The 115343-nt window shown below is 54.5% G+C and carries 108 protein-coding genes, 1 other RNA gene and 1 other annotated feature (2 of these 110 only partly in view); of the genes, 54 read left to right on the forward strand and 55 right to left on the reverse strand.

From position 1 onward, the window contains the following. Nucleotides 1-679: the 5' portion of a nucleoside-specific channel-forming protein Tsx gene (locus tag F384_RS01780; protein WP_046476197.1), read on the reverse strand. Its footprint begins 206 nt before the window's first position; 679 of the gene's 885 nt are visible here — the first part of the coding sequence; it begins with the start codon at nucleotides 677-679; its stop codon lies off the left edge, out of view. Between the two features lie 298 nt (nucleotides 680-977). Further along, nucleotides 978-1517 (reverse strand): DUF3251 domain-containing protein, encoded by a 540-nt coding sequence (locus tag F384_RS01785; protein ID WP_046476199.1) that lies wholly within the window; start codon nucleotides 1515-1517, stop codon nucleotides 978-980. Nucleotides 1518-1669: 152 nt separating this feature from the next. Between F384_RS01785 and nrdR the strand changes: the two genes are divergently transcribed. The 6 genes from nrdR (at nucleotide 1670) to pgpA (ending at nucleotide 5779) form a co-directional block, all read left to right on the forward strand. Next, complete coding sequence (gene nrdR / locus F384_RS01790) at nucleotides 1670-2119, forward strand: transcriptional regulator NrdR (protein ID WP_042324561.1); 450 nt, start codon at nucleotides 1670-1672, stop codon at nucleotides 2117-2119. A 3-nt stretch (nucleotides 2120-2122) separates the two neighbouring features. Then, nucleotides 2123-3226, forward strand: a complete 1104-nt coding sequence (gene ribD, locus F384_RS01795; protein WP_046476202.1) for a bifunctional diaminohydroxyphosphoribosylaminopyrimidine deaminase/5-amino-6-(5-phosphoribosylamino)uracil reductase RibD — start codon at nucleotides 2123-2125, stop codon at nucleotides 3224-3226. A gap of 95 nt (nucleotides 3227-3321) precedes the next feature. Continuing rightward, nucleotides 3322-3792 (forward strand): 6,7-dimethyl-8-ribityllumazine synthase, encoded by a 471-nt coding sequence (ribE, locus tag F384_RS01800; protein ID WP_046476205.1) that lies wholly within the window; start codon nucleotides 3322-3324, stop codon nucleotides 3790-3792. A 20-nt stretch (nucleotides 3793-3812) separates the two neighbouring features. Further along, entirely contained in the window at nucleotides 3813-4232 is a 420-nt protein-coding gene (gene nusB, locus F384_RS01805) for a transcription antitermination factor NusB (protein ID WP_045440503.1), read from the forward strand. 76 nt (nucleotides 4233-4308) lie between these two features. Next, entirely contained in the window at nucleotides 4309-5286 is a 978-nt protein-coding gene (gene thiL / locus F384_RS01810; RefSeq protein WP_046476210.1) for a thiamine-phosphate kinase, read from the forward strand. Then, on the forward strand, nucleotides 5264-5779 hold the full coding sequence (pgpA, locus tag F384_RS01815) for a phosphatidylglycerophosphatase A (protein ID WP_046476213.1): 516 nt from the start codon (nucleotides 5264-5266) through the stop codon (nucleotides 5777-5779). The genes thiL and pgpA overlap by 23 nt, the downstream gene beginning before the upstream one ends. Nucleotides 5780-5879: 100 nt before the next feature. On the opposite strand, the gene F384_RS01820 is transcribed toward pgpA, so the two are convergent. The 4 genes from F384_RS01820 to xseB all read right to left on the reverse strand — a co-directional run bounded on the left by F384_RS01820 (nucleotide 5880) and on the right by xseB (nucleotide 9984). After that, a complete protein-coding gene (locus tag F384_RS01820; RefSeq protein ID WP_042324551.1) occupies nucleotides 5880-6854 on the reverse strand; it encodes an aldo/keto reductase in 975 nt (324 codons plus the stop codon). 56 nt (nucleotides 6855-6910) lie between these two features. Then, on the reverse strand, nucleotides 6911-8773 hold the full coding sequence (gene dxs / locus F384_RS01825) for a 1-deoxy-D-xylulose-5-phosphate synthase (RefSeq protein WP_046476217.1): 1863 nt from the start codon (nucleotides 8771-8773) through the stop codon (nucleotides 6911-6913). Between the two features lie 68 nt (nucleotides 8774-8841). Then, nucleotides 8842-9741 (reverse strand): (2E,6E)-farnesyl diphosphate synthase, encoded by a 900-nt coding sequence (gene ispA, locus F384_RS01830; RefSeq protein ID WP_046476219.1) that lies wholly within the window; start codon nucleotides 9739-9741, stop codon nucleotides 8842-8844. Continuing rightward, a complete protein-coding gene (gene xseB / locus F384_RS01835; RefSeq protein WP_042324547.1) occupies nucleotides 9742-9984 on the reverse strand; it encodes an exodeoxyribonuclease VII small subunit in 243 nt (80 codons plus the stop codon). It lies immediately after the preceding gene. A gap of 254 nt (nucleotides 9985-10238) precedes the next feature. Between xseB and thiI the strand changes: the two genes are divergently transcribed. Then, the gene (thiI, locus tag F384_RS01840) at nucleotides 10239-11687 is read left to right on the forward strand and encodes a tRNA uracil 4-sulfurtransferase ThiI (protein ID WP_046476222.1); all 1449 of its coding nucleotides are present in this window, start codon (nucleotides 10239-10241) and stop codon (nucleotides 11685-11687) included. A gap of 519 nt (nucleotides 11688-12206) precedes the next feature. On the opposite strand, the gene F384_RS01845 is transcribed toward thiI, so the two are convergent. Continuing rightward, nucleotides 12207-12896: a helix-turn-helix domain-containing protein gene (locus F384_RS01845; protein WP_046476225.1), complete on the reverse strand. Its 690-nt coding sequence runs from the start codon at nucleotides 12894-12896 to the stop codon at nucleotides 12207-12209. A 170-nt stretch (nucleotides 12897-13066) separates the two neighbouring features. Here F384_RS01845 and F384_RS01850 point away from each other — a divergent pair, with 170 nt between their 5' ends. From F384_RS01850 to F384_RS01860, 3 genes are read left to right on the forward strand one after another with little or no spacing between them, the layout of a single operon-like run. After that, nucleotides 13067-15400 (forward strand): molybdopterin-dependent oxidoreductase, encoded by a 2334-nt coding sequence (locus F384_RS01850; RefSeq protein ID WP_046476226.1) that lies wholly within the window; start codon nucleotides 13067-13069, stop codon nucleotides 15398-15400. 5 nt (nucleotides 15401-15405) lie between these two features. After that, nucleotides 15406-15951 carry a 4Fe-4S dicluster domain-containing protein gene (locus F384_RS01855; RefSeq protein ID WP_046476229.1) on the forward strand — a complete coding sequence of 182 codons (546 nt, stop codon included), beginning with the start codon at nucleotides 15406-15408 and terminating at the stop codon, nucleotides 15949-15951. A 10-nt stretch (nucleotides 15952-15961) separates the two neighbouring features. Then, a complete protein-coding gene (locus F384_RS01860; protein WP_046476231.1) occupies nucleotides 15962-16750 on the forward strand; it encodes a dimethyl sulfoxide reductase anchor subunit family protein in 789 nt (262 codons plus the stop codon). 128 nt (nucleotides 16751-16878) lie between these two features. Here the strand turns inward: F384_RS01860 and yajL are convergent, their stop codons facing one another. Then, on the reverse strand, nucleotides 16879-17469 hold the full coding sequence (yajL, locus tag F384_RS01865; protein WP_046476234.1) for a protein deglycase YajL: 591 nt from the start codon (nucleotides 17467-17469) through the stop codon (nucleotides 16879-16881). Further along, nucleotides 17432-18343, reverse strand: a complete 912-nt coding sequence (gene panE / locus F384_RS01870; RefSeq protein WP_046476237.1) for a 2-dehydropantoate 2-reductase — start codon at nucleotides 18341-18343, stop codon at nucleotides 17432-17434. The genes yajL and panE overlap by 38 nt, the downstream gene beginning before the upstream one ends. Before the next feature lie 113 nt (nucleotides 18344-18456). Here panE and F384_RS01875 point away from each other — a divergent pair, with 113 nt between their 5' ends. Next, nucleotides 18457-18948 (forward strand): YajQ family cyclic di-GMP-binding protein, encoded by a 492-nt coding sequence (locus F384_RS01875; protein ID WP_046476239.1) that lies wholly within the window; start codon nucleotides 18457-18459, stop codon nucleotides 18946-18948. Between the two features lie 36 nt (nucleotides 18949-18984). Here the strand turns inward: F384_RS01875 and F384_RS01880 are convergent, their stop codons facing one another. From F384_RS01880 to F384_RS01915, 8 genes are all read right to left on the reverse strand, one after another. After that, nucleotides 18985-20349, reverse strand: a complete 1365-nt coding sequence (locus tag F384_RS01880; RefSeq protein WP_046476241.1) for an MFS transporter — start codon at nucleotides 20347-20349, stop codon at nucleotides 18985-18987. Between the two features lie 221 nt (nucleotides 20350-20570). After that, nucleotides 20571-21461 (reverse strand): heme o synthase, encoded by an 891-nt coding sequence (cyoE, locus tag F384_RS01885; protein ID WP_080949857.1) that lies wholly within the window; start codon nucleotides 21459-21461, stop codon nucleotides 20571-20573. A gap of 11 nt (nucleotides 21462-21472) precedes the next feature. Then, nucleotides 21473-21802, reverse strand: a complete 330-nt coding sequence (locus tag F384_RS01890) for a cytochrome o ubiquinol oxidase subunit IV (protein WP_046476245.1) — start codon at nucleotides 21800-21802, stop codon at nucleotides 21473-21475. Further along, nucleotides 21802-22416 carry a cytochrome o ubiquinol oxidase subunit III gene (locus F384_RS01895; RefSeq protein WP_046476247.1) on the reverse strand — a complete coding sequence of 205 codons (615 nt, stop codon included), beginning with the start codon at nucleotides 22414-22416 and terminating at the stop codon, nucleotides 21802-21804. Before F384_RS01895 ends, F384_RS01890 begins: the two co-directional genes overlap by 1 nt. After that, a complete protein-coding gene (gene cyoB, locus F384_RS01900) occupies nucleotides 22406-24397 on the reverse strand; it encodes a cytochrome o ubiquinol oxidase subunit I (RefSeq protein WP_046476250.1) in 1992 nt (663 codons plus the stop codon). The genes F384_RS01895 and cyoB overlap by 11 nt, the downstream gene beginning before the upstream one ends. Before the next feature lie 11 nt (nucleotides 24398-24408). Next, nucleotides 24409-25365, reverse strand: a complete 957-nt coding sequence (gene cyoA / locus F384_RS01905) for a cytochrome o ubiquinol oxidase subunit II (protein WP_046476253.1) — start codon at nucleotides 25363-25365, stop codon at nucleotides 24409-24411. A 460-nt stretch (nucleotides 25366-25825) separates the two neighbouring features. Beyond that, nucleotides 25826-27301 carry a muropeptide MFS transporter AmpG gene (ampG, locus tag F384_RS01910; protein WP_046497607.1) on the reverse strand — a complete coding sequence of 492 codons (1476 nt, stop codon included), beginning with the start codon at nucleotides 27299-27301 and terminating at the stop codon, nucleotides 25826-25828. Nucleotides 27302-27346: 45 nt separating this feature from the next. Further along, nucleotides 27347-27925, reverse strand: coding sequence for a lipoprotein (locus F384_RS01915; RefSeq protein ID WP_046476255.1), 579 nt, complete (start codon nucleotides 27923-27925; stop codon nucleotides 27347-27349). A gap of 307 nt (nucleotides 27926-28232) precedes the next feature. On the opposite strand from F384_RS01915, the gene bolA reads away from it, so the two are divergent. From bolA to fadM, 9 genes are all read left to right on the forward strand, one after another. Then, nucleotides 28233-28550 (forward strand): transcriptional regulator BolA, encoded by a 318-nt coding sequence (bolA, locus tag F384_RS01920; protein ID WP_042324511.1) that lies wholly within the window; start codon nucleotides 28233-28235, stop codon nucleotides 28548-28550. Between the two features lie 341 nt (nucleotides 28551-28891). After that, nucleotides 28892-30190, forward strand: a complete 1299-nt coding sequence (gene tig / locus F384_RS01925; protein ID WP_046476258.1) for a trigger factor — start codon at nucleotides 28892-28894, stop codon at nucleotides 30188-30190. Nucleotides 30191-30435: 245 nt separating this feature from the next. Continuing rightward, entirely contained in the window at nucleotides 30436-31059 is a 624-nt protein-coding gene (gene clpP, locus F384_RS01930; RefSeq protein WP_002891804.1) for an ATP-dependent Clp endopeptidase proteolytic subunit ClpP, read from the forward strand. 127 nt (nucleotides 31060-31186) lie between these two features. Then, on the forward strand, nucleotides 31187-32461 hold the full coding sequence (gene clpX, locus F384_RS01935) for an ATP-dependent protease ATP-binding subunit ClpX (RefSeq protein ID WP_042324505.1): 1275 nt from the start codon (nucleotides 31187-31189) through the stop codon (nucleotides 32459-32461). A gap of 184 nt (nucleotides 32462-32645) precedes the next feature. Further along, a complete protein-coding gene (lon, locus tag F384_RS01940) occupies nucleotides 32646-35000 on the forward strand; it encodes an endopeptidase La (protein ID WP_046476397.1) in 2355 nt (784 codons plus the stop codon). A gap of 193 nt (nucleotides 35001-35193) precedes the next feature. Further along, on the forward strand, nucleotides 35194-35481 hold the full coding sequence (gene hupB, locus F384_RS01945; RefSeq protein ID WP_152754439.1) for a nucleoid-associated protein HU-beta: 288 nt from the start codon (nucleotides 35194-35196) through the stop codon (nucleotides 35479-35481). 268 nt (nucleotides 35482-35749) lie between these two features. Beyond that, nucleotides 35750-37624: a peptidylprolyl isomerase gene (gene ppiD / locus F384_RS01950; RefSeq protein WP_046476400.1), complete on the forward strand. Its 1875-nt coding sequence runs from the start codon at nucleotides 35750-35752 to the stop codon at nucleotides 37622-37624. Between the two features lie 149 nt (nucleotides 37625-37773). Next, complete coding sequence (locus F384_RS01955; RefSeq protein WP_046476403.1) at nucleotides 37774-38154, forward strand: helix-hairpin-helix domain-containing protein; 381 nt, start codon at nucleotides 37774-37776, stop codon at nucleotides 38152-38154. A gap of 116 nt (nucleotides 38155-38270) precedes the next feature. After that, the gene (gene fadM, locus F384_RS01960) at nucleotides 38271-38669 is read left to right on the forward strand and encodes a long-chain acyl-CoA thioesterase FadM (protein WP_043001576.1); all 399 of its coding nucleotides are present in this window, start codon (nucleotides 38271-38273) and stop codon (nucleotides 38667-38669) included. A gap of 105 nt (nucleotides 38670-38774) precedes the next feature. Here the strand turns inward: fadM and queC are convergent, their stop codons facing one another. Together queC and F384_RS01970 are read right to left on the reverse strand one after the other, a co-directional pair. Beyond that, nucleotides 38775-39470, reverse strand: a complete 696-nt coding sequence (queC, locus tag F384_RS01965) for a 7-cyano-7-deazaguanine synthase QueC (RefSeq protein ID WP_046476406.1) — start codon at nucleotides 39468-39470, stop codon at nucleotides 38775-38777. Nucleotides 39471-39534: 64 nt separating this feature from the next. Then, nucleotides 39535-41235, reverse strand: coding sequence for an SgrR family transcriptional regulator (locus F384_RS01970; protein WP_046476408.1), 1701 nt, complete (start codon nucleotides 41233-41235; stop codon nucleotides 39535-39537). A gap of 99 nt (nucleotides 41236-41334) precedes the next feature. On the opposite strand from F384_RS01970, the gene cof reads away from it, so the two are divergent. Continuing rightward, complete coding sequence (gene cof / locus F384_RS01975) at nucleotides 41335-42153, forward strand: HMP-PP phosphatase (RefSeq protein WP_046476411.1); 819 nt, start codon at nucleotides 41335-41337, stop codon at nucleotides 42151-42153. A gap of 47 nt (nucleotides 42154-42200) precedes the next feature. On the opposite strand, the gene F384_RS01980 is transcribed toward cof, so the two are convergent. Further along, complete coding sequence (locus tag F384_RS01980) at nucleotides 42201-43256, reverse strand: PLP-dependent cysteine synthase family protein (RefSeq protein WP_080949858.1); 1056 nt, start codon at nucleotides 43254-43256, stop codon at nucleotides 42201-42203. A gap of 112 nt (nucleotides 43257-43368) precedes the next feature. On the opposite strand from F384_RS01980, the gene decR reads away from it, so the two are divergent. From decR to amtB, 5 genes are all read left to right on the forward strand, one after another. Continuing rightward, nucleotides 43369-43827 carry a DNA-binding transcriptional regulator DecR gene (gene decR, locus F384_RS01985; protein WP_046476416.1) on the forward strand — a complete coding sequence of 153 codons (459 nt, stop codon included), beginning with the start codon at nucleotides 43369-43371 and terminating at the stop codon, nucleotides 43825-43827. 45 nt (nucleotides 43828-43872) lie between these two features. Beyond that, nucleotides 43873-45645, forward strand: coding sequence for a SmdA family multidrug ABC transporter permease/ATP-binding protein (locus F384_RS01990; protein WP_046476418.1), 1773 nt, complete (start codon nucleotides 43873-43875; stop codon nucleotides 45643-45645). After that, nucleotides 45638-47416: a SmdB family multidrug efflux ABC transporter permease/ATP-binding protein gene (locus F384_RS01995; RefSeq protein ID WP_046476421.1), complete on the forward strand. Its 1779-nt coding sequence runs from the start codon at nucleotides 45638-45640 to the stop codon at nucleotides 47414-47416. Before F384_RS01990 ends, F384_RS01995 begins: the two co-directional genes overlap by 8 nt. Before the next feature lie 223 nt (nucleotides 47417-47639). Next, nucleotides 47640-47978 (forward strand): P-II family nitrogen regulator, encoded by a 339-nt coding sequence (glnK, locus tag F384_RS02000; protein WP_002891893.1) that lies wholly within the window; start codon nucleotides 47640-47642, stop codon nucleotides 47976-47978. A 31-nt stretch (nucleotides 47979-48009) separates the two neighbouring features. Then, nucleotides 48010-49296 (forward strand): ammonium transporter AmtB, encoded by a 1287-nt coding sequence (amtB, locus tag F384_RS02005; RefSeq protein WP_046476482.1) that lies wholly within the window; start codon nucleotides 48010-48012, stop codon nucleotides 49294-49296. 77 nt (nucleotides 49297-49373) lie between these two features. Here amtB and tesB read toward each other — a convergent pair whose 3' ends face one another. Beyond that, entirely contained in the window at nucleotides 49374-50234 is an 861-nt protein-coding gene (tesB, locus tag F384_RS02010; RefSeq protein WP_046476485.1) for an acyl-CoA thioesterase II, read from the reverse strand. A gap of 212 nt (nucleotides 50235-50446) precedes the next feature. Between tesB and F384_RS02015 the strand changes: the two genes are divergently transcribed. Next, entirely contained in the window at nucleotides 50447-51016 is a 570-nt protein-coding gene (locus F384_RS02015) for a YbaY family lipoprotein (protein WP_046476487.1), read from the forward strand. A gap of 31 nt (nucleotides 51017-51047) precedes the next feature. Here F384_RS02015 and F384_RS02020 read toward each other — a convergent pair whose 3' ends face one another. Further along, nucleotides 51048-51359, reverse strand: coding sequence for an MGMT family protein (locus F384_RS02020; protein ID WP_193388311.1), 312 nt, complete (start codon nucleotides 51357-51359; stop codon nucleotides 51048-51050). 162 nt (nucleotides 51360-51521) lie between these two features. Here F384_RS02020 and ffs point away from each other — a divergent pair. The 3 genes from ffs (at nucleotide 51522) to F384_RS02030 (ending at nucleotide 52279) form a co-directional block, all read left to right on the forward strand. Beyond that, nucleotides 51522-51618, forward strand: an RNA gene (ffs, locus tag F384_RS28180) — signal recognition particle sRNA small type. A 194-nt stretch (nucleotides 51619-51812) separates the two neighbouring features. Next, nucleotides 51813-52064 (forward strand): hypothetical protein, encoded by a 252-nt coding sequence (locus F384_RS02025; RefSeq protein WP_046476489.1) that lies wholly within the window; start codon nucleotides 51813-51815, stop codon nucleotides 52062-52064. After that, nucleotides 52061-52279, forward strand: coding sequence for a hypothetical protein (locus F384_RS02030; RefSeq protein WP_042324470.1), 219 nt, complete (start codon nucleotides 52061-52063; stop codon nucleotides 52277-52279). The genes F384_RS02025 and F384_RS02030 overlap by 4 nt, the downstream gene beginning before the upstream one ends. Here F384_RS02030 and F384_RS02035 read toward each other — a convergent pair. Beyond that, a complete protein-coding gene (locus F384_RS02035) occupies nucleotides 52276-53703 on the reverse strand; it encodes a PLP-dependent aminotransferase family protein (RefSeq protein ID WP_046476493.1) in 1428 nt (475 codons plus the stop codon). The genes F384_RS02030 and F384_RS02035 overlap by 4 nt on opposite strands. Nucleotides 53704-53786: 83 nt before the next feature. Between F384_RS02035 and F384_RS02040 the strand changes: the two genes are divergently transcribed. Together F384_RS02040 and F384_RS02045 are read left to right on the forward strand one after the other, a co-directional pair. Beyond that, complete coding sequence (locus F384_RS02040) at nucleotides 53787-54383, forward strand: YczE/YyaS/YitT family protein (protein WP_046497614.1); 597 nt, start codon at nucleotides 53787-53789, stop codon at nucleotides 54381-54383. An 81-nt stretch (nucleotides 54384-54464) separates the two neighbouring features. Then, nucleotides 54465-54818 (forward strand): DUF1428 domain-containing protein, encoded by a 354-nt coding sequence (locus tag F384_RS02045; RefSeq protein WP_046476496.1) that lies wholly within the window; start codon nucleotides 54465-54467, stop codon nucleotides 54816-54818. 39 nt (nucleotides 54819-54857) lie between these two features. Here F384_RS02045 and F384_RS02050 read toward each other — a convergent pair whose 3' ends face one another. Next, nucleotides 54858-56408: an EAL domain-containing protein gene (locus tag F384_RS02050; RefSeq protein WP_046476499.1), complete on the reverse strand. Its 1551-nt coding sequence runs from the start codon at nucleotides 56406-56408 to the stop codon at nucleotides 54858-54860. Between the two features lie 220 nt (nucleotides 56409-56628). Between F384_RS02050 and ykgO the strand changes: the two genes are divergently transcribed. Beyond that, nucleotides 56629-56769 (forward strand): type B 50S ribosomal protein L36, encoded by a 141-nt coding sequence (ykgO, locus tag F384_RS28375; protein WP_003859006.1) that lies wholly within the window; start codon nucleotides 56629-56631, stop codon nucleotides 56767-56769. Nucleotides 56770-56821: 52 nt separating this feature from the next. Here the strand turns inward: ykgO and F384_RS02055 are convergent, their stop codons facing one another. The 6 genes from F384_RS02055 to acrA all read right to left on the reverse strand — a co-directional run bounded on the left by F384_RS02055 (nucleotide 56822) and on the right by acrA (nucleotide 63635). Then, entirely contained in the window at nucleotides 56822-57292 is a 471-nt protein-coding gene (locus F384_RS02055) for a YlaC family protein (protein ID WP_046476502.1), read from the reverse strand. Between the two features lie 114 nt (nucleotides 57293-57406). Then, nucleotides 57407-57958, reverse strand: coding sequence for a maltose O-acetyltransferase (gene maa / locus F384_RS02060; protein WP_046476504.1), 552 nt, complete (start codon nucleotides 57956-57958; stop codon nucleotides 57407-57409). A 177-nt stretch (nucleotides 57959-58135) separates the two neighbouring features. Continuing rightward, the gene (locus tag F384_RS02065) at nucleotides 58136-58354 is read right to left on the reverse strand and encodes an HHA domain-containing protein (RefSeq protein ID WP_001280991.1); all 219 of its coding nucleotides are present in this window, start codon (nucleotides 58352-58354) and stop codon (nucleotides 58136-58138) included. A 27-nt stretch (nucleotides 58355-58381) separates the two neighbouring features. Then, nucleotides 58382-58756: an Hha toxicity modulator TomB gene (tomB, locus tag F384_RS02070; protein WP_046477029.1), complete on the reverse strand. Its 375-nt coding sequence runs from the start codon at nucleotides 58754-58756 to the stop codon at nucleotides 58382-58384. Between the two features lie 513 nt (nucleotides 58757-59269). Continuing rightward, the gene (acrB, locus tag F384_RS02075; RefSeq protein ID WP_046477031.1) at nucleotides 59270-62419 is read right to left on the reverse strand and encodes a multidrug efflux RND transporter permease subunit AcrB; all 3150 of its coding nucleotides are present in this window, start codon (nucleotides 62417-62419) and stop codon (nucleotides 59270-59272) included. Nucleotides 62420-62441: 22 nt separating this feature from the next. Further along, nucleotides 62442-63635 (reverse strand): multidrug efflux RND transporter periplasmic adaptor subunit AcrA, encoded by a 1194-nt coding sequence (gene acrA, locus F384_RS02080; RefSeq protein WP_046477034.1) that lies wholly within the window; start codon nucleotides 63633-63635, stop codon nucleotides 62442-62444. 141 nt (nucleotides 63636-63776) lie between these two features. On the opposite strand from acrA, the gene acrR reads away from it, so the two are divergent. Together acrR and mscK are read left to right on the forward strand one after the other, a co-directional pair. Continuing rightward, nucleotides 63777-64430 carry a multidrug efflux transporter transcriptional repressor AcrR gene (acrR, locus tag F384_RS02085; protein WP_046477036.1) on the forward strand — a complete coding sequence of 218 codons (654 nt, stop codon included), beginning with the start codon at nucleotides 63777-63779 and terminating at the stop codon, nucleotides 64428-64430. A gap of 119 nt (nucleotides 64431-64549) precedes the next feature. Beyond that, entirely contained in the window at nucleotides 64550-67912 is a 3363-nt protein-coding gene (gene mscK / locus F384_RS02090; RefSeq protein ID WP_046477039.1) for a mechanosensitive channel MscK, read from the forward strand. Between the two features lie 24 nt (nucleotides 67913-67936). Here mscK and rsmS read toward each other — a convergent pair whose 3' ends face one another. Beyond that, a complete protein-coding gene (rsmS, locus tag F384_RS27780; RefSeq protein WP_052746872.1) occupies nucleotides 67937-68098 on the reverse strand; it encodes a pleiotropic regulatory protein RsmS in 162 nt (53 codons plus the stop codon). A 14-nt stretch (nucleotides 68099-68112) separates the two neighbouring features. Continuing rightward, nucleotides 68113-68640, reverse strand: coding sequence for a primosomal replication protein N'' (gene priC, locus F384_RS02095; protein WP_046477041.1), 528 nt, complete (start codon nucleotides 68638-68640; stop codon nucleotides 68113-68115). A gap of 69 nt (nucleotides 68641-68709) precedes the next feature. On the opposite strand from priC, the gene F384_RS02100 reads away from it, so the two are divergent. From F384_RS02100 to hemH, 8 genes are all read left to right on the forward strand, one after another. Continuing rightward, the gene (locus tag F384_RS02100; RefSeq protein WP_046477044.1) at nucleotides 68710-69087 is read left to right on the forward strand and encodes a DUF454 family protein; all 378 of its coding nucleotides are present in this window, start codon (nucleotides 68710-68712) and stop codon (nucleotides 69085-69087) included. 262 nt (nucleotides 69088-69349) lie between these two features. Next, the gene (gene apt / locus F384_RS02105) at nucleotides 69350-69901 is read left to right on the forward strand and encodes an adenine phosphoribosyltransferase (RefSeq protein WP_046477047.1); all 552 of its coding nucleotides are present in this window, start codon (nucleotides 69350-69352) and stop codon (nucleotides 69899-69901) included. Between the two features lie 113 nt (nucleotides 69902-70014). After that, nucleotides 70015-71943: a DNA polymerase III subunit gamma/tau gene (gene dnaX / locus F384_RS02110; RefSeq protein WP_046477051.1), complete on the forward strand. Its 1929-nt coding sequence runs from the start codon at nucleotides 70015-70017 to the stop codon at nucleotides 71941-71943. Continuing rightward, nucleotides 71276-71340: a sequence feature (DnaX frameshifting element), on the forward strand. (Overlaps the previous gene by 65 nt.) Before the next feature lie 53 nt (nucleotides 71944-71996). Beyond that, complete coding sequence (locus F384_RS02115; protein WP_001515903.1) at nucleotides 71997-72326, forward strand: YbaB/EbfC family nucleoid-associated protein; 330 nt, start codon at nucleotides 71997-71999, stop codon at nucleotides 72324-72326. Next, nucleotides 72326-72931 carry a recombination mediator RecR gene (recR, locus tag F384_RS02120; RefSeq protein WP_046477059.1) on the forward strand — a complete coding sequence of 202 codons (606 nt, stop codon included), beginning with the start codon at nucleotides 72326-72328 and terminating at the stop codon, nucleotides 72929-72931. Before F384_RS02115 ends, recR begins: the two co-directional genes overlap by 1 nt. Nucleotides 72932-73042: 111 nt before the next feature. Further along, nucleotides 73043-74917: a molecular chaperone HtpG gene (gene htpG, locus F384_RS02125; RefSeq protein WP_046477062.1), complete on the forward strand. Its 1875-nt coding sequence runs from the start codon at nucleotides 73043-73045 to the stop codon at nucleotides 74915-74917. Between the two features lie 382 nt (nucleotides 74918-75299). Continuing rightward, a complete protein-coding gene (adk, locus tag F384_RS02130) occupies nucleotides 75300-75944 on the forward strand; it encodes an adenylate kinase (RefSeq protein WP_046477064.1) in 645 nt (214 codons plus the stop codon). A 218-nt stretch (nucleotides 75945-76162) separates the two neighbouring features. Further along, on the forward strand, nucleotides 76163-77125 hold the full coding sequence (hemH, locus tag F384_RS02135) for a ferrochelatase (protein ID WP_046477066.1): 963 nt from the start codon (nucleotides 76163-76165) through the stop codon (nucleotides 77123-77125). Here the strand turns inward: hemH and aes are convergent, their stop codons facing one another. Next, entirely contained in the window at nucleotides 77126-78097 is a 972-nt protein-coding gene (gene aes, locus F384_RS02140) for an acetyl esterase (protein WP_046477069.1), read from the reverse strand. A 140-nt stretch (nucleotides 78098-78237) separates the two neighbouring features. On the opposite strand from aes, the gene gsk reads away from it, so the two are divergent. Next, nucleotides 78238-79542 carry an inosine/guanosine kinase gene (gene gsk, locus F384_RS02145; protein ID WP_046477071.1) on the forward strand — a complete coding sequence of 435 codons (1305 nt, stop codon included), beginning with the start codon at nucleotides 78238-78240 and terminating at the stop codon, nucleotides 79540-79542. Nucleotides 79543-79643: 101 nt separating this feature from the next. Here the strand turns inward: gsk and ybaL are convergent, their stop codons facing one another. Together ybaL and fsr are read right to left on the reverse strand one after the other, a co-directional pair. Further along, the gene (gene ybaL, locus F384_RS02150; RefSeq protein WP_046477074.1) at nucleotides 79644-81320 is read right to left on the reverse strand and encodes a YbaL family putative K(+) efflux transporter; all 1677 of its coding nucleotides are present in this window, start codon (nucleotides 81318-81320) and stop codon (nucleotides 79644-79646) included. A gap of 214 nt (nucleotides 81321-81534) precedes the next feature. Then, nucleotides 81535-82755, reverse strand: a complete 1221-nt coding sequence (gene fsr, locus F384_RS02155) for a fosmidomycin MFS transporter (protein WP_046477075.1) — start codon at nucleotides 82753-82755, stop codon at nucleotides 81535-81537. Between the two features lie 174 nt (nucleotides 82756-82929). Between fsr and ushA the strand changes: the two genes are divergently transcribed. After that, nucleotides 82930-84582, forward strand: coding sequence for a bifunctional UDP-sugar hydrolase/5'-nucleotidase UshA (gene ushA / locus F384_RS02160; RefSeq protein ID WP_046477077.1), 1653 nt, complete (start codon nucleotides 82930-82932; stop codon nucleotides 84580-84582). A gap of 50 nt (nucleotides 84583-84632) precedes the next feature. On the opposite strand, the gene ybaK is transcribed toward ushA, so the two are convergent. The 3 genes from ybaK to copA form a co-directional block, all read right to left on the reverse strand. Then, nucleotides 84633-85112 carry a Cys-tRNA(Pro)/Cys-tRNA(Cys) deacylase YbaK gene (gene ybaK / locus F384_RS02165; RefSeq protein WP_046477079.1) on the reverse strand — a complete coding sequence of 160 codons (480 nt, stop codon included), beginning with the start codon at nucleotides 85110-85112 and terminating at the stop codon, nucleotides 84633-84635. Nucleotides 85113-85313: 201 nt separating this feature from the next. Continuing rightward, on the reverse strand, nucleotides 85314-86108 hold the full coding sequence (locus F384_RS02170) for a TraB/GumN family protein (RefSeq protein WP_046477081.1): 795 nt from the start codon (nucleotides 86106-86108) through the stop codon (nucleotides 85314-85316). Nucleotides 86109-86261: 153 nt separating this feature from the next. Beyond that, complete coding sequence (gene copA, locus F384_RS02175; RefSeq protein WP_046477083.1) at nucleotides 86262-88763, reverse strand: copper-exporting P-type ATPase CopA; 2502 nt, start codon at nucleotides 88761-88763, stop codon at nucleotides 86262-86264. A 107-nt stretch (nucleotides 88764-88870) separates the two neighbouring features. Between copA and cueR the strand changes: the two genes are divergently transcribed. Continuing rightward, entirely contained in the window at nucleotides 88871-89281 is a 411-nt protein-coding gene (gene cueR, locus F384_RS02180; RefSeq protein ID WP_046477086.1) for a Cu(I)-responsive transcriptional regulator, read from the forward strand. Here the strand turns inward: cueR and F384_RS02185 are convergent. The 4 genes from F384_RS02185 to F384_RS02200 are packed head-to-tail and all read right to left on the reverse strand — an operon-like array spanning nucleotide 89278 to nucleotide 93503. Further along, nucleotides 89278-89994 (reverse strand): DUF3142 domain-containing protein, encoded by a 717-nt coding sequence (locus F384_RS02185; protein ID WP_046477091.1) that lies wholly within the window; start codon nucleotides 89992-89994, stop codon nucleotides 89278-89280. The two genes, cueR and F384_RS02185, sit on opposite strands and share 4 nt — an antisense overlap. Then, nucleotides 89964-92108, reverse strand: a complete 2145-nt coding sequence (locus F384_RS02190) for a hypothetical protein (RefSeq protein ID WP_046497618.1) — start codon at nucleotides 92106-92108, stop codon at nucleotides 89964-89966. The genes F384_RS02185 and F384_RS02190 overlap by 31 nt, the downstream gene beginning before the upstream one ends. A gap of 22 nt (nucleotides 92109-92130) precedes the next feature. Continuing rightward, nucleotides 92131-92589: an NfeD family protein gene (locus F384_RS02195; RefSeq protein ID WP_046477093.1), complete on the reverse strand. Its 459-nt coding sequence runs from the start codon at nucleotides 92587-92589 to the stop codon at nucleotides 92131-92133. After that, a complete protein-coding gene (locus F384_RS02200; protein WP_046477095.1) occupies nucleotides 92589-93503 on the reverse strand; it encodes an SPFH domain-containing protein in 915 nt (304 codons plus the stop codon). Before F384_RS02200 ends, F384_RS02195 begins: the two co-directional genes overlap by 1 nt. 145 nt (nucleotides 93504-93648) lie before the next feature. Here F384_RS02200 and fetA point away from each other — a divergent pair, with 145 nt between their 5' ends. Together fetA and fetB are read left to right on the forward strand one after the other, a co-directional pair. Next, nucleotides 93649-94320, forward strand: coding sequence for an iron efflux ABC transporter ATP-binding subunit FetA (gene fetA / locus F384_RS02205; RefSeq protein WP_046477097.1), 672 nt, complete (start codon nucleotides 93649-93651; stop codon nucleotides 94318-94320). Then, nucleotides 94313-95092 carry an iron efflux ABC transporter permease subunit FetB gene (gene fetB, locus F384_RS02210; RefSeq protein WP_046477099.1) on the forward strand — a complete coding sequence of 260 codons (780 nt, stop codon included), beginning with the start codon at nucleotides 94313-94315 and terminating at the stop codon, nucleotides 95090-95092. Before fetA ends, fetB begins: the two co-directional genes overlap by 8 nt. Before the next feature lie 94 nt (nucleotides 95093-95186). Here fetB and cnoX read toward each other — a convergent pair whose 3' ends face one another. The 3 genes from cnoX to tesA are packed head-to-tail and all read right to left on the reverse strand — an operon-like array spanning nucleotide 95187 to nucleotide 97526. After that, the gene (gene cnoX / locus F384_RS02215; protein WP_046477101.1) at nucleotides 95187-96041 is read right to left on the reverse strand and encodes a chaperedoxin; all 855 of its coding nucleotides are present in this window, start codon (nucleotides 96039-96041) and stop codon (nucleotides 95187-95189) included. A 59-nt stretch (nucleotides 96042-96100) separates the two neighbouring features. Then, nucleotides 96101-96871: an SDR family oxidoreductase gene (locus F384_RS02220; RefSeq protein WP_046477103.1), complete on the reverse strand. Its 771-nt coding sequence runs from the start codon at nucleotides 96869-96871 to the stop codon at nucleotides 96101-96103. Between the two features lie 28 nt (nucleotides 96872-96899). Next, nucleotides 96900-97526, reverse strand: a complete 627-nt coding sequence (gene tesA, locus F384_RS02225) for a multifunctional acyl-CoA thioesterase I/protease I/lysophospholipase L1 (protein ID WP_162200230.1) — start codon at nucleotides 97524-97526, stop codon at nucleotides 96900-96902. On the opposite strand from tesA, the gene ybbA reads away from it, so the two are divergent. From ybbA to F384_RS02240, 3 genes are all read left to right on the forward strand, one after another. Beyond that, a complete protein-coding gene (gene ybbA, locus F384_RS02230) occupies nucleotides 97494-98180 on the forward strand; it encodes a putative ABC transporter ATP-binding protein YbbA (RefSeq protein ID WP_046477106.1) in 687 nt (228 codons plus the stop codon). The genes tesA and ybbA overlap by 33 nt on opposite strands. Beyond that, a complete protein-coding gene (ybbP, locus tag F384_RS02235; protein WP_046477108.1) occupies nucleotides 98177-100591 on the forward strand; it encodes a putative ABC transporter permease subunit YbbP in 2415 nt (804 codons plus the stop codon). Before ybbA ends, ybbP begins: the two co-directional genes overlap by 4 nt. Nucleotides 100592-100768: 177 nt before the next feature. Next, nucleotides 100769-101902, forward strand: a complete 1134-nt coding sequence (locus F384_RS02240; RefSeq protein WP_046477110.1) for a porin — start codon at nucleotides 100769-100771, stop codon at nucleotides 101900-101902. Between the two features lie 407 nt (nucleotides 101903-102309). On the opposite strand, the gene mnmH is transcribed toward F384_RS02240, so the two are convergent. From mnmH to ppiB, 5 genes are all read right to left on the reverse strand, one after another. Beyond that, on the reverse strand, nucleotides 102310-103380 hold the full coding sequence (mnmH, locus tag F384_RS02245) for a tRNA 2-selenouridine(34) synthase MnmH (protein ID WP_046477111.1): 1071 nt from the start codon (nucleotides 103378-103380) through the stop codon (nucleotides 102310-102312). Nucleotides 103381-103477: 97 nt separating this feature from the next. Beyond that, nucleotides 103478-104545: a 5-(carboxyamino)imidazole ribonucleotide synthase gene (gene purK / locus F384_RS02250; RefSeq protein WP_046477113.1), complete on the reverse strand. Its 1068-nt coding sequence runs from the start codon at nucleotides 104543-104545 to the stop codon at nucleotides 103478-103480. After that, nucleotides 104542-105051, reverse strand: coding sequence for a 5-(carboxyamino)imidazole ribonucleotide mutase (gene purE, locus F384_RS02255; RefSeq protein WP_046477114.1), 510 nt, complete (start codon nucleotides 105049-105051; stop codon nucleotides 104542-104544). Before purE ends, purK begins: the two co-directional genes overlap by 4 nt. A gap of 222 nt (nucleotides 105052-105273) precedes the next feature. Beyond that, a complete protein-coding gene (gene lpxH, locus F384_RS02260) occupies nucleotides 105274-105996 on the reverse strand; it encodes a UDP-2,3-diacylglucosamine diphosphatase (RefSeq protein WP_046477116.1) in 723 nt (240 codons plus the stop codon). Nucleotides 105997-105998: 2 nt separating this feature from the next. Then, a complete protein-coding gene (ppiB, locus tag F384_RS02265; protein WP_042324369.1) occupies nucleotides 105999-106493 on the reverse strand; it encodes a peptidylprolyl isomerase B in 495 nt (164 codons plus the stop codon). Between the two features lie 174 nt (nucleotides 106494-106667). Between ppiB and cysS the strand changes: the two genes are divergently transcribed. Next, on the forward strand, nucleotides 106668-108053 hold the full coding sequence (cysS, locus tag F384_RS02270) for a cysteine--tRNA ligase (protein WP_046477117.1): 1386 nt from the start codon (nucleotides 106668-106670) through the stop codon (nucleotides 108051-108053). A 38-nt stretch (nucleotides 108054-108091) separates the two neighbouring features. On the opposite strand, the gene F384_RS02275 is transcribed toward cysS, so the two are convergent. Then, nucleotides 108092-108616, reverse strand: coding sequence for a metal-dependent hydrolase (locus F384_RS02275; protein WP_046497622.1), 525 nt, complete (start codon nucleotides 108614-108616; stop codon nucleotides 108092-108094). A 242-nt stretch (nucleotides 108617-108858) separates the two neighbouring features. Here F384_RS02275 and F384_RS02280 point away from each other — a divergent pair, with 242 nt between their 5' ends. Both F384_RS02280 and F384_RS02285 read left to right on the forward strand, forming a co-directional pair. Further along, nucleotides 108859-109326: a hypothetical protein gene (locus tag F384_RS02280; RefSeq protein WP_155403969.1), complete on the forward strand. Its 468-nt coding sequence runs from the start codon at nucleotides 108859-108861 to the stop codon at nucleotides 109324-109326. Nucleotides 109327-109564: 238 nt separating this feature from the next. Further along, nucleotides 109565-112036, forward strand: coding sequence for an FKBP-type peptidyl-prolyl cis-trans isomerase (locus F384_RS02285; RefSeq protein ID WP_155403970.1), 2472 nt, complete (start codon nucleotides 109565-109567; stop codon nucleotides 112034-112036). 40 nt (nucleotides 112037-112076) lie between these two features. On the opposite strand, the gene malI is transcribed toward F384_RS02285, so the two are convergent. The 4 genes from malI to folD form a co-directional block, all read right to left on the reverse strand. Next, the gene (malI, locus tag F384_RS02290) at nucleotides 112077-113093 is read right to left on the reverse strand and encodes a Mal regulon transcriptional regulator MalI (RefSeq protein ID WP_046497629.1); all 1017 of its coding nucleotides are present in this window, start codon (nucleotides 113091-113093) and stop codon (nucleotides 112077-112079) included. A gap of 84 nt (nucleotides 113094-113177) precedes the next feature. Next, nucleotides 113178-114677, reverse strand: a complete 1500-nt coding sequence (locus F384_RS02295; protein WP_046477120.1) for a PTS transporter subunit EIIC — start codon at nucleotides 114675-114677, stop codon at nucleotides 113178-113180. Nucleotides 114678-114941: 264 nt separating this feature from the next. Beyond that, complete coding sequence (gene ybcJ, locus F384_RS02300; protein ID WP_046477122.1) at nucleotides 114942-115154, reverse strand: ribosome-associated protein YbcJ; 213 nt, start codon at nucleotides 115152-115154, stop codon at nucleotides 114942-114944. A 1-nt stretch (nucleotide 115155) separates the two neighbouring features. Next, on the reverse strand, nucleotides 115156-115343 hold the 3' end of the coding sequence (folD, locus tag F384_RS02305; protein ID WP_046477124.1) for a bifunctional methylenetetrahydrofolate dehydrogenase/methenyltetrahydrofolate cyclohydrolase FolD. It continues 679 nt past the right edge of the window; the window shows 188 of its 867 coding nt (coding positions 680-867); its start codon lies off the right edge, out of view; its stop codon occupies nucleotides 115156-115158.

Below are 115343 nucleotides of genomic sequence, written 5' to 3' on the forward strand. Positions count from 1 at the left end.
CGTTCAGATCGGAGAAGTCGTTGTCGCCCAGATCGGAACCCCAGTCAAAGTTGGTGAAGCCGATGTAGCTCAGGTTACCGCCCCACAGTTCGGTAATCGGAACGAAGTATTTCACTTTGAAACGGTAGCCGTCCCATTCGTTTTCGTTTGCTGCGCCGTAGTTCTGCCACTGGTACTTGGCGTACACGTTCAGAGACAGGCTCATCGGCAGGCCGGTATCAATATCCGTACCCAGACCCATGTACCAGGTGCTCTGACGACCATCTTTGTTACGACCCATGTCGTAGATGTAGTTGTTGGCGAAGTACCACTCTTTAAACGGACCGAAGCTCAGGTCAGTGCCGGTCAGTTTGTCGATGGAGAAACGCGGTTCGATTTCCATAAACAGCGGAGAACCGTGGTTCCAGATCCCTTTCGCGTCGGTGTTACCACCGAAGAATACCGGTGCATCCATGTAGCCATAGAAGTCGAACCAGTCTTTTTTTGCGAAAGCTTCATATTCCAGATAGGTATCGTTACGGATCTGCGGTCCGAAACGGGTGTGGTAGCTTCCGACGACGTTGACGCTCTGGTGCCACCAGTCGGAAAGATACTGCGGTTTGTCATTTTCCGCCGCGTTGACGGCGAATGACGAGGAGAGCGCGAGCACGGCACCGGCTGCAAGTAATGTTTTTTTCATATTGTATGCCACTGTTTGAAATCCCTGACGGGAGTGAAAAAGGCGCGAATAGCGTTTCTGAATATTTCGTGTTTCTGCGAGCCTATTATAGAAATCATTGCTCACAAAAATATGTCTTGTTTCACAGTTCTATCATTTGCGTAATCGATTGCGTTCACGTTTGCGTACTTTAGCGCGGCGATTGTACTGACTTTCATGTCAATTGCCAACGTTGACAATAAATGCCGTGGATGTCAGAGGAGTAACAAAAGGTAGGGGATGGATGTTGCGGAACGCACAAAACGTTCCGCAGGGAGGTTTATTGTGTAACAGGCTGGATATCGTGGATGCGCACAAATCCTAATTGATCGGGGGTCAGGTTATTCAGTTGTAGCGGGATATCCACATCGCTTGGCGCCAGCACGCTCGCCGGGGCATTGATCAACTGATTCTGTACATTCACTTCCTGATAATTGTCAGTTGTTCCCTGAATTTGCCCATACTCAACGGTGCCGCTAAACGCCGGCAGCGGATCGTTTGACTCACCCTGAATACGCAGCGTCACCCGGGTGCCCGTTGCGTTTGGCGCAATGTTGATAAGCGACATGCGTAGTGTACCTATCTGGCTGTTCAGACGCGCTGGCGTATTGGAACCCGGTAGCAGATAAACGCCACTGGTTGATTTGGCGTTCAGACTGTTTTGCTGGGTAATCTTCACGGTTTCCTGATTAAGCTGGTTCATCTCTTTATTGAGTGTCGAAACGCTTTGATGCATCTGGCGCACTTCGCTTTGTTGCGCACAGGCGCTCAAACTAAAGAGACTTCCCACCAGGAGAATTCTTAGGTAACGTCTTGTCATCTCTCTTATTTCCTGAATTGTCGCGATAACGTAATGGTAGATCGTAAAATGCGCAAAGACATCGATCCATTGTCTCAAAAGCGTTGCGCCTTTGTTGTAACGTCAGTTCAGGTTAAAATAGATTTCTGTTAACCACCTGGTCAGGACGCCGTATGCATTGCCCATTCTGTTTCGCCGTAGACACTAAGGTAATTGACTCTCGTCTTGTGGGCGAGGGCTCTTCAGTACGCCGCCGTCGGCAGTGTCTGGTTTGTAATGAACGTTTCACCACCTTTGAAGTGGCGGAGCTGGTGATGCCACGCGTTGTGAAAAGCAACGACGTGCGCGAACCGTTTAATGAAGAAAAGCTGCGCAGTGGAATGCAACGCGCGCTGGAAAAGCGTCCGGTGAGTTCCGACGACGTCGAAATGGCGTTGAATCACATTAAGTCGCAGCTGCGCGCCACCGGCGAGCGTGAAGTTCCCAGTAAGATGATTGGCAATCTGGTGATGGAACAATTGAAAAAACTCGATAAAGTCGCCTACATCCGCTTTGCCTCGGTTTACCGCAGCTTCGAAGATATCAAAGAATTTGGCGAAGAGATCGCTCGCCTACAGGATTAAGCCATGCAGGATGAGTTATACATGGCGCGAGCGCTGAAGCTGGCGCAGCGCGGGCGGTTTACCACCCATCCCAACCCTAACGTCGGCTGTGTCATCGTCAACCATGGCGAGATTGTCGGCGAAGGCTATCATCACCGCGCCGGTGAACCGCATGCGGAAGTCCATGCCCTGCGTATGGCCGGTGAAAAGGCCAAAGGGGCCACCGCGTACGTTACGCTTGAACCGTGCAGCCATCATGGCCGCACGCCGCCGTGTTGCGACGCGCTGATCGCCGCTGGCGTCTCCCGTGTGGTTGCGGCGATGCAGGACCCCAATCCGCAAGTGGCGGGACGCGGGTTATATCGCCTGCAACAGGCGGGTATCGACGTCAGCCACGGGCTGATGATGAGCGAAGTTGAAGCGTTAAATAAAGGTTTCCTCAAGCGGATGCGCACCGGGTTTCCGTATGTGCAACTGAAGCTCGGCGCTTCGCTGGACGGTCGCACGGCGATGGCCAGCGGCGAAAGCCAGTGGATAACCTCGCCGCAGGCGCGACGCGATGTTCAGCGTCTGCGAGCGCAAAGTCATGCCATTTTAACCAGCAGCGCGACGGTGCTGGCAGACGACCCGCAGCTCACCGTGCGCTGGTCGGAACTGGGCGAGGCGACGCAGGTAGTTTACCCGCAGGATACCCTGCGCCAGCCGGTACGAATGGTTATCGACAGTCAGAACCGCGTGACGCCGGAACACCGTCTGGTTCAGCAGCCAGGAGAAACCTGGATTGCGCGCACGAAAGAAGACGGGCGCGTCTGGCCCGATTCGGTCCGCACGATTATGGTGCCGGAGCATAACGGTCATCTGGATCTGGTGGTGCTGATGATGCTGCTGGGCAAACAGCAGATTAACAGCCTGTGGGTGGAGGCCGGGCCTACGCTTGCCGGCGCGCTCTTGCAGGCGGGCGTGGTTGACGAGCTTATCGTTTATCTTGCGCCTACACTGTTGGGCAGTGATGCCAGGGGATTATGTATGCTGCCGGGACTTGAGAAACTGGCTGACGCCCCCCATTTCAAATTCAATGAGATACGCCAGGTAGGCCCGGACGTTTGCCTGCATTTAATCCCTGCGTGAGGCTTTCGAATTATCGAATTATAGGAAGCAGCGCACAGAATATTATGATAAAATCCGCCCCCCTTACGGGGCCATATCGAACCCGAAGGAAGAATATGAACATTATTGAAGCTAACGTTGCTACTCCGGACGCTCGCGTCGCCATCACCATTGCGCGTTTCAACAACTTTATCAATGACAGCCTGCTGGAAGGTGCGATTGACGCCCTGAAACGCATTGGTCAGGTCAAAGATGAAAACATTACCGTCGTTTGGGTTCCTGGTGCCTACGAACTGCCGCTGGCAGCGGGCGCACTGGCGAAAACCGGTAAATATGACGCGGTGATTGCGCTGGGTACGGTTATTCGTGGCGGCACAGCTCACTTCGAATATGTCGCTGGCGGTGCAAGCAATGGCCTGGCGCATGTCGCTCAGGAAAGCGAAATTCCGGTCGCCTTTGGCGTCCTGACCACCGAAAGCATTGAACAAGCTATCGAACGTGCTGGCACCAAAGCTGGCAACAAAGGCGCGGAAGCTGCACTGACCGCGCTTGAAATGATTAATGTATTGAAAGCCATCAAGGCCTGATTTTTTGTAAGGGGAAATCCGTGAAACCTGCTGCTCGTCGCCGCGCCCGTGAGTGTGCCGTTCAGGCGCTCTACTCCTGGCAGTTGTCCCAGAACGACATCGCTGATGTTGAATACCAGTTCCTGGCAGAACAGGACGTAAAAGATGTTGACGTCCTGTACTTCCGTGAACTGCTGTCCGGGGTAGCGACTAACAGCGCGTACCTGGATGGCCTGATGAAGCCTTATCTGTCTCGTCTGCTGGAAGAGTTGGGTCAGGTGGAAAAAGCCGTACTGCGCATTGCACTGTTCGAGCTGTCTAAACGCAGTGATGTGCCATACAAAGTGGCCATCAACGAAGCCATCGAACTGGCGAAAACGTTCGGTGCGGAAGACAGCCACAAGTTCGTCAATGGCGTTCTGGATAAAGCAGCGCCTGCGATTCGCCCCAACAAAAAGTAATCACCAGGCCGTCAGCGAAGTGGAAGCGATTCCTCTCCCCTGGCGGCTTTTTCATTTTTCTGCTGAGGCATAACGTATGGCATGCGGCGAGTTTTCCCTGATTGCCCGTTATTTTGACCGTGTCAGAAGCTCTCGTCTTGACGTCGAAACCGGTATTGGCGACGACTGTGCACTTCTGAACATCCCCGATAAACAGACGCTGGCGATCAGCACCGATACGCTAGTGGCGGGCAACCATTTCCTGTCTGACATTGATCCTGCCGATCTGGCGTACAAAGCGCTGGCGGTGAACTTAAGCGATCTGGCGGCAATGGGCGCCGATCCGGCGTGGTTGACGCTGGCGATCACCTTGCCTGAGGTGGACGAGCGCTGGCTGGAAACCTTCAGCGACAGTCTGTTTGATCTTCTGAATTACTACGGTATGCAACTGATTGGCGGCGACACCACGCGGGGTCCGCTGTCGATGACGTTGGGTATCCACGGTTTTGTTCCTGCCGGACGCGCGCTGAAACGCGGCGGGGCGAAGCCGGGCGACTGGATCTACGTGACCGGCACGCCGGGCGATAGCGCCGCGGGTCTGGCAATATTGTTGAACCGCTTGCAGGTCGCCGATGCGGCCGACCGCGAATATCTGCTTAAACGTCATCTGCGTCCGACGCCGCGTATTCTACAGGGCCAGGCGCTGCGCGATCTGGCCAGTGCGGCGATTGATCTCTCTGACGGGCTGATTTCCGATCTTGGGCATATTGTTAACGCCAGCGCCTGCGGCGCGCGCGTCGATCTCGATACGCTGCCCTGGTCAGACGCGATGACGCGCCACGTCGAACCCGAACAGGCGCTGCGCTGGGCGCTGTCTGGCGGCGAAGACTACGAGCTATGCTTTACGGTACCGGAACTGAATCGCGGCGCGCTCGAGGTGGCAATGGGCCAGCTTGGCGTCCCCTTTACCTGCATTGGGCAGATGAGCGCGGATGTGGAAGGGATTCATTTCATGCGTGACGGAAAGCCTGTCATTGTTGACTGGAAAGGATATGACCATTTTGCCACGCCATAAAGATGTCGCCAAAAGCCGCCTGAATCTGCTTAACCCATGGCATTTACTGGCTACCGGATTTGGTAGCGGTCTCAGCCCGATTGTTCCCGGCACGATGGGATCGCTGGCGGCGATCCCCTTCTGGTATCTGATGACCTTTCTGCCGTGGCAGCTCTATTCGCTGGTGGTGATGCTGGGGATCTGTATCGGCGTCTATCTTTGCCATCAAACGGCAAAGGACATGGGCGTGCACGATCACGGCAGCATCGTCTGGGATGAGTTCATCGGAATGTGGATCACGCTCATGGCGCTGCCGACCAACGACTGGCAGTGGGTCGCCGCCGGGTTTGTGATTTTCCGTATTCTTGATATGTGGAAGCCATGGCCGATCCGCTGGTTCGATCGCAATGTGCATGGCGGGATGGGGATCATGGTGGACGATATTGTCGCCGGGGTGATTTCCGCCGGGATCCTCTATTTCATCGGACATCACTGGCCGGTTGGTCTGATTTAGCGATGTGCCGGATGGCGCTGCGCTTAACCGGCCTACCCGGTATGACGTCCGTATTTTGTAGGCCGGATAAGGCGGTTACGCCGTCATCCGGCACGCTTTCTTATTTATATCCGGCTACGGGATGCGGCTTATACGGCGTTTCCAGTTCGGCGATGTGCTCGGGCTTCAGCGTGAGATCCACGGCATTCAGCAACTCATCCAACTGTTCTTCCCGTGACGAGCCGATGATCGGCGCGGCAATGCCCGGTTTGCTTAACAGCCACGCCAGCGCCACCTGAGCACGCGTCGCGCCAAGCTCTTCGCTCACGCCAGCCAGCCGCGCGGCAATCTGCGCATCGTTTTCGTCGCTTTCGCTATACAGCTTTTTCCCTACTTCATCAGAGACCAGGCGTGCCGTGGTTTCTCCCCATGGACGTGTCAGACGCCCTCTGGCCAATGGGCTCCACGGGATCACCGCCACGCCTTCCTGATAGCACAGTGGCAGCATTTCACGCTCTTCCTCGCGATAGATCAGGTTATAGTGATCCTGCATGCTAATAAACTGCGCCCAGCCGTGCTGTTTTTGCAGCGCCAGCGCCTGGGCAAACTGCGACGCATGCATTGACGACGCGCCGATATAACGCGCCTTACCGGCTTTGACCACATCGTTTAACGCTTCCAGCGTCTCTTCAATCGGCGTGTTGTAATCCCAGCGGTGAATTTGCAGGATATCGACGTAGTCCATCCCCAGTCGTCTCAGACTGTCATCAATAGAACGCAGAATTTGCGCGCGGGATAATCCTTCTGGCAGGTCATCCACCCGATTAAACACTTTGGTGGCGACGACGACCTCATCACGGCGAGCGAAATCGCGCAGTGCGCGACCGACAATCTCTTCGCTGCTGCCGGCTGAGTAGTTGTTTGAGGTATCGAAGAAGTTAATGCCGCCTTCAAGAGCGCGCTGGATGATAGGGCGACTACTCTCTTCGGGAAGCGTCCAGGCGTGGTTGCCGCGATTCGGCTCGCCGAACGTCATGCAGCCCAGACAAAGGCGGGAAACCCGAAGGTCCGTTTTTCCTAAGATGTTGTATTGCATTCTTTCGCTCCTGTTATGCTCGTTATGGGTTAAGCATAGCAGGAGCGAAGAGGGGATTATGCCAACCAGGCCTTGATTTTGGCCTCAATGCCTGCGGCATCCAGACCCAACTCGGCGCGGGCTTCATCCTGTGTTCCCTGCGGTATGAAGAAGTCCGGCAGACCGATGTTAAGCACCGGAACCGGCTTGCGATGCGCCATCAGCACTTCGTTTACGCCGCTACCGGCACCGCCCATAATGGCGTTTTCTTCCAGCGTCACCAGTACTTCATGACGCGCCGCCATTTCAAGGATCAGCGCCTCATCCAGCGGTTTCACAAAGCGCATGTCGACAAGCGTCGCGTTGAGGGATTCCGCGACTTTCGCCGCTTCCGGCATTAAGGTGCCGAAGTTGAGGATTGCTACCTTCTCGCCGTGACGCTTCACCACGCCTTTCCCGATCGGCAGTTTTTCCAGTGGCGTCAGCTCAACGCCGACGGCATTTCCGCGCGGATAGCGCACCGCCGTTGGGCCATCGCTGTAGTGATAGCCAGTAAATAGCATCTGGCGGCATTCGTTTTCATCGCTCGGCGTCATGATGACCATCTCCGGAATGCAGCGCAGATAGGAGAGATCGAACGCCCCCTGGTGGGTTTGTCCGTCGGCTCCGACGATCCCCGCGCGGTCAATGGCAAACATGACCGGCAGTTTTTGAATGGCGACATCGTGCAGCACCTGATCGTAGGCGCGTTGCAGGAAGGTGGAATAGATTGCCACCACCGGTTTGTAACCACCAATCGCCAGCCCGGCGGCAAAGGTCACCGCGTGCTGCTCGGCAATCGCCACGTCAAAGTAGCGGTCCGGGAATTTACGCGAGAACTCAACCATGCCGGACCCTTCGCGCATGGCCGGGGTGATCGCCATCAGTTTGCTGTCTTTCGCCGCCGTTTCACACAGCCAGTCGCCGAAGATTTTCGAATAGCTCGGCAGGCCGCCGCTGCTTTTCGGCAGACAACCGCTGGACGGATCGAATTTCGGCACGGCGTGGAAGGTGATTGGATCTTTTTCCGCCGGCTCATAGCCCCGACCTTTCTTGGTCATGATATGCAGGAACTGCGGGCCTTTCAGGTCGCGCATGTTCTTCAGCGTGGTGATAAGCCCCAGCACATCGTGACCGTCGACCGGGCCGATATAGTTAAAGCCCAGCTCTTCAAACAGCGTGCCGGGCACCACCATGCCTTTGATATGTTCTTCGGTGCGCTTGAGCAGCTCTTTAATCGGCGGTACGCCAGAAAACACCTTCTTACCGCCTTCACGCAGGGAAGAGTAGAGCTTACCGGAGAGCAACTGCGCGAGGTGATTGTTCAGCGCGCCGACGTTTTCGGAAATCGACATTTCATTGTCGTTGAGGATGACCAGCATGTCGGGTTTGATATCGCCCGCGTGGTTCATCGCTTCAAATGCCATCCCGGCGGTAATCGCCCCGTCGCCAATGACGCAGACGGTACGGCGATCTTTACCCTCTTTCTGGGCGGCAACCGCCACGCCGATGCCGGCACTGATAGACGTAGAGGAGTGACCCACGCTCAGGACGTCGTATTCGCTTTCACCGCGCCATGGGAATGGGTGCAGGCCGCCTTTCTGGCGAATGGTGCCAATTTTATCGCGACGACCGGTCAAAATCTTGTGCGGATAAGCCTGATGACCTACGTCCCAGATCAACTGGTCAAACGGGGTGTTATAGACATAGTGCAGCGCCACGGTCAGTTCGACCGTGCCCAGCCCGGAAGCGAAATGCCCGCTGGAACGACTGACGCTGTCGAGTAAATAGCGGCGCAGCTCGTCGCAGAGTTTCGGCAGACTCTCTTTTGGCAGTAGTCGTAAATCCAGGGTGGAGTCGACCAGTGCCAGGGTAGGGTATTTGGCTATATCAAAACTCATCAGAGACTCATCGTTTGTTTACCCAAATTACAGTGTATCCGCTGCAATTTATTGCTCAGGGTAGTCAATTATTTATTACGCTGGATTATGTAGTCCGCTAGCGCTTCCAGTGCCGAGGTATCGAGTGACTGTGCGGCCAGTTGGTTTAGCGACTGGCGAGCCTCTGCGATTAAATCCCGGGCTTTATTTCGGGCTTGCTCAAGACCCAGAAGTGCAGGATAGGTACTTTTGCCAAGCTGCTGGTCGGCACCCTGACGTTTACCCAACGTTGCAGTATCGCCCACCACATCCAGAATGTCATCCTGAACCTGGAATGCCAGACCGATACTTTCTGCGTATCTGTCGAGTATCGGCAGGGCATTTCTGCCGTTTTCTCCGGCAGTTAACGCACCCAAGCGAACCGCGGCGCGAATCAGTGCGCCGGTCTTATGACGATGGATTTTCTCCAGCGCCTCCAGCGGCACCTGTTTACCTTCAGCGGCGAGATCCAACGCCTGACCGCCGCACATTCCGGCGATTCCGCTGGCGTTCGCCAGTTCGGAAATCATCGCGATCCGATCGCGGTCAGCGACTTCCGGCATCGGGGCGTCGCTGATAATCGAGAACGCCAGCGTTTGCAGGGCATCGCCCGCCAGAATCGCATTCGCCTCTCCAAACTTGATGTGACAGGTCGGCAGGCCACGACGCAGATCGTCATCGTCCATCGCGGGCAGATCGTCATGGATCAGCGAGTATGCATGAATGCACTCAACGGCGGCTGCCGGGGCATCCAGCGTGCTCAGGCTGATACCAAACATCTGACCGGTCGCGTACACCAGAAACGGACGCAGACGTTTACCGCCTAATAATGCGCCATACTGCATGGTTTCGACCACGGGAGTGTTCTGAAAGGGCAGTGGGGCAATAAAACGGCTCAGCGCCTGGTTGGCCTGTTCAACGCAGGCCTGAAGCTGCTGCGAAAAATCCATTTACTCGTTATCCGCTGTAAAAGGCGTAGGAGATGCGTCTTCATTGTCAGACAGCAGGATTTGCACACGCTGTTCAGCTTGTTGCAATTTCACCTGACCCTGACGTGCCAACTGCACGCCACGTTCGAATTCGTTCAGCGCTTCTTCCAGCGGTAGATCGCCACTTTCCAGACGCGTTACAATTTGCTCCAGCTCGTTCAGCGACGTTTCAAAGCTGACCGGCGCCTCATTTTTCTTCGCCATAATAAATGTCTGACTCTCAGTATTTTCAGCCCTGATATGGTAACGGACTCAGAGCAATTATCAAACTTACCCATCATACTTCAGGCTGCCTGTACGTTGGCTGCACGCGAATTATTTAGGGTATAACGCGCAATGTGCACAGGAATCGCGTGATAGTGGTATACTTCCGCGCCTGGATGCAGCCGCTTAACGGGGTTGCTGTACTATTTCTCCAATACAAGCCGTAACTGGCTTGCTAAAGAACCATTGCCGCCATGAAGTTTATCATTAAATTGTTCCCGGAAATCACCATCAAAAGCCAATCTGTGCGTTTGCGCTTTATAAAAATGCTGACCGGGAACATTCGTAACGTTTTAAAGCACTATGATGAGACCCTCGCCGTTGTCCGCCACTGGGATAACATCGAAGTTCGCGCGAAAGATGAAAACCAGCGTCTGGCTATCCGTGACGCGCTGACCCGTATTCCGGGGATTCACCACATTCTCGAAGTCGAAGACGTGCCGTTTACCGACATGCACGACATTTTCGAAAAGGCGCTGGTGCAATACCGCGAACAGCTGGAAGGCAAAACCTTCTGCGTGCGCGTTAAACGTCGCGGTAAACATGAGTTTAGCTCTATCGATGTGGAACGTTACGTGGGCGGCGGTTTAAACCAGCATATTGAATCGGCGCGCGTGAAGCTGACCCACCCGGATGTCACTGTCCACCTGGAAGTGGAAGATGACCGTCTTCTGCTGATTAAAGGGCGTTACGAAGGGATCGGCGGTTTCCCGATCGGTACTCAGGAAGATGTGCTATCGCTGATCTCCGGCGGCTTCGACTCCGGCGTTTCCAGCTACATGCTGATGCGTCGCGGCTGTCGCGTTCACTACTGCTTCTTTAACCTCGGCGGCGCGGCGCATGAAATCGGCGTTCGTCAGGTGGCGCACTATCTGTGGAACCGCTTCGGCAGCTCGCATCGCGTGCGCTTTGTCGCCATCAACTTTGAACCGGTGGTCGGAGAGATCCTCGAGAAAGTTGATGACGGCCAGATGGGCGTGGTGCTCAAACGTATGATGGTTCGCGCGGCGTCGAAAGTGGCGGAGCGCTATGGCGTGCAGGCGCTGGTCACCGGCGAAGCGCTGGGTCAGGTCTCCAGCCAGACGCTGACCAACCTGCGTCTGATCGATAACGTCTCCGATACGCTGATTCTGCGTCCGCTGATTTCTTACGATAAAGAGCACATCATCAACCTGGCGCGCCAGATTGGGACTGAAGACTTTGCCCGTACCATGCCGGAGTATTGCGGCGTGATTTCAAAAAGCCCGACGGTGAAAGCCATCAAGGCGAAGATTGAAGCGGAAGAAGAGAATTTTGACTTCAGTATCCTCGATAAGGTGGTTGAAGAAGCCAGCAACGTGGATATTCGCGAAATTGCGCAGCAGACTCAGCAGGACGTGGTGGAAGTCGAAACCGTCAGCGGTTTTGGCCCGAACGACGTGATTCTGGATATCCGTTCTATCGACGAGCAGGATGATAAGCCGCTGAAGGTGGAAGGCGTGGATGTGGTTTCACTGCCGTTCTACAAGCTGAGCACTCAATTCGGCGATCTCGACCAGAATAAAACCTGGCTGCTGTGGTGCGAGCGCGGCGTGATGAGCCGATTGCAGGCGCTGTATCTGCGCGAGCAGGGCTTTGAGAATGTGAAGGTGTATCGCCCGTAACTCCAGAAGATCAACATGCAGGCGTGGTGCATTCGCCTTATGCCGTCTGCCTGTCGGGTCGGGGCCGAGCCTGCATCCTTGCAGGCCGTCCTCTGCGCCCGCTTCCCTGCGCCCGCCCCCGGTCAGCCGCCAACGCCTCATCGATTTTCACGCCGGACCGGGGTGTCGCTTCAGCATTCTGCTATTCAGTGATTTCCGTTTTGCTGTTTAACCAACATCTCAGAGGGTCAGGTGGGGAGTGGTCCGGCTGAAAATTGCCGACGTGTTTCCGGAGGGTCGGGGGAACCCGCAGGGATGCGGGTTCAGGGCGCGCGAAGCAGGGATGCTGAGTCGCGCCCGACCCGGTAGCCTGGAGGAATAAGCGGAGGGTATCGCGAAGCGACAATTTTCCTGCCGGGAGCCTGGATTGTTAAGGAGGCGGCGACGAGTCTCCTTAACACGTTCACGGGTGTCGTTACACCAGAGAAGCGGCGAACGCAAGGTGAACGTAGCCCCTCACCGCCGGTGGCATATGCATCCCTAAAGATGAAGCGCGTCGACGCTTCTCACTAACTGCCCGGCAATCTGCGAGATGACGTCTGTACTGAAGAACCCCATCGTCACGGCAATCGCCACCAGATCTCCCTTTTCATTGCGTAGCGGACAGGCAATCGACTGTGCGCCTGGGATCCCCTGCGTCGGATTGTAGCGCACCGCATAGCCCTGAGCCTGTATCTGTGCAATCAGTTGTTCCTGCGCCTTATTCTGCGGCTGATAGCCGGAAAAACTCATGAACACCTGACCTGCCGAACTGGCGTGAAGCGGAACGGGCGTATTGGGCAGAAAATCGATATCCACATTACGGAAGCTGCGATTGTAGTGCTTCAGCACTAATCCGCCCTCCGTCGCAACCACGACGCCGGTGGAATGGTTAAAGGTATCGCGAAAGGCGATCAGCGCCGCATTGAGTTCGCTAATGGGACAGCGAGTGGCCGACGGATTGCCCGCCATCTGAAGCAGGGTCGACCCAAGACAATAGAGCCCTTTTTCGTTTTGTCCCAGCATTCCGGAACGGCAAAGTGAGACCAGATACTTGTGTAAACGACTCTTGGACAAGTTGCATCCCATGGCGATATCGATGGCCCGCGCCTGACCGTTTTGACTGGCAACAAACGTCAGAATGTTGACGGCGATATCAACCGAATTGACCCCTTGTGATGTTTCAGCCATATGCGTTCTCTTGATTAATTCTCCACGATTATACCATTGCGGCAGAAATCCTGACTGTCTTCGCAATTCAAAATGACCGTTACGCCTAAATGGCGCGATCTTGACCTCTCTCAAGTTAATTATTGGTGAACCTGGGTTAACTAATAATGAACTTTTTTCGAGGCAAGAACATGGACGCATTGAGCAATATTCATTTAAAAAGAAGAACTCTGCTAAAAGGGCTCGGCGTAGTGGGGCTGTCGTCACTGCTGCCAACGTTTCTGACGCTGCGCCAGGCCAACGGTTCACCGTTACCCCGGGTTCGTCTTAAGCAATCGGATTACCAGACGTTTCGCTCGACCTGCGCAATGGAGTGTCTGCACTGCAACCTGACGGCGTATGTCTGGAAAGACCGCTTAATGAAAATTGAAGCGACGAAAGGCTTCAATGTGAAGTGCTGTTTGCGGGGAATTAGCCGCACCAAATGGGTCTATCACCCGTTACGCTTGACGCAACCGCTACTGCGCATTGGGGAAAAAGGCGAGGGGAAATTTCAGCCGATTAGTTGGGACGCCGCGCTCGATCTCATTGAAAAGAACATCCGGGAGACGATTGCCACTGAGGGGAATAAGGGCTTACTGCTCACCGCTGCGTCGGGGAACATGGACTCCATCAAGAATGATATGGGCAAAGCTTTCTTCGACTATCTTGGTGGCAGTACTAAAACCGCGGGTTCGTTATGTTGCGCGGCGGTGACTGCCGCCATGATGCCGATGGTTGGCCTGCGCTATGCCGATACTCGCGACACCATCGCGGATAGTCGCTACATCCTCTGCTGGGGGAATAATCCGGCGGTCACCATGCATGCCTATTTTAAAAACTATTCGCAGGCGCAAAGAAACGGCGCGCGACTGGTGGTGATCGACCCTCGCTTTAACGAAACGGCGGCCAAAGCCGACGAGTGGGTGCCGATCGTGCCGGGCACCGACATTGCCCTGGCGCTAGGTATGATCAACATCATCATGCAGGAGAAACGTTATGACGCCGATTTCCTGCGGGCGCATACCGGGGCGGTCTACCTGGTGGACTCACAGCAGCAACTGATGCGTGCCGATCCTCAGGACGCGGACAGTTACCTGGTGTTTGATACCCAAAGTCAGACCCTGAAACGGCATGATGCTCCCGGCGTGATACCGGCACTGCTCAGCGATGAGTTGCCCGCCAACAGTGAGTTCACCACCGTGCTGGATAACGTCTGGGCACAGGCGAAACCCTGGACGGCGCAGAAGGTGGAAGAAGAGACCGACGTGCCTGCGCAGACGGTGCTGCGCCTGGCGCGAGATTACGCCTCAACACAACCGGCGATGATTGTGCAGAACATGTCCGGGGCACAGAGAACCGAGTTTGGCACTTACGTCGCCGCAAGCCAGTTCTATCTGGCGCTGATCACCGGCAATATCGGCAAAGCCGGGGCTGGCGTCTGCGATGCCGGTGGCGTCAGACAGATGGCAAAATTCTCGCCGATTGTCCCTCCCGCGCCGAATCCCGCCAAAATCCCGCCAATCCCGATTGCCAAAATCGGCGACTGGGTCGCACACGAAAAACCGCATCCCATTAAGTTCTGGTGGAACATGACGTTGGGCGCGATGACCCAGTTACCCAATACCAACCAGGTCAGGGAGTCCTTTAAAAAAGTGCCCTTTGTGGTGGTCGCCGACAACCTGATGAGCTCGTCGGCGCTGTATGCCGATCTGGTGCTTCCCGTCACGACCATTTTTGAGGATGTCAGCCTTATGGCGGGCGTGCGCAGCCACTATGTGCAACTGATGGAGAAAGCGGTAGAACCGCCGGGCGAAGCCAAACCCGATTACTGGATTTTTGCCCGTCTGGCCGAGCGCTTTGGCTTTGGCGAAGTCTTTAATCAGCCGATTGAGCACTACATCGATACCTGCCTGAAAGGTTCAGGCATCACCCGCGACATGCTGAAAAAGGGACCGGTTTGTCCTGTCGAGGACGACTGGATCCCGTTTAAAGACGGCAAGTTCCTGACGTCGACCGGCAAAGCGCACCTGTATATCGAGGAGTGGAGCAAAAAAGCATTCCTGCCGGTGGTGACCTGGAAGCAGGTGAAAGAGTCGGTCAAAGGATCGCCTGAACTGGCGCAGACCTACCCGTTAATGGCGGTGCAGCGCAAACTGGCGCGCAGCGTGCACTCCAGTCATGGCATGAACGAATGGATCCTTGAGGTTCAGCGTAACCGCCCGAACGTGATGATCCACCCGGAAGATGCCCGTCAGCGTCAGATTCAGCCCGGAGAGTGGGTTGTGGTGTTCAACCATCGCGGTCAGCATCGGGCGATTGCCGACGTGACTACCCATATCAAACGCGGGGTAGTGAGTCTGGATAACGGCTGGTGGGAACAACAGGGAGGAAGCAGCAGCCATGTCACTAACGATCAGGTGGAGGTGCTGGGGAATGGACACTGCTGTAACAGTACGCTGGTGGATGTGAGAAGGGAGGCTTAATCACAATGAAACAGTATGGATTTCTTATTGATATGCAAAATTGCTATGGCTGCAAAACCTGCAGCATGGCCTGCAAATCGGAAAACATGACGCCGACGGGCGTGCTCTGGCGTCGGGTGCGCGAACGTCATACGGATGAACCCAACACGCAGGCCTTTATCAGCATGTCGTGCAACCACTGCGATGACCCGCAGTGCATGAAAGTCTGCCCGGCGGGAACGTATAGCAAACGCGCTGACGGCATTGTCGTTCAGGATCACGATCGCTGCATTGGCTGTCGGATGTGCATCATGGCCTGTCCGTGGAGTGCACCGGTGTACGATCCCGAAGAGGGGAAAACCAGTAAGTGCAATCTGTGTGCTGAACGTCTTGATGAAGGATTACAGCCGCGATGCGTGGAGTCCTGTCCGGCAGGCGTACTCCGTTTTGGCGAGATAGCGGAACTGCGTCAGGAACATACGACGCAGTGGGCGGTGCTGGAAAAACGCTACAACCTGCCCGATCACACGATAAGCCAACCTAACATTGTCATTATTCCGCCGCGGGATTGAGGGGAACGAAATGGAACACTATGAATTGCCATTGGTCTTCTTTACCGTCTTCGCCCAGTGGGGTATTGGCGGTGTGCTGGCGCTTACCCTGTGTCAGTCTGGCCGTAAGCGGAAGTTCAGCGCCGTGCAGTACCGCATGCTGGCGCTGCGGTTCTGGATCATCACCGTGCTGGGTTCCTGTGCGTCACTGGCGCATCTGGGATCGCCGGAAGGCGCTTACCGCGCCCTTGCCGGGTTGGAGATCTCCTGGCTCAGTCGGGAAGTGGTCGCGTTTATCGCGCTTAATGGCGTGATGTTTTGTTGGCTACTGTTGTGCTGGTTCAAGCCCGTACATCGTGGGGTGATCCTGCTGGGTGGGGTAACGGCGCTGGTGGGGCTGGGCACCATTCTGGTGACCTCTCAGGTTTATTACCAGATGCCGCTGCACCCGCTCTGGCACAACGCCGCGACACCTGTCGCTTTTCTGGGGACGGCGTTTCTGACGGGATTTATGAGTGTCGCCATCGCCAGAGCTTACTGGCACCTTTCACCTTCGATGGTCTGTCATGGGGGAATTGTGATGGGCATTGTGCTGAGTGCTGGCGCGCTGGGTCTGCGCTATCAGGTTTCGGTCGCCGATGCGTCCAGCCCGTTGCTCTGGTGGCAACTGTTCGCCAGCGTATGTGTCGCGGTGTGGGGGATATCGCGTCTGAATAGCGGGATGCGCAGTTGGCTATGGGTGGCATTAATCATCACGGGAGAACTGGCCGGCAGAATGCTGTTTTACAGCAATGTGATGAGTTCCGCGCCCTGGTTCTGAATGATTTGTCGGGAGGCGATTCCAGGCCGGATAAGCGCAGCGTCATCAGGCAGTAACACAACGATGATGCCGGATGGCGACGCTAAAGCAACTTATCCGGCCTGCAGACTGACAAGCGTTGCGTCAGCTTACTCGTAGTAATTATAAATGCCTGCCGCCATCACCAGTTGTGAGGCGACTTCATGGGCTTTCTCGCGCCCAACCAGCAGGTCGATAATCTTTAAACCAAAATCGATGGAGGTGCCCGGGGCCTGACTGGTGAGTAATTTCACCCGTGGGTCCCACACCACGCGTCTATCCTGCCACTGCTCAGCGGGAATTTTGTCTTTCAGCGCCGGAAAACCGGTCATGTTGCCGACAGGGAAAATGTCGTGCGGCACGAGTACGGTGGCAGCCGCCGCGCAAATGGCAGCGACAATCCGTCCGGAACGGTGAAACTGCTTAACGGTTTCGACCAGCAGCGGACTGTCGCGAAAACATTCGGCGCCTTTAATGCCGCCCGGCAGGATGATGATGTCGTAGTCGCCATCGGCCACGGCAACCAGCGGCGCATCCGCCAGCAGTTTTACGCCGCGTGAGCAGACGATGGTCAGACTGCCATCGCTGGCAACGCTCGCGGTGGTCACGCTAATCCCGCCACGAACCAGCAGATCGATAGTGGTGACGGCTTCGGTCTCTTCACTACCAGGGGCGAGGCATACCAGTGCTTGAGCGCTCATACTCACTCTCCTTTCGTTTGACTAATTCAAACAGGCGGCTATTCTCCGGCACCGCGATCCCGTGGGCACGGGCGCGTTTCAGCAGGTATCCGGTAATGTAGTCTATCTCGGTATGGCGCAGAGCCTGGATGTCCTGCAACATGGATGAGATATTTTCTGCCGTACTGTCAATGACTTGCTCAACATAATAACGTAAATCGTCGACCGATGTATGGTGACCTTCGCGCTCAATAACCGCCGCAACTTCCTGGCAAATCAGATTGACCTCTTCAGGATGGTTACGCAGTTCGCCATTCGGGCAGTTCCACAGTGCGGTCAGAGGATTGATCACGCAGTTCACCGCCAGCTTGCGCCACATCTCGGCGCGAATATTGTTATGCCAGGCGACGTCGGGGAGTACGCATTGCAAGAGATCGGCAAGATAGCTGAAATCGCCATCCTGCTCACGCGCCGGGCCAATATGCGTAGTGCCGTTCGCGACATGGATAATGACATTGCCATCACGCCGTGCTGCGTGGGTGGTCGTGCCCATCAGCAGCGGTTGGTGGATGTTTCGCAGTTCTTCAATCGTTCCCATGCCGTTATGAATCAACAGGATGGGCGTTGTTTCTGGCAGCGTCGACGCCAGTGCTTTGACCGCGTCGGAAACCTGCCATGCTTTCAGCGTCACCAGGAGCAGATCGCTGGTGGCTAAAAACTCCGGATCGTTTGCCGTCAGGGATTCGTTAAAAATCGACCCATCCGTCTCAATCACATTCACGCTGCAATAGGGCTGCGGAACGCGCAGCCAACCTTGTACTTCATGTCCCTGTTTGCACAGCGCCGAAAGCCATAATTGTCCTAAGGCTCCGCATCCCAGTACGGTAATTTTCATTCTTCCTCCTCACCCGCAACAGCACCAGGTGTTTGCTAGCATAGTATAGCGCTGTCTGTTGAGAGACTTTGCAGGTATTATGCTTCGCATCAAAAATGAAGGGAGAGGAAAAGATGCCATCTTTCGATATTGTTTCTGAAGTTGATCTTCACGAAGCGCGTAACGGCGTGGATAACGCCATTCGTGAAGTTGAGTCACGCTTTGATTTTCGCGGCGTTGAAGCGACATTTGAGCTCAACGATGCCAATAAAACGATCAAAGTGTTGAGCGAATCCGATTTCCAGGTCAACCAGTTACTGGACATTCTGCGTGCCAAACTGCTTAAACGTGGCATTGAAGGGACGTCACTCGATGTGCCGGAAGAGTTCGTTCACAGCGGGAAAACCTGGTTTGTGGAAGCGAAACTGAAGCAGGGCATTGAGAGCGCGGTGCAGAAGAAAATCGTTAAGCTGATTAAAGACAGCAAACTGAAGGTGCAGGCGCAGATTCAGGGCGAAGAGATTCGCGTGACCGGGAAATCCCGTGATGACCTCCAGTCCGTGATGGCGCTGGTACGCGGCGGCGATTTGGGACAGCCGTTCCAGTTTAAAAACTTCCGCGATTAATCTTTCACGGTCCGGTTTTCCGGACCGTTTTCCTTTTTACGCCTGGCTGATGGCCTGCTCAACCTCAAAGCGGTTGGTCACTTTGCTGTCGATCTTCACGTAAGCGGAATGTTCCCGTTGTGCAATCAACACTTCACTGACGCCTTTTGTTGCCAGCAAACGCTGTTTGAGCACATCATCGGCCGCAATCTCCGGCGGAATAACTACCCGCAGGCTGCTGACATACGGCGGCTCTTTCATGGTGCTGGCGACAGCAAGCCAGGCAGCGGCTAAAAACGCGCCGGCAAGAAAAACGGTCTGTCCGTCAAACATGCCGTCAACCCAGCCGCCCAGCGATCCCCCCAGCGCGACGCCGAGGAACTGACTGGTGGAATAAACACCCATTGCCGTCCCTTTGTAGCCTGCCGGCGACTCCTTGCTGATGAGCGACGGGAGGAGCGCTTCCATCAGGTTGAAGGCGAGGAAGAACAGTTGCACACCAATAATCAGTTCCCAGAAATGGGCGCCCGCGCCCCAGAGAACAATCTCGGCAATTAGAATCAGCGCCACACAGAACAGGAACACCCGTTTCATCCGGCGCTTCACTTCGGCGTAGATAATGAACGGCACGACCGAGCCAAACGAAATCAGCATGGTCACCAGATACACTTTCCAGTGCTCCGCCGCCGGCAGACCGGCATCAGCAAGCTGGCCGGGCAGGGCAACAAAGGTGGACATCAGCAGAATGTGCAGACACATGATACCGAAGTTGAGCTTCAGCAGTTTCGGTTCCGCCAGTACCTTACTGAAACTGCCTTTGACCATCCCCGATTCGCGATTGAGCACGTGGTTGGCGCTGTCGGGCACGACCCACAGCGTCAGGACAATCCCAAGTGTCGCCAGAACTGCAATCATCCAGAAGAGGGCGTTAAGTCCCAGGGCGTGGGTAATGATCGGCCCGAGCACCATCGCGATCGCGAAGGTAATGCCAAAGCTCACGCCAATAAACGCCATCGCCTTCGTGCGGTTTTGCTCGCGGGTCAAGTCTGACAGCAGCGCCATTACCGCGGCGGCGATGGCACCCGACCCCTGTAACGCACGACCAAGAATAATGCCCCAGATGGAGTCCGACAGCGCGGCAATGATGCTGCCGAGGATAAACACGGCGAGTCCGCCGACAATCAGCGGTTTGCGACCGATACGGTCGGAAAGCAGCCCAAAAGGGATCTGAAAAATGGCCTGCGCCAGACCATAGATACCGATAGCGAGGCCAATTAAGGCTTCGCTGGCACCCTGTAACGCCATGCCGTATGTGGTCAGAACCGGCAGGACCATAAACATGCCAAGCATGCGCAGAGAAAATACGGTCCCTAAACCCCAGGTGGCGCGCAACTCACCCGGCGTCATTTTATAATCGTTCATTCCCACCTCTGTCTTAATTTCGCGCCTAGTGTAAAGCGCTAAGCAGGCGGGGTAAACATGCGCTTTATTAACAAATGTTGGGGGTGTGAGTGGCGTCGGCTAGAGACGAAAATGCCGGATGACGATACTAACGTATCTTATCCGGCCTACGAGCAATATGCTTTTTTGTAGGCCGGATAAGGCGTCAGCCGCCATCCGGCATAGAAGATGTGACGATTAACTTACCAGACGTAGGTCAGCAGATGGTGTGAATCTGGCACCATAAAGTCGACGGACATCATCACGCTGAGCGCGGTAATGGCGATGATGGAGAAGCCGAACAGCTTGCGCGCCCAGACTCTGTCATCTTCCACTTTGTAACCACGCAGCGCCATGCCAAGCCACCAGACGCTTACCGCCGCTGCAACGATCAGGTATTTGTAACCTGCGTAGCCGCCAAGGGTCAGCATCAGGGTAGCGATAGCGAATGCTACGATGTACAGCGTGATGTGGTTTTTGGCGACCGAAATGCCTTTCACCACCGGCAGAACCGGGATGTTAGCCGCCTGATAATCCTTAAAGCGGAAAATCGCGATGGCATAAGAGTGCGGCATCTGCCACAGGCTGAAAATTGCCAGCAGAATCAGCGCGCCGCTGTCGAATTCACCGGTTACCGCGCAGTAGCCGATCACCGGCGGCGCCGCGCCGGAGAGAGAGCCGATCAGCGTCCCGTAGACCGAGTGGCGTTTCATATACAGGCTGTAAACGCCCACATAAACCACAAAGCCCATCACGCCCAGCCAGCAGGCCAGAGGATTCGCGCCAAACCACAGCAGCATGAAGCCAGCAATACCCAGCAGGGTGGCGTATACCAGCGAGACACCAGGAGAGATCAGTCCCTTAACCAGCACTCGGTTTTTGGTCCTTTCCATCTTCCTGTCGATATCCCTGTCGATGTAGTTGTTAAATACACAACCCGACGCCACGACCAGTGACACTCCGATCAACGTGTAGATGAACAAGGGATAGTCGATGCTGCCTTTCGAGGCCAGCAGGAAACCCCCGATCACCGAGATCAGGTTGCCAAAGATGATGCCTGGTTTCGTTACTTGCAGGTATTGCTTAAACATCATAACCGCCGCTCTTAGTGCATCATCATATTGTAGTTGAGGTTCCACATGATCCAGATGGAACCGACAACCAGGATGGCGATGATCAGCACGGTAAAGACAAAAGCCGTCATGTTCCAGCCTTCATCAGACTTGGTGTTCATGTGCAGGAAGCACACCAGATGCACCAGAATCTGCACCACTGCCATTGCCAGGATAGTCCCCAGAATTACGGCCGGAGAGGCAGCACCCGTCATCACCATCCAGAACGGAATGACCGTCAGGATGATAGACAGGATAAACCCTGTCATGTAGGTTTTTACGCTGCCATGGGACGCGCCGCTATGTTCGGTAGAATGACTCATTACATCGCCCCCATCAGATAAACAACAGTGAACACACAGATCCACACCACATCCAGGAAGTGCCAGAACAGGCTCAGGCACATGATGCGGGTGCGGTTGGTGCTGGTCAGGCCGCGACGGGCGACTTGCACCATCAGCACGGCCATCCAGATAAGACCGGAAGTGACGTGCAGACCGTGGGTGCCGACCAGCGCAAAGAACCCGGACAGGAAGCCGCTGCGATCCGGACCCATACCGTTAACAATCAGGTGATGGAATTCATAGAGTTCCATCCCGATGAATCCGGCACCGAACAAGAAGGTCAACGCCAGCCAGGAGACCACCTGGCTTTTGTTGTTCTTGTGCATGGCGATCGCCGCCATGCCGTAGGTGATGGAGCTGAACAACAGCAGGAAAGTTTCAACCAGAACGAACGGCAGTTCGAAAATGTCCTTACCTGTCGGGCCGCCTGCGGTGCCGTTCACCAGAACGGCATAGGTTGCGAACAGAATAGAGAACAGAATGCAGTCGCTCATCAGGTAGATCCAGAATCCGAAGATTTTGGTCTGGCCTGCGTCGTGGTGCCCGTGTTCGTGCGCGTGGGCAGTCGCGTGCGCTAAAGTATCAGTTGCCATTTTTCAGCCCTGCCTTAGAAATCTCATCGAAATGCTGGTTTTCCAGTTTTTCGACTTCCGGGACTGGTACGTAGTAGTCCACGTCCTCGTCAAAGCTTTTCACAATCCAGCTAATGATCATGCCTGCGAAGCCTGCGATCGCCAGCCACCAGATATGCCAGATCATGGCGAAACCGAAGACGGTGGAGAACGCGGCAATCACAATGCCCGCACCGCTGTTTTTCGGCATATGAATTTCTTCATAATGCGCAGGCTGTTTGTACGCATCACCTTTCTCTTTCATTTCCCAGAAGGCATCACGCTCGTGAATGTGCGGCACAATGGCAAAGTTGTAGAACGGCGGCGGAGAAGAGGTTGCCCACTCCAGCGTACGACCCCCCCACGGGTCACCGGTCAGGTCACGGTTCTGTTCGCGGTCGCGAATAGAGACGAAGATCTGAATCAGCTGGCACAGGATACCCAGTGCAATCAGCGCGGCGCCGCAGGCGGCAACAACCAGCATCGGGTGGAACTGTGGGTCAATCTGCTGGCTGAGACGACGGGTCATCCCCATGAAGCCCAGCACGTACAGCGGCATAAATGCCACGAAGAAACCGATGATCCACAACCAGAATGCGCGTTTACCCCAGGTTTCGTTCAGCGTGAAGCCAAACGCTTTTGGCCACCAGTAGGTCATACCGGCGAAGCACCCGAAGACCACACCGCCGATGATGACGTTATGGAAGTGCGCAATCAGGAACAGACTGTTGTGCAACACGAAGTCCGCGCCCGGAACCGCCAGCAGAACGCCGGTCATCCCGCCGACTGAGAAGGTCACGATGAAGCCAATCGTCCACAGCATGGCGGAGTGGAAAACGATGCGGCCCTGATACATGGTGAACAGCCAGTTGAAAATCTTCACCCCGGTTGGGATGGCGATAATCATGGTGGTAATACCGAAGAAGGCGTTTACGTTCGCGCCAGCACCCATAGTGAAGAAGTGGTGCAGCCAAACGATGAACGACAGAACGGTAATGCAGATGGTTGCCCACACCAGCGAGGTATAACCAAACAGACGTTTACGTGAGAAGGTCGCCGCGATTTCGGAGAACACCCCGAACACCGGCAGAACCAGAATGTACACTTCCGGATGGCCCCAGGCCCAAATCAGGTTGATGTACATCATCATGTTGCCGCCCATATCGTTGGTAAAGAAATGGGTGCCCAGATAGCGATCCAGGGTCAGCAACGCGACGGTAACCGTCAGGATAGGGAACGACGCGATAATCAGGATGTTCGCGCACAGTGATGCCCAGGTAAATACCGGCATCTTGAACATGGTCATGCCCGGCGCACGCATCTTGATAATGGTGACGAAGAAGTTGATCCCCGTCAGCGTTGTCCCGATACCGGAGAGCTGAAGCGCCCAAATCCAGTAATCGACCCCGACGCCCGGACTGTACTCGATTCCCGAGAGTGGCGGATAGGCCAGCCAACCGGTCTGTGCGAACTCACCTACGCCCAGAGACAGGTTAACCAGGATAACGCCGACAACGGTGAACCAGAAGCTCAGGTTATTCAGGAACGGGAACGCAACGTCACGTGCACCGATCTGCAGCGGAACCACCAGGTTCATCAGACCGATAACGAACGGCATTGCGACGAAGAAGATCATGATCACGCCGTGAGCCGTGAAGATCTGGTCGTAGTGGTGAGGCGGCAGGAAGCCCGCTTCACCCGCAGAGGCCAGCGCCTGCTGACTACGCATCATGATGGCGTCGGCAAAGCCACGCAGCAGCATCACGATAGCGACGATGACATACATGATGCCAAGACGCTTGTGGTCAACGGACGTGAGCCACTCTTTCCACAGGTAGGTCCATTTACCGAAGTAAGTGATCACGGCTAATAAAGCCAGACCCCCGACGATAATGGCAGCGATCGTAACCATGACGATAGGTTCATGGAACGGGACTGCATCCAGTGTTAATTTTCCGAACATCGTTTTCTTCCTCAGCCCCTTGAGTTGGCGGCTTCCGCGTGGCTCATGTCCATGCCTTCCATCCCTTCGTGCGAGCTGTGCTCACCTTCCGGTTGGGTCATGTCCATGCTCTGACCGTGAGCCATAAATTTGTTAATAACGTCTTTAAACAAATCGGGTTTCACGTTGGAGAAATATTCCACCTGGTTGTATTCGCTTGGCGCAGCCACTTTCTCGAACGCAGCCATGTCGCTCATGGTGTTCGGTGACTGTTTCGCTTTAGCAACCCACTGGTCGAATGCGGCGCGGTCCTCTGTTGCGATAGCCTTGAATTTCATACCGGAAAAGCCAGGTCCGCTATAGCTTGCGGAGATACCATCATAAGTACCGGCTTCATTGGCGATCAGATGCAGTCGAGTCTGCATACCGGCCATGGCATAAATCTGGCTACCCAGACGCGGGATGAAGAAGGAGTTCATCACGGAGTTGGAGGTCACTTTGAAGTAAACCGGAGTGTTCGCCGGGAAGGCGATTTCATTCACGGTAGCAATGCCCTGTTCCGGGTAGATGAAGAACCATTTCCAGTCCATGGAAACCACTTCGATGGTAATGGGCTTCTCGTCATGCGCCAGCGGCTTGCTTGGCTCAAGAGCGTGAGTGGTTTTCCAGGTCAGTACGGCAAGGAAAATAATGATTAAGATAGGCACCGTCCAGACCACTGCTTCCACTTTATTGGAGTGTGACCAGTTCGGGCTATACTTCGCATCTTTATTGCTTGCACGGTACTTCCAGGCAAAACCTACAGCCATCAAGATTGCAGGAATAACGACGATCAACATCAGGCCAAATGCCGTCAGTATCAGCGAACGTTGCTCCAGTCCAATCTGTCCTTTGGGATCTAACAGCGCAGAATTACAGCCACTGAGTAATGCAGTGCCTGCAATTAATGACATCCATCCCAAACTTTTATTGTATTTCCTGAGTCTCATTTAACGACCTCAATTCCACGGGACCTGGTGGCGTTTAAAGTGTGTGGGCATTTTACGGGAAGGTTACATTACTGTAAACATCATTGGATCCGTGTTACCGGGTTCTGCCGCCCGTGTCACATATGTTGCAAGATATGTCGCTGCTGCATTAAGAACCTGTTGCAACATCACGTTATAACGAAAGGGGACGCCAGGGAGGTGAGAGGAGGGCAATTGGTATAACCAATGTGAAAATAAAACAATTGTTTAACAATTGATTATCAATAAAGAGACAAATTAAATACAAAATATAAATGTGTTCAGGCTGAATCGAGTAAGGAAAATAAAACCTATAAAAGGCGTCAATAATTTCCAGATTCTATTGCGCACAAAACAACAAATATTATTTTTTTTCAATTGCTGTTTATTTAGCCGATATAATTACGCAGAGTGATTACAACGGCTAAATAAGCGCGGCAATTTACACCAGTCGCGTTTTGCGCAGCGCCAGATAGTCGAGCACTCCGCCAAACACGATGCCGACAATGGCGACAGTCACCGCGACTTCCAGCAGTCCGGAGAGGAAGGAGAAGTTAGTGAAGTCCATCGCGTTCATCGACAGGAGCAGCAGCCAGACGGCGAGCAACGCACATCCTGCCATCAGGATCCATAATGCCAGACTGTAGGCCGAACGGAACTCCGTACGCGGCAGGAAACTTTCGTTTTGTCGCGTGTATTCCAGCGTTTGCCGGCACACCAACAGCAATAGCAGTCCCGGAACGGCAGCCGCAACCGAGAAAAGATAAAACGTCGACCAGCCGTGGGCTTCGACAAACCAACCGGCAACCGGGCCAACATAGACGCGTCCCACGGCAGAAAGCGCCGATAACAGAGCGAACTGGGTGGCGGAAAACGACTTATTACACAGCGTCATCAGCAACGCGACAAACGCCGACGTGCCCATTCCCCCGCACAGGTTTTCGAAAAATACCGCGGCAGCCATGCTGAACATGTGTTTGTCAGTCACCGAAAGGAGCCAGTATCCGGTGTTAGAGATGCCCTGCAGGATGCCGAAAAGCAGCAACGCGCGAAACAGCGTCAAACGTTGCATCAATACCCCGCCGTACAGCGCGCCAATAATGGTGGCAATCAATCCCAGCGTTTTATTGACGACGCCGACTTCACCGGCGTCGAAGCCAACGCCACGAATCAAAAAGGTGGTGGTCAGGGTCATCGCGAAGGCATCACCCAGCTTATAAAGGATGATGAGCAGCAAAATCAGCCAGGCGTTGTTGCGACCGAAGAAATCGCGCAGCGGGGCGGCCACCGCCTGTTCCAGCGTTTTTGGCACCGGTATGCTGTCGGTCGGTTCGGGGGCGAGCAGCGTGGAAATAATGCAGGGGATCAGAAACGCCGCCATCAGCCAGTACATGCCCTGCCAGCCGAGCCAGCGGTCGGCCATCCACAGTGCCAGTCCACCGGACACCAGCATCCCGAGACGGTAGCCGAGCACGCTGATCGCCGCACCGGTTCCGCGTTCTTCTGCAGCTAAGACGTCCGTTTTCCAGGCGTCAAACACGATGTCCTGCGAGGCAGAACAAAAGGCAATCACTACCGCCAGCGCCGCCATCCAGCGTAACTGGGTTCCCGGCTCCAGAAAGCCCATTGCGGCGATGGAAATCAGTAAGAGACATTGTGTCGTCAGTAACCATCCGCGCCGACGGCCTAAAAAGGGCGGCGTGTAACGGTCCATAACCGGGGACCAGAGAAACTTAAAGACATAAGCCTGCCCGACCAGCGAAAAGAAACCGATGGTTTTCAGGTCGATATTTTCGACGGTCATCCACGCCTGAAGCGTACCGGAGGTGAGTGCGAGCGGCAGACCGGAGGCAAAGCCTAGCATCAGCAAGATGGCTGATTTCGGTTGCTGAAAAATGCGTAAGTAATGATTGGGCATGGGCATGAAAACTGACCCGGCGAGGTGCCGGGTCAGTAGACAGAATTAACGCGCGTTTTGCTTGATGAAATCGTGGACGCTGGTGTCCTGAGACATGTCAGCGATAGTGTCGGTCAGGACGCTGTTAACCGCGTTGGCGATATTCTTGTTGGTGGCCTGGAAAGCCCCTTCAACAGAGTAGCTGGCACGGTAGTTTTTGGTCATCTTGTTGCCATTCGCTGCGGTGGCGATGATAGCGATATCCGCTTTGGTCGCAATGTTGTAGCGAACGTTGCCCTGAGACACATCGGCATACAGCTGGTTGACGATAATCTGCAGGTTGACCGCACCGTTCGGGCCTACCATATAACCGCGGGAGGTCATCTGTTTTTCCAGTACTTCCTGTAGCAAGAAGCGCAGATCGCGAGAAGCGGTCAGCGTGACCAGTTGATTGTCACGGGTCACTTTCGCCAGCGCCTGGTCCTGACGCTGATCGGCGCCGTTGATGCTGACGGTCACACCCATCAGACTGGGATCCTGCTGCGGAAGCGTGATTTTAGGCGAAACGTCAATCGTCGTTGGCGGTGTCGCACAGCCTGCCAGCATGAAAAGCGCGATTAACGGGAAGAGGATTTTTTTTAACATGTTCGTGCTCTCAGTAACTCTTAATCATATGGATAGAGAATAATTCCCGCCATCATAACATCGCCAACGGCGAGGGGAAGTGGGTAACGTATGTAAATTCATCATGTTGTCCAAATAAAGAGGTAACAAGGATCAAATTCGGGGTTTATGCCATCCACCAATGGGTTGAATCAGTAAACTTCATCGGGTTGGCGCTGAAAATCAGACGAAGGCTAAATTTTTGTTGTAATGGTGTAATGGAACCGGTAAAAGCGGCTAATATTTAAAGGGATGGGTGACATCTCAGCGACGTTTGAGGAGATATATCATGATGATACGTGAGCAAATAGAAGAAAAATTAAGGGCAGCGTTCCAACCCGTGTTCCTCGAAGTTGTGGATGAAAGCTATCGTCACAATGTCCCGGCCGGTTCAGAAAGCCACTTTAAAGTCGTTCTGGTTAGCGATCGCTTTACCGGCGAGCGTTTTTTGAATCGTCATCGGATGATCTACGGTACGTTAACCGCAGAACTGTCCACAACGGTCCATGCGCTGGCCTTGCATACCTATACCATTAAAGAATGGGAAGGGTTGCAGGATACGATCTTTGCGTCGCCGCCTTGTCGTGGTGCGGGAAGCATCGCTTAAAAACGCATTTGCAACCGCTGGCGCTTTTCCAGTATGTTGCTAAAGATTGTATGAAAACGGCCTGCGGGCCGTTTTGTTTTGTCTGAATTTTGCACTGGTCAGACCCTTTTCAGGGCAAAAATAGCCGGGAATTGTGAAAAATGCCGCAGCAACGCGCAATAACCGTTCTCGACTCATAAAAGTGATGCCGCTATAATGCCGCGTCTTATTTGAATGTCTTCGGGATGATTCTGACGACAGGGAATGTGATTGATTAAGAGAACATCCCGGTTCCGCGAAGCTAATAATCTGTGCTTGCGGAGTAGAGTTGACCGAGCACTGTGATTTTTTGAGGTAACAAGATGCAAGTTTCAGTTGAAACCACTCAAGGCCTTGGCCGCCGTGTAACGATTACTATCGCTGCTGACAGCATCGAGACCGCTGTTAAAAGCGAGCTGGTCAACGTCGCGAAGAAAGTGCGTATTGACGGCTTCCGTAAAGGCAAAGTACCGATGAATGTTGTTGCTCAGCGTTATGGCGCGTCAGTTCGCCAGGACGTTCTGGGTGACCTGATGAGCCGCAACTTCGTTGATGCCATCATTAAAGAAAAAATCAATCCAGCTGGCGCACCGAACTACGTTCCGGGCGAATACAAACTGGGTGAAGACTTCACTTACGCGGTAGAATTCGAAGTCTATCCGGAAGTTGAACTGACCGGTCTGGACACAATCGAAGTTGAAAAACCGGTTGTTGACGTGACTGACGCCGATGTTGACGTGATGCTCGACACCCTGCGTAAGCAGCAGGCGACCTGGAAAGATAAAGACGGCGCTGCCGATGCAGAAGACCGCGTCACCCTCGACTTCACCGGTTCTGTAGACGGCGAAGAGTTCGAAGGCGGCAAAGCGTCTGATTTCGTACTGGCGATGGGTCAGGGTCGTATGATCCCGGGCTTTGAAGACGGTATCAAAGGTCACAAAGCTGGCGAAGAATTCACTATCGACGTGACCTTCCCGGAAGACTACCACGCTGAAAACCTGAAAGGTAAAGCGGCGAAATTCGCCATCAACCTGAAGAAAGTGGAAGAGCGTGAGCTGCCGGAACTGACAGAAGAATTCATCAAACGTTTCGGCGTTGAAGATGGTTCTGTTGCCGGTCTGCGTGCTGAAGTGCGTAAAAACATGGAACGCGAGCTGAAAGGCGCCGTGCGTAACCGTGTTAAAACTCAGGCCATCGACGGTCTGGTGAAAGCGAACGACATCGACGTTCCTGCTGCTCTGATCGACAGCGAAATCGACGTTCTGCGTCGTCAGGCTGCTCAGCGTTTCGGCGGTAACGAGAAACAAGCTCTGGAACTGCCGCGTGAACTGTTCGAAGAACAGGCTAAGCGTCGCGTAGTGGTTGGTCTGCTGCTGGGCGAAGTGATTCGTACCAACGAACTGAAAGCGGATGAAGATCGCGTGAAAGGCCTGATCGAAGAGATGGCTTCTGCTTACGAAGATCCGAAAGAAGTGATCGAGTTCTACAGCAAAAATAAAGAGCTGATGGACAACATGCGTAACGTCGCTCTGGAAGAACAGGCTGTTGAAGCAGTTCTGGCGAAAGCGAAAGTGACTGAAAAAGCCACGACCTTCAATGAGCTGATGAACCAGCAGGCGTAATTGCGCTTAATCGCGCGAAATTCGCACAAAGGCCCGTCACCGTGAGGTGGCGGGCCTTTTTTTTGTCACGACTTTTGCATGGAAGAGTGCGAAAAAGCGTTTTTCGGTGTTAGCGTTAAAGCAAAAGATTGTTATGCTTGAATTATGGCGATGCCGTACCCATAACAGAGGGACTAGCTGATAATCCGTCCATAAGGTTACAATCGGTACAGCAGGTTTTTTCATTTTTTATCCAGGAGACGGAAATGTCATACAGCGGCGAACGAGATAACTTTGCACCCCATATGGCGCTGGTGCCGATGGTCATTGAACAGACCTCACGTGGTGAGCGCTCTTTTGATATCTACTCTCGTCTACTTAAGGAACGTGTCATTTTTCTGACCGGTCAGGTCGAAGATCATATGGCTAACCTGATTGTGGCGCAGATGCTGTTCCTGGAAGCGGAAAACCCGGAAAAAGACATCTACCTGTACATTAACTCTCCGGGCGGCGTGATCACCGCAGGCATGTCGATTTATGACACCATGCAGTTTATTAAGCCAGACGTCAGCACCATCTGTATGGGCCAGGCGGCCTCGATGGGCGCGTTCTTGCTGACCGCCGGGGCGAAAGGTAAACGTTTCTGCCTGCCGAACTCCCGTGTGATGATTCACCAGCCGTTGGGCGGTTACCAGGGCCAGGCAACAGATATTGAAATTCACGCCCGTGAAATCCTGAAAGTAAAAGGGCGCATGAACGAACTTATGGCACACCATACGGGTCAATCTCTTGAGCAGATTGAGCGTGATACTGAGCGCGATCGCTTCCTCTCTGCCGCTGAGGCAGTGGAGTATGGCTTAGTCGACTCGATTTTGACCCATCGTAATTGATGCCCGGGGCGCAACTCTGCCGCTATACTTACCAGGGGCGGCACAACGCGACAAAGCGAGTTGCGCCTGAGAATGGCATTTTGCGTCGTCGTGTGCGGCACAAAGAACAAAGAAGAGGTTTTGACTCATGACAGATAAACGCAAAGATGGCTCGGGCAAATTGTTGTACTGCTCTTTTTGCGGCAAAAGCCAGCATGAAGTGCGTAAGCTCATCGCCGGTCCATCCGTGTATATCTGCGATGAATGTGTCGATCTGTGTAACGACATCATTCGCGAAGAGATTAAGGAAGTTGCACCGCATCGTGAACGCAGTGCGCTGCCGACGCCACACGAAATTCGTAACCACCTTGACGATTACGTCATTGGTCAGGAACAGGCGAAAAAAGTGCTGGCGGTCGCGGTATACAACCACTACAAACGTCTGCGCAATGGCGACACCAGTAATGGCGTCGAATTGGGCAAAAGTAACATTCTGCTGATCGGTCCGACCGGTTCCGGTAAAACGCTGTTGGCGGAAACGCTGGCGCGCCTGCTGGACGTTCCGTTCACAATGGCGGATGCCACCACGCTGACCGAAGCGGGTTACGTGGGTGAAGACGTTGAGAACATTATTCAGAAACTGTTGCAGAAGTGCGACTACGATGTGCAGAAGGCGCAGCGTGGTATCGTCTATATCGATGAAATTGATAAGATTTCCCGCAAGTCTGACAACCCGTCGATTACCCGTGACGTTTCCGGCGAAGGCGTACAGCAGGCGCTGCTGAAACTGATTGAAGGGACGGTTGCCGCCGTTCCGCCGCAGGGTGGACGTAAACATCCGCAACAGGAATTCTTGCAGGTGGATACCTCAAAGATCCTGTTCATCTGTGGCGGTGCATTTGCCGGCCTGGATAAAGTGATCGCCAATCGTGTTGAAACCGGCTCCGGCATTGGTTTTGGCGCGACGGTGAAAGCGAAATCTGACAAGGCCAGCGAAGGCGAACTGCTCTCGCAGGTGGAACCGGAAGATTTGATCAAATTCGGTCTGATTCCCGAATTTATCGGTCGTCTCCCGGTCGTGGCGACGCTGAGTGAACTGAGCGAAGAAGCGCTGATCCAGATCCTGAAAGAGCCGAAAAACGCCCTGACCAAGCAGTATCAGGCGCTGTTCAACCTCGAAGGCGTTGACCTGGAATTCCGCGACGAAGCGCTGGATGCGATTGCCCGCAAAGCGATGGCGCGTAAAACCGGCGCTCGTGGTCTGCGTTCCATCGTAGAAGCCGCGCTGCTGGATACCATGTACGATCTGCCTTCGATGGAAGACGTCGAAAAAGTAGTGATTGATGAGTCGGTGATCGGCGGTCAGAGCAAGCCATTACTGATTTACGGTAAGCCGGAAGCGCAGCAGGCATCTGGTGAATAATTAACCAATTCATACAATCAGTTAATCAGAAAGGGGGGATTTTATCTCCCCTTTTATTTTTCCGTAAACATGGCGTTGAATGTGTGGGAAACATCCCCATATACTGACATACATGTTAAAGGTGGCATGAAGCACAGCTATGCCATCTGATTACCTGGCGGACACTAAACTAAGAGAGAGCTCTATGAATCCTGAGCGTTCTGAACGCATTGAAATCCCCGTATTGCCGTTGCGCGATGTGGTGGTTTATCCGCACATGGTCATACCCTTGTTTGTAGGGCGGGAAAAATCTATCCGTTGTCTGGAAGCGGCTATGGACCATGATAAAAAAATCATGCTGGTCGCCCAGAAAGAAGCATCAACGGATGAGCCGGGTGTAAACGATCTTTTCACCGTCGGGACCGTGGCCTCTATTTTGCAGATGCTGAAACTGCCTGACGGCACCGTCAAAGTGCTGGTCGAGGGGTTGCAGCGTGCGCGTATTTCCGCGCTGTCTGATAACGGCGAGCACTTCTCTGCGAAAGCGGAATATCTTGATTCGCCGGCTATTGACGAGCGCGAACAGGAAGTACTGGTACGGACGGCTATCAGCCAGTTCGAAGGCTATATCAAGCTGAACAAGAAAATCCCACCAGAAGTGCTGACGTCGCTCAACAGCATCGACGATCCGGCGCGTCTGGCGGACACCATCGCAGCCCATATGCCGCTGAAGTTGGCGGATAAGCAGTCCGTGCTGGAGATGTCAGACGTGAACGAGCGTCTGGAGTATCTGATGGCGATGATGGAGTCTGAAATCGATCTACTGCAGGTTGAGAAGCGTATTCGCAACCGCGTGAAAAAGCAGATGGAGAAATCTCAGCGTGAGTACTATCTGAATGAGCAGATGAAGGCGATTCAGAAAGAACTCGGCGAAATGGACGACGCGCCGGACGAAAACGAAGCGCTGAAGCGGAAGATCGACGCGGCGAAAATGCCGAAAGAGGCGAAAGAGAAAGCGGAAGCTGAACTGCAGAAGCTGAAAATGATGTCTCCGATGTCGGCTGAAGCGACCGTCGTTCGCGGTTACATCGACTGGATGGTACAGGTGCCGTGGAATGCGCGTAGCAAGGTCAAAAAAGACCTGCGTCAGGCGCAGGAAATCCTCGATACTGACCATTACGGTCTGGAGCGTGTGAAAGACCGCATCCTTGAGTATCTCGCGGTACAAAGCCGTGTAAACAAAATCAAGGGACCGATCCTGTGCCTGGTGGGGCCGCCGGGGGTTGGTAAAACCTCTCTGGGTCAGTCCATCGCGAAAGCGACCGGGCGTAAATACATCCGTATGGCGCTGGGCGGCGTGCGTGATGAAGCGGAAATTCGGGGTCACCGTCGGACGTATATCGGTTCTATGCCGGGTAAACTTATCCAGAAAATGGCCAAAGTGGGCGTTAAAAACCCGCTGTTCCTGCTCGATGAGATCGACAAAATGTCGTCTGACATGCGTGGCGATCCGGCGTCTGCTCTGCTGGAAGTGCTTGATCCAGAACAGAACGTGGCGTTCAGCGATCACTACCTGGAAGTGGACTACGATCTTAGCGATGTGATGTTCGTGGCGACCTCCAACTCCATGAACATCCCGGCGCCGCTGCTGGATCGTATGGAAGTGATCCGTCTGTCCGGTTATACCGAAGACGAGAAGCTGAACATTGCCAAACAGCACCTGCTGTCGAAGCAGATCGAACGTAACGCGCTGAAGAAAGGTGAGCTGACGGTCGACGACAGCGCCATCATCGGCATTATTCGGTACTATACCCGTGAAGCGGGCGTGCGTAGTCTGGAGCGTGAAATCTCCAAACTGTGCCGTAAAGCGGTTAAGCAGTTGCTGCTGGATAAGTCACTGAAACACATTGTGATCAATGGCGACAACCTGCACGACTACCTGGGCGTACAGCGCTTTGACTATGGTCGTGCGGACAATGAAAACCGTGTCGGCCAGGTGACCGGTCTGGCGTGGACGGAAGTGGGCGGCGATTTGCTGACCATCGAAACCGCCTGCGTACCGGGTAAAGGGAAACTCACCTACACCGGTTCTCTGGGCGAAGTGATGCAGGAGTCTATCCAGGCTGCGTTGACCGTGGTGCGTGCGCGCGCGGAAAAACTGGGTATTAATCCGGACTTTTACGAGAAACGCGATATCCACGTTCACGTACCGGAAGGGGCGACGCCGAAAGACGGCCCAAGCGCCGGTATTGCGATGTGTACGGCGCTGGTTTCCTGCCTGACCGGCAACCCGGTTCGCGCTGATGTGGCGATGACCGGTGAGATCACCCTGCGTGGTCAGGTACTGCCTATCGGTGGGTTAAAAGAAAAACTTCTGGCTGCACACCGTGGTGGTATTAAAACGGTCTTAATTCCAGATGAAAACAAACGCGACCTGGAAGAGATTCCGGACAACGTTATTGCCGATTTGGACATCCATCCGGTGAAACGCATTGAAGAGGTTTTGACCCTCGCTTTGCAAAATGAACCCTCTGGAATGCAGGTTGTGACGGCAAAATAGTGACCTCGCGCAAAGAGCACTAATAAAAACAGGGCTGGCAGGCCATTTCGGACTTGCCAGCCTTTTTTTGTATAGCTAATTTAGATGACGGATTGGGCTTGCCATCATTATCGGGTGTTGTAAGGGCATGGCAGGCCTGATATAACTGCTGCGCGGTCGTACTTTGATGGACTCAGGTGCGATATAAATTATAATGAGGAAGAGAAGAGTGAATAAATCTCAACTGATCGACAAAATTGCTGCAGGGGCTGATATCTCCAAAGCTGCGGCTGGGCGTGCGTTAGACGCAATTATTGCTTCTGTTACCGAATCTCTGAAAGAAGGGGATGACGTTGCGCTGGTAGGTTTTGGTACTTTTGCTGTTAAAGAGCGTGCTGCCCGTACTGGTCGCAACCCGCAAACAGGTAAAGAGATCGCCATTGCTGCCGCCAAAGTACCTGGTTTCCGTGCAGGTAAAGCACTGAAAGACGCAGTAAACTAAGCGTGATCCCCTTCCGGGGACAGGACTCAGTACAAGGGCGCATCAATTGATGTGCCTTTTTTATTTTTGCAGCGATTTTATACTCGTTGTGGGCTGACAATTGCCCCTGTTTCTTGTCACAATAGACCTTTATGCGCAGCGTTCAGGAAACGTTATGCTGCGTAACGCGTATATACACAAAGGTATTCACGTTGCATCGGGGCCGTTCACGACGAAGCAGCCTGAATGATGCAGTGTATAGTCACCTACAGCGGAGTGTGGTTACACCATGATGGACAACTTACGCACGGCTGCTAACAGTCTCGTGCTCAAGATTATTTTCGGAATCATTATCGTGTCGTTCATTCTGACCGGCGTGAGTGGTTACCTGATTGGCGGAGGCAATAACTACGCCGCTAAAGTGAATGACCAGGAAATCAGCCGTGGGCAGTTTGAGAATGCGTTCAACAGCGAACGTAATCGCATGCAGCAACAGTTGGGCGATCAGTATTCTGAACTCGCGGCGAACGAAGGTTACATGAAAACCCTGCGCCAGCAGACGCTCAATCGTCTGATCGATGAAGCGCTGCTTGACCAGTATGCCCGCCAACTCAAACTGGGCATCAGCGACGAGCAGGTGAAGCAGGCCATTCTCTCCACGCCAGCGTTCCAGGTTGACGGCAAGTTTGATAACAACCGCTACAACGCGATTGTGAATCAGATGGGGATGAGCGCTGACCAGTATGCACAGGCGCTGCGTAATCAACTGACCACACAGCAACTCATCAGCGGCGTCGCGGGTACCGATTTCATGCTCAAAGGCGAGACCGATGAACTGGCGGCGCTGGTCTCTCAGCAGCGTATCGTCCGTGAAGCCACGATTGACGTTAACGCGCTTGCCGCGAAGCAGTCGGTGACGGACCAGGAAGTGGCCAGCTACTATGAGCAGCACAAAAATAGCTTCATGACCCCGGAACAGTTCCGTGTCAGCTATATCAAGCTGGACGCGGCGTCGATGCAAAAGCCGGTCAGTGATGAAGATATTCAGTCTTATTACGATCAGCATCAGGATCAGTTCACCCAGGCGCAGCGTAACCGTTACAGCATCATCCAGACCAAAACGGAAGATGAAGCAAAAGCGGTTCTGGACGCGCTGAACAAAGGCGGTGACTTTGCGGCTCTGGCAAAAGAGAAATCTGCCGATATCATCTCTGCCCGTAACGGCGGCGATATGGGCTGGCTGGAAGAAGCAACCACGCCGGATGAGCTGAAAAATGCCGGGCTGAAAGAGAAAGGCCAGCTCTCTGGCGTCATTAAATCCTCTGTCGGTTTCCTGGTTGTGCGTCTGGACGACATTCAGCCGGCCATTGTGAAGCCGCTGAGCGAAGTCCGCGATGACATCACCGCGAAAGTGAAACAGGAAAAAGCGCTGGATGCTTACTTTGCCTTACAGCAGAAAGTGAGCGACGCGGCGAACAATGACACGGAATCTCTGGCTGGCGCTGAACAGGCGGCTGGCGCGAAAGCGGTACAGACTGGCTGGTTCAGCCATGACAACCTGCCGGAAGAGCTGAATTTCAAACCGGTATCTGACGCCATTTTTGATGGCGCTCTGCTGGGAGAAAACGGCGCGCCGGGCAGAAACTCCGATATCATCACCGTGGATGGCGATCGCGCGTTTGTCCTGCGTATCACTGAGCACAAAGCAGAAGCCGTGAAGCCACTGTCTGACGTGAAAGATCAGGTTATCGCGCAGGTTAAGCACAACAAAGCGGAGCAACAGGCTAAACTGGATGCGGAAAAACTGCTGGTTGAGCTGAAGGCGGGTAAAGGCGCAGAGGCGATGAGAGCCGCGGGTCTGAGTTTTGGCGAATCTAAAACGCTGAGTCGTTCGGGCCAGGATCCGGTTAGCCAGGCGGCGTTTGGTCTGAGCCTGCCAGCGAAGGACAAGCCGAGCTATGGCATTGCCAACGACATGCAGGGCAATGTGGTTCTGCTGGCGCTGGACGACGTGAAAGCGGGTTCCATGCCGGAAGAGCAGAAGAAAGCGATGGTTCAGGGGATCACCCAGAACAATGCGCAGATTGTCTTTGAAGCGCTGATGAGTAACCTGCGTAAAGAGGCGAAAATTAAAATCGGCGATGCAATGGATCAGCAGCCGTAATCGTCGAGGCTTCTCGCAAATCATTGCACAACTGTTGTAACTCCTGAAGGCCGCTTTCGCGGCCTTTTCCATTTCTGACATTTACCATTTGTTCGTGGGTTTTTGCCTCGCTATCGTGATTCCACTGTTAACAAACAAGGAGAAACAGTATGAAACATGGAATCAAAGCGCTACTTATCACTCTTTCATTCGCCTGCGCGGGGATGACGCAAAGCACACTGGCGGCGTCGTCGACAGCGGCAGCGAAAAGCACGGCGGTAGAGACTCACGCGCAAGAACCGGTCGCAGGGCAAAACAAAGCTGCGGTTTTGGAGAAAACCAGCACCGAAGAGGGCACCAGGGTCAGCATTAATACCGCGTCGGCAGCAGAACTGGCGCGGGCGATGAATGGTGTTGGTCTGAAGAAAGCACAGGCGATAGTCAGCTATCGCGAGGAATACGGCCCGTTTAAAACGGTAGAGGATCTTAAGCAGGTGCCAGGGATGGGGAATTCGCTGGTAGAACGTAATCTGTCAGTTTTAACACTTTAATAACTTGCGCAGTGGCAAAAATTTGCCAGGATAGTAGAGGTCATACCAGTTATGGCCTCTCTGCCACTTGAAATCCTTTGAGTATATTTTAATAAAAAACGTAAGGTCTCTGCGCTATGCAAACACAGATTAAAGTCCGTGGTTATCATCTTGATGTCTATCAGCACGTGAATAATGCCCGCTACCTTGAGTTTCTGGAGGAAGCGCGTTGGGATGGTCTGGAGAGCAGCGATAGCTTCCAATGGATGACCGCCCACAATATCGCTTTCGTGGTGGTCAACATTAATATCAACTATCGCCGCCCGGCGGTTTTGAGTGACCTGCTGACCGTCACCAGTCAGGTACAACAGCTAAACGGGAAAAGCGGTATTCTGAGTCAGGTGATTACGCTGGAACCTGAGGGGCAGGTGGTGGCCGATGCGCTCATTACGTTCGTCTGTATCGATCTGAAATCACAAAAGGCGCTGCCGCTGGAAGGCGAGTTACGCGAAAAACTGGAGCAGATGGTGAAGTAACGTCTTATTGCCTGATGGCGCTGCGCTTGTCAGGCCTACATATTCATCCTGCATAACGAATAGGCCGGATAAGGTGCCAGCACCGCCATCCGGCGAACCCCACAGTTACTTCAGCCCGGTCTTTTGCTTCATTGCGGCCATCACGGCCGGTTTATCCGCCAGGTAATGATTCAGGCCATTTGCGCGCAGATTACAGGCCGCACAGTGGCCGCAACCGTCACCCTTAATGCCGTTGTAGCAGGTCAGCGTTTCTTCACGCACCAGATCCAGCTTGCCCCAATAGTCTGCCAGCGCCCAGGTTTCGGCTTTATCAATCCACATCAGCGGCGTTTCAAAGCGGATATCCTTCGCCATCCCCAGTTTGACGGCATGATTCAGCGCCTCGACAAAATCATTGCGGCAGTCAGGGTAACCGGAAAAATCGGTCTCGCAGACACCGGTAATCACCGCTTCGGCTTTCACCTGATAAGCATAAATAGCCGCCAGAGTCAGAAACAGAATATTGCGTCCGGGGACAAAGGTATTAGGGATCCCATCGGCATCCGGTTCGTAATCCGGAACCGGAATGTTGTCACGGGTCAGACTGCTGACGGCCAGTTCACTCAGCAGCGTCACGTCCAGTACTTTGTGCGCGCGCGCACCCAGTTTCAGGGCCAGATCGCGTGCAACATCAATCTCTGCGCGATGGCGCTGACCATAATCAAAGGTCACGCAATGCACTTCATCATACTGATGCAGCGCCTGCACCAGACAGGTGGTGGAGTCCTGACCTCCACTGAATACTACGACGGCACGTTTCATGGTTAATCCTGAAAATTTGCTAAAGCGTTATGGTAGCGCCAGAGTCGCGTGTCGACCAGCTTCTTCACGCTGCCGGCGGCGGCAGCCAGGCTTCGGTGAACTCAAACCAGCCACGGGGATTCAGCCGCACTCCGTTCACGCCCGGCGGCGCGCTGATACGGTAGTGATAGTTAAACAGTGGCGTCAGCGTGGCGTCATTCATCAGGCCAGCGAAAACCTGCCGCAGTGCGGCATAGCGATGATCCTCTTCCGGTCTGATTTGCAACGCATCCAGCGTCGCCTGAAGATGGGAGAACGTCGGCGCATCCAGCACATGCGGCCAGAGCGAATCGCAACGCAACCACTGTTCGAGCGTATACTCAGGCGCTTCGCCGATCAGTCGGTCTCCCATCATCAGATCCGCTTCGGCAAGCTGTTGGCAGCCATCCCAGGTTTTCGCGTTATGAAAAATCAGCGTCAGTTCGCAACCCAGGGTTGCCAGCGTATGGCGCAGGCGTTCTGCCATGGTATGCAGTTCCACCGGCAGGTGATAAACCAGCGTCATTTTTTTCGGCAGTTCTACCTCGTCCAGCCCCTCCCACTGTGGGATGGCCCAGCCGGGCAACAGTTCATTACAGGGCGTAATCAGGTTTTCCCTCACATCCAGCGTTTGCAGTAGCGAAGAACGATGGATGAGGCTTATCAGCCGTCGAGCCTGTCGTGGCGTCAGACGGGGGCTTTTTTTCAACGTGAGATAGCAAAACCCGAGGCTAATGCCAGTGCTTACCGGACTTACCGTCGCGAGCTCTTCGGGTTTACCAATGGTTATCTGCACCGGATGGCGACAGCTGGTACCCAGATCCTGCGCAAAAAGCTGGGGGGTTATCCAGTACTCAATGGCTTTAAGCAATGGATGGGCGAGATGGTAATAGTCGTGGCTTTCCAGACGCACCAGTTCAGGTGTAAACAGCGTCAGACGAAAAGGCCCCGTTCCGATGATGGGATGCTCTGGATGCGCCAGCAGGCTGCCGTAGCTTGCCAGCCGATGCGCCAGCCAGAAATCGGGACGGTGCAGGAAAAACGTCAGACATTGAGGATGCGTCACCTCAATGTGCTTTACGCTGATAAACAGCCGGTTCAATGCCGGGAGTTCGCGCAGCATCAGCAGTCGCTGGTGCAGTTGTGCGGTTTCTACCGCGTCGCCGTTGTGCCAGAACAGTGTCGAGCGAATATAGAAGTCCCAGCGCAACCCGTCGGCGGAGATGTCCCAGTGGTGGGCTAAGTCCCCGCAGGGAAGCTGGGTCAGGCTGTCAAAACGCGTCAGACCGGAGAAAATCTGCCCCGCCAGATGCTGCTCGGCACGCCCGGGAAGAAAACCAGGGTGTAGCGGATCAAGCGGGCGGTAATAGGGAATACGCAGCGTGGGTGTGTCGTTTTGCCACTGACCGCCCATAAAGGGCTGTAGCATTGCCCGCAGTTCACCGGGCGCCAGTTGCGCCAGTTCCAGTACGCTAAGCTGTTGGCCCTTTTCCAGCGCCTGTTCCATCATCGCGGTGCGTAATGACTCCGGGGTCACCAGAAAACGCAACTGTCCGCGCTTTCCACGTCCGGACTGCGCTTCCCAGACCAGCCAGCCCGATTCCTGCGCCTGGCGTAACAATGTGCGAACGTGCCGCTCGCTACAGAAGCAGCGTTCAGCCAGTTCTCCGACGGTCACGTTCTGCGGTTCGCCATTAGAAGGCTGCCAAAGCCGCTGGTATTGATTAAGCCGATTGAGAAGTCGCATATAAACCCGGAACAATTTCTTTTATCTATTCACTATTACTTCCGTATATCTCAGGTGATACTCAATCACAAGTTAATCCGTCACAGAGTGGAGAAAGAGATGGCACGCCTGGCTGCATTTGATATGGATGGCACCCTGCTGATGCCAAATCACCTTTTGGGTGATGAAACGCTCTCGACTCTGGCGCGTTTACGCGAACGCGATATTACCCTGACGTTTGCCACCGGGCGTCATGTGCTGGAAATGCGCCATATTCTCGGCACCTTTTCACTCGATGCTTTTCTGATAACCGGTAACGGGACGCGCATCCACTCGCTGGAAGGCGAAGTGCTGCATCGACAGGATCTGGAACCGGCGGTTGCGGAGATCGTCCTGCATCAGCGCTGGGACACGCAGGCGAGCATGCATATCTTTAACGATAATGGCTGGTTTACCGGGCAAGAGATCCCCGAGATGCTACACGCTCACGTCTACAGCGGGTTTCGCTATCAGATAGTGGATGTCGCGCGTATCCCGGCAGATCGGGTGACCAAAGTCTGCTTCTGTGGCGATCATGACGATTTGACGCGGCTGAAAATTCAGCTTGAAGAGGTGTTAGGCGCGCGGGCCCATCTCTGTTTCTCAGCCGTCGATTGCCTGGAAGTGCTGCCGGTGGGCTGTAACAAAGGTTCTGCGTTGGAAGTACTGAGCGGACATCTGGGCCTGTCGCTGGCGGAATGTATGGCGTTTGGCGACGCCATGAACGATCGCGAAATGCTTGGCAGCGTCGGCCGGGGCCTGATCATGGGCAATGCCATGCCGCAACTTATTGCCGAACTTCCTCATTTACCGGTGATTGGTCATTGTCGCAATCAGGCGGTATCACACTTTTTGACACATTGGCTGGACTATCCAAATCTACCTTATTCCCCCGAATGAGAGACCCTACCAGCACCGGGCGTATGCCCGGTTTTTTTTGATTCGATTTAATTCACATTCAACAACCGGACCAGTTCCGCTTTCGACGCCGTGAGATCGCCAATGTGGGCACTCACCCATTCGTCATGGTAATAGGTGTCCAGATAGCGCTCGCCGCTGTCGCACAGTAGCGTCACCAGCGAACCGGTTTCTCCGGCTTCACGCATACGGGCGGCGAGTTGCAGCATGCCCCACATGTTGGTGCCCGTTGAGGCGCCCACTTTGCGGCCCAGTTGCGTTTCCAGCCAGTGCGCGGTCGCCACGCTGGCAGCGTCAGGTACGCGCAGCATCTCATCGACCACGTCGGCAATAAATGACGGTTCGACGCGTGGACGCCCAATCCCCTCAATTTTACTGCCGACGAGGCTGCGCAGCGTGGCGTCACGCGACTGCCAGAAAGGCAGGAAAACCGAGTTTTCCGGGTCCACCACCATCAGTTGTGTATCATAACCCTGGCAGCGAATGTAGCGACCAATGGTCGCGGAGGTCCCGCCGGTTCCGGCGCTCATGACAATGTGTTTCGGGACGGGATGCGGCTCGCACTGCATCTGGCGGAAGATACTGTCGGCGATATTGTTATTACCGCGCCAGTCGGTGGCGCGTTCGGCATAGGTGAACTGATCCATATAATGGCCATTCAACTCGCGCGCCAGCTGTTCTGAAGCGGCATAAATTTCGCAGGCACTGTCCACGAAATGACAGCGACCGCCGTAAAATTCAATCTGTTCGATTTTCCGTTTTGCCGTACAGGCGGGCATGACGGCAATAAACGGCAGCCCCAGCAGGCGGGCGAAGTAGGCTTCGGACACCGCCGTTGATCCGGAAGAGGATTCGATAATGGTCGTGCCTTCTTTAATCCAGCCGTTGCACAGCCCATAGAGGAATAGTGAACGCGCCAGCCGGTGCTTCAGGCTACCGGTCGGGTGGGTGCTTTCATCTTTCAGATAGAGCTGGATACCCGGAAATGCGGGTAACGACAGGCGGATGAGATGGGTGTCAGCCGAGCGCTGATAATCCGCATTAATCTCATTGATGGCATTTTTTACCCAGGTGCTGTTCATCATTAATATCCATTTGTCATTTTGTGCCAAGAGTAACGAAAAGCACGGAAAAAATTGTTGCCATTTAGCCTTTAAAATAGAATGGAAGGAGAAAATTCTTCTCTTAGGTGCCGGTATGCTAGATAAAATTGACCGTAAGCTGCTCTCCTTGTTGCAGCAGGACTGCACCCTCTCTTTGCAGGCGCTGGCGGATGCCGTTAATCTGACCACCACCCCCTGCTGGAAGCGCCTCAAACGGCTGGAAGATGATGGCATTCTGGTGGGCAAAGTCGCGCTGCTGGACCCGGAAAAACTGGGGCTGGGGTTAACGGCCTTTGTGCTCATTAAAACCCAGCATCACAGCAGTGACTGGTATTGCCGCTTCGTGACGGTGGTCAGTGAGATGCCGGAGGTGCTGGGCTTCTGGCGCATGGCTGGGGAGTACGACTACCTGATGCGGGTTCAGGTTGCCGACATGAAGCGCTATGACGACTTCTACAAACGTCTGGTAAACAGCGTTCCCGGTCTGTCGGACGTCACGTCGAGCTTTGCCATGGAACAGATTAAATACACAACTGCGCTACCAATCGAATAACTCTCCCGGCACGTTTTGCCGGAAAATCAGGTCAGGACATATTACGTGCGATTATTTGCTCAATTAAGCTGGTATTTTCGCCGGGAGTGGCGTCGCTACCTCGGGGCGGTTGCCTTGCTTATCATCATCGCTATTTTGCAACTCATTCCGCCGAAAGTCGTCGGTATCGTGGTGGATGGCGTGTCCACGCAACACTTTACCCCGCAACAGGTCATGATGTGGATTGGCACTATCGCCCTGATTGCCGTCGTGGTCTATCTGCTGCGCTACGTCTGGCGCGTGCTGCTGTTTGGCGCCTCTTACCAGCTGGCGGTGGAGTTGCGCGAAGATTATTACCGCCAGCTCAGTCGCCAGCATCCTGAATTTTACCTGCGCCATCGCACCGGTGATTTAATGGCCCGCGCCACCAATGACGTCGATCGCGTGGTCTTTGCCGCGGGGGAAGGGGTGTTAACGCTGGTGGATTCGCTGGTGATGGGTTGCGCGGTGTTGATCGTGATGTCCACGCAGATAAGCTGGCAGCTCACGCTGCTTGCACTGCTGCCGATGCCGGTGATGGCGCTGATGATCAAGCGCTACGGCGATCGTCTGCACGACCGTTTCAGATTAGCGCAGGCAGCATTCTCCAGCCTCAACGACCGTACCCAGGAGAGCCTGACCAGCATTCGCATGATCAAAGCGTTTGGTCTGGAAGACAGACAGTCCGCACTGTTTGCCGCCGACGCGGAAGATACCGGGAAGAAAAACATGCGCGTGGCGCGTATCGACGCCCGCTTTGATCCGACAATTTATATCGCCATCGGCACGGCGAACCTGCTGGCTATCGGCGGCGGCAGCTGGATGGTGGTGCAAGGTTCACTGACGCTGGGACAACTGACCAGCTTTATGATGTACCTCGGGCTGATGATTTGGCCGATGTTGGCGCTAGCGTGGATGTTTAACATCGTGGAGCGCGGCAGCGCGGCCTACGGCCGTATTCGCGCAATGCTGGCCGAAGCGCCGGTGGTGAATGACGGTAGCGAACCGGTGCCGGAAGGGCGAGGCGAACTGGCGGTGGCGATCCGGGAATTTAGCTACCCGCAAACCACGCATCCGACGCTGGAAAACGTTAATTTTCGACTGGAACCCGGACAGATGCTGGGCATCTGTGGGCCCACCGGCGCGGGTAAAAGCACCGTGTTGTCATTGATTCAGCGCCATTTCGATATCAACCTGGGGGAGATCCGCTTTCATGATATCCCCCTGCCGCGCCTGCAACTGGACAGCTGGCGCAGCCGGCTGGCGGTGGTCAGTCAGACGCCATTCCTGTTTTCGGATACCGTGGCCAACAACATTGCGCTGGGCTGCCCCAGCGCCACGCAGCAGGATATTGAACATGTGGCGCGTTTAGCCAGCGTGCATGAGGATATTCTCCGCCTGCCGCAGGGTTACGACACCGAAGTCGGCGAGCGCGGCGTGATGCTCTCCGGCGGGCAGAAACAGCGTATCTCTATTGCGCGGGCGCTGCTGTTGAATGCCGAAATTCTGCTCCTGGATGACGCGCTGTCGGCGGTGGACGGGCGAACGGAGCACCAGATCCTGCACAATCTGCGTCAGTGGGGAGAAGGGCGAACGGTGATCATCAGCGCGCACCGCCTCTCGGCGCTGACCGAAGCGAGCGAAATCATCGTGATGCAGCATGGGCATATCGCTCAGCGCGGCAATCACGAAGCGCTGGTGCAGCAGACGGGCTGGTATCGCGATATGTACCGTTATCAGCAACTGGAAGCGGCGCTTGATGATGCGCCGGAAAATGACGAGGAGGCGGCAAATGCGTAGTTTTGGGCAGTTATGGCCGACCCTCAAACGCCTGCTGGCTTATGGTTCTCCATGGCGAAAACCGTTAGGCGTTGCGGTGATTATGCTGTGGGTCGCGGCGGCCGCGGAAGTCAGCGGTCCACTGCTGATCAGTTACTTTATCGACAACATGGTGGCGAAAAATAACCTGCCGCTGGGGATGGTTGCCGGGCTGATTGCCGCCTATCTCGGGCTACAGGTTCTCGCCGCCAGTCTGCACTATGCTCAGTCGCTGCTGTTTAACCGCGCGGCGGTCGGGGTGGTGCAGCAATTGCGTACCGACGTGATGGATGCCGCGCTGCGCCAGCCGTTGAGTGAATTTGACATTCAGCCGGTCGGGCAGCTTATTTCGCGCGTCACGAATGATACCGAAGTGATTCGCGATCTGTATGTCACGGTGGTGGCGACGGTTCTGCGCAGCGCCGCGCTGATTGGCGCGATGCTGGTGGCGATGTTCAGTCTCGACTGGCGCATGGCGCTGGTGGCGATCCTTATCTTTCCGGCGGTGATGGTGGTGATGATTATCTATCAGCGTTACAGCACGCCGATTGTCCGCCGCATGCGGGCTTATCTCGCCGACATCAACGACGGTTTCAACGAAGTCATTAACGGTATGAGCGTGATCCAGCAGTTTCGCCAGCAGGCGCGCTTTGGTGAACGCATGGGCGAAGCCAGCCGCTCGCATTATCTGGCGCGTATGCAGACGCTGCGTTTAGATGGTTTTTTATTGCGGCCTCTGCTGAGCCTGTTTTCCGCGCTCATTCTCTGTGGTCTGCTGATGCTGTTCAGTTTTACCTCGGCAGGGACGATTGAGGTCGGTGTGCTCTACGCCTTTATCAGTTATCTGGGGCGCCTGAATGAACCGCTGATCGAACTGACCACTCAGCAGTCGATGCTGCAACAGGCGGTGGTGGCAGGGGAGCGTGTGTTTGAACTGATGGACGGGCCGCGCCAGCGTTACGGGCAGGACTCGCGTCCGCTGGCGTCCGGGCAGATTGACGTCGAGGATGTGTCGTTTGCCTATCGCGACGATAATCTGGTGCTGCAAAATGTCAGCCTCTCTGTGCCGTCTCGCAGTTTTGTCGCGCTGGTGGGGCATACCGGCAGCGGTAAAAGCACTCTCGCCAGTCTGCTGATGGGCTATTACCCGCTGAGTCAGGGGGAAATTCGCCTTGACGGGCGTCCATTACGTTCGCTGAGTCACAGCGTGCTGCGTCAGAGTGTCGCGATGGTGCAGCAGGATCCGGTGGTGATGGCGGATTCCTTCCTGGCAAATGTGACGCTGGGGCGAGATATCTCCGAAGAGCAGGTGTGGCAGGCGCTGGAGACGGTGCAACTGGCGGAACTGGCGCGCGGAATGAGTGAAGGTATTCATACGCAGCTTGGTGAGCAGGGGAACACGCTCTCTGTCGGACAGAAACAATTGCTGGCGTTGGCGCGGGTACTGGTGGCAACGCCGCAGATCCTGATCCTCGACGAAGCGACCGCCAGCATCGATTCAGGTACCGAGCAGGCTATTCAGCATGCGCTGGCCGCCGTGCGCGAGCACACCACGCTGGTGGTGATTGCGCACCGACTGTCGACGATTGTGGAGGCAGACACCATTCTGGTGCTTCATCGTGGGCAGGCCGTTGAACGCGGTACCCATCAGCAACTGCTTGCGGCGCAGGGGCGCTACTGGCAGATGTATCAGCTCCAGCTTGCCGGTGAAGAGCTGGCGGCCAGCGTACGTGAGGAGTCGCTTCCCGTCTGATGCACCGCCGCTGCCGGGTCACTTCGGCGGTGGTGCAAAAATGTAACGCATCATGCACTGTCATGGTGCGTTTTTCTTTTCCCGCTGTGTTTTCCTTTCTGAATCGCCCGCCAGACGGCCTGTAGAACAGACACTGGCTCCGTTTTTTCAATTCTGGCATACCCCTTGCAATACCTCTGTCGTGTAGTCGCACCACATGCCGAATTCTGACTGGAGGGGATCTATGAAGCTGGTTACCGTGGTAATCAAACCGTTCAAACTGGAAGACGTTCGCGAAGCGCTCTCTTCTATTGGTATTCAAGGGCTGACCGTCACCGAAGTAAAAGGGTTCGGACGTCAGAAGGGTCATGCCGAGTTATATCGGGGTGCAGAGTACAGCGTCAACTTCCTGCCGAAAGTGAAGATTGATGTGGCCATTGCCGACGACCAACTGGATGAGGTTATCGATGTCATCAGCAAGGCGGCCTATACCGGAAAAATTGGCGACGGCAAAATTTTCGTCGCGGAGCTGCAACGCGTCATTCGTATTCGCACCGGCGAAGCTGACGAAGCGGCGCTGTAAAGCCTGGCACACAGTAACGGGAAACGACAAAATGAAGATAGCAACGATGAAAACGGGCCTTGCTTCGCTGGCGCTGCTGCCAGGTCTCGCGATGGCTGCTCCGGCAGTGGCGGATAAAGCCGATAACGCCTTTATGATGATTTGTACCGCGCTGGTGCTGTTTATGACCATACCGGGTATCGCCCTGTTCTACGGCGGGTTGATCCGCGGCAAGAACGTCCTGTCGATGCTGACGCAGGTTACCGTCACCTTTGCGCTGGTGTGCATCATGTGGGTGGTGTTCGGCTATTCACTGGCGTTCGGTGAAGGGAACAGCTTCTTCGGTAACTTCAACTGGGTGATGTTGAAAAACATTGAGCTGACCGCCGTGATGGGCAGTATCTACCAGTATATTCACGTTGCTTTCCAGGGATCGTTTGCCTGCATTACCGTCGGCCTGATCGTCGGTTCGCTGGCAGAACGTATCCGTTTCTCCGCCGTCCTTATCTTCGTGGTGGTCTGGCTGACGCTTTCCTACATTCCGATTGCCCATATGGTGTGGGGCGGCGGCCTGCTGGGGTCGCACGGTGCGCTGGACTTTGCGGGCGGTACGGTGGTGCATATCAACGCCGCGATTGCGGGCCTGGTCGGTGCCTACCTGATTGGCAAACGTGTGGGCTTTGGCAAAGAGGCGTTCAAACCGCATAACCTGCCGATGGTCTTTACCGGTACGGCGATCCTCTATATTGGCTGGTTCGGCTTTAACGCCGGTTCCGCAGGGACGGCGAACGAGATTGCTGCGCTGGCCTTTGTGAACACCGTTGTGGCGACGGCCGCTGCGATTCTCGGCTGGATCTTCGGCGAGTGGGCGCTGCGCGGTAAACCGTCTCTGCTGGGCGCGTGCTCGGGGGCGATTGCTGGCCTGGTTGGCGTCACGCCTGCCTGTGGCTACATTGGCGTCGGCGGCGCGTTAATCATAGGCGTGGTAGCGGGAGTGGCCGGACTGTGGGGCGTAACCATGCTCAAACGTCTGCTGCGTGTTGATGACCCGTGCGATGTGTTCGGCGTTCACGGCGTCTGCGGGATTGTCGGCTGTATTCTGACCGGGGTCTTTGCCTCAAGCGCGCTGGGCGGCGTGGGCTTCGCTGAAGGGGTGACGATGGGGCACCAGCTGCTGGTGCAGCTTGAGAGCATCGCCATCACCATCGTCTGGTCTGGCGTTGTGGCCTTCGTCGGCTACAAGCTAGCGGATTTGACGGTAGGTCTGCGCGTACCGGAAGAGCAAGAGCGCGAAGGGCTGGATGTGAACAGTCACGGCGAGAATGCCTACAACGCATAACAGAAAAATGCCCGGTGAGGTTCGCCGGGCAACCATCGAATACGCCGGATGCGAAGCTCACGCCATCCGGCTTTTTCTTAGTTGTGATTGCGCATCACCCCTTCCTGAACGGTCGACGCCACCAGTTTACCGTCCTGCGTGTAGAATTCGCCGCGAACAAATCCCCGCGCGCTGGAGGCTGACGTGCTTTCCACGCTGTACAGCAGCCATTCGTTCAAATCAAACGGGCGGTGGAACCACATGGAGTGGTCGATCGTGGCAATCTGGATCCCTTTCTCCAGGAAGCCAATGCCGTGAGGTTGCAGGGCAACAGGCAGGAAATTGAGATCGGAGGCGTAACCCAACAGATACTGATGGACGCGAATGTCGTTGGGCAACGCACCGTTCGCGCGGATCCACACCTGGCGGGTGGGTTCTGCCACATGACCTTTCAACGGGTTATGAAACTCAACGGGGCGCACTTCCAGCGGGCGATCGCCGAGAAATTTATCCTTTAAAATCGGCGGCAACAGGTGCGCTACTGTCCGGGCAATATCGGTTTCTGACGTTAACCCTTCCGGCGCGGGGGCGTGCGGCATGGTTTTCTGATGTTCGAAACCGGGTTCCGGCGCCTGGAACGAGGCGGTCATGTAAAAGATGGGTTTCCCGTTCTGGATGGCGGCAACGCGACGGGCGCTGAAACTGTTGCCGTCGCGCAGAACTTCCACATCGTAAATAATGGGTTGCTGGCTGTCGCCGGGGCGTAAAAAATAGCTGTGAAACGAGTGAACCAGGCGTTCTTCTGCTACCGTTTCTTTCGCTGCATACAGCGCCTGACCGACGACCTGTCCGCCAAATACCTGACGCAACCCTAAGTCTTCACTTTGGCCCCGAAAGAGTCCTTCCTCAATTTTTTCCAGATTCAATAACGTCAGCAAATTTTTCAGTGCCTGACTCATACATGCTCTCCAGGTAACAACGACGCCGAAGCGAGATAGGCAGAGTATAACGCAATTTTGAAAGTGGTCCGATGGGTGCAATAGTCTGAAAAACGGACCAATTCCAGGCAAAAATAAGTGATGTGTGCCACACTTAGCTACGTTACGTTTTTGTTAACCACTCTTCCGGCGGGAGGAAAACCCGCTGGTGCAGAGATGATAAGGAGAATTTAATGAAGCTCATGCACATGGTAAGTGGTTTAGCGGTAGCAGTTGCTCTGGCCGCCTGCGCGGATAAAAGCGCGGATATCCAGACGCCCGCGCCGAACCCAAACACTTCAGCCACGGCCGCACAGCCTGCTATTGCGCAACCTAATGTCTCGGGTACCGTATGGATCCGTCAGAAAGTGGCGTTGCCGCCAGACGCCGTACTGACCGTGACCCTGTCGGATGCGTCGCTGGCCGATGCACCGTCGAAAGTTTTGTCTCAGAAAGCGGTGCGTACCGAAGGGAAACAGGCACCATTCAGCTTCGTCTTGCCGTTTAACCCGGCTGACGTGCAGCCGAACGCTCGTATTCTGCTGAGTGCGGCGATTACGGTGAATGACAAACTGGTGTTTATTACCGATACCGTTCAGCCGGTCATCAACCAGGGCGGCACGAAAGCCGATCTGACCCTGGTGCCGGTCCAGCAGACGGCAGTGCCTGTTCAGGCAAGCGGTGGGGCAGCGACCACGGTGCCTTCAACCTCGCCGACGCAGGTGAACCCGTCCTCTGCGGTGCCTGCCCCGACGCAGTACTAAGGCCCGCTTGACCCTCTCCACCCGGAGAGGGTCAATAATTCCAGCGATACCGCTGCAAATCGATCTGCCCGCTTCCGGATACCACGATGCCTTCCGCCAGTAATGCCTGCCGTTGTCGCTGGAGATCGGGACCGGTTAATGAAATCGTACCGTGCCGATTTACCACCCGATGCCAGGGCAGAGTGCTGCCTTCGGGTAAACGTTTGAGTACGCCGCCAACCTGTCTGGCCGCGCGCGGAGAGCCGGCGAGCATCGCGACGTCGCCATAAGTGGTGACGCAGCCTTCGGGAATGGAGGCAACAATTTGCCAGACGCGCTGCGGGAAAGTGTCTTGTCTGTCCATGGTCTCTTCCTGCGGGAATCCTTCAGCATAATCTGGAATGGCGGGCGCGGGAAGTTCCATTGCGCAAGAAACCAGCATCTGACCGCCGATGGCTTGCAATTACAGGGGGCAGCAGTGATAATGCGCCTGCGCGTTGGTTAACAACGCTCTCAATGGGGGCTCTGTTGGTTCTCCCGCAACGCTACTCTGTTTACCAGGTCAGGTCCGGAAGGAAGCAGCCAAGGCAGATGACGCGTGTGCCGGGATGTAGCTGGCAGGGCCCCCACCCAATTCTGCCGTCCGGCATCACATCTTCGTTTCTCTTCTTGTTGTTGTCATGGTTTTGTCATTTTTTTGTCATCAAATGCTGGCAGAGTGTTTTTGGGATGTTAAATCCTGGCGCTCAATTCTTTTATCACGCCGTGGCGATCCGTCGCCGGAGCCGTGTTTTGCCTGTCCATAAGGATTTTTACGATGGCTACTGCAGTACTGAATGTCAAAATTGATGAGACGTTAAAAGAAAAACTTCGTCATTACGCTGAAGTGAATAATGAGAATTTAAGCATCACGACAGAAAAACTGCTGCTGATTGCCTTCGACGTTGCGGCAGAGGCGGGAATCTCGGCTGGCGATATCGATAGCCAACACACGGAAGAGTCGTTTGTTGAGCCGCTGAATCCTAAAGAAATCAAAGCATTGCGCAGACTACTGAAGAAGAAAAAATGAAACAGCAAACGCTCTCCATCGCCAGTAACTATGGCGAAGCCTGTGAATTGCTCCGCTCGGGTTATGTTAAGCATGTTTGCCTGAGCTGGAACGTCGGCAGCGATGAATTTTTCCGCATTGCCTCAGACTGGTGCGATGCCGGTGCCAAAATAAAGAAAGAGGGTGATAATTTTATTATTTCCCTTAAAGGTTTTCCGGTTCCCCGCCAGCATTAAATAATCTTACGCACCTTACCGTTACTGGACTGCAGACGCAGTGTTTCCCAGAGCGGTTCCAGGGTGTTAAACGCCGCGCGCAGAGGGGCTTCCGGCAAGGCAAACGGCATGCGTAAGAAACGATCAAACGCACCCGCGAGCCCAAAGCGCGTGCCCGTACCCAGTTGAATCCCGACGCTTTCCGCCCGCGTGGCGAAAAGCGTCGCCAGCGTATCCGGTAATTCCACCCAAAACGATAATCCGCCCTGCGGTTGCTGATAGCGCCACTCGGGAAAGTGTGTGCGCATCAAGGTATCGCAGAGCGCGCGCTGTGTGGCTAACTGTTGTCTGCGCTGCGGCAAAAATAAATCGGCATTATCCAGCAACCACGTGGTGGCAAGTTGTTCGATGACCGGCGAGCCTAAATCGACCGTATCCCGCGTCTGCACCAGCGCGGCGATGGTGCGTGATGTCGCACGCACCCAGCCCAGACGCAATCCTCCCCAGAAGCTCTTGCCTGCCGAACCCAGCATGATCACAGGGGCATCGCGACGATACGCCGCCAAAGGCGGAGGCGGCGGGGCGTCGTACCAAAGATTCACCATCGTTTCGTCGATCACCAGCGTCGTCCGCGTACGGGCAGCGATATCCGCGATGATTTGTCGCGTCTCATCATCCATACAGCGCCCGGTGGGATTATGAAAATCCGGCATCAGATAGGCCATTCTCGGTGACGTCTGGGCGATCGTCGCGGCCAGTCCATCCGTATCCCACCCCTCTGCGGGTAAGGAGACGCCCACCGGTCGACAGGAGGCTCCCTGAATGGCGGCAATCGCCAGCGGGTACGTCGGGTGATCGACTACCACGCGATCGCCGGGGCCGGTCAGTAAGCGCAGGATCAGCGCCAGGCCGCTGACCGCGCCGTTAACCACCATGATTTCATCCGCCGTTGTCGGAAGGCCTCGCGCGCAGTAATGACGGGCGAGCGATTCACGCAGGCAGGGTAATCCCTGCGGCTGATAGCCCGACGTCAGCAAATGCGGCGGCATTGCAACCAGCGCCTGCTGATAAGCCTGATGGATTTCGGGCCCCGCGCTGAGGGCGGCGGTGGAGAGATCCAGCGCCATCGTGGTTCCGGTGCGCGTGGGGACTTCGCGGATATGACCCGGCAGAATCACGCGCGATCCACTACCGTGCCGACTCTCCAGATATCCCTCTTCCCGCAGTTGCGCCAACGCGCTGGCCACGGTGGTCCGGCTGACGTCGAGCACCGCAGCCAGTTCACGTTCTCCGGGTAAACGACTGTCGAGTGCCAGACGTCCGTCCAGGATCAGCAGACGCAGCGCTTCTGCCAGTTGCCGCCAGAGCGGGGTTCTTGATGCGCTGTCCTGCCAGTGTCCGAGCAGACGCTGGAGAGATTGACTTCCATAACGACGTGATGACATTGCAGTCCACTTTTTCAAAACTGGTCATTAATCATAATGCCAATTATAGAGAAGATGAATGTTATCTGAACGGGGAGGTGAAAATGGGGCGTCGTCTGGTTCAACTTTACTTTGGGCTGGCTCTGTATGGAGTATCAACCGCGATGTTTGTGCGCGCGGATTTAGGTGCCGATCCGTGGAACGTGTTCCATCTCGGGCTGGCAAATCTGTTGTCGATGAAGATTGGCATGGTGATGATTATTGTCGGGGCGCTGGTACTTTTGCTGTGGATCCCCCTGCGTCAACGCCCTGGGCTGGGCACCCTCAGCAATGTGATTGTGATTGGGCTCGCAGCCGATGCCGCGCTGGCGGTGATGCCGGATTTTTCCTCCCTCCTCGTGCGCAGCCTCATGCTGGTGGCCGCCGTAGTGGTGAACGCGCTGGCGACGAGTATGTACATTGGCGCGGGCTTTGGTGCCGGGCCAAGAGACGGCCTGATGACCGGCATTCACGCCCGCACGGGATGGTCGGTGCGTACCATCCGTACGGCGATTGAAGTCTCTATTTTATTAAGCGGTTGGCTGCTTGGCGGCACGCTTGGCGTCGGAACCGTGCTGTATGCGCTGGCGATTGGGCCGTTGATCCAACTCTGTCTGCCGTGGTTTCGCTACAAACCCCGGGCGCGGATTCAGACGGCATAGTAAGGAGAGGGCGACTACACTTATTCACGACTGACGCGGCTGGAATGGCTTGTCGCGCAGTGAACTTCGGAGGTTTATCTCATGAAGTACGTGGATGGTTTTGTCCTTGCCGTACCTGCCGAAAACAAGGAGGCGTATAAGGCGATGGCGGCAAAAGCAGCACCGTTGTTCAAGGAATTTGGTGCGCTCCGCATTGTGGAATGCTGGGCCGATGATGTGCCAGATGGCAAACTCACCGATTTTCGCATGGCGGTGAAAGCCGGGGATCACGAAGAAGTGGTATTCAGCTGGATTGAATACCCGTCGAAGGAAGTGCGGGATGCGGCGAATCAGAAGATGATGTCCGATCCGCGCATGAAAGCGTTCGGTGAGTCGATGCCGTTTGATGGTAAACGCATGATTTACGGCGGATTCTCACCCATTATCGACGATTAGCGTGACTGGCTGTGCGGCGTGCCGCCAGCCATCTCTGCGCTATAAGCGTTTTTCCGCCCACAGAATAAACGCTTCTTTGGGCAGCGCTTTGCTGTACAACCAACCCTGTCCGTAATGGACACCGTGCTGGCGCAGCCAGTCTTCCTGATTGGCCGTTTCAATCCCTTCCGCTACCATTTTCAGCTTCAGCGTCTTGGCCATTTCGATGATATGCGGCGTCACGTTTTTATACTCCAGCGCATCGACAAACGATTTGTCGATTTTCAGAATGTCCACGTCCAGATTCTGCAAATAGCTAAGGCTGGAATAGCCGGTGCCAAAATCATCAATATAGATGGCATGCCCCGCCTTGCGATAGCGGGCAACGATGGGCGAGCTGGTTTTCGGATCGGCAAATCCCCGCTCCGTCAGTTCCAGAGCGATTTGTGAAGGGGCAAGCTGATACCGGTTAAGCAGTTTACTAAGTAGCGTCGGGAGTTTTTCAGAGGTGAGATCCGCCGCCTCAATATTAATGGAAATATGCTGATCGGGATGTTGCTTCAGCCATTCCCCCATATCCTCGAACACCGTCTCGATAATTAAGCGGGTGAGTTGTTCGGTAAGACCGGTCTGTTCGGCCAGGACAATGAAAATGTCGGGTGACAAATAGCTGCCGTCGGTTTGCGGCCAGCGCGCCAGCGCTTCGCCACCGACTATTTTCCCGGTCGATAACGAAATGATGGGCTGGTAGTGAACCTTAATGTCCCGGTTGTTGATAGCGTCCTGCAACCGGTGACGCGGCGACTGGAGACGGCGCAGAATGCGCAGAATAAAGGCGGCAGCCAGCAGACCGATCAGAATACCGGCGGGAACCCAGATCAGCGCCTGCCGGTACCAGATTTTCTGCAGCGGAAGGGTGGACGCCCAACTGACGATGGTAATGCCCATTTCCGGGAAGGGCCGAATCTCATAAATAATGCCATGACTTTCCAGATGGCGAGGCGTGGTTTCCTGGGTAAATTGCAGGATATTCGGTGCAAGCGCGCTGCTGCTGGCAATGACGGTATTGTGTTTTACGCCGATAATCGCAACGTCGATCTGCCAGGCGCCAAAAGGCACTACGTCGATAAAGGATGCGGGATCAATCATCACAATGTAGTCGTCATAGCCTAATGCTGCCATATAGCGCTCGATCCCCAAGTCGTTATGCGCGGTAAACCAGGCGCGGTAGCCGTCGTTGGTGACTTTCATGGGGGGAGGAAAGGCCGTGGCATAGCTTTCCTGTTCCAGGGATGAGCAGAACGGTATGTTGTTTTGCAGATACAGCACTTCCTGGACATAGCGATAGCTGAAGGATATTCGCCGCATGGCCAGCAAGTGCTCACGCGAACACGGCACGCTCTTCACGGCATTAATCTGCTGCAATGCTTGCTTGGCCTGAGTCACCACGCGTTCAGTACGTTCAGAGACGCGGGCTGAGTAGGTATCCAACTCTTCGATGAATTTCTTTTCGACCTGGCGGTGAGCAAGCCAAATACTCAGTCCAACCGGAACCAATACGGAGAGGATAAGCACTCCTGTCACCAGACTGACCAGATGTCGTGTTCTCACGCAGATATCCTTAATAACGCATTGTAGAGAAAGTATATCCGATCGCGAAAAAAGCCCTGTAAATGATGTCGTTAATCTGCAAAATTTTTGATGGAAGCGTGGATTTCTACCGTTTTCACTACGAAAGAAGCAGCATGATGACAGAAAGGATTGAACTGCGGCGCGTTCAGCGATAAAGTAATGTTATATTATAACATATTATTGAGCTGATGAGGATAACATGCAGGTCTTGAATTCATTACGTAGCGCAAAGCAGCGCCATCCGGACTGTCAGATAGTTAAGCGCAAAGGGCGTTTATATGTGATTTGTAAAAGCAATCCGCGTTTTAAAGCGGTACAGGGAAGAAAAAAACGGCGTTAACGAAAGGAGCGCGCCGGATAGGGGCAAATGACTATCCGGCAATGCGAACGGGTTATGGCGCGACGTCTGCGCGGGCAAGGGTGAAGATATCGTAAAACGACAGTTCGCCTTTTCGCGTCAACATCTTCTGTAATTGTGCTTTGCGTTCATCATCGACGCGCGGGGAGTGAAGGATGGTGCTAATCAGCGCTGATGGCACAAACCGGGTGTTGTACCACTCGCCGTTGTAACACACTCTGAAATCCAGTACGTCGATATCTTCATAGCGATAGCGCGGGGCGACATCAAAAAAGAAAAAGCCGTTGAGGACGACAAACAGCACGACCAGCAGCCAGACTGAGTCGACCAGCGTTTCTGATTGCAGCATCACCGCCAGCGTGGCAAACCAGGCAACGTACATCCCAATAAACAAACCAGGATGCTTGCGAATAAAGCTGATGCTAAAGCGGGGCTTATTATCGCGCTTCTCACGAACGTTCAGATCGTCGATGGTTTCAGTGAGCAGGCGTTGTATTTCTGTCATTTTTTGCCTTCGTGATTTTCGCTACTTACAGGGGAACGCCCTATTTTAAATGGGCGATTAGCGTGAAGAAAGTAACAGATTAACCACAATTTAGCATAACAGTTACAATTTCTTTTACAGTGTTTTAATAATCCGCGCCGGGTTACCACCCACCACCACGTTCGCCGGTACGTTTTTGGTCACCACTGCGCCGGAGGCGACGACCACGTTGTCACCAATGCTGACGCCGGGATTAATGACCGCACGCCCACCAATCCAGACATTATTGCCAATTGTGACGGGCTTGCCGAATTCCAGCCCACTATTGCGTTCTGTCGCATCCAGCGGATGCGTGGCGGTATAGATATGGACGCCGGGAGCCAGCATACAGTTATCACCAATATAAATCGGGCAGACGTCGAGCATGACGCAGTCGAAATTGGCGTAAAAGTCTTTACCCAGAAAGATGTTGTAACCGTAGTCACAGCGAAATGACGGCTCAATGTAAGGCCGGTCACACTGGCCCAACAGGTCGTGGAGGATTGCCAGGCGTTCGGCCTTTTCATCCGGGGCGGTGAGATTGTAGCGGTGAACGAATCGACGCGCCTGCAACCTGTCATGGCGCAGGGTTTCATCTGCCGGGCGATACCGCTCACCCGCTATCATTTTTTGTTTCTCGTCACTCATCCTGCGCTCTCTGACTGTTCACCGGTGAGGCAATACAGTAGAGGGTCAGCGATAATCAGGGAACGTTCCCTGACTTTTATTGTGACAAAAGTCACAATAGTCATTCTATTGTTACTGCGAATATGAAAAATGTTCCCCAGGAAAACATTCGTATTTCCTGATGTGACAGTAATCAAATTAGCGAATGAATTTCCAGACGGAGGAGGGGATCTTGTCGTAAAGCTTATTCATCGTCAATTCTGCGAGACGGTGATCGGCAGCTGAGTAAAATACAGCCAGTTCATTGTCAGATAATTCATATTTATTTTTCTCAATCACGCGCTCAAGCGTGTCAATTGTCTGACAGCGTCGCAAACGCATCAAATAATCAGTTTTAGTTAATGGTTTATCGGACATAAATCTTACCTATGATTGTAATAATTTTTAACAAGACAAACTAACAGGATTAGCCCTGGTGGCATTCACAAAGCAGCGGAACAAGCGATTACCGGATTTCCGCCATTTCTGCAGATCCTGCGCATTAATGCCATAACTGCTGAACAACATAAATGTGTCGTCCAGATATTCATCAATCTGCTCAATCAGCTTATTGTCCTCATTATACTTAATTTTATAATTAAGTGCGAAGGTTGCAATATGCTCTATCAGTTCGTTAAGTTGAAGGTTGATTGCCGAGGTTGGGTCGTTAACCCAGCCATGATTGCTTTCTTCAAGGTTTGCAAGACAGTCGTGATAAAGCGCTTCACAAAGAAATTTAAGCTGCGCTATATCATGTCTTTTGGGTGAGTATTCATCCATAACGCATCCCCTTCTTAGTGGCTTGAACTAACCGAACACCTTTCGGGATGGGTACAACTAAACTGACCTGGAACTTGCCTTCGACGCCTGATGATTTAACTATAATCTACTCTAAAAAAGATTTCATCGTTATATTACGAAAAATTACAATTGGCGTAATACGAGAGAAAGTGAAGATTTGTGCATTTTTCCCATTATAGCATGTCGCCAACCCATCCCGGAATGAGATAATTACGTGATTATTTTGCAATTCATCAGATTATCTTCGCTTTCCATCCTCCTCACTCACCCAGGGCGCGAAATCAGAAACAGACTTATCCCTAGGAATTGTCTTAATAATGAGTTATTAAGCCGGGAATAACCCTAAGCCAAACGGCCAAAAATAGCCTTCATCCTCTTGTGGATTATAACCTTTATTATGCGCAACCAAAAGTCTACAACGTATCAATAAGTCCTTTTGCTGATTTCATTCGAAAAAAAAGGCCGCTTGCGCGGCCTTTTATCTGATGGGTATCAGTGATGTTCTACAGAATGGCTGTGCTCAATATCTTCACTTTTCCGGCTGAAGCGGCGGCGTACCACCACAAAGAAGACCGGAACGAAGAAGATAGCCAGAACCGTCGCGGTGACCATCCCGCCCATTACGCCAGTACCTACGGCGTTCTGCGCGCCGGAACCGGCACCCGAGCTGATAACCAGCGGCATAACGCCCAGAATGAACGCCAGAGAGGTCATCAGGATCGGACGTAAACGCATACGTACCGCTTCCAGTGTTGCCTCTACCAGTCCCTTGCCCTCTTTATCCATCAGATCTTTGGCGAATTCGACGATCAATATCGCGTTCTTCGCCGACAACCCAATGGTTGTGAGCAGGCCCACCTGGAAGTATACGTCGTTAGTTAACCCACGGAAGGTTGCGGCCAACAGCGCACCAATAACCCCCAGCGGCACCACCAGCATAACGGAGAACGGGATTGACCAGCTCTCATACAGCGCCGCCAGACACAGGAAGACGACGATCAGCGAGATGGCATACAGGGCCGGAGCTTGGTTACCGGAGAGGCGTTCCTGATAGGACATCCCCGTCCAGTCATAGCCGATGCCGGATGGCAGCTTACTGGCCAACTCTTCCATCATTGCCATCGCTTCACCGGTACTCTTGCCGGGCGCCGCCTGACCTAAGATCTCCATCGACGGCAGACCGTTATAGCGTTCCAGACGCGGTGAACCGTACTCCCAACGAGATGATGAAAATGCAGAGAACGGCACCATCTGACCATCACTGCCGCGCACATACCAGTTACCAATATCGTCCGGCAGCATGCGGTATTTCGCTTCGGACATCACGTAAACTTTCTTCACACGACCACGGTCGATAAAGTCATTCACGTAGCTTCCGCCCCATGCGGCACCCAGCGTGGTATTAATATCGCTAATGGAAACGCCCAGAGCCTGTGCTTTTTCCTGGTCGATATCAATCTTGAACTGCGGGGTATCTTCCAGACCGTTAGGGCGAACACCGACTAACAGATCGGGATGTTTTGCAATCTCGCCAAACAACTGGTTACGTGCCTGCGTGAGTTTGTCATGCCCCAGGTTAGCCTGGTCAATTAACTGGAAGTCAAAACCTGTAGCGGTCCCCAGTTCCACAATTGCTGGCAAGTTAAAGGCAAACACCATTGCATCTTTAATGGAGGCAAAGTGCGCACTTGCACGTCCTGCAATAGCGGGCACTTTGTTTTCTTCACCAGGACGATCTTCCCAATTTTTGAGAGAAATAAAAGCAAGACCGGTGTTTTGACCACGACCTGAGAATCCAAAGCCGTTTACGGTAAACACCGAATTGACGTTTGCTTTTTCATCCTTCAGATAATAGTCCGTGACTTCATCAAGGACTTTTTGCGTACGCTCCTGTGTAGCGCCAGCCGGAAGCTGCGCCATGGTCAGGAATACCCCCTGGTCTTCATCCGGCAGGAAGGAACTTGGCAGACGGACGAACAGGAACGCCATGCCGACCACGATGATCAGATACAGCAGCAGGTAACGACCGGTGCTGCGCAGGATGTTGCCTACGCTGTCGGTGTAGTGGTGCGTGCTCTTATCGAACATGCGGTTAAACCAGCCGAAGAAGCCTTTCTTGCCTTCTCCATGATCGCCTTTGGCAACCGGCTTAAGCATGGTGGCACAAAGCGCGGGCGTCAGGATCATCGCCACCAGAACAGAAAGTACCATTGCCGAAACGATGGTAATAGAGAATTGGCGATAAATGGCACCGGTTGAACCACCAAAGAAGGCCATTGGAATAAATACTGCCGACAATACCATCGCGATACCGACCAGTGCGCCCTGAATCTGGCCCATCGATTTTCGCGTGGCTTCTTTAGGCGGTAATCCCTCTTCGGACATGACACGCTCGACGTTCTCGACCACCACGATGGCGTCATCCACCAACAGACCGATGGCGAGAACCATACCAAACATGGTCAACGTATTTATTGAGAAACCAAATGCCGCGAGTATTGCAAATGTGCCTAACAGAACGACCGGAACGGCGATTGTCGGAATCAGCGTTGCGCGGAAGTTTTGCAGGAACAGGTACATAACAATAAATACCAGTACGATAGCTTCAACCAGCGTCTTCACCACTTCGTTAATCGAGATTTTAACGAAAGGTGTTGTATCGTAAGGGTAAACGACTTTCAAACCGTGCGGGAAGAACGGTTCCAGTTTCGCGATTGTCGCGCGGACTGCGTTTGCCGTATCCAGCGCATTTGCACCTGTTGCCAGTTTGATCCCAAGACCAGATGCTGGCTGCCCATTGTATTTCGCGATGACATCATAACTCTCGCCACCAAGTTCAATACGCGCGACATCACTCAGGCGAACCCGAGAACCATCCTGATTCACTTTCAGCAAAATTTTGCCGAACTCTTCGGTCGAGGTCAGACGTGTCTGAGCAATAATGGAGGCGTTAAGTTGCTGACCTTTTACCGGTGGCGTGCCACCGAGTTGACCGGCTGCAACCTGGGCGTTTTGCGCTTTGATTGCCGCAATCACATCTACCGGCGTTAACTGGTATTTGTTTAGCTCGGTTGGATCCATCCAAATGCGCATCGCATATTGTGCGCCGAACAACTGAACATCACCCACGCCGCTGGTACGGCTGACAGGATCTTTTACAGTGGCACCAACATAGTCCGCGATATCTTCCTGCGTCATAGAGCCGTCAGTACTGATCATCCCCATAACCATCAGGAAGCTACTGGAGGATTTCTCAACGCTTACGCCCTGTTGCTGTACTTCTTGCGGAAGTAACGGCATCGCCAGTTGCAGCTTGTTCTGCACCTGAACCTGAGCGATATCCGCATCCGTACCGGAGTCAAAGGTAATCGTAATCTGAACGGTACCTGAAGAGTCACTGGTTGAGGACATATAGAGCAAGTTATCGATACCGTTCATATTTTGTTCGATAACCTGCGTCACGGTATCTTGAACCGTTTTCGCATCAGCACCAGGATAGCTCGCAGAGATCGTGATTGCAGGTGGCGCAATCGTTGGATACTGCGCCACCGGCAATTTGAGGATCGCGAGACCCCCTGCCAGCATGATGATGATGGCGATAACCCATGCAAAGATAGGGCGATCGATAAAAAACTTAGCCATGTCTTAACGGCTCCTGTTTAAGTTAAGACTTTGTTTGCTCTGACTTGCCACCGTTCGCGGCTTGTTGTTGATTGTCAGATGTTACTTCCTGCGCTTTTACCTGCACGCCAGGGCGAACTTTTTGCAAACCAGAGATAATGACGCGATCGCCAGATTTCAGTCCGTCAGTGACCACCCATTTATCGCCAATCGCCTGACTGGCAACGATTTGACGGGTTTCCACTTTGTCATCAGCCCCCACAACCAGCGCTGTCGCATCACCACGCGGCGTACGGGTCACGCCTTGTTGCGGTACCAGTAACGCTGTCGGGTTGGTCCCTTCTTCCAGACGGGCGCGGACGAACATTCCCGGCAGTAAGGTGTGATCCGGGTTAGGGAAGACGGCGCGGATGGTGATAGAACCGGTGGTCTGATCGACGGTCACGTCTGAAAACTCAAGCGTACCGGTCTGCGGGAATTTGATGCCGTCACTGGTCACCAGCTCGACTTTCGCCTTGCCGTTTTCCTGTTTCAGCGTTCCGTTAGCCAGTTCCTGTTTCAGACGCAGGAAGTCGTTGCTCGACTGCGTCACGTCAACATAGATAGGATCGAGCTGCTGCACGGTTGCCAGCGCTGTCGCCTGACCGTTCTGCACCAATGCGCCTTCCGTCACGGCGGATTTACCAATACGGCCGCTAATCGGAGAGGTCACTTTGGTATATGCCAGGTTAATGCGCGCCGTTTCGACCGCGGCTTTCGCGGCAACCACGGAGGCATTCGCCTGTTGCGCATCGGCCAGCGCCTGATCGTAATCTTGTTGACTGATGTACTGCGTTCCCAGCAGTTTCTTATAACGGTTAACCGTTACCTGAGCGATGCTGGCAGCGGCCTGTGCTTTCGCCAGATCGCCTTTCGCGCTTTCATAAGTGGCTTGATATGTCGCAGGATCAATCTGATAGAGAGACACTCCTGCTTCGATATCACTACCTTCCTCGAAATTACGCTTCAGGATAATCCCGCTTACCTGAGGGCGAACTTCCGCAATACGGAAAGCACTGGTGCGACCCGGGAGTTCAGTTGTGATCTGTAGAGGTTCGGTTTTGAGCGTCACAACCCCAACTTCTGGCATCTGCTGGCCCCCTTGTTGGGCCTGTTTGTCGTCACATCCTGTAAGCGCTAAGCTGCCTGAGAGCATCAGAACGACCGCCAGAGGCGTAAACCCTCTGTTTTTGTTCATATGTAAACCTCGAGTGTCCGATTTCAAATTGATCAATGGTCAAAAGTCCACAAACCCATTGCTGCGTTTATATTATCGTCGTGCTATGGTACATACATCCATAAATGTATGTAAATCTAACACCTGTAAATTCACCGACATATGGCACGAAAAACCAAACAACAAGCGCAGGAAACACGACAACACATCCTGGATGTAGCGCTACGGTTGTTCTCACAGCAAGGGGTATCGTCCACCTCGCTGGCGGAGATTGCAAAAGCCGCTGGCGTCACTCGCGGTGCAATCTATTGGCATTTCAAAAACAAGTCGGATTTATTTAGTGAAATCTGGGAACTATCAGAATCCAGTATTGGTGAGCTTGAGACTGAGTATCAGGCAAAATTCCCCGACGATCCACTATCAGTGTTAAGAGAAATTCTCGTTCATCTCCTTGAATCTACCGTAACAGAAGAACGGCGACGTTTATTGATGGAGATTATATTCCACAAATGTGAATTTGTGGGAGAAATGACTATAGTTCAGCAAGCGCAAAGAAACATCTGTCTTGAAAGCTATGATCGTATTGAGCAAACATTAACACATTGTATTAATTCAAAAATGCTGCCTGAAAATTTGCTTACGCGCCGGGCGGCGGTGATGATGCGCGCCACGGTTTCAGGCCTGATGGAAAACTGGCTCTTCGCCCCGCAATCTTTTGATCTCAAAAAAGAAGCACGAGATTACGTCGCCGTGTTACTGGAAATGTTAACATTTTGTCCCACACTGCAGTCGGCGAGGCCTGACGCAACGTCCTGACGCCACTCCAGGAATTATCCTGGACGGTTTCGCTGCCGCTATTCTGTCTGACAGAGCCGTGATATTCTTGCTCGTTGACTATCTTCGGTCGTCTTTTCGGTTCAGAAACCTTCATTCACATGACTATGTTGCAGCTCTATAAACGTGCACAGCACCTTGTTTTCATCACGGTGGCTGTTTTCATCTTAATGCTGTCCTGCCAGTCTTTGGCGCTTGCCCGCGCGTCGTCAAACAGCGATTTGCCGTCGAAGGCGGACGTTCAAAGCCAGCTGGATACGCTCAATAAGCAAAAAGACCTTTCCGCGCAGGATAAACTGGTTCAGCAGGATCTTCTCGAGACCATCGCAACGCTGGAGAAAATCGAGCGGGTGAAAGACGAGACGACTCAGCTTCGTCAGCGCGTGGCACAGGCGCCGGAAAAAATGCGTCAGGCGACAGAGTCCCTGAATGCGCTCAGCGATGTGGATAATGATGATGAAACGCGTAAAACGCTCAGTACACTTTCGTTACGCCAGTTAGAACTGCGCGTCGCGCAGGTACTGGATGATTTACAGAACGCGCAAAACGATCTCGCCACCTATAACAGCCAGTTGGTCTCTCTGCAAACGCAGCCGGAACGTGTACAAAATGCGATGTATACCGCTTCCCAGCAACTTCAGCAGATCCGTAACCGGCTGGATGGCACCAATGTGGGCGAAGCGGCGTTGCGCCCCACTCAGCAGGTGCTGTTACAGGCACAGCAAACGTTACTGAATGCCCAGATCGATCAACAACGTAAAAGCCTGGAAGGCAATACGGTGTTACAGGATACCCTGCAAAAGCAGCGCGATTATGTCACCGCAAACAGCAACCGGCTTGAGCATCAATTGCAGTTACTGCAGGAAGCGGTGAATAACAAACGTCTGACCTTAACGGAAAAGACGGCGCAGGAAGCCATTTCGCCGGATGAAACCGCGCGCATCCAGGCCAATCCGCTGGTGAAACAGGAGCTGGAAATCAACCATCAGCTCAGCCAGCGCCTGATCTCCGCGACGGAGAATGGCAACTCACTGATGCAGCAAAACATCAAGGTCAAAAACTGGCTGGACCGTGCGCTGCAATCTGAACGCAATATCAAAGAACAAATCGCAGTGCTGAAAGGCAGCCTGCTGCTGTCGCGTATTCTTTATCAACAGCAGCAAACGCTGCCGTCGGCGGATGAACTCTCGGATATGACCAACCGCATTGCGGATCTGCGTCTGGAGCAGTTCGAAGTCAACCAACAGCGTGACGCGCTGTTCCAGAACGATGCGTTCGTGGCCAAACTGGAAGAAGGCCACAGCAACGAAGTGAATGACGAAGTCCACGACGCGCTGCTGCAGGTTGTCGATATGCGCCGCGAACTGCTGGACCAACTCAACAAGCAACTGGGTAATCAGCTCATGATGGCCATTAACCTGCAAATTAATCAGCAGCAGTTAATGAGCGTCTCGAAAAATCTCAAGCAGATCCTGACCCAGCAAATTTTCTGGGTGAACAGTAACCGCCCAATGGACTGGGACTGGATCAAAGCCTTCCCGCAGTCGCTGAAAGATCAGTTCAAATCGATGAAAATTACGGTGAACTGGGAAAAAGCGTGGCCAGCCGTATTTATCGCCTTCCTGGCCGGGCTGCCGCTGCTGCTGATTGCCGGGCTGATTCGCTGGCGTCTGAAGTGGCTGAAAGCCTATCAACAGAAACTCGCGGCCGCGGTCGGGTCGCTGCGCAATGACAGTCAGTTAAACACGCCGAAAGCGATTCTGATCGATCTGATCCGCGCGCTACCGGTGTGCCTGCTGATCCTGGCCATCGGCCTGATTTTGCTGACGATGCAACTGAACATCAGCGACCTGCTGTGGGCATTCAGTAAAAAACTGGCCATCTTCTGGCTGGTCTTCGGGCTGTGCTGGAAAGTGCTCGAAAAAGACGGGGTGGCGATTCGCCATTTCGGTATGCCCGCACAACTGACCAGCCACTGGCGCCGCCAGATTGTGCGCATCAGTCTGGCGCTGCTGCCGTTGCACTTCTGGTCCGTGGTGGCTGAACTTTCTCCGCTGCATCTGATGGACGATGTGCTGGGGCAGGCGATGATTTTCCTCAACCTGCTGCTGATTGCATTCCTGGTGTGGCCGATGTGTCGCGAAAGCTGGCGGGATAAAGAGTCGCATGGCCTGCGCCTGGTAACGATCACCATCCTGTCAATCATCCCGATTGCGCTGATGGTGCTGACGGCGACCGGCTATTTCTACACCACGCTGCGCCTGTCGGGCCGCTGGATTGAGACCGTTTATCTGGTCATCATCTGGAACCTGCTCTACCAGACGGTGCTGCGCGGGTTAAGCGTTGCGGCGCGGCGTATCGCCTGGCGTCGTGCGCTGGCGCGTCGTCAGAATCTGGTGAAGGAAGGGGCCGAAGGGGCTGAGCCGCAGGAAGAACCGACCATCGCGCTGGAGCAAGTGAACCAGCAAACGCTGCGCATCACGATGCTGCTGATGGTTTCACTGTTCGCGGTGATGTTCTGGGCGATTTGGTCCGATCTGATCACCGTGTTCAGCTATCTCGACAGCATCACGCTCTGGCACTACAACGGCACCGAAGCGGGTGCTGCGGTAGTGAAAAGTGTAACGATGGGCAGCCTGCTGTTTGCCATTATCGCCTCGATGGTGGCCTGGGCACTGATCCGTAACCTGCCGGGTCTACTGGAAGTACTGGTGCTGTCGCGTCTGAAAATGCGCCAGGGGGCGTCGTACGCCATCACCACGATCCTTAATTACATCATCATCGCGGTAGGCGCGATGACGGTCTTCGGTTCGCTCGGCGTGTCGTGGGATAAACTGCAGTGGCTGGCGGCGGCCTTATCGGTCGGTCTCGGTTTCGGCTTGCAGGAGATCTTCGGTAACTTTGTCTCGGGTCTGATCATTCTGTTCGAGCGTCCGGTGCGGATTGGCGATACGGTGACGATCGGCACGTTCTCCGGCACCGTCAGCAAGATCCGTATCCGTGCGACCACCATTACCGATTTCGATCGCAAAGAGGTGATCATTCCGAACAAGGCGTTTGTCACCGAACGCCTGATCAACTGGTCGCTGTCCGATACCACCACCCGTCTGGTGATCCGCCTCGGCGTGGCTTACGGTTCGGATCTGGATAAAGTGAAGAAAGTCCTGCTTCAGGCCGCGCAGGAGCATCCGAAAGTAATGCACGATCCTGAGCCTGCGGTGTTCTTCACCACCTTCGGCGCCAGTACCCTGGATCACGAGCTGCGTCTGTACGTGCGTGAACTGCGCGATCGTAGCCATACGGTTGATGAACTAAACCGGTCTATCGATCGTCTGTGCCGTGAAAACAACATTGATATCGCCTTTAACCAGCTTGAAGTGCATCTGCGCAATGAGAAGGGCGATGAGGTGACGGAAGTTAAACGCGAGCTCAAAGGCGACGATCCGACGCCTGCGGTGGGCTAATTTCCCGCGTCGTCATAAGACAGCTCACTTCTGTGCTGAAGTGAGCTGTTCCATTTTCCTTTCGTAATCCTGCTTTATAATTTCCAGCGCTTTCAGCACCGTGTCGGGGGCGACTTGGTTTTCTTCCAGCAGGACAATCAAATCGACGGCCAGTTTTACCTCATCCGGGGCGTTTTCAAGTGACATAGCGTCTCCAGGGATTAGCGGGTTAAACGCGCCAGAACACGTTCAATATTGTCGAGCGCCTTACGACAGCGCGTCAGACGACCTTCATAGATTTCCACTTCGCGTTGCAGCGTTTGTTGCTCGTCCAGGCGGGTGGCCTGCGCCAGTCGCACCTTGCGTTGCGCGATCATTTCCTGCAAGCGTCGTTCAAATTCCTGATGCTGGATGCGTCTGCGCTGCCAGCGTGCCAGACCCGGCGAGGCGCTGTCCCACTCCCGGAGTGACCAACTGGCGGTTTCACGGGAGATAGCCTCCAGTTGCGACGCCAGATGCTCCGCAAGCCAGGCAACCTGCGGCAGTTGCTGTTGTTCAACCGCCTGACGCAACGCCTGAAGATGACCTTCTGCTTCTTCCAGACAGGCCTGGATCAGGGTGCTGCGGGTCTGAAAAAGATGGCGATCGAAGCGGGCGCTGAGCGTGGCATGCTGCGCCATCGGTGCGCAACGTTGGCGCAGGAGGGCGAGCTGATCTTCCAGCTTTTGCAGCAGCATGGCGGTTTTCAATTTAACACTCCGATGAAAATGATAACTGTTATGCTAAAGTAGCGTTCTGGTTTGCGATATGCCTTTATTATGCAACGAATCCTTTTAATCATCACGGGTTGGCTGGCGGTTGTATTGGGGACGCTGGGCGTCGTGTTGCCTGTATTGCCGACGACACCGTTTATCTTACTGGCTGCCTGGTGTTTTGCCCGCTCATCGCCGCGTTTCCATGACTGGTTACTTTACCGCTCGTGGTTTGGCAGCTATTTGCGATTCTGGCAGAAATATAAAGCCATGCCGCCGGGCGTTAAGCCTCGTGCGATCGTGATGATCCTCATTACTTTCGCGATATCGCTGTGGCTGACGCCGATGTGGTGGGTGCGGATCCTGCTGCTGATGATCCTGGTTTGTCTGCTGATATTTATGTGGCGAATACCCGTGATTGACGAAAAGCAACAAAAGCACTGAAGTGCAATAATCGCGGTTGCAATTGCGGGCGGTAGCCAGTAAATTCGACCGTTTTCGAGCACAGGCGCGTCGGGTCAAATGAATGTTGACCTTGTATATACACACTATCATTCAAGGTGCATCGAGGCGGCAACTGAATGAATCCCTGAGCTTACATCAGTAAGTGACTGGGATGAATGAAGGCAGCCAACAAAGAGGCAGCTTGAAGGATGAAGTGTATAGTGCGCCGTGAAGTAACACCGTATCAATCAGGCACAAACTTATGACCGCGACTGCACAGCAGCTTGAGTTTCTCAAAAATAGCATTAAAAGCATTCAGGACTACCCGAAACCGGGCATTCTTTTCCGTGATGTCACCAGCTTACTGGAAGATCCGAAAGCTTACGCGCTCAGCATCGAATTGCTGGTTGAGCGTTACAAAAATGCAGGCATTACCAAAGTTGTCGGTACCGAAGCACGCGGCTTTCTGTTTGGCGCGCCGGTAGCGTTGGGTCTGGGCGTTGGCTTTGTGCCGGTGCGTAAACCGCGCAAACTGCCGCGTGAAACGATCGCAGAAAGCTACGAGCTGGAATACGGCACCGATCAGCTGGAAATCCACGTCGATGCGATCCAGGCCGGTGACAAAGTGCTGGTGGTTGACGATCTGCTGGCGACTGGCGGCACGATTGAAGCGACCGTGAAACTGATCCGTCGCCTGGGCGGCGAAGTGACCGACGCGGCGTTCATCATCAATCTGTTTGACCTCGGCGGCGAACAGCGCCTGGCGCAACAGGGCATCAACTGTTATAGCCTGGTTCCCTTCCCGGGACACTGATTCAGGCTATCTGCGTCTGAAGCAATAGCAAGAGACATGACCTCGCTGAATGGGCGAGGTTGTGTTAGCATTCCCCCCTATGAATCCACCTTCCAGCGTTTCAGAGCCAGCCAATGAGTTATCAGGTTTTAGCCCGAAAATGGCGCCCACAAACCTTTGCTGACGTCGTCGGCCAGGAACATGTGCTGACCGCACTGGCGAACGGCTTGTCGTTAGGGCGCATTCACCACGCATATCTTTTTTCCGGTACCCGGGGTGTCGGTAAAACCTCCATCGCCCGTCTGCTGGCAAAGGGACTGAATTGCGAAACCGGCATTACCGCCACGCCGTGCGGCGTGTGTGATAACTGCCGGGAAATCGAGCAGGGGCGGTTTGTCGATCTGATTGAGATCGATGCCGCCTCGCGCACCAAAGTTGAAGATACCCGGGACCTGCTGGATAACGTCCAGTACGCACCAGCGCGCGGTCGATTCAAAGTCTATCTGATCGACGAAGTGCACATGCTGTCTCGCCACAGTTTTAACGCGCTGCTCAAAACGCTTGAGGAGCCGCCGTCACACGTCAAGTTCCTGCTGGCGACGACCGATCCGCAGAAGCTGCCGGTGACCATTTTGTCCCGCTGCCTGCAGTTCCATCTTAAGGCGCTGGATGTTGACCAGATCCGCCATCAGCTTGAACACATTCTTAACGAAGAGCAGATCGCCCATGAGCCGCGCGCGCTGCAACTGCTTTCCCGTGCGGCTGACGGCAGCCTGCGTGATGCGCTGAGTCTGACCGATCAGGCGATTGCCAGCGGTGACGGCCAGGTTTCCACCCAGGCGGTAAGCGCGATGCTCGGCACGCTGGATGACGATCAGGCCCTGTCGCTGGTTGAAGCGGTGATAGCCGCCGACGGCGAGAGGGTGATGACTCTGGTCAACGAGGCCGCGGCACGAGGTATCGAGTGGGAAGCGCTGCTGGTCGAAATGCTTGGCCTGCTGCACCGTATCGCATTGGTCCAGCTTTCTCCTGCGGCGCTCGGCAGCGATATGGCGACGATTGAAGTGCGCATGCGTGAACTGGCGCGCACCGTGCCGCCTACGGACGTCCAGCTTTATTACCAGACGCTGCTGATTGGCCGTAAAGAACTGCCGTACGCGCCAGACAGACGTATGGGCGTTGAAATGACCCTACTGCGGGCGCTGGCGTTTCACCCGCGTATGCCGCTTGCGGAACCCGAGGTTCCGCGACAATCTTTTGCCCCTGTCGCGCCAACGGCGGTGATGACGTCGACTCAGGTGCCACAGCAGTCAGCACCCGCGCAGCACACCCCGGCAGTACCCCTGCCGGAATCCACCAGTCAGGTACTGGCGGCGCGCAACCAACTGCAACGTGCGCAGGGAGCAACCAAAGCAAAAAAGAGTGAACCGGCAGCCGCATCCCGCGCGCGGCCGGTGAATAACGCTGCGCTGGAAAGACTGGCTTCGGTCTCAGAACGCGTGCAGGCTCGTCCTGCACCGTCTGCGCTTGAGCAAGCTCCGGCGAAGAAAGAAGCTTATCGCTGGAAGGCGACGACACCCGTTGTTGAAGTGAAAGAGGTGGTGGCGACACCGAAGGCGCTGAAGAAAGCGCTGGAGCATGAGAAAACGCCGGAGCTGGCTGCTAAGCTTGCGGCAGAAGCGATTGAACGCGACCCATGGGCGGCGCAGGTGAGTCAGCTCTCGCTGCCAAAACTGGTTGAGCAGGTCGCGCTCAACGCCTGGAAAGAAGAGAACGGCAATGCGGTCTGTCTGCATTTGCGTTCCAGCCAGCGTCACCTGAATTCCAGCGGTGCGCAGCAAAAGCTGGCGGAAGCACTGAGTGCGCTTGCGGGATCAACGGTTGAACTGACCATCGTAGAAGATGATAATCCGGCGGTGCGAACGCCGCTGGAGTGGCGTCAGGCGATTTATGAAGAGAAACTTGCGCAGGCGCGCGAGTCGATAGTTGCGGATAACAATATCCAGACCCTGCGTCGATTCTTCGATGCGGATCTGGATGAAGAGAGTATTCGCCCCATTTGATCGTAAGCGACGCTTATGATTGTCATCCCTTAACGTGATTGAGAGAGAAGCCTATGTTTGGTAAAGGCGGTCTGGGTAACCTGATGAAGCAGGCCCAGCAGATGCAGGAAAAAATGCAGCAGATGCAGGAAGAAATCGCGAAGCTGGAAGTGACCGGTGAATCCGGCGCGGGTCTGGTGAAAGTGACCATCAACGGTGCGCATAACTGCCGTCGCGTGGAGATCGACCCAAGCCTGCTCGAAGATGACAAAGAGATGCTGGAAGATCTGGTTGCTGCCGCATTCAACGATGCCGCCCGTCGCATTGAAGAGACCCAGAAAGAGAAGATGGCCTCTGTTTCCTCCGGTATGCAACTGCCGCCAGGCTTTAAGATGCCGTTCTGATGCAAACCAGCCCGCTGTTAACTCAGCTTATGGAAGCACTGCGCTGTCTGCCGGGCGTTGGCCCGAAGTCGGCGCAGCGCATGGCGTTTACGCTGCTTCAGCGTGACCGCAGCGGCGGGATGCGCCTGGCGCAAGCGCTCACCCGGGCGATGTCGGAAATCGGCCACTGTGCCGATTGCCGTACCTTCACCGAGCAGGATGTCTGCAATATCTGTTCGAATCCGCGTCGTCGGGAGAACGGTCAGATTTGCGTGGTTGAGAGTCCGGCGGACATCTACGCGATTGAACAGACCGGGCAGTTCTCCGGGCGCTACTTCGTGCTGATGGGGCATCTGTCGCCGCTCGACGGCATCGGGCCGGATGATATCGGTCTCGACAGACTTGAACAGCGTCTGGAAACAGAATCGCTCAGTGAAGTGATCCTCGCCACTAACCCCACGGTGGAAGGGGAGGCGACCGCTAACTACATCGCTGAGATTTGCGCTCAGCACGGTGTGGACGCCAGCCGTATCGCCCATGGCGTGCCGGTCGGTGGTGAACTGGAGATGGTGGACGGCACGACGCTGTCGCACTCGCTCGCCGGACGTCACAAGATTAAATTCTGACCAAACGGAGGCTGCGCTCGCGGCCTCCGCTTGAAATCCCCCACGGTTGTCCCCATTTCCCTCTCAACGTGTTTTTTACCATTAAAAATGGCATTGTTGAGGTAGATCTACATGAAAGGACAAGAAACTCGTGGGTTTCAGTCAGAGGTAAAACAGCTTCTGCATCTGATGATCCATTCTCTGTATTCCAATAAAGAAATCTTCCTGCGTGAGCTTATCTCTAACGCCTCTGATGCGGCAGACAAGCTGCGTTTTCGCGCGCTGTCGAACCCGGACCTGTATGAAGGTGACGGTGAACTGCGTGTGCGTGTCTCCTTCGATAAAGATAAGCGTACGTTGACCATTGCCGATAACGGCGTGGGGATGAACCGTGATGACGTTATCGATCACCTGGGGACCATTGCGAAGTCCGGGACCAAATCTTTCCTCGAGTCTATGGGCTCCGATCAGGCGAAAGACAGCCAGTTGATCGGTCAGTTTGGGGTGGGTTTCTATTCCGCGTTTATCGTGGCGGATAAAGTGACCGTCCGCACCCGTGCCGCAGGTGACAAGCCGGAGAACGGCGTGTTCTGGGAGTCGGCGGGCGAAGGTGAATACACCGTTGGCGATATCACCAAAGACGATCGCGGAACGGAAATCACGCTGCATTTGCGTGAAGGGGAAGACGAGTTCCTCGATGACTGGCGCGTACGCTCCATCATCAGCAAATATTCCGACCATATCGCGCTGCCGGTTGAGATTGAAAAACAGGAAGAGAAAGACGGCGAAACTGTCGTTTCCTGGGAGAAAATCAACAAAGCGCAGGCGCTGTGGACCCGTAACAAGTCAGAAATCAAAGACGACGAGTACAACGAGTTTTACAAGCATATCGCGCACGATTTTACCGATCCACTGACCTGGAGCCACAACCGCGTGGAAGGGAAGCAGGAGTACACCAGCCTGCTGTATATCCCGTCTCAGGCGCCGTGGGATATGTGGAACCGCGATCACAAGCACGGTCTGAAGCTGTATGTTCAGCGCGTCTTTATCATGGACGACGCCGAGCAGTTTATGCCGAACTACCTGCGCTTTGTGCGGGGGCTGATTGACTCCAACGATCTGCCGCTGAACGTTTCCCGTGAAATTCTGCAGGACAGCACGGTAACCCGCAACCTGCGTAGCGCATTGACCAAACGTGTTCTGCAGATGCTGGAAAAACTGGCGAAAGACGATGCGGAAAAATACCAGACGTTCTGGCAGCAGTTCGGTCTGGTGATGAAAGAAGGGCCGGCGGAAGATCATGCTAACCAGGAAACCATCGCCAAACTGATGCGTTTCGCGTCGACGCATACCGACTCTTCTGCGCAGACGGTCTCTCTGGAAGACTACGTCTCCCGCATGAAAGAAGGGCAGGAGAAGATTTACTACATCACGGCAGACAGCTACGCGGCGGCGAAGAGCAGCCCGCATCTGGAACTGCTGCGTAAGAAAGGCATCGAAGTGCTGCTGCTCTCTGACCGCATCGATGAGTGGATGATGAACTACCTGACCGAGTTTGACGGTAAGGCGTTCCAGTCCGTCGCCAAAGCGGACGAGTCTATCGACAAGCTGGCCGATGAAGTTGATGAAAGCGCGAAAGAAGCGGAAAAAGCGCTGACACCGTTCGTTGAGCGCGTGAAAAACCTGCTGGGCGACCGGGTGAAAGACGTGCGTCTGACGCACCGTCTGACCGATACGCCGGCGATTGTCACCACCGACGCGGACGAAATGAGCACGCAGATGGCGAAACTGTTTGCGGCGGCGGGTCAGAACGTGCCGGAAGTGAAATACATCTTTGAACTCAACCCGGACCACGTGCTGGTGAAACGCACCGCGGAGACTGAGGACGACGCGAAGTTCAACGAGTGGGTTGAACTGCTGCTGGATCAAGCGCTGTTTGCTGAACGCGGTACGCTGGAAGATCCAAACCAGTTCATTCGTCGTATGAACCAGTTGCTGGTTTCCTGATAACGGCTTTGTCATGCCGGATGGCGCTGACGCTTATCCGGCCTTCGGTTAAATCTGCTTTTGTAATGCCGGATGGCGCTGACGCTTATCCGGCCTACGGTTAAATCTGCTTTTGTCATGCCGGATGGCGCTGACGCTTATCCGGCTTACGGTTAAATCTGCTTTTGTTATGCCGGATGGCGCTGACGCTTATCCGGCCTTCGGTTAAATCTGTTTTTTGTAGGCCGGATAAGGTGCTTGCACCGCCATCCGGCTTTTTTTTCGCGCCTCTTCCCCTCATTAACCGTTTCAGCCTTACCCCGCTTCCTTGAGACAAATGCGTGATGGTGGTATCGTTTAGCGCTTTTTAAAAATATCGACAACCTTTAAGGGGATTTTCGTAATGCGTATCATTCTGCTTGGCGCTCCGGGCGCGGGTAAAGGAACTCAGGCTCAGTTCATCATGGAGAAGTATGGTATTCCGCAAATCTCCACCGGTGATATGCTGCGTGCCGCCGTGAAATCTGGCTCCGAGCTGGGCAAACAAGCGAAAGACATCATGGACGCCGGCAAGCTGGTGACGGATGAGCTGGTGATCGCGCTGGTAAAAGAGCGTATCGCGCAGGAAGATTGCCGTAACGGTTTTCTGTTAGATGGTTTCCCACGCACGATTCCGCAGGCTGATGCCATGAAAGACGCGGGTATTGTGGTGGATTATGTTCTCGAATTCGCCGTACCGGATGAGCTGATCGTTGATCGTATCGTCGGTCGTCGCGTACACGCTGCTTCTGGCCGTGTTTACCACATCAAATTCAATCCGCCGAAAGTGGAAGGGAAAGACGATGTGACCGGCGAAGAGTTGACCACCCGTAAAGATGACCAGGAAGAGACCGTGCGTAAACGTCTGGTGGAATACCATCAGATGACGGCACCGCTGATTGGTTACTACCAGAAAGAAGCGGCTGCGGGCAACACCCAATACGCGAAAGTTGACGGGACTCAGGCCGTCGCTGAAGTGCGTGCTGCTCTGGAAAAAATCCTCGGTTAAGTTTTCCGCGTAGTGAACCTCTTTATCAGGCCTGCCATTATCTTGTAGGCCTGATAAGCGCAGCGCCATCAGGCAATCGGTGCCGGATAGCGGCGCTCGGCCTCCCGGCATCGTTAGCGCCATCAGGCAAATTCTCGTTTTACCTCTCACAGCAATTAGTTCTTCTTACTCGCTTTTCCGCTACAATTATCAACAATTTGAATCGATAAGAGGCGGTAATGCGTCAGACGAAAACCGGTATCCTGCTGGCAAATCTTGGGACCCCCGATGCCCCCACTCCGGTGGCGGTAACACGTTATCTCCGGCAATTCTTAAGCGATAAACGCGTCGTCGATACGCCTCGTGTGCTGTGGTGGCCGCTGCTGCGCGGCGTGATTTTGCCGCTGCGCGCCCCGCGTGTAGCAAAGCTTTATCAGTCTGTCTGGATGGAAGGCGGCTCGCCGCTGATGGTTTACAGCCGTCAACAGCAACAGGCGCTTGCCGCGCGCTTACCGGACACGCCGGTGGCCTTGGGTATGAGCTACGGCTCGCCATCGCTGGAAAGCGCAGTGGACGAGCTGCTGGCGAACCACGTTGATCACATCGTCGTGCTGCCGCTGTACCCGCAATATTCCTGCTCAACCGCGGCTGCCGTCTGGGATGAACTGGCGCGTATTCTGGAACGCAAACGCCGTATTCCAGGTATATCGTTTATTCGCGATTATGCCGATGACAGCGCCTATATCGACGCGCTGGCGAACAGTGCGCGAGCCTCGTTTGCTGAACATGGCGAACCGGATTTGCTGCTGCTGTCGTATCACGGTATCCCCCAGCGTTTTGCGGATGAAGGCGACGATTATCCGCAGCGCTGTCGCGACACCACCCGTGAACTGGTCTCTGCGCTCGGTCTGCCGCCGGAAAAGGTGATGATGACCTTCCAGTCGCGCTTTGGTCGTGAACCGTGGCTGACGCCGTACACCGACGAAACGCTGAAGATGTTAGGTGAGAAGGGGACGAGTCATGTTCAGGTGATGTGCCCGGGCTTCGCGGCAGATTGCCTGGAGACACTGGAAGAAATTGCGGTGCAGAATAAAGAAGTCTTCCTCGAAGCGGGTGGCAAAAAGTACGAATATATTCCGGCGCTGAATGCCACACCGGAACATATTGATATGATGCTGAAACTGACGGCTGCGTATAGCTAACTAACGCAGCGCGTTTATCTGCTGGGTAAAGAAACGTGCGCCATCGCGTAATGCGTCATCGGCGGATTTCATCATGCGCGAGTAGTGCAGAAAGGCGTGCAGCGTGCCGGGATACATTTTGTATTCGCAGGGCTGCTGGTGCGCCGCCAGCGTCTGGAAGAGCAGACGACTGTCGTCGATCAGCGGGTCAAACTCCGCACCGGCGATAAAGCAGGGCGGCACCTCGTGCGTCAGGTCGTTGTTGAACAGGCAATAGTACGGCGATTCGCGATCGTCGACATTACGCAGATACGCCTTTTCATACATCTCCAAATCCTGGCGGCTGAGACCATCCCAGTCGCCGCCCATCAGCCGACGACTTACCGAGTCCTGTAGGCCATACAGGCCGTACCACAACAGCACCCCAGCCACGTTTCCGCAGGAAATGCGTTTATCGCGCAGCCACAGCGCGCTGGCGAGCGCCAGCATCGCGCCTGCGGAATCACCAGCAAAGCCAATTCGCGTCATATTCAACTGATAGTCGTCTGCCTGCTGATGAAAAAACTGACAGGCGGCAACGGTCTCCTCAATGGCTTGCGGAAAACGTGCTTCAGGCGAGAGCGAATAGTCGACGCCAATGACCGTGCATTGGGTATAGCTTGCCAACAGGCGCATGATGCGGTCATGGGTATCCAGATTGCCGAGAATAAAACCGCCACCGTGCAGATAGAACAGGGTTGCCTGACTGTCTGCCGCTGGGCTGTACAGGCGTGTTGTTACCTCTCCCCAGCGCGTGGGGATGGCATATTCATGCGTTGGCATCTGCGGTGCGTTCGCATTCCAGAAGCGGCGCTCAAGAATGTAGTGTTGGCGCATGGCCGCCACGTCATCGGCGGGCGGCCAGGGCGGCAGATCGTCCTGTCGGACATTCAGCACCGCTTTCATCTCGTCTGAAATGCGCGCCAGTACGGGAAGTTTGTTTTCCGGTTTCATAAAACGCTCCTTGTGAAATCGGCCCATTGTAAAAATTTCCGCCGTGGAAACTGCGATCCGTTCGTCCGATATTGAAACTCTGTTGTCGTAGGGGAATGTGCTACCATGCATCGCTCCGTTAGCCACCCGTAAAAACAGTCATGAAATTTCCCGGTAAACGCAAATCCAAACACTATTTTCCCGTCAACGCACGCGATCCGCTGCTGCAACAAATCCAGACTGAAAACGAAACCAGCGCCGCATGGGTGGTGGGAATTGATCAGACGCTGGTGGATATTGAAGCGAAAGTGGATGATACGTTTGTGCAACGTTATGGGCTGAGCGCCGGGCATTCGCTGGTGATTGAGGATGACGTAGCCGAAGCGCTGTATCGGGAACTGGTGCGTGACAATTTGATCACCCATCAGTTTGCCGGTGGAACCATCGGTAACACCATGCACAATTACTCCGTGCTGGCCGATGACCGTTCGGTGTTGCTGGGCGTGATGTGCAGTAACATTGAAATTGGCAGTTATGCCTACCGCTATTTGTGCAACACCTCCAGTCGAACTGACCTCAACTATCTGCAGGGCGTTGACGGGCCGATTGGCCGCTGCTTTACCCTGATTGGTGAGTCCGGCGAACGTACCTTCGCCATCAGCCCCGGGCACATGAACCAGCTACGCGCAGGAAGCATTCCTGAATCGGTGATTGCCGGGGCGTCAGCGCTGGTGCTGACCTCCTATCTGGTGCGCTGTAAGCCGGGAGAGCCAATGCCGGAAGCCACCATGAAGGCCATTGAGTATGCCAAAAAACACAATGTGCCAGTCGTGCTGACGCTCGGAACCAAATTTGTTATCGCCGATAACCCGCAGTGGTGGCAGGATTTCCTGAAAGAGAACGTCTCAATTCTGGCGATGAATGAAGAAGAGGCCGAAGCGTTGACCGGTGAAAACGATCCGCTGCTGGCGTCTGACAAAGCGCTGGACTGGGTTGATCTGGTCTTGTGTACTGCCGGACCAGTAGGGCTGTACATGGCGGGTTTTACCGAAGAAGAAGCCAAACGCAAAACTCAGCATCCGCTACTGCCGGGGGCGATTGCCGAATTCAATCAGTATGAATTTAGCCGCGCGATGCGTCATAAAGATTGTCGTAATCCGCTGCGCGTCTATTCGCATATCGCTCCATATATGGGGGGACCGGAAAAGATCATGAACACCAATGGTGCAGGTGACGGCGCGCTGGCGGCGCTGCTGCATGATATTACCGCCAACAGCTACCACCGTTCGAATGTACCGAATTCCAGCAAGCATAAGTTCACCTGGCTGACCTATTCGTCATTAGCCCAGGTGTGCAAATATGCCAATCGCGTGAGTTATCAGGTGCTGAACCAGCACTCCCCGCGTCTGACGCGTGGACTGCCGGAGCGTGAGGATAGCCTCGAAGAGTCGTACTGGGATCGTTAAGTCATTATGCCGGATGGCGGCGTACCGTTACCATTATCTGTGTAATCACGTAGGCCTGATAAGCGAAGTGCCATCAGGCAAACGAGCCTATGCAACGACGGTCACCCCGTCACCACTTCGCCTGCAGGCGGCGTTTCCAGCAGTTCCAGCATGGTACGGGCGATTTCGCGCTCGCCCATCACTACCTGGTTGGCACCGCGTTCGGTAATGTACTCCACCTCATCGTCATAATGCGCACGGGCGATAATCTCAATATTCGGGCACTTCTCGCGGGCAGAGGCCACAATTTCGCCAGCCTCATAGCCGTTCGGGATGGTGAGGATCAGCCAGCGGGCGCAATCCAGGTGCGCCAGAGTCATGATCTCTTCATTGGCCGCATTCCCCAGCACCGCGCGGATCCCGCGTTCGCGCAGCTCATCCACGCGCGTGCGTGACGTTTCGATAACCACTAACGGCATACCTGCCGCCATCAGTTTTTCGCCGAGAAGGCTGCCGACGCGGCCAAAGCCGACCAGCAGCGCATGGTTACAGATATCCACCGGAATTTGCTTCTCTTCCTCGATGGCCTCTTCCAGCGTCTGCTCTTCCAGCGTCTCGGTTTTTGCCAGATATTTTTCCAGCAGAGCAAACAGCACCGGGTTGAGCATAATTGACAGAATCGCACCCGCCAGCACCAGATTTTGCCCTTCCTGCGGCAGCAGGTTCAGCGCCATCCCCAGACCCGCGAGAATAAAGGCGAACTCACCAATCTGCGCCAGACTGGCGGCGATGGTCAGCGCGGTACGCGGCGAGTGGCCAAACAGACGCACCAGGAAGAAGGCAGCGACAGACTTACCAAAGATAATGATGGCAAGCGTTGCCAGCACGGCCAGCGGCTGCTGGATCAGAATCAGCGGATCAAACAGCATGCCGACGGAGACAAAGAACAGGACGGCAAACGCGTCGCGTAGCGGCAGGGTATCGTGGGCCGCACGGTGGCTCAGTTCCGATTCATTCAGTACCATTCCGGCAAAGAAGGCGCCCAGCGCGAAAGAGACGTCGAACAGTTCCACCGCACCGAAGGCGATACCTAATGCCAGTGCCAGCACGGAAAGGGTAAACAGTTCGCGGGAGCCGGTTGCCGCACTGCGGGCCATAATCCATGGCACCAGACGGCGACCCACCAGCATCATAATGGCGATAAAGGCGACAACTTTACCAATGGTAATGCCCATGTCGACCGCCAGTGAGGCGAAACCGACGTTGCCTTTTTCCACCATTCCGGCCACGGCGGGCAGCAGTACCAGCGTCAGCACCATCACCAGATCTTCAACAATCAGCCAGCCGATGGCAATCTGCCCTCGCTGACTGTCGACCAGTTGTCGTTCTTCAAGCGCACGCAGTAGCACCACGGTACTGGCGGTTGAAAGACATAAACCAAAGACGATGCCGGTCATCAGTGACCAGCCCATCATGGCGGAAAGTGCCATACCCAACAGCGTCGCCACAGCTATCTGAGCGATCGCGCCGGGAATGGCTATCGACTTTACCGCCATTAGATCCTTCAGCGAGAAGTGCAGTCCGACGCCGAACATCAGCAAAATAACGCCAAGCTCCGCGAGCTCTGGCGCAAGTTTCGTATCAGCCACAAAGCCAGGGGTAAAAGGTCCAGCCAGAACGCCCGCTAACAGATATCCCACCAGAGGAGAAATACGTAGTTTATTGGCAAGCATGCCGAGTATAAAAGCGAGCACAAGGCCGCCAACAATGGTGGTGATAAGCGGGGTGGCGTGATGCATTCCGTCTCCTTTGGTAGCTGATTTCCAAAATTCCAGGTAATAGTTTATGACAATTTTGATTATTATGTTTATGAATAATTATTGAATTTTGAAGAAAACTGCAATTTGAGGCGAAAAAGGCACGGATCGGAAAACGAATGGGCAGGAGACAGAGAAAAGGCTTATGGCTACAGGCGTAGCGTGCGGCTAAAGTTTAGCTTTAGCCGCAGGAAACTCAGGCTTTATGTCGGTTATCAGGTAAGAATATGGTCAGTATCCCAAGAAGTGGCAGGAAAGCACAGATTTTATAGACTAATTCGATGCTAGTGTGGTCCGCAATCAGGCCTAACACTGCGGCTCCCAGGCCACCCATCCCGAAGGCAAAACCAAAAAACAGACCAGAAACCATGCCGATACGACCCGGTAGCAGCTCCTGGGCATAGACCAGAATGGCGGAAAACGCGGATGCAAGGATAAAACCAATGATCACCGTTAAAATTCCGGTCCAGTGCAGGGTGGCATAAGGCAAAATCAGCGTAAACGGCGCGACGCCGAGGATAGAGCCCCAAATCACATATTTTCTGCCAATCTTATCGCCTAAAGGCCCGCCGATTACCGTTCCTGCCGCGACCGCAAACAGGAAGGCAAAGAGGTGAAATTGCGCGTTTTGTACCGATAATCCGAATTTTTGCATCAGATAAAAGGTGTAATAGCTGCTGATACTTGCCATGTAGAAGTATTTCGAGAAAATCAGGATCAGCAGGACACTGACCGCGAGGACGACCTTATTACGCGGCAGTGGATTGATAACCGGTGCTTTTGGTTTGCCCTTGCTCATGCGATGCTGCGCGGCGTACCAGCGGCTGATTTGCGCCAACACCACAATCGCCAGCAGGGCGGCGAGGACAAACCAGGCCACGTTGCCTTTGCCGTAAGGGGCGATGATCACCGCCGCCAATAAGGGGCCGAGGGAACTGCCGAAGTTACCGCCCACCTGGAAGATGGACTGGGCAAGACCGTGGCGTCCGCCCGAGGCCATGCGCGCCACACGGGAGGATTCCGGATGAAATACCGAAGAGCCGGTTCCGACCAGCGCGGCGGCAAGCAGCACGGTGCCAAAACTGCCCGCCAGCGCCAACAGCACCAGACCGCTCAGCGTAAAGCACATGCCAATCGGCAACGACCATGGCATCGGGTACTTATCGGTCCAGTAACCGACCACCGGTTGCAGTAGCGAAGAGGCCAACTGGAAGGTCAGGGTGATCATCCCTATCTGCATAAAGGTCAGTGAAAATTCGGACTGTAATAGCGGATAGATCGCCAGAATTAACGACTGGATCATATCGTTAAGCAGGTGAGAAAGGCTGATCGCGCCTAAAATGCCGAACGAAGTACGTGCTTTAGCGACTGGCGCAGACGCACCAGGTGCTGGCTGGGTTTGTTCACTCATTGCCATAGAAAGTCACTTCTGTCTGATTTGCGATGTAGGGGAATATCGTCATTGTGATTATTACCTGACTAACATACCTGCGGACGAGGTTTGAAGGAAGTCTCAATTCTGAAAACTTATTCGACTATTATTTCAGATAATTGTAATTTCTGCGGTTGAAATGGAGTCAGGGAGAGAAACATGAAATTTTTGAAACGGGGTGTGGCGCTGGCACTGTTTGCCGCATTCACGCTGGCAAGTCAGCCTGCTCAGGCTTTTGAAAAAGATAAAACCTATAAAATCACCATTCTGCATACCAACGATCATCATGGCCATTTCTGGCGCAGTGAATACGGCGAGTACGGTCTGTCGGCGCAAAAAACGCTGGTGGATGGGATTCGTCGTGAGGTGGCTGCTGAAGGGGGCAGTGTCCTGCTGTTGTCCGGCGGTGACATCAATACCGGCGTTCCCGAATCGGATCTACAGGATGCTGAGCCAGACTTTCGTGGGATGAACCTGATTGGCTATGACGCGATGGCGGTCGGCAACCACGAATTTGATAATCCGCTCACCGTCCTGCGTCAGCAGGAAAAGTGGGCGAAGTTCCCGTTTCTCTCAGCCAACATCTATCAGAAAAGTACCGGTGAACGCCTGTTTAAACCCTGGGCCATCTTTACGCGCCAGGATCTGAAAATCGCGGTTATCGGTCTGACCACCGATGACACAGCGAAGATCGGCAACCCTGAATTTTTTACCGACATTGAATTCCGCAAGCCAGCGGAAGAGGCAAAAGTGGTGATTCAGGAGCTACAGATGAATGAAAAGCCTGACGTCATTATTGCGACTACCCATATGGGACACTATGACAACGGCAACCACGGTTCGAACGCGCCGGGCGACGTCGAAATGGCGCGCAGTCTGCCCGCCGGGGCGCTGGCGATGATTGTGGGTGGTCACTCACAGGACCCGGTGTGCATGGCTGAAGAAAACAAAAAACAGGTGGATTATGTTCCCGGTACGCCGTGCGCGCCGGACAAACAGAACGGGATCTGGATTGTGCAGGCTCATGAGTGGGGAAAATATATCGGCCGCGCGGATTTTGAGTTCCGTAACGGCGAGATGAAAATGGTCAACTATCAGCTGATCCCGGTGAACCTGAAGAAGAAAGTGACCTGGGAAAACGGGAAAAGTGAGCACGTACTTTACACCCCGGAAATTGCTGAGAACGCGCAGATGCTCTCACTGCTGTCCCCGTTCCAGAATAAAGGGAAAGCCCAGTTGGATGTGAAAATCGGTGCGGTGAATGACCGTCTGGAAGGCGATCGCAGCAAGGTTCGCTTTGTGCAGACCAACATGGGGCATCTTATTCTGGCCGCGCAAATGGCGCGCACTGGTGCGGATTTCGGTGTCATGAGCGGCGGCGGGATTCGTGACTCGATTGACGGCGGGGATATCACCTATAAAAGCGTGCTGAAGGTGCAACCGTTCGGCAACGTTGTCGTGTATGCCGATATGAACGGCAAGGAGGTGACGGACTACCTGACGGCCGTGGCGCAGATGAAGCCGGATTCCGGTGCCTATCCGCAGTTTGCTAACGTCAGTTTTGTCGCGAAAGACGGCAAGCTCAACGATCTGAAAATCAACGGCGAGCCGGTTGACCCGGCGAAAACCTACCGTATGGCGACGCTCAGTTTTAACGCGACGGGGGGCGACGGCTATCCGCGTATTGATAACAAACCGGGGTACGTCAACACCGGGTTTATCGATGCGGAAGTGCTGAAGGAATACATTCAGAAAAATTCACCGCTGGATGTGAGTGCTTATGAACCTAAAGGTGAGGTGAGCTGGCAGTAATCAGTTTCCAGGCCTGATAAGCGTAGCGCCATCAGGCAATCATTCTAAAATCAGTCCCGGCGGGCGATATCGGCAAATTTAGCCTGCAGAATCGCGGCTAAATCGCCCGCCGCCAGTTCAATGTCCAGTCCGCGTTTGCCACCAGAGACAAAAATGGTGTCAAACGTCTGGGCTGGCGCATCAATAAGCGTCGGCAGGCGTTTTTTCTGTCCCAGCGGGCTAATGCCGCCGACCAGATACCCGGTTGTGCGCTGCGCCACCAGCGGATCGGCCATATCGACCTTTTTCGCCCCGAGCGCTTTGGCGACTTTTTTCAGATCCAGTTGTCCGGCCACCGGCGTAACTGCAACCGCCAGATGTTTCATATCGCCATTCACCGCGACCAGCAGCGTTTTGTACACCCGATCGGCATTCAACCCTAATTTGCGCACCACCTCATCACCAAAGTTGGTTTCGGCGGGATCGTGATCGTAGGTGTGGATCCTGAACGTAATGTTGTTTTTTTCGAGTAATTTAACTGCGGGTGTCATAGCTATTTCCCCTGGCTAAACTAAATGATCAGTCAAGCGTATATCAAAAATTTGTCCGAAATATAGTACCATCTTGCGCAATTATGTTGGCAGGATGCAGAGTTTGAGCGACAATCGACATACACCGACGCGTAAAGCGGCGGCATAATAATAATGATGAAATTCCTCTTTGACGGGCCAATAGAAATATTGGCCACTTTTTTATCGCATCAGTTCAGGTAAATTCCCTTCCCCATACAGGTGCAGCGCACCCACGGCCACCACATAGCGACCCGCAGGCAGCGCCGACAAGCGATCCCGCCAGGCGATATTGCGCTGGTGCATCAGCACATCGTACAACGACGGACTGAAGGTGTTCGGGAGGGTCAGATGGTTGTCCTGCGGCGGCGTTTTCAGCCACCAACTCATCATCTGTTGCAGTAGCCGGGCATTGGTGTGCCAGTGCGTCAAGGTATCATCCAACAGCGCCAGCCCGTTATCCGGCAGTTCACATAACAGCGCAATCTGGCTGGACGCGCCTTCCAGTTCTATTACCGGCTTTTCTGCCTTTTTCGCGGCCTGCAACAGTTGATAATCAATGCCGTACTCCGGGCGTAACCCCAACTGCTGCGCCTGAGTGGCTTGTAGCACCATTGCGATTTGCCACAGCGGTTGCGTCGAAAACAGAGCCGGGGAGATCCCCAGTTCATCGGTCGCGCGGTGCAGATTGCGCAACAGCTCCTCGCTGATGCGTTCTTCCAGCGCGGCAAACTCGGGTAAGTCGGCGAAGGGACTGTCATTGCCGGAGACGTCGGCCTCAACAATTAACGCATCGGCGTGGTTCAGCTTTTTGAGCAGTCTGGCAGGGAGAGGAGACATGTCGCGGCTGCCCATATGAATGCTGCCAATCAGGTGGAAGTGGCGATTGCCGGGCAACGAAACGTCAATGGCGGGCCAGGTATAGCGAGTGCCGGATAGCCCAGCGAAAAATGTTTTTACCCGGTAAAACAGATCCATGCGACCTCCCTAAGTAGACGACCATGCTAGCGCGTGGTCAGGTAAGGTGCAATGTGTGAATTGCCAGATGGCGGCGCTAAAGCACCTCATCCGGCCTGGTCGTTTCACGTTAATGCAGCAGGCCGGATAAGCGTCAGCGCCCTCCGGCATTGCTTACTCTTTGGGTTTAAAGCGCAGCAGTCGGTTAGCGTTGCTCACCACGGTAATGGACGACAGCGCCATCGCCGCTCCGGCAACGACCGGGTTTAGCAGCGTGCCGGTGAACGGCCAGAGGATACCGGCCGCCACGGGGATCCCGATGCTGTTGTAAATGAACGCGCCGAGCAGGTTCTGTTTCATATTGCGCAACGTGGCTCGGGAGATAGACAGCGCATCCGCCACGCCCATCAGACTGTGGCGCATCAGCGTGATAGCGGCGGTTTCAATTGCCACGTCGCTGCCGCCACCCATTGCAATTCCGACATCGGCCTGCGCCAGCGCCGGTGCGTCATTGATGCCGTCACCGACCATCGCCACCTGATGTCCCTGACTTTGCAGACGCTTAATGGCATCGGCTTTACCGTCCGGGAGAACGCCAGCAATCACGTCATCAATCCCCGCCTCTTTGGCGATGGCGTTGGCCGTCGTCGGGTTATCGCCGGTTAACATCACCAGACGATATCCGGCGCGGTGCAGTCGCTGAAGGGCCGCCACGCTGTCGCTACGCAGCGGATCGCGCACGGCCAGCAGCGCCGCCGCGTTGCCATCAATCGCCAGCAGCACCGGCGTGGCACCCTGAGAAGCCTGGGCAGAAATCTCGGCTTCCAGTTCGCGAGTGTCAACCTGCTGCTCGTTCAGCAGTGCCTGATTGCCCAGCAGCAGCGTATGGCCTTGTGCTTCACCGCTGACGCCTAATCCCCGCAGGGTGCGGAAACCGCTGACCTGAGGCAGTGTGCTATCACCGGCTTTGTCGAGAATCGCCCGCGCCAGCGGGTGACTGGAACCCTGTTCGAGTGCCGCGGCTAACCGCAGCGCCTGCGCCTCGTCGATGTCGCCAACGGTTTTAATCGCCACCACCTGCGGTTTGCCTTCGGTCAGCGTCCCGGTTTTGTCGAAGACCACCGTATCCAGCGTGCTGGCGCGTTGTAGCGCATCGGCATCACGCACCAGTACGCCAAACTCAGCCGCACGACCCACACCGGAGATAATCGACATCGGCGTCGCCAGACCCAGCGCACACGGGCAGGCGATGATCAGTACCGTGGTGGCGATCACCAGGGTATAGACAATTTGCGGGGCCGGACCAAAGACGTACCAGATACCTGCGCTCACCAGTGCGATCAGCACCACGACCGGGACAAACACGGCGGAAATCTTATCGGCCATCTGGCCAATTTCCGGTTTACTGCTCTGCGCCTGGCGCACCATGCGGATAATGCGCGACAGGGTGGTATGACTGCCGACCGCACTGGCGCGAAACACTACGCTGCCATCCTGCACGACGGTACCGGCATGCACGCTGTCGCCTTCCCCTTTTTGCTGCGGAATAGGTTCGCCGGTGAGCATCGCTTCATCCAGCCAGGCTTCGCCCTGGGTGATTTCACCGTCAACCGGTACGCGGTCACCGGTGGTCAGGCGCAACAACATCCCCGGCTGAACGTCCGCCAGCGGCACGCTCTTCTCACCCTCTTGCGTAATCACCCGCGCCGTTGGCGGCGTGAGATCGAGTAATTTTTCCAGCGCCTTAGACGAGCGCTGACGCGCCCGCGCTTCCAGCATGTGTCCGAGGTTAATCAGACCGATGATCATCGCACTGGCTTCATAATAGAGATGGCGCGCTTCCATCGGGAACCACTGCGGCCACAGATTGACGCTCATCGAGTACAACCAGGCCACGCCGGTGCCGAGGGCAACCAGAGTGTCCATCGTGGCGGTGCCGTTCATCAGGCTCTTCCACGCGCTGCGATAAAAATGGCCGCCCGCAAAGACCATGACCGCGAGCGTCACCAGGCCAATCGCCAGCCACAGGCTGCGGTTGTCGGCGGTGACCATCATGTTATCGCCCATCATCCCCCAGACCATCACCGGCACACCCACCAGCAGGGCGACAATCGCCTGCCAGCGGAAGCGTTTCATTGTCGCGACGGCGGTTTCCTGCTGGCGTTCACGGCGTTTGAGATCGTCTTCAATCGCTTCTGCGCCATAGCCCGCTTTTTCCACCGCCTGGACTAAATCGGTAGCGGACGCACTGCCCATCACCAGCGCAGTACGTTCCGCGAGGTTTACCCGTGCCTGCGTGACCCCAGGAACGCTTTGCAGCGCATTTTGTACCCGGGAAACACAGCTGGCGCAGCTCATGCCGCTTAACAGCAGCTGTTGGCTCTCATCTTCAGCCGTCGCTGCCGGAAGCTCAGGAGGGACCGCTGCCAGCGCTTCCGACGGGATTGATGACTCCGTCAGCGGTTTAGCCTTTGGGTGGCTTAACTCTGCGCCATAACCAGCTTGTTTGATGGTGTCGATAAGCTGCTCGGCGCTGGCGGTACCGGTGACGCGCGCTTCGGTCACGGTGACCTCCGCCTGTTCCACGTCCGGGCGTTGCTCAAGACTCTCTTTTACACGTTTGACGCAGTGACCGCAGGACAGGCCGTCCAGGGTCAGGTCGATGGTTTGAGACATCACTTCACTCCTCAATAACGGGTCAATAAGGGTTGACCGTTGCACTTGGATTGACTAACTGTTATTAAGGGTAAACCTTCCATCAAGGGGAAGGTCAAGGGGGAAAAATGAATATATCCGATGTTGCTAAAAAAACGGGTTTAACCAGTAAAGCGATCCGCTTTTATGAAGAGAAAGGGCTGGTCACGCCGCCACTGCGGGGTGAAAACGGCTATCGCACGTACGGGCAACAGCATCTGAATGAGCTGACGCTGCTGCGCCAGGCGCGCCAGGTCGGATTCAACCTTGAAGAGTGCGGCGAGCTGGTGAATCTGTTCAACGATCCGGGGCGTCACAGTGCGGACGTCAAAAAGCGGACGCTGGAGAAAGTGGCGGAAATTGAGCGCCATATCAGTGAATTACAGTCGATGCGCGTGCAGTTGCTGGCGCTGGCGGAGTCGTGTCCGGGCGATGACAGCGCGGAATGCCCGATTATCGAAAACCTTTCTGGCTGCTGCCATCACAAGGCGCAGGCTTAACCCGCGTCGGGGTTGAGCATAAAGACGACCGTGCCGCGAAACCACGGGGATGCGCGAAGCTGCGCTTCCGCCTGGCTGTCCCGCTTGCCGTGCTGCACCAGCCCGAGCTTAAACGGGATACGCAGTCGGGTGAGGGCGGGCAGGTAGTCCTGATAATTCGCCACCGTGCGCCTTCCCTGATAGCTCTGCACCACCAGTTCATCGACCGGCAGCGCGTTCAGCGTCGCGACGTCGCCTGTTTTCGCCCAGTCCAGCAGTCCGGTCACGCCAAGAGCAAAGTCGGGCGGCAGCTGTTGGCGCAATGTCCGCAGAAAGCGGGCATAGTCGGCCAGTTGATGCGTCGCGGCATCAAAATCGACCTGCAGCCCCACAACCTGATTTCCCGCCGCCTGCCAGCGCTGCATCAATCGCACGATGCGTGCCGGAATCGCGTCCGGTACGTCGAGCGTAGTGAAGCGCACGGTAAGCCAGATGGACGGAAACGTCAGGCGGCTGACGGGAAGTCCCAGACGCTGAAACGCCACGCCCTTTGCCCGCACCAACACCTCACCCTGATGCAGATAGACCGTCTGAGCCCCTCTGAGTTCATCGCTGGCTTTTACACCCGACCAGAGCCAGAAGGCCGGGTGTTCGCGGGCGGTGACCGTCTCCGCCGCCTGCGCTGGTCCCGTCAGTAGCGCAATTACCAGTAGTATTTGAGTTTTTGCGCCCACGGACTGCCCGGATACTGCGTTTTCAATTGTGTGAACCAGCCTTTACGCTGCTGTTTGTCCACCTCTTCGCCGCCACATTCATTCGATCCGGACGGGGCGTAGCACATGATAGCCCGATACAGCGCATAGCTTCGGTCTTCGTGCTCGGCCTTCGGCGAGGCGATGACCTGCTGATAATAACGCTGGCGGTTAAATTGTCCGACGGGGTCTTTCTGATGGATAGCGGCTTCCAGCTCGCCGTTGCCTGCGATGTCTTTCCACAAATCGACATGCGTTTGCGAGGTGCGGAAGAACTCGCCCAGACAGTTCAGCGCATGGGCATCGTCGGGCGTCTTGCTCAACGTGCCGATGGTGTCATTGAGGCTGCGGCACACGTAACCGGCTTCGGCGGCGTCGCCGTTCCAGTCAAACGTACTCAGATTGACGTCGTCGAATGCCTCACCGATAACCGGCTGCGCGATGGCGCTGGCGAGTTTTCGATCCTGCAGCCAGTCGCTAAAGCGGTGTTCAGTGAGATCGCGCACCAGCAGCGTATGCAACGCGATAGTACGCTCTTCGTTATTCGGCCCCTGGCTAGCCTGCTGGCGCAGCTGTTCAGGTGTTGCCACGGTTTTCAGTACCCGTGAACGGTAGCGCAAACTGGTAACCGCGCTGTCCGGGGCAAAAATCGCCGCCGCGTCGCCGCTGTAGACCAGCGTGGCCGCCAGTTTTGCCTGCACATACTGTTGCTGTTCGTTATCCTGGCTCAGCTTCAGCAGCGTCGACCAGAAATCGCGCGCCGCTGACCACTGTTTTTGTCCCATCAGCGCGTTGCCGTAGAGCACCTGTTCGCTGAAGGCGAGGATGTCGTGTGGCGGAAGTTTTTTCGCCGGAGTGACCGCCTGAAGAATGGCGGCATAGTTATCAGTCGCCAGCCACAGGTTGAGTTGTAAATCGTGCCACAGCGGCAGTTTTCCGCTCTTGTCAAAAACCGGTTTGCTGGCGTCAAGTGCGGCTTGCGTCAGGGTTGGTTTCCGGTCGCTGTTCAGGCGAAGGGCGCGCAGCATCTCGGTATAGCTGACGATGGGGGCATCGGCGAACGCATCCTGCACGGATTGATCGTAAAACTGCATGCCAAAAACGTTATCGTATTCAATGACCTGCTCTCGCAGCGCCTGCGCATCGGTGGCCTGCTGGAATGCCTGTTCATACATTCCCGCAAGCGGCGTCCAGTCCTGCAAATACCAGTGGATGCGGCGCAGCATGCCACGCGCGGAATCCGCATAGCGGCCTTCCGGCCAGCGCTGGAGATAGGTCTGCGCCTCTTTTTGCGCGAGCAACGCATCTTCACGGTTTATTCGCGCGATATCAAAGTCGCCATATTCGCCGACGCTGTTCTGGCTGCTCTTGTTCAGTGCCGTGCGCATCAGCATATATTGCGCGGTTTCCGCCAGCCACGAACGATCGCTGGTGAGCAGTTGCGAGAAGGCTTGCGCCGCGCTGTCGTACTCGCCCTCGTAAAAATGGGCCGCGCCGGTCAGATAGGTTTTATACAGCAGGGCAGGTGAATCCGCCGGGAGCGTGGCGAGGGAGCCCGTAATTTGCTCTGCGCTCGCCCCGGAATAAAGCCCCATCCGCGCCTGCGCCAGCGCCTGCCGTTGTTCCGTCGTCAGCGCGGCATCGTTCAGCAGCGCGGCAAAAAACTGGCTGACGCTATCGGCATTATTGGAGACGAAACGGTTTTCCTGCTCACCGTCGTGGGTGAATTCGACGGGCTCCACCTGCAACGTTGCCATTTGTTGGACGAGCGGGTCTGGTGCGTTCTGCGTTTGTGCCGGCGAGTCCGCCCGGACATCAACGTCATCCCACTGCGGGTGATAAGCAAAATAGAAATCGCGAGAGCGGGTGATATCCGCAGGCATCGACTGAACGGGCACCGCAAATGACTTTGCCTCACTCAGCAGGCGCAACAGGTTGTCGCGGGAATCATTTTCGGGCGACAGAACAGGGTCGCCTTTCAGCAGACAGTGTGCGTCGCTCCATGTACAGTCTGCCATATCAAACGAGGCGAATGCCTGCGGGGCACTCGCCAGTAATGCACAAAAACTTAATGCCAGAGGCGTCTTCCTGACTATCATGCGATTCCTGTCCTCTGTTTTATCGGGGAAGAGGTCTGATATAGAGCGTGATGCCCTCAACGGCGATCACTTCAACGTGGGTGCCGGCGGGCAAGTCTTCAATGGCATTGACCGGCCACGAACTGTCGCCAACCCGCATGTGCCCACGGCCATTGACCAGTGAGGATTCCAGCACAAACCGACGGCCGACCAGTTGCTGACCGCGTTGGTTAAGTTGACTGTCTGCGGGCTTTTGTTCGCGAACGCGTTTTGCCATCCACTTCCACCAAAGCCAGGCGGAAAGCAGCGTTAAGAGGGCAAAGATAACGCCTTGCCATTCCCAGTCGACGGGCAATAGCCAGACCAGCATGCCGGTAATGACCGCCGCGACGCCACTCCACAACAGATAACCGTTGCCGCCCAGCATTTCAGCGGCCAGAAGCAGGCCACCGAGGCTGAGCCAGAAAATATGGGGATGCCCCACAATCATCTCGATCATTATTTTTTCCGTTCGCTGGCACTGTCCTTGATCAGTTCTGCGATCCCGGCAATGGAGCCCATCAGGCTGCTGGCATCGAGTGGCATCATGACCACCTTACTGTTACTGGACGAGCCGATTTGCTGCAGCGCTTCGGTATATTTCTGCGCCACAAAGTAGTTCACCGCCTGAATATCACCGGAGGCGATTGCTTCAGACACCATTTTGGTGGCGCGGGCTTCCGCTTCGGCGGAACGTTCGCGGGCTTCTGCCTGTAAAAATGCCGACTGACGGTCACCTTCGGCAATCAAAATTTTCGACTGTTTTTCACCCTCGGCTTTGACGATTTCCGCCTGGCGGACCCCTTCAGCTTCAAGGATATAGGCACGTTTGGTACGCTCCGCTTTCATCTGCGCGTTCATTGCGCCGATCAGTTCAGCCGGGGGGCGAACGTCGCGAATTTCAATACGGGTAATTTTGATTCCCCAGGGATTGGTGGCCTCATCAACAATGTGCAGCAGGCGCGTGTTGATGTTGTCGCGTTGGGAGAGCATTTCATCAAGCTCCATGGAGCCCAATACAGTACGGATGTTGGTCATGGTCAGATTGATGATAGCCAGCTCCAGGTTGCTGACTTCATACGCGGCTTTCGGCGCATCAATGACCTGAATAAAACAGACCGCATCAATCGAAACGTTGGCGTTATCTTTCGAGATAACTTCCTGCGAGGGAATATCCAGCACCTGTTCCATCATATTAATTTTACGACCAACACGGTCCATGAACGGAACGACAAGGCTCAAACCGGGTTGCAGCGTGCGGGTGTAGCGTCCGAAACGCTCCACCGTCCACTGATATCCCTGAGGGACAATTTTCACGCCGGCACCGACGATCACCAGCGCGACAAAAATGAGAATAGGAATAACGATAAGCATTGAAAAACCTCCTGTTGAACTGTCCATGATGTCGTGACTGACGACGCTACTCTTGAAATTATACCTGATTCATTAAAGAGAGTTCCCCTCCCGTTAATTAGAGGGATACACTATTTTGCGATAAAACGCGAAAACAGGATAGACAATGCGTGAAAATAGTATTTTGTTGCAGTTAAACAATGTGGGTTACCAGGTCGGGACCACGAAAATTCTGAATAACATCAGTTTTGACTTACGTCCTGGTGAATTTAAATTAATAACCGGACCTTCCGGCTGTGGAAAAAGTACGTTACTGAAGATTATCGCGTCGTTGCTCAGTCCGACTCGCGGCGAGATCCTCTTTGCCGGGGAGGACATCACCACGCTCAACCCGGAAAACTACCGCCAGCACGTCTCGTATTGCGCGCAGACGCCCGCGCTGTTTGGCGATACCGTCTACGATAATCTGATCTTCCCCTGGCAAATCCGCAACCAGCGTCCTGACCCCGCTGCTTTTCTTGCTGACCTGGCCCGTTTTCAGTTGCCGGAGACGATTCTGGCGAAAAATATCAACGAACTCTCCGGCGGAGAAAAACAGCGCATTTCCCTGATCCGCAATTTACAGTTTTTGCCGCAGGTTTTACTGCTTGATGAAATCACCAGCGCGCTGGATGAAAGCAATAAGCGCAATGTGAATGAGATTATTCATCACTATGCTCGCGACAAGCAGACAGGCGTATTGTGGGTGACTCACGATAAAGACGAAATTAATCATGCGGATGAAATAATCACCCTGATGCCGCATGCCGGAGAAATGCAGGAAGCGCGTAATGAATGAACATAATATTACCAACGAGTCACTGGCATTAGCGATGATGCTGGTGGTGGTGGCAATGCTGATAAGCCACAAAGAGAAACTGGCGCTGGAGAAAGATATTCTCTGGAGCGTCGCTCGCGCTGTCGTTCAGCTTATTATTGTCGGTTATGTCCTGAAATATATCTTCGCGGTTAATCATGCCGTCCTGACGTTACTGATGGTGCTATTTATCTGTTTCAACGCCGCGTATAACGCGCAGAAACGCAGTAAGTATATTGATAAAGCGTTTCTTTCCTCGTTTATTGCCATCACGACGGGGGCGGGGTTAACGCTGGCGGTGCTGGTGCTGTCGGGTTCGATCGAATTTATCCCGATGCAGGTGATCCCCATCTCCGGGATGATTGCCGGTAATGCGATGGTGGCCGTCGGGTTGTGCTACAACAATCTTGGTCAGCGTTTTAGCAGCGAACAGCAGCAGATTCAGGAGAAACTCAGCCTCGGCGCGACGCCGAAAATGGCATCTGCCGGATTGATCCGCGACAGCATTCGTGCCTCGCTGATCCCGACGATCGACTCCGCGAAAACGGTCGGACTGGTGAGTCTGCCAGGGATGATGTCAGGACTGATCTTTGCCGGTATCGATCCGGTCAAAGCGATTAAATATCAGATCATGGTGACGTTTATGCTGCTCTCAACGGCGAGTCTGTCGACCATCATTGCCTGCTATTTAACCTATCGGAAGTTCTATAATTCGCGTCACCAACTGGTGGTGACGCATTTAAAGAAATCGTAATGGAGATTGCCGGATGGCGGCTGAAGCCTTATCCGGCCTACAGATGAGTTCTGGTTGTCGACCCGATAAGCGTAGCGCCATCGGGCAACAAAGATCAGTACAACAACGCGTACAGCTGACGACGATATTTTGACGCCAGCGCGTCGCCAGTACCCAGCGCGGCAAGAATTTCCTGGAACGTTTTACGCGCCTGACCGTCTGCGGCGGCGAGATCTTTCTTCAGATGGCTGAACAGCAGTTCCAGCGCTTCTTCGTTGCGTCCGACCTGGTGCAGTTGCAGCGCCAGCTGCGCAGCCAGTGCGGCATCCTGCGGATTTTCCGCCACCTGCTGTTGCAGTAGCTGAATCTCTGGCGTATCCGCCGCCTGTTTTAACAGTTCAATCTGCGCAACCAGTCCCTGATAGCGGGTGTCCTGATCCTGTAGCGGAATGGTTTTCAGCACGGCTTCCGCGTCTTCAGAACGGTTGAGGGCGATTTGTGTTTCCGCCAGCAGCAGGCCGATTTCACCATTCTGGTTAGACAGTTGCCAGGCATCTTTGAGCAGCGGCAGCGCTTCAATGTAGTTGCCTTCCTGCATCAGTTGCATGGCCTGTTGCGCTTTCAGTTCTTCTTCACGCGGCAACACTTTGTCGAGCAGAGCACGAATCGCCTCTTCCGGCTGCGGTCCCTGGAAGCCGTCAACCGGCTGACCGTTCTGGAACAGATAGACGGTCGGAATGGCGCGCAGACCAAACTGAGAGGCGATCACCTGCTCGGCATCGCAGTCGAGTTTCGCCAGAATAAATTGACCGTTGTACTGCGCAGCAAGGCTTTCGAGCACCGGCGTCAACTGCAGGCAGTGCTGGCTGCGTTCAGACCAGAAGTAGAACAGGACCGGCGTGGTCATCGACTGTTCTAAGGTCTGTTGCAGGTTCGATTCGTTAATGTTGACAATATTCTGTGTGGACATGGAGTCACTCTCTTGTGTCGATTTCTTTTTTACATGGGGGCTGACGCGCGCGCTTCAACTCATCCGTGCAAAATTTTGTCCATCAGGCGTCCCGGCAGCAGGCGTTTGAGCAGCATGACGGCCCAGGTCACCAGCGTGACCGGATAACGGAGTTTGGGTTTATCGCTGATAAAAGCATGGCGCACTTTGGCGACCACGGCTTCAGGATCGAGCGTAAAACGAGCGGCAATACCGGGGTTTTCCACCGGTTTGTCATTCTGGGTCTGGTTAACGTTTTCGGTAAAACGGGTGCGGATGGGGCCGGGTTCAATCAGGCTGACTTTAATTCCGCTGTGACGCAGCTCCATGCGCAACGCATCTGACCAGGCTTCCAGCGCGTATTTGCTGGCCGCGTAGGCGCCGCGCCCGGGGGTTGAGATTAGCCCCATCACCGAGGAGGTCATCACGATCCGACCTTCGCCGTGCGGCAGCATGGCCGGTAACAGGCGCATGGTGAGTTGGTGCGCGCCAAAGAAATTGGTGGAAAATTGCTGCTCCATCTGCGCGCGGCTGATGGTGGTCAGTGGACCGTAAACACCGTATCCGGCATTGTTAAAGATCCCGTATAAGCAGTTATCGGTCAGGGCGATCACCTCGTCAGCGGCGCGATCCACGCTCTCGGGAGAGTCGAGGTCAATCAATACGCCGGTAAATCCCATGTTATTCATGCGTGTGACATCGTCGGGTTTGCGGCAGCCGGCGAGAACCTGAAAGCCCTGGCGCTTCAGCTCAAGCGCGCTTTCCAGGCCGATGCCGCTGGAACATCCTGTTATTAAGACCGATTTTTGCATAACTTTACCTGTCAGGATCTCCGTTGAATTAAGACTCGTGTTTTACTAAAGGACTCAACTGCTTCGCCATCCAGTCGGCAATAAACGGCTGGGCATCGCGATTAGGATGAATACCATCATCCTGCATCCATTGCGGTTTTAGATAGACCTCTTCCATAAAAAAGGGTAACAGAGGAATATCAAACTCTTTGGCGAGCTTTGGATAGAGCGCGCTGAAGGTTTCATTATACCGACGACCGTAGTTTGCGGGCAGGCGAATTTGCATCAGCAGCGGTTCGGCGTTCGCCGCCTTAACGTCCTGCACGATGGTACGCAGCGTCTGTTCGGTCTGTTGCGGCGCAAAGCCGCGCAGTCCATCGTTGCCACCCAGCTCAACCAGCACCCAGCGCGGTTGATGCTGTTTGAGCAGCGCAGGCAGACGCGCCAGCGCTTGCTGGGAGGTGTCGCCGCTGATGCTGGCGTTCACCACGGTGGTTTTGCTCTGCCATTTATCGCTGAGCAGCGCAGGCCAGGCGGCACTGGCGGACATTCGGTATCCGGCGCTCAGACTGTCGCCGAGGATTAACAACGTGTCAGCCGCAGCGGCCCGACAGGTAAACAGGATCAGAAACAGGAAAGGCAAATGCCAGCGGAAAACATTGTTGAAGTTCATCATCTTAAGAAGTCCGTCGGTCAGGGGGAGCACGAGCTTTCCATCCTTACCGGAGTTGACCTGGTTGTCAAACGCGCCGAGACCATTGCGCTGATTGGCGAGTCGGGCTCAGGGAAATCCACGCTGCTGGCGATCCTCGCCGGACTGGATGACGGTACCGACGGCGAAGTCAATCTGGTGGGGAAACCGTTGCATCAGATGGATGAAGAGGCCCGGGCCCAGCTACGCGCGCAGCATGTCGGCTTTGTCTTTCAGTCATTTATGCTGATTCCCACGCTGAACGCGCTGGAGAACGTTGAACTTCCCGCACTGCTGCGCGGTGAAAACAGCGGACAAAGTAAAGCAGGGGCGAAAGCACTGCTTGAGCAACTGGGGCTGGGTAAGCGTCTGGACCATCTTCCGGCACAACTTTCCGGAGGTGAGCAGCAGCGCGTGGCGCTGGCGCGCGCCTTTAATGGCCGCCCGGATGTACTGTTTGCCGACGAGCCGACGGGTAACCTCGACCGGCAGACCGGCGAGAAAATTGCCGATCTGCTCTTTTCGCTTAACCGCGAGCATGGCACCACGCTAATCCTGGTGACTCACGATCCGCAACTGGCGGCGCGCTGCAACCGCCGACTGCGCCTGGTGAACGGACAGTTGCAGGAGGAGGCATGATTGCACGCTGGTTCTGGCGCGAATGGCGCTCGCCGTCGCTGCTGATTGTCTGGCTGGCGCTGAGTCTGGCGGTGGCCTGCGTGCTGGCGCTGGGCAATATCAGCGACCGGATGGAAAAAGGGTTAAGTCAGCAAAGCCGTGAATTTATGGCGGGTGACCGGGCGCTGCGCAGCTCGCGCGAGGTGCCGCAGGCGTGGCTTGACGAAGCGCATAAGCGTGGTCTGAAGGTGGGAGAGCAACTGACCTTTGCCACGATGACCTTTGCCGGTGACACGCCACAACTGGCGAATGTCAAAGCGGTTGATAATATCTACCCGATGTACGGCGAGCTGGAAACCAACCCACCGGGACTCAAGCCGCTGCCGGGAACGGTACTGCTGGCACCGCGGTTGATGGCATTGCTGAACCTGAAAACCGGCGACACTCTGGATGTCGGCGACGCCACGCTGCGTATTGCCGGTGAAGTGGTGCAGGAGCCGGATTCCGGCTTTAATCCCTTCCAGATGGCCCCGCGCCTGTTAATGAATACGGCGGATGTCGCGAAAACCGGTGCCGTACAGCCGGGCAGTCGCGTCACATGGCGTTATAAATTTGGCGGTACGCCGCAACAGCTTGATGGCTATGAAAAGTGGTTGCTACCGCAGCTGAAACCGGAACATCGCTGGTACGGACTTGAGCAGGATGAAGGTGCGCTGGGTAAATCCCTTGAGCGTTCGCAACAATTTCTCCTCCTTTCAGCGCTGTTAACGCTGTTGCTGGCCGTCGCTGCCGTCGCGGTGGCGATGAATCACTACTGTCGCAGTCGCTACGATCTGGTGGCGATTCTGAAAACGCTCGGCGCGGGCAGGGCGCAACTGCGAAAACTGATCGTCGGGCAGTGGCTGATGGTGCTGGCCCTTTCCGCCGTAACCGGTGGGGCTATCGGCCTGCTCTTCGAAAATATACTGATGGTGCTGCTCAAACCGGTGCTGCCTGCCGCGCTGCCGCCGGCCAGTCTCTGGCCGTGGATCTGGGCGTTGGGGACCATGACGGTCATCTCGCTGCTGGTCGGTTTGCGTCCGTATCGCTTGTTACTCGCCACCCAGCCGCTGCGCGTGTTGCGTCGTGACGTGGTGGCAAACGTCTGGCCGCTGAAATTCTATTTGCCGATCGTGACCGTGGTGGTCGTGCTGTTACTGGCCGGATTAATGGGCGGAAGTCCGCTGCTGTGGGCGGTGCTGGCGGGCGCGGTGGTACTGGCGCTGCTGTGTGGCGTGCTGGGGTGGATGCTGCTGAACGTACTGCGCGGGATGACGCTGTCGGCGCTGCCGCTGCGCCTTGCGGTCAGTCGTCTGCTGCGTCAGCCGTGGTCGACGCTGAGTCAACTGTCGGCGTTTTCGCTGTCGTTTATGCTGCTGGCGCTGCTGCTGGTATTACGCGGCGATCTGCTGGATCGCTGGCAGCAGCAGCTTCCGCCGGAAAGTCCCAACTATTTTCTGATCAACATTGCCCCTGAACAGGTGCCGCAGGTGAAGGCATTTCTCTCCGAGCATCAGGTGATCCCGGAAGCGTTCTACCCGATTGTACGGGCGCGGTTGACGGCGATAAACGACACGCCAACCGAAGGTGGGCAGGATGAGTCCCTGAATCGCGAGCTAAACCTGACCTGGCAGACGAGTCGTCCTGATCACAACCCGATCACCGCCGGCACCTGGCCGCCAGAAAAAGGCGAGGTGTCGATGGAAGAGGGGCTGGCAAAACGGCTGAACATCTCTTTGGGCGACAGGGTGACCTTTATGGGCGACACCCAGGAGTTCAGCGCGAAGGTCACCAGCCTGCGTCGGGTGGACTGGGAGAGCCTGCGACCCAACTTTTTCTTTATCTTCCCCTCCGGCGCGCTGGATGGACAGCCGCAAAGCTGGCTGACCAGCTTCCGCTGGGAAAACGGCAACGGCATGCTGACGCAGCTTAACCGTGAGTTCCCAACCATTAGCCTGTTAGACATTGGCGCGATCCTTAAGCAGGTGGGGCAGGTGCTGGAACAGGTCAGTCGGGCGCTGGAAGTGATGGTCGTGCTGGTGACCGCCTGCGGCATGCTGCTGTTACTGGCGCAGGTGCAGGTCGGTATGCGTCAGCGCCATCAGGAATTGGTGGTCTGGCGTACATTAGGCGCGGGTAAGAAACTCCTGCGTACCACGCTGTGGTGTGAATTCGCCATGCTGGGGCTGGTCTCCGGGCTGGTGGCCTCCATCGGCGCGGAAACCGCGCTGGCGGTACTGCAAACCCAGGTATTTGACTTCCCGTGGGAACCTGACTGGCGCTTGTGGATTGTCCTGCCGGTCTGCGGCGCACTTTTACTTTCCCTTTGCGGAGGCTGGCTTGGTGTCCGTCTGTTGAAAGGGAAAGCACTGTTCCGCCAGTTTACTGTTTAACGCCGTGATAATGACGCGCCGGTTTTTATGCTGGCGCGTACTTTCTTAGTAGCATAAATTGATAACCCCTCGCTGTTTAACGGCACAAATCATTAAAAACCCGCCAACACGTCAGTGTTAATACCAGTTAATATTCAATCGCTGAATAATTAGCAGGAAATCTATCAAGGAAAAATAATGACCATAAAAACAACAGCGCTGGCGGCATCGATCGGCGCAGCAGTGGCATTGACGTCTTTCGCCTCTCAGGCGGAAATCACCGTTCTGAAACAAGATCCACAGGCGGGCAATCCGCTGAGCCGTCTCAACTTTACCGTTGGCGGGAGTATTCGTCCTCAGTTCCAGAACATGACGGGCGATGACGGCGCAAATGGCTATAAACGTAATGGCTTCGATGGCGGCACCCGTTTCCGCTTCGCGGCAGATTACTATCTGTTTGATGACATCAGTTGGATCAGCTTCTACGAGCTGGGCGTCAACATTCCGGCGCAGTTCAACTGGGACAACCACTATGCTGACGGCGCGCACGACACCACCCGTCGTATGCTGTACACCGGTCTGAAGAGTAACACCTGGGGTACGCTGACCTTCGGTCAACAGAACAGCATCTACTACGATGTGGTCGGTGCGAAAACCGATATCTGGGACTATGACATGATTGGTCAGGCGCCGGGTAACGGGATTAACGGCGACTACGACGGTTCTTACCGTTCCCGCAAAATGCTGAAATATAAGAAAACGGTCGGCGATGTCGATCTCTACGCGTCTTATCTGTTCAGCGACGATTACAACCCGAACAACGGTCTGAACTACAAACGTAAAGGTGGTGGTTCACTGGGTGCGGATTATCACATTACTGACGATCTGAGCTGGGGGACGGCGTGGAACTACACGCGTGCGGAAATGCGCGGTAACGGCAACAAAACGTACGATCAGAACATCGTGGGTACTGCACTGAGCTGGACGCCGGATAACTGGACCTTCTCCCTGGGCGGTGGTTGGTACCAGAACTTTATGACCACCAAAAAAGTGTCGGTTAACGACTACTTTGCCGGTGATGCATGGGGTCTGGAATACTTTGCGGGCTATAAATTCCCAATCAATCAGTATGCGTTGAAATCCATTCAGCCGTACTTTATGGGTGATCGCATTGAATATGTGAATGGTCGCAACTACCTGCGTACCGACAACGGTGTGGGGATCAGCTTCCAGCTGGATTACGGTTTCCGTGTTGATTACGAACACGTCTTTACCTCCAGCACTGACGACCTGGGTGATATGAACCTGGTGCGTCTGCGTTACGACTTCTAAGTCTGATGCTGTGCCCGGTGACGCTGACGCTTACCGGGCCTACAGGACTGTAGTGATTTGTGTGCCCGGTGACGCTGACGCTTACCGGGCCTACAGGACTGTGGCGATTTGTATGCCCGGTGACGCTGACGCTTACCGGGCATACAGGACTGTGGTGATTTGTATGCCCGGTGACGCTGACGCTGACCGGGCCTACAGGACGGTAGTGATTTGTGTGCCCGGTGACGCTGACGCTTACCGGGCCTACAGGACGGTAGTGATTTGTGTGCCCGGTGACGCTGACGCTTGCCGGGCCTACAGGACGGTAGTGATTTGTGTGCCCGGTGACGCTGACGCTTACCGGGCCTACAGGACGGTAGTGATTTGTAGGCCGGATAAGACGCGTGCGCGTCGCCATCCGGCAATTTTTAGTGGCTCAGCCACTGAGCAACCTCTTCAAACGTCCCGCGACAGACAATTTTCCCGGCTTTCTTTTCCAGTTGATAGCGATACATCGGATCGTAATACTCTTCCAGCAGCGGCACTAACCAGCTGAAATGGGTCTCGGTGCTGCCGGTTCGACGCTGCTCATCCAGCGCCACGTCCAGTTTTGCGGTCAACTCGTTGAATCGCTGTAAACCCAGACGCCGCTTAATTGCAAAAAGCCCGTGATGCAGATAGTCGCTGTATTCCCGCCATCCCTGCTCTTCGCCATACGCGTGGGTGAAATCATGATGCATCCGCACAAAATACTCGTCACGCAGGCGCTCAAGACGCCGCTCGAATGGATCGTCAATCACGGCGATAGTGGCCTGAGCCATGCGCTCGCGCAGACATTCCGGCAGATGATTAGAGCCAATCATCCGGCCTTCATCTTCCAATACCCAGCGTGAAGCCTGCTTTTTGAGAAGCGTCACCGCCAGTAGATTTTCGAAACTTGCCTGACTGAGCTGAGGTTCCAGGGTGCGGCCAAAAGAGGAGCCGCGATGATGGGCCAGTCCCTCGAGATCCACCCCGTTTTCCTGCTGTTGCACCAGCTGCGTTTTGCCATTGCCGGTGCAGCCGCCAATCAGCACGATCGGTTTTTGCACCTGCTCTTCTGTGGCGGCAATCGCGGCCTGGCGTAGCGCCTTGTAGCCGCCTTTGATCAACGGGTAATCCACGCCAGACTCGCGTAGCCACTGCTGGACAATGTGGGAGCGCTGACCGCCCCGGGCGCAGCAGAGATAGCCCTGCGGGTGTTGCCGACAGGCTGCGCGCCAGGCATCCAGTCGCTGCTGACGAATTTCACCGCAGACCAGTTGATGGCCGAGTTCAAGCGCGGCTTCCGGCCCCTGGCGTTTATAGCAGGTCCCCACGGCGGCGCGCTCATCATCATTCATTAAGGGCAAATTTATCGCGCCCGGCATGGCACCCTGTTGAAATTCAACCGGGGCGCGGACATCAATTAAGGGCGTATCGGCGGTAAGGATCGCGCGATAGTCCGTTCCATCGTTCATGTGAAATCCTGAAAAAGACAAACAGCAATGGAGGGGATTTTACGCGCTGAAAGAGAAGGCGGGAAAGCATAAGTTAAACTTCCCCGCGATATAAGGCTTATTTGAGCTGAGTTTGTGCCCAAAGGATACCGCTGGCGTACTCCGTCGGCAGCAGCGGCGAGAGCGCTTCCAACGTGGCGCTCAGGCGCGCGGTGTCGCTGTCGGTCAGATTCAGGTGACCGACTTTACGCCCCGGACGCACCTCTTTGTCGTACCAGTGCAGATGCACTAACGGCAGCTTCAGCCAGTCGTAATTGAGGTCGCTGCCAATCAGGTTCACCATCACCGACGGGCTATCCACCACCGGTGCCGGTAGCGGCAGACCGGTAATCGCTCGCAGATGCAGCTCAAACTGGCTGATGCTGGCGCCGTTTTGCGTCCAGTGACCGCTGTTGTGTACGCGCGGGGCCAGTTCGTTGATCAGCAATCCTTCCGAAGTGACAAAACACTCCATCGCCATCACGCCGACGTAGCCCAGTTCCTGCATGATAGCGGAAAGCATCGATTCGGCCTGCGTCTGCTGTTTCGCGTCAGCCCGCGGGAAGGCGACGCTGGTGCGCAAAATGCCGTCCTGATGCAGGTTACGTGTCAGCGGGTAAAACACCGTGCTGCCGTCATGCGCACGCGCGCCGACGAGGGACACTTCACCTGAGAAGTTGATACCCTGCTCGACAATGCATTCGCCGTAGTTGTCGTCCGGCAGTTGATCGGTTTCATTGGCGCGTAGACGCCACTGACCACGGCCGTCATAACCGCCGACGCGACGTTTCACAATAGCCAGTTCGCCCAAACGGTTAAAGATGGCAGGCCATTCGCTTTTGTTCGCCAGCAGCTGCCACGGAGCGGTCGCCAGGTCGAGCTTATCGAAAAGCTGTTTTTGCGTCAGACGGTCAGCAATGATCGGGAACACGTCGCGGTTCACGAAGGCCGGATGACGTGCCAGTTCACGCGTTAAAGCGGTTTCCGGCCAGCGCTCGATTTCTGCGGTAATGACGCTCTGCTGAAAAGGGACGGCAGCCGGTTCTGCATCCAGGCCAACCGGCCAGACGGCGATGCCCAGCGGTTCACCAGCCTGACGCAGCATCCGCCCTAACTGACCGTTGCCCAGCACGCAAACCTGTTTCATGCCGCACCTCGCGGATCCGGATTCTCCAGCACTTCATCCGTTTGCGCGTTGCGCCAGTCGTTCAGGCGCTGATGCAGCGCTTTGTCATGTGTCGCCAGGATCTGTGCCGCCAGTAGCGCCGCGTTAGCCGCACCCGCTTTACCAATCGCCAGCGTACCGACCGGAATACCGCGCGGCATCTGCACAATAGAGTACAGGCTGTCGACGCCGCTCAGCGCCGCGCTTTGTACCGGAACACCCAGTACCGGCACCAGCGTTTTCGCCGCAATCATACCAGGAAGATGGGCCGCGCCACCCGCGCCAGCAATAATCACCTGATAACCGTTCTCTTCAGCGCTTTCGGCAAAGCTGAACAGTTTATCGGGGGTACGGTGGGCAGAAACCACTTCAACGTGGTGCGGGACGTCCAGGATTTCAAAAATTTCGGCGGCGAACTGCATGGTAGCCCAGTCGCTTTTGGACCCCATCACGATGGCGACACGCGCCGGATTATTGCGGGAAGACATGCGTCTGAAAACTCCTGTGGTGCGGGACACACTGCTTTTGAGGCCACAAAGAATAGCACGTTATATTGGCAAGGAAAACGGTTGCGTAGCACAAGCCTCACGCTGACCTGAATCTTTGCTATTGAGATTAATACACTGTAGAAAGCGGGTAGATCGGTGCGACGGTTGGCACTCATGATCATCGCGTGTATTCCCGTATTTAGTAATGAGAAGGCTTTTTTCTCAAAACGGGAAAGCGATCAGCTCCACATCGTCTGGCGTGACTTTGACCATCGATCCTTCGCGATGCCAGGCACCTAACACGACGCGAAAGGCGGGTTCGCCGTTGACGGTGAGCGCGTGAACATCCGGGCGATGGGTATGACCGTGAATCAGCCACTTGACGTGGTGTTTTTCCATCTCTGTGATAACCGCATGTTTGTTGACGTCCATAATCTCCATCGATTTATGGCGGTTGGCGGCTTTACTGTCGGCCCGCATCCTGGCGGCCACGCGTTTGCGAATAAACAGCGGCAGGGCAAGGAACAGCGTTTGCAGCCAGCGTTGATGGACTTTCGCGCGAAACGCCTGATAACCCACGTCATCGGTACACAGCGTATCGCCGTGCATAATGAGCACCCGGCGACCGTACAGATCGAGCACGTTTTCCTGGGGGAGCAGCGTCATGCCGCTTTCACGGGCGAAGCGTTTGCCAATCAGGAAATCACGGTTACCGTGAATGAAAAAACAGGGAACGCCGGATTCGACAACCGCTTTAATGGCGGCGGCCATTTCACGGTGTAACGGGTTGGGATCGTCATCGCCAATCCAGGCTTCGAACAGGTCGCCCAGGATATACAATGCGTCGGCCTGACGAGCTTCACCCGCTAAAAAACGCAGAAAACCGGCGGTGATCGCCGGTTCTTCCGTGCAGAGATGAAGATCTGCAATAAACAGTGTCGTCACAATTACTCGCTGACGGTCACGTTTTCGATAATCACGTCTTCTTTCGGTACGTCCTGGTGCATGCCGCTGCGGCCGGTCGAAACGCCTTTGATCTTGTCAACCACGTCCATACCTTCAACCACTTCTGCAAATACACAGTAGCCCCAGCCCTGCATGCTTTCGGCGGAGAAGTTCAGGAAGTCGTTGTCGGCAACGTTGATGAAGAACTGCGCTGTCGCGGAGTGCGGAGCCTGAGTACGCGCCATTGCCAGCGTACCACGGGTGTTTTTCAGACCGTTGTTGGCTTCGTTTTTGATAGCGTCTTTGGTGGCTTTCTGTTTCATGCCAGGCTCAAAACCGCCGCCCTGAATCATAAAACCGTTGATCACACGGTGGAAAATGGTGTTGTTGTAAAAACCTTCGCGGCAGTAGTCCAGGAAGTTTTTAACTGTTTCAGGCGCTTTATCATCAAACGTTTTGATTACGATATCGCCGTGATTAGTGTGGAAAGTAACCATTTTTGCATCCTGTTCCAATATAGTAGTGCTTTAACCCAACTAAGGGTCAGAGTTAGGGAGGTGTTATAGCATAACCACACGCTGTGATCACCTCGCAAAGTGTGCTGCTTCCCGTCCCAATTATGGGTATTATACAGACTTTGTTATCCACACACGTCTTACACGGAATCTTCGATGTTAAAAATCTTTAATACACTGACGCGCCAAAAAGAGGAATTCAAACCCATTCATGCCGGGGAAGTCGGCATGTACGTGTGTGGTATTACCGTTTACGATCTCTGTCATATTGGTCATGGCCGTACGTTTGTGGCGTTTGACGTGGTTGCGCGCTATCTGCGCTTCCTGGGCTACACGCTGAAGTACGTGCGTAACATCACCGATATCGACGATAAAATCATTAAGCGCGCAAATGAAAATGGCGAAAGCTTTGTCGCGCTGGTGGATCGTATGATCGCCGAGATGCACAACGATTTTGATGCGCTAAATATTCTGCGTCCGGACCTGGAGCCGCGCGCGACTCACCATATCGCCGAAATTATTGAAATCACCGAACAGCTGATTGCCAAAGGTCATGCCTATGTGGCGGACAACGGCGACGTGATGTTCGATGTTCCGACCGACCCGAACTACGGGCAACTGTCGCGCCAGGATCTGGATCAACTGCAGGCCGGCGCGCGCGTGGACGTGGTGGATGTGAAGCACAACCCGATGGACTTCGTGCTGTGGAAAATGTCCAAAGAGGGCGAGCCGAGCTGGCCGTCACCGTGGGGTGCTGGTCGTCCTGGCTGGCACATTGAGTGTTCCGCGATGAACTGCAAACAACTGGGTAATCACTTCGATATCCACGGCGGCGGTTCTGACCTGATGTTCCCGCACCACGAAAACGAAATTGCCCAGTCCACCTGTGCGCATGACGGCGAGTACGTGAACTACTGGATGCACTCCGGGATGGTGATGGTTGACCGCGAGAAAATGTCAAAATCGCTGGGCAACTTCTTTACCGTGCGCGACGTGCTGAAATATTACGACGCGGAAACCGTGCGCTACTTCTTGATGTCCGGCCACTATCGTAGCCAGTTGAACTACAGCGAAGAAAACCTGAAGCAGGCGCGTTCTGCGCTGGAGCGCCTGTATACCGCGCTGCGCGGGACGGATAAGTCTGTTGCGCCCGCTGGCGGCGAGGCGTTTGAAGCGCGGTTTGTTGAGGCGATGAACGACGATTTCAACACGCCGGAAGCGTACTCTGTGCTGTTCGACATGGCGCGTGAAGTAAACCGTTTGAAGGGGGAGGACATGGCCGCCGCGAATGCAATGGCTTCTCACCTGCGTAAAATTTCTGGCGTGCTGGGTCTGCTGGAGCAGGATCCGGAGGCGTTCCTGCAAAGCGGCGCGCAGGCGGACGACGGAGAAGTTGCAGAAATTGAAGCGTTGATTCAACAACGTCTGGATGCCCGTAAGGCCAAAGACTGGGCGGCCGCGGATGCGGCGCGTGACCGTCTGAATGAGATGGGGATCGTGCTGGAAGATGGTCCGCAAGGGACCACCTGGCGTCGTAAGTAATGTTCAGTCATGCCGGATGGTTTCATCCATCCGGCAAATTAATGTCGTCGGTACCACCACAGCAACCCCATCAACAGCGCTCCCGGCAACCACACCCACAGTAACTCGGAAAGAATGACCTGGTGCCCGTATGGCGTGGTATAGCGCGACAGAGCAAACGGCGCGACCTTGATCACCTGCCACGGTGCGAAAAAGCGGTCGTCCGACCATGGCCAAAGCCAGCCAACGCCTTTGCCACCGGTGGTTATCGAATCGAGCAGGCTGTGCGACAGCAGCGAAACTGTCAAAAATAACCAGCAACGCATTAACCCGGCTTTAAACCATCGTCGCCCCACCCACACGCAGACCAGCGGAACCACTAATGCGAACAGCAGCGAATGGGTAAATCCGCGATGTCCGAACACGTTTCCATAGGACACACCGAGTTTAAACGAAAGCACATCGGCGTCCGGTAGCATTGCAAGAGCGATCCCGGCAAACAGTAAACGCGGGGGAATCACTTTCAACCCCAGGCCCAGTCCAAGGCAAATCGGGACGGCGGCATGGGTAATAATGGTTGGCATAATAATCATCCGAAATAAATGAATACATTAAGATATCCTGAGTGAGATATATTTGCTATGTAAATGAATTTTTTGATTAATGATGTTTTCATGAATGTATATATAAATTCTGAATGAAATCCTAAAGTGTGCGTTTTTGATAATGAAGGATTGTGTAGCACTTTTTTGTGTGTGCATAATGGCAAGATACTCTATTCTTTATTTCTGTGTTAGTAGTTGGCCGTTTTTTGAGGGATTGCATTGTGACGACTTATCGTACATCGAACAGATATGTCAAAAAAGCATTAAAAATATTGTTAATGATAGCCCCGGTGCTTGTTACCGGATGCCAACAACATTCACAGTCTGAATTAGTAACAGGGAAAAACGCCCCAACCTCTGTCGTTTCCAGTTCGTTGCCTTCGCCTCAGATAACCCCTGCTGCGCCAAAAGCAACCAGCGTTGAGGTATCTGAAGGAGCAGCGTCAGCCTGCCAGAAAGAACTGATTGCTCTTTCTAAAGTGAATCAGAATCAATATGCGAAAAAGAAAGCGGCATTTGAACAATTGCTGGATAGCGCGTCTGTTTATACGTCCGTGCGTGAAGATATCGGTTCACAAACGCGGGATACCATGGATGCGCTATATAAATATAAAACGCAAAAGCTGTGTAGCGATATTGAACAAACCGTTCGTCAATCTTTGATTAACAGAGGGGAGGGTTTTAAATGAACGCGTTAAAAATGAAACCTCTTTTTTTTTTACCCTTCCTTTAATTATTTGTGGTATTGCTGTAGGGGATGCTTTAGCCAGAGATAATACAGCAGCAGTACAATCGTTAGATATCATTACCTCTCAGACCAGTGATATTCCCGCCTTACTGACAGAAAAAACTATCGATTTGCCTGCTCCCGTTATTTCAGCACCGCGATCGGTTAAAAAACACAAGCCAAAAGCAACTAAACGCGATTTGAGTGGGATTCAGATTGCTCCCGTCAGTGAAAAGGAGACCGCTGCACTTCATAAATCGCTAAGCGATGCGCAAACACAGATAGCCACTCTGCAACAACAGTTGCAGAGTGCAAATCAACAACTCGCAGAGAGAGAAAATCAGTTGGCGGCTTTGCACGATGACGGCGAGCAAGATAAAAGTAATGCCGCGGCAGTGCAGCAAAAACAATTGGCAGAAAACCTGAATGAAATTAATAAACTTAAAACACAGTTAACCGACCTGCTTGCTGAGAAAGTGGCGAATTCTCTTGAGTTTGCCACGGAGAAAACACGTGACAATCTGGCGCTTACCCAGCTTAAAAAGTTATTAACGGAGAGCCAAAATCAGGGCGCTGCGCTGAATAAACAGATTGCCGCACTGGCGGCTGAGCAAACGGCGAATGCCAGGGCGCTGGCGGAAGCCAAAGCGGGTGACAGCACTGCCGTGGCTGAGCTGAAACAGACCCTGAGTAAAAGTCAGGCAGAATCAGCCGCGTTAAAAAATAGCCTGACTGACAGTCAGAATCAGGGCGCAGCGCTGAATAAACAGATTGCCGCACTGACGGCTGCGCAAACGGCGAATGCCAGGGCGCTGGCAGAAGCCAAAGCGGGTGACAGCACTGCCGTGGCTGAGCTGAAACAGACCCTGAGTAAAAGTCAGGCAGAATCAGCCGCGTTAAAAAATAGCCTGACTGACAGTCAGAATCAGGGCGCAGCGCTGAATAAACAGATTGCCGCACTGACGGCTGCGCAAACGGCGAATGCCAGGGCGCTGGCAGAAGCCAAAGCGGGTGACAGCACTGCCGTGGCTGAGCTGAAACAGACCCTGAGTAAAAGTCAGGCAGAATCAGCCGCGTTGAAAAATAGCCTGACCGACAGTCAGAATCAGGGGGCTGCGCTGAATGAACAGATTGCCGCACTGACGGCTGAGCAAACGGCGAATGCCAGGGCGCTGGCGGAAGCCAAAGCGGGCGACAGTAACGCCGTGACTGAGCTGAAACAGACCCTGAGTAAAAGTCAGGCAGAATCAGCCGCGTTAAAAAATAGCCTGACTGACAGTCAGAATCAGGGCGCAGCGCTGAATAAACAGATTGCCGCACTGACGGCTGAGCAAACGGCGAATGTCAAAGCGCTTGCGGAAGCTAAAGCGGGTGACAGCAACGTTGTGGCTGAGCTTAAACAGGCTCTGGAAAAAAGCCGGGCGGAATTGGTAACGTTGAAAAATAGCCTGACCGACAGTCAGAATCAGGGCGCTGCGCTGAATAGACAGATTGCCGAACTGACGGCTGCGCAAACGGCGAATGTCAAAGCGCTTGCGGAAGCTAAAGCGGGTGACAGCAACGTTGTGGCTGAGCTTAAACAGGCTCTGGAAAAAAGCCGGGCGGAATTGGTAACGTTGAAAAATAGCCTGACCGACAGTCAGAATCAGGGCATTGCGCTGAATAAACAGGTGGCAGAACTGACGGCTGAGCAAACGGCGAATGCCAGGGCGCTGGTGGAAGCCAAAGCGGGTGACAGCACTGCCGTGGCTGAGCTGAAACAAGCCATGGATAAAAGCCAGAATGAAACGGCGAAGCTGAAACAATCACTGAATGATAGCCAGAACCAGGTTGCCGAACAGGTAAAACAGATAACTGATTTGCGAACCAGTCTGGGCGACAATGATAAATCTCTGGCTGATGCGAGGGAGATGCTGGCAAAAAATAAGACCCAGCAGGATGAAGCGCAGAAAAAACTCCTTGAAGCGACGGCAAAACTGGATGCGCAAAATAAGCAAATTGCCACTTTATCGACCACCAAGGCTGGGGCTACGACGCCGGCCCCCGTCTCTGAAGAACAACTTCGTTCTTATGCTCTGGGAACGCTGTGGGGCCAGGAAGTCAGAGGGGCGATGGCGAATGTCCAGACTGATGGATTCCTGCTGGAACTGACGCAGGTGATAAGCGGGGTTTCTGACTCGATCAAAGGGCAGTATAAAGTACCGGAAAGTAAGCTCATGGCTGAACTGGATGTCATGAATAAAAAGGCCATGGAACGGCAGAAAAGTGCCAGTGCCAAAGCGGATAAGAGTAACAATTTCATCAGTACTTTTAGCAGCAAACCGGGAACGAAACGAGCCGATATGGGCTACTACTACCGCATAACTCAAAAAGGGCGGGGTAAAATCGCGCCCACTGACGAGGTGGCGATTGCGGTTAAGGAAAGCCTTTCCAACGGTAAAGTGATCAAAGATATGGCGAAAAGTGGGAAGCTATTAGTGTTGCCGCTGGCCAATTTCCCACCGTTATTTAATTCAGCTATCAGCAAAATGAACAAAGGCAGCAAGTTGATTATGGCCGTTCCGCCTGAACTGGCTTATGGTGAACAAGGACGTCCACCGGAGATCCCGCCTTCTTCTACGATGGTGTACGAAATTACTGTTGTTGATGTGCGACCCGCCGCGGGTCGATGAGTCTTGTAACGCCTGCCGGTTTTGCCGGGCATTTTCTTTTCTATGCCGATTCCCGGGTGATCAACTGGCCTGACAGCGTGATCCGTTGTATCTGTCTCTCTGGTTCTTTTAGCTGGCCGATGATCAACCCGGCGGCCTGTCTTCCGGTTTCTTCACTGGCGGAAGAGACATAGGTAAACGATGGAGAGGTGAGATTTACGTGCAGCATATCTTCAAAACCAATCAGCGCCACCTGTTGGGTCAGAAATACATCTTTACCGAGGGTACGGCCGACCTGATGGATACCGCTTATGCAGCCAATAATGGCATTGGGTGAGTGGCAAAGCAGAGCCGTGATAGTGTTATTTTGTTCCAACAGATTGCGGGTGGCAATGCTGGCGGCGTAGGTATCATCGTCACATGCAGGGGTCGACTCTTCTTTATAGACCATGCCATTTTGTGCCAGCGTATTGCGAAAACCCTGTAATCTCTGCTGGCGAATCAGACAGTCTGGTCGACCGCCAATATAGCCAATGCTGCGGTGTCCGCGTTCAATCAGATAGCGGGTGGCAAGGCTTGCTGCCTGGCGATTATCTCGCATCACCAGATTGCAGTTTTCTTCAATCAGCGATTGAGATACGACAACCAATGGTAAAGGGCACTGGCGCACCTGTTCGGGGAGTACAGTACGAGTAGGGTCTGACGACAGATAGATGACACCAGCCACACCTTGCTGTTTGAAGGAGAGCAAGCAGCGCTCCAGGCTTGTCCGATCATCCTGTGGCTGACCCAGAAAAACCATAAAGCCTTGCATTTCCAGTTCCTGAACAATACTCGCCATCACCTTGATGGAGAAACTGTCACTGAAATCGCGCAGGATCAGTCCGATCAAGTTGGAGGTGTTGGCACGAAGATTCGCTGCGGCGATGTTATGAACATAGCCAAGCGTATTGATGGCAGTATGGACCTTCTCAATCGTTGCCTCTGAGATTTTCCCTTTCTGGCGTAGCACCAGCGAGACGGTTGAAACCGAGACGCCCGCCTGCTTTGCGACATCAATAATGCTGACTTTCTTCAAAATCGCTCCCTGAAAATTACCGGTTATCAGCCAGATACGACAACGTCTCCCAGCGTACAGGAGACGTGTCATTCAGGCATCTTATTATTTGCCGATCATCGTGGACATGGTCTGGGCGATAAACTGTGCTCTGGCACCGAAAATCACCTGGATACCGTTGTCGCCGACAAAGACTACGCCGCGCGCGCCGAGACCATTGAGACCGTCTTTATCAACCTCGTCGCTTTTCGCCACTTCCAGGCGCAGACGGGTAATGCAGGAACCGACAGAATCGATGTTTTGCGCGCCGCCCAGCAGGCCGATGATCTCAGTGGCAATTTCTGTATCCGTTTTGTCGTTCGCATTGGCGGTCACTTCGGTACGGCCTGGCGTTTTGATGTCGAAACGGCGAATGACAAAGCGAAAGGTAAAGTAGTAAATCAACGCCATCGGCACGCCGATGATAATGGCGTTCAGGAAGTTGGTCTGATAGCCATTGAAGGACGGCAGGATACCAAACGACAGGTAGTCGATGAAACCGGCAGAGAACGACTTGGCAATATGCGCATGCAGCAGGTACATGGTCATATAGGCCAGCCCCGCCATAATGGCGTTGAAGACGTAAAGAATCGGCGCCACGAAGATAAAGGTGAATTCAACCGGCTCGGTAATCCCTGTCAGGAAGCAGGTAAGCGCCGCCGAGAACAGAATACCGGCCGCAATTTTCTTATTCTTCGTGTGCGCTTCGTGATACATCGCCAGACAGGCCGCAGGCAGGGCAAACAGCATCAGCGGAAATTCACCCTGCATGAATTTACCGGCGTTCTGATAGGTATCACTACTGAAAGATTTAACCCCTTCCTCCAGCATTTTGAACCAGATCGTCTGATCGCCGTGGATCACCTGACCGGCCTGAGTGGTGTAATCACCAAAGGAGTACCAGAAGGACGGATACCAGATGTGATGTAACCCGAGCGGGATCAGCGCACGTTCAACCAGGCCAAAGATAAAGGTTGAGACCGCCTGATTATCGCCGTTGACAACCACCGAAAGCGCATCGATACCGGACTGAATGTGTTGCCAGACGTAGGGCAGCAGCAATCCCAGCACAAAGGAGAGAAACGCGGTGGCGATCGCCACAAAACGCTTACCGGAGAAGAAACCGAGGAATTCCGGCAATTGCATGGTGTGAAAGCGGTTGTAGCACCAGGCGGCGAGAATACCGCAGATCAGACCGCCAAAGACGCCCATTTGCAGGGTCGGGATACCGACCACCATCGCGTATTTTCCACCCTGGGAGGCCATCTCCGGCGTGATGCTCAGCACCGTGCTGATGGTGATATTGGTGACAAACACAGAGACCGCTGCCGACAGTGCTGCGATACCGGATTCTGAGGCAAGACCGACGGCAGAGCCGATGGCAAACAGCATCGGCAGGTTATCAAAGATAACACCGCCCGCGTTCATCATCAGCGGTAAATGGAATTTATCCCCGAAGGCCAGCAGCAAGCCCGCAGCGGGAAGCAGTGAAATTGGCAGCATTAAGGCGCGACCAATCATTGATAATTTAGACAACGATTTAACAAACCCTGATATCAGACTCATGCTGATTTCCCCCGAGTAGCACTTTTTTAGCGCTGTTATTGTAAGTAGAACGTTATAGTAGAACGTTATAGTAGAACGTTATACTTATCGTGATGAAGGAGGGCGTTTCGCGCCACTTAAATTTCACGCTTCATCAAATGAAATAGTGATTCTTTGAAGTTGATCGATAATTAACCATTATGGTCACAGGGAGATAGGGGAAAAGAAGAGGGGAACCTCAACCCGACATCCCCGCAGGAGAGTTCGGGTGAGGCGTCAGACAACTCAGGCCGTTACGGTGATGGCCTGACCGGCAAAACTGACGGTTTGCCCGGCCACGATTTTGCAGCGTTTGCGAGTTTCCACCGCGCCATCAACCTTTACCTGCCCTTCGGCAATGGCAAGTTTCGCCTGGGCGCCGCTTTCGCTCCAGCCTTCCAGTTTCAGCAGATCGCACAGTTCAACGTGAGGATGTTTGCCTAAAGAAAATGTCGCCATGTTAGTTGTCCTGAGGATCGTGATATTCAACGCACGCTTGTAGCGTGTTTTCGATAAGCGTGGCGACCGTCATGGGGCCTACGCCACCCGGTACGGGCGTAATGTATGAGGCACGTGCGGCTGCATCGTCAAACACCACGTCGCCGACGACCTTGCCATTTTCCAGACGGTTGATGCCAACATCCACCA

It is taken from the genome of Citrobacter amalonaticus Y19 (assembly GCF_000981805.1).
Classification (GTDB): domain Bacteria; phylum Pseudomonadota; class Gammaproteobacteria; order Enterobacterales; family Enterobacteriaceae; genus Citrobacter_A; species Citrobacter_A amalonaticus_C.

Bases quoted from the DNA above. Each gene is read 5' to 3' on its own strand.
- tesA (WP_162200230.1), bottom strand. From the start codon at position 97,526: ATGATGAACTTCAACAATGTTTTCCGCTGGCATTTGCCTTTCCTGTTT.
- fetA (WP_046477097.1), top strand. From the start codon at position 93,649: ATGCGTGAAAATAGTATTTTGTTGCAGTTAAACAATGTGGGTTACCAG.
- F384_RS01895 (WP_046476247.1), bottom strand. From the start codon at position 22,416: ATGGCAACTGATACTTTAGCGCACGCGACTGCCCACGCGCACGAACAC.
- ybaK (WP_046477079.1), bottom strand. From the start codon at position 85,112: ATGACACCCGCAGTTAAATTACTCGAAAAAAACAACATTACGTTCAGG.
- cueR (WP_046477086.1), top strand. From the start codon at position 88,871: ATGAATATATCCGATGTTGCTAAAAAAACGGGTTTAACCAGTAAAGCG.
- cyoE (WP_080949857.1), bottom strand. From the start codon at position 21,461: ATGATGTTTAAGCAATACCTGCAAGTAACGAAACCAGGCATCATCTTT.
- F384_RS02275 (WP_046497622.1), bottom strand. From the start codon at position 108,616: ATGCCAACCATTATTACCCATGCCGCCGTCCCGATTTGCCTTGGACTG.
- amtB (WP_046476482.1), top strand. From the start codon at position 48,010: ATGAAGATAGCAACGATGAAAACGGGCCTTGCTTCGCTGGCGCTGCTG.
- F384_RS01860 (WP_046476231.1), top strand. From the start codon at position 15,962: ATGGAACACTATGAATTGCCATTGGTCTTCTTTACCGTCTTCGCCCAG.
- thiL (WP_046476210.1), top strand. From the start codon at position 4,309: ATGGCATGCGGCGAGTTTTCCCTGATTGCCCGTTATTTTGACCGTGTC.
- purE (WP_046477114.1), bottom strand. From the start codon at position 105,051: ATGTCTTCCCGCAATAATCCGGCGCGTGTCGCCATCGTGATGGGGTCC.
- F384_RS01995 (WP_046476421.1), top strand. From the start codon at position 45,638: ATGCGTAGTTTTGGGCAGTTATGGCCGACCCTCAAACGCCTGCTGGCT.
- F384_RS02045 (WP_046476496.1), top strand. From the start codon at position 54,465: ATGAAGTACGTGGATGGTTTTGTCCTTGCCGTACCTGCCGAAAACAAG.
- xseB (WP_042324547.1), bottom strand. From the start codon at position 9,984: ATGGCGAAGAAAAATGAGGCGCCGGTCAGCTTTGAAACGTCGCTGAAC.
- acrR (WP_046477036.1), top strand. From the start codon at position 63,777: ATGGCACGAAAAACCAAACAACAAGCGCAGGAAACACGACAACACATC.
- nrdR (WP_042324561.1), top strand. From the start codon at position 1,670: ATGCATTGCCCATTCTGTTTCGCCGTAGACACTAAGGTAATTGACTCT.
- ribD (WP_046476202.1), top strand. From the start codon at position 2,123: ATGCAGGATGAGTTATACATGGCGCGAGCGCTGAAGCTGGCGCAGCGC.
- F384_RS02030 (WP_042324470.1), top strand. From the start codon at position 52,061: ATGAAACAGCAAACGCTCTCCATCGCCAGTAACTATGGCGAAGCCTGT.
- ybbA (WP_046477106.1), top strand. From the start codon at position 97,494: ATGCCAGCGGAAAACATTGTTGAAGTTCATCATCTTAAGAAGTCCGTC.
- F384_RS01785 (WP_046476199.1), bottom strand. From the start codon at position 1,517: ATGACAAGACGTTACCTAAGAATTCTCCTGGTGGGAAGTCTCTTTAGT.
- fadM (WP_043001576.1), top strand. From the start codon at position 38,271: ATGCAAACACAGATTAAAGTCCGTGGTTATCATCTTGATGTCTATCAG.
- dnaX (WP_046477051.1), top strand. From the start codon at position 70,015: ATGAGTTATCAGGTTTTAGCCCGAAAATGGCGCCCACAAACCTTTGCT.
- F384_RS02020 (WP_193388311.1), bottom strand. From the start codon at position 51,359: ATGGACAGACAAGACACTTTCCCGCAGCGCGTCTGGCAAATTGTTGCC.
- F384_RS02200 (WP_046477095.1), bottom strand. From the start codon at position 93,503: ATGCTTATCGTTATTCCTATTCTCATTTTTGTCGCGCTGGTGATCGTC.
- F384_RS01855 (WP_046476229.1), top strand. From the start codon at position 15,406: ATGAAACAGTATGGATTTCTTATTGATATGCAAAATTGCTATGGCTGC.
- F384_RS01875 (WP_046476239.1), top strand. From the start codon at position 18,457: ATGCCATCTTTCGATATTGTTTCTGAAGTTGATCTTCACGAAGCGCGT.
- yajL (WP_046476234.1), bottom strand. From the start codon at position 17,469: ATGAGCGCTCAAGCACTGGTATGCCTCGCCCCTGGTAGTGAAGAGACC.
- F384_RS01915 (WP_046476255.1), bottom strand. From the start codon at position 27,925: ATGTTAAAAAAAATCCTCTTCCCGTTAATCGCGCTTTTCATGCTGGCA.
- ybbP (WP_046477108.1), top strand. From the start codon at position 98,177: ATGATTGCACGCTGGTTCTGGCGCGAATGGCGCTCGCCGTCGCTGCTG.
- ampG (WP_046497607.1), bottom strand. From the start codon at position 27,301: ATGCCCAATCATTACTTACGCATTTTTCAGCAACCGAAATCAGCCATC.
- ppiB (WP_042324369.1), bottom strand. From the start codon at position 106,493: ATGGTTACTTTCCACACTAATCACGGCGATATCGTAATCAAAACGTTT.
- hemH (WP_046477066.1), top strand. From the start codon at position 76,163: ATGCGTCAGACGAAAACCGGTATCCTGCTGGCAAATCTTGGGACCCCC.
- clpX (WP_042324505.1), top strand. From the start codon at position 31,187: ATGACAGATAAACGCAAAGATGGCTCGGGCAAATTGTTGTACTGCTCT.
- panE (WP_046476237.1), bottom strand. From the start codon at position 18,343: ATGAAAATTACCGTACTGGGATGCGGAGCCTTAGGACAATTATGGCTT.
- F384_RS01880 (WP_046476241.1), bottom strand. From the start codon at position 20,349: ATGAACGATTATAAAATGACGCCGGGTGAGTTGCGCGCCACCTGGGGT.
- ushA (WP_046477077.1), top strand. From the start codon at position 82,930: ATGAAATTTTTGAAACGGGGTGTGGCGCTGGCACTGTTTGCCGCATTC.
- thiI (WP_046476222.1), top strand. From the start codon at position 10,239: ATGAAGTTTATCATTAAATTGTTCCCGGAAATCACCATCAAAAGCCAA.
- ribE (WP_046476205.1), top strand. From the start codon at position 3,322: ATGAACATTATTGAAGCTAACGTTGCTACTCCGGACGCTCGCGTCGCC.
- F384_RS01955 (WP_046476403.1), top strand. From the start codon at position 37,774: ATGAAACATGGAATCAAAGCGCTACTTATCACTCTTTCATTCGCCTGC.
- F384_RS01970 (WP_046476408.1), bottom strand. From the start codon at position 41,235: ATGCGACTTCTCAATCGGCTTAATCAATACCAGCGGCTTTGGCAGCCT.
- hupB (WP_152754439.1), top strand. From the start codon at position 35,194: ATGAGGAAGAGAAGAGTGAATAAATCTCAACTGATCGACAAAATTGCT.
- F384_RS01850 (WP_046476226.1), top strand. From the start codon at position 13,067: ATGGACGCATTGAGCAATATTCATTTAAAAAGAAGAACTCTGCTAAAA.
- queC (WP_046476406.1), bottom strand. From the start codon at position 39,470: ATGAAACGTGCCGTCGTAGTATTCAGTGGAGGTCAGGACTCCACCACC.
- adk (WP_046477064.1), top strand. From the start codon at position 75,300: ATGCGTATCATTCTGCTTGGCGCTCCGGGCGCGGGTAAAGGAACTCAG.
- acrB (WP_046477031.1), bottom strand. From the start codon at position 62,419: ATGGCTAAGTTTTTTATCGATCGCCCTATCTTTGCATGGGTTATCGCC.
- mscK (WP_046477039.1), top strand. From the start codon at position 64,550: ATGACTATGTTGCAGCTCTATAAACGTGCACAGCACCTTGTTTTCATC.
- acrA (WP_046477034.1), bottom strand. From the start codon at position 63,635: ATGAACAAAAACAGAGGGTTTACGCCTCTGGCGGTCGTTCTGATGCTC.
- F384_RS02220 (WP_046477103.1), bottom strand. From the start codon at position 96,871: ATGCAAAAATCGGTCTTAATAACAGGATGTTCCAGCGGCATCGGCCTG.
- lon (WP_046476397.1), top strand. From the start codon at position 32,646: ATGAATCCTGAGCGTTCTGAACGCATTGAAATCCCCGTATTGCCGTTG.
- tomB (WP_046477029.1), bottom strand. From the start codon at position 58,756: ATGGATGAATACTCACCCAAAAGACATGATATAGCGCAGCTTAAATTT.
- pgpA (WP_046476213.1), top strand. From the start codon at position 5,264: ATGACCATTTTGCCACGCCATAAAGATGTCGCCAAAAGCCGCCTGAAT.
- F384_RS02040 (WP_046497614.1), top strand. From the start codon at position 53,787: ATGGGGCGTCGTCTGGTTCAACTTTACTTTGGGCTGGCTCTGTATGGA.
- F384_RS02240 (WP_046477110.1), top strand. From the start codon at position 100,769: ATGACCATAAAAACAACAGCGCTGGCGGCATCGATCGGCGCAGCAGTG.
- F384_RS01845 (WP_046476225.1), bottom strand. From the start codon at position 12,896: ATGGCTGAAACATCACAAGGGGTCAATTCGGTTGATATCGCCGTCAAC.
- cnoX (WP_046477101.1), bottom strand. From the start codon at position 96,041: ATGTCCACACAGAATATTGTCAACATTAACGAATCGAACCTGCAACAG.
- fsr (WP_046477075.1), bottom strand. From the start codon at position 82,755: ATGGCAATGAGTGAACAAACCCAGCCAGCACCTGGTGCGTCTGCGCCA.
- recR (WP_046477059.1), top strand. From the start codon at position 72,326: ATGCAAACCAGCCCGCTGTTAACTCAGCTTATGGAAGCACTGCGCTGT.
- aes (WP_046477069.1), bottom strand. From the start codon at position 78,097: ATGAAACCGGAAAACAAACTTCCCGTACTGGCGCGCATTTCAGACGAG.
- F384_RS02025 (WP_046476489.1), top strand. From the start codon at position 51,813: ATGGCTACTGCAGTACTGAATGTCAAAATTGATGAGACGTTAAAAGAA.
- bolA (WP_042324511.1), top strand. From the start codon at position 28,233: ATGATGATACGTGAGCAAATAGAAGAAAAATTAAGGGCAGCGTTCCAA.
- F384_RS02015 (WP_046476487.1), top strand. From the start codon at position 50,447: ATGAAGCTCATGCACATGGTAAGTGGTTTAGCGGTAGCAGTTGCTCTG.
- ispA (WP_046476219.1), bottom strand. From the start codon at position 9,741: ATGGATTTTTCGCAGCAGCTTCAGGCCTGCGTTGAACAGGCCAACCAG.
- F384_RS02055 (WP_046476502.1), bottom strand. From the start codon at position 57,292: ATGACAGAAATACAACGCCTGCTCACTGAAACCATCGACGATCTGAAC.
- ykgO (WP_003859006.1), top strand. From the start codon at position 56,629: ATGCAGGTCTTGAATTCATTACGTAGCGCAAAGCAGCGCCATCCGGAC.
- purK (WP_046477113.1), bottom strand. From the start codon at position 104,545: ATGAAACAGGTTTGCGTGCTGGGCAACGGTCAGTTAGGGCGGATGCTG.
- F384_RS01890 (WP_046476245.1), bottom strand. From the start codon at position 21,802: ATGAGTCATTCTACCGAACATAGCGGCGCGTCCCATGGCAGCGTAAAA.
- tig (WP_046476258.1), top strand. From the start codon at position 28,892: ATGCAAGTTTCAGTTGAAACCACTCAAGGCCTTGGCCGCCGTGTAACG.
- cyoA (WP_046476253.1), bottom strand. From the start codon at position 25,365: ATGAGACTCAGGAAATACAATAAAAGTTTGGGATGGATGTCATTAATT.
- clpP (WP_002891804.1), top strand. From the start codon at position 30,436: ATGTCATACAGCGGCGAACGAGATAACTTTGCACCCCATATGGCGCTG.
- ybaL (WP_046477074.1), bottom strand. From the start codon at position 81,320: ATGCATCACGCCACCCCGCTTATCACCACCATTGTTGGCGGCCTTGTG.
- glnK (WP_002891893.1), top strand. From the start codon at position 47,640: ATGAAGCTGGTTACCGTGGTAATCAAACCGTTCAAACTGGAAGACGTT.
- F384_RS02035 (WP_046476493.1), bottom strand. From the start codon at position 53,703: ATGTCATCACGTCGTTATGGAAGTCAATCTCTCCAGCGTCTGCTCGGA.
- ppiD (WP_046476400.1), top strand. From the start codon at position 35,750: ATGATGGACAACTTACGCACGGCTGCTAACAGTCTCGTGCTCAAGATT.
- fetB (WP_046477099.1), top strand. From the start codon at position 94,313: ATGAATGAACATAATATTACCAACGAGTCACTGGCATTAGCGATGATG.
- cyoB (WP_046476250.1), bottom strand. From the start codon at position 24,397: ATGTTCGGAAAATTAACACTGGATGCAGTCCCGTTCCATGAACCTATC.
- F384_RS02195 (WP_046477093.1), bottom strand. From the start codon at position 92,589: ATGATCGAGATGATTGTGGGGCATCCCCATATTTTCTGGCTCAGCCTC.
- F384_RS01820 (WP_042324551.1), bottom strand. From the start codon at position 6,854: ATGCAATACAACATCTTAGGAAAAACGGACCTTCGGGTTTCCCGCCTT.
- F384_RS01980 (WP_080949858.1), bottom strand. From the start codon at position 43,256: ATGATGAACAGCACCTGGGTAAAAAATGCCATCAATGAGATTAATGCG.
- decR (WP_046476416.1), top strand. From the start codon at position 43,369: ATGCTAGATAAAATTGACCGTAAGCTGCTCTCCTTGTTGCAGCAGGAC.
- gsk (WP_046477071.1), top strand. From the start codon at position 78,238: ATGAAATTTCCCGGTAAACGCAAATCCAAACACTATTTTCCCGTCAAC.
- maa (WP_046476504.1), bottom strand. From the start codon at position 57,958: ATGAGTGACGAGAAACAAAAAATGATAGCGGGTGAGCGGTATCGCCCG.
- F384_RS02065 (WP_001280991.1), bottom strand. From the start codon at position 58,354: ATGTCCGATAAACCATTAACTAAAACTGATTATTTGATGCGTTTGCGA.
- cysS (WP_046477117.1), top strand. From the start codon at position 106,668: ATGTTAAAAATCTTTAATACACTGACGCGCCAAAAAGAGGAATTCAAA.
- dxs (WP_046476217.1), bottom strand. From the start codon at position 8,773: ATGAGTTTTGATATAGCCAAATACCCTACCCTGGCACTGGTCGACTCC.
- F384_RS02100 (WP_046477044.1), top strand. From the start codon at position 68,710: ATGCAACGAATCCTTTTAATCATCACGGGTTGGCTGGCGGTTGTATTG.
- copA (WP_046477083.1), bottom strand. From the start codon at position 88,763: ATGTCTCAAACCATCGACCTGACCCTGGACGGCCTGTCCTGCGGTCAC.
- F384_RS02115 (WP_001515903.1), top strand. From the start codon at position 71,997: ATGTTTGGTAAAGGCGGTCTGGGTAACCTGATGAAGCAGGCCCAGCAG.
- F384_RS02170 (WP_046477081.1), bottom strand. From the start codon at position 86,108: ATGGATCTGTTTTACCGGGTAAAAACATTTTTCGCTGGGCTATCCGGC.
- mnmH (WP_046477111.1), bottom strand. From the start codon at position 103,380: ATGAACGATGGAACGGACTATCGCGCGATCCTTACCGCCGATACGCCC.
- cof (WP_046476411.1), top strand. From the start codon at position 41,335: ATGGCACGCCTGGCTGCATTTGATATGGATGGCACCCTGCTGATGCCA.
- tesB (WP_046476485.1), bottom strand. From the start codon at position 50,234: ATGAGTCAGGCACTGAAAAATTTGCTGACGTTATTGAATCTGGAAAAA.
- htpG (WP_046477062.1), top strand. From the start codon at position 73,043: ATGAAAGGACAAGAAACTCGTGGGTTTCAGTCAGAGGTAAAACAGCTT.
- apt (WP_046477047.1), top strand. From the start codon at position 69,350: ATGACCGCGACTGCACAGCAGCTTGAGTTTCTCAAAAATAGCATTAAA.
- ybcJ (WP_046477122.1), bottom strand. From the start codon at position 115,154: ATGGCGACATTTTCTTTAGGCAAACATCCTCACGTTGAACTGTGCGAT.
- F384_RS02295 (WP_046477120.1), bottom strand. From the start codon at position 114,677: ATGAGTCTGATATCAGGGTTTGTTAAATCGTTGTCTAAATTATCAATG.
- rsmS (WP_052746872.1), bottom strand. From the start codon at position 68,098: ATGTCACTTGAAAACGCCCCGGATGAGGTAAAACTGGCCGTCGATTTG.